Below are 115,343 nucleotides of genomic sequence, written 5' to 3'. Positions count from 1 at the left end.
TAGAATGGTGAGCCGACTGACGCAATCTATGGTCAAAGTGATTCAAGCGGATTTAGTGAACGAAAGAGGGTTGCGTAATGTAATTGATGGCGAAGCGGAATTGCTTGCAGGTTTTGATTTCAATATCACTGGAAAATTAGGGACTACTTTGTTTGTTCCTTTTATTGGAACGATTGATAGAGCGGCAGGTGAAATTTCAGTTGCTGTAGATCCTTTTGTTCCGACGAATATGATCGCTGCTCCAGGTGGAACAACTCACTATAAAATTATTTCTGCGGGAGCCGAAATTAATTTTGAGGAGGAAACTTTTGTAGTTTCTAGTTCTGAGACAGCCATCCAACCGTGGGATTCCACGCCAGTAGTGGCCATCAATCAGTTGAATATGGTGACACCAAACAGTGTAAGTCCGTTGTTTTTGGCTTTAGGTATTGAGTTTTTTCAGGAGGTAAATGGAAAAATGTATCCTTTGAAAAATGGTGCGTTTAATCCACTGGCATTAGTACTAGTAAGCGGTCTTTAAGATGGTTTTAGTGTTAATAAGAATCTATTTTCCCGAGGGAACACAAGGAGTTTTAGCATGGAACGGCACATTAGTTTGTTATACCATCGAGCTGCCCTGGTTGGAAAACCAAAGGCGTATTTCTTGTATTCCCGAAGGAGAATATGTTTTACAGAAGCGATTTAGCCCCAAGTTCCAATGGCACTTGCATTTGAAAAATGTTCCAGGTCGAGATTTTATATTAATCCATCCTGCTAATGATGCCAAAAAAGAATTGTTGGGCTGTATCGCTCCCGTGACGATACAAACCGCAATAGGGAAGGGCAGTGGCTCTAGAAAAGCGTTGGAGAAGCTGAAAAAGTTGGTTTTCGATGCTTTGGGACGCAATGAAAAAGTTGTATTACTTATTAACAGTAGAAAGTAAATATTTTTCTTTTGTCTTGATACAAAAGAAACAAAAAATCAAGTCATGGAATCCTCATCGGTCAAATTAGTTCTTGAATGCTAAAAGAAAAAAACTCGGCAAAAAAGCCTCAAACAGTTTTTCTTTTTACGCATTCTTCAAACATTTGACACTCGATTCCGGATCCCTAGGACAAAAAATATTGTATCATTAAAAAATAGTATTATGAATGTAGTAGAAAGAACAAAATCGCCGACTCCGAAGTTTTTCAGGGTATTGCGAAGTATTGGTTTGGCTTTACTGGCTATAAGTGGAAGTGTGATTGCCGCACCAGTAGTACTACCAACAATTGTTGTAAGTGTAGCGGGTTATTTAGCAGTTGCAGGAGGAGTGCTTTCTGCGGTGAGTCAAATGACGGTTGATGATGATGCGAAAGCAGAAGAGGATCTATTAAATCGAATACGAAAGTACAATGAAAATTTACCGAGAAATGGAATCAAATAACAGTTTACAAATCGGAACCGCATCTGGAACTTTGTTGAGTATCGTACCCAATATTGTTTCTGAAGACATTGTAAAAACAATTATCTTAGCAGTTGTTGGAGCTACTGTAAGTTTTATGGTTTCGCTCCTTTTAAAATGGTTGACAAAAATCAAAAATAAATAGTCCGGTTATGATTGGTAACCTTTATCGGATTAAATGAGGAAGCCTGATCGTGAGATCAGGCTTTTTTCATGCATGATTTGTGTTTCTTTTTTAACTACTTAAATATTTTTTTATTTTAATGATTTTAAAACCTGTGCCAAAATTCACATAATCCCCCGCTTTTTTATTTAATATTTGCTGGGCAAAATCTTTATTTTCAGTCAATGGTGTAACCTCTTCTCCATCTATATTTTGACTTTCTATTCCGATAGAATACCATTTTAAGATCCCACCTTTATTTTCTAATTGGACGATACTATATTTAGAGACTTTTTCGATGTCAATACTCATTAAGTTTTTTAACTCAATTTCAGAGAGTGTCTTATTTGACTCCGAATGAAAATAATCTATTTTATAAATATTATTGTTTTTTGAAATTGTGAGACCGTGTTCTGCTTTTAAATGACTTATGTGTCCGTCAACTCCGCTTGGTTCTCTACCACTTCTTTTTATTAATTCATCTCTAGTTGCTCCTTTTAGTAATTCGTGGTCAATAATACCACAATCTTTTGTGTGCCCAAGCCAACTTTCACCATTAAAGAAAGGTTTCTTTTTTTGAAGTAGAAGAGTATTTGTTTGCTTTATGTCTACTTTTTTATCTCGATTAACGGTCATAATATTTATCTGTATTATATTTTAAATTGATTTTTAATTTCTTTAATAAATAAGCTTCTATTTCTCCCAATATTAATATTTGTTAAATAAAAATTCCCGCTGCCAATTAGCCAAAATATTTTATCAACTACAAAAGCGCTCACATTATTATCGATAGCTATTTTATCTATGACCTTTAAGGTCTGATAATCCTGTTTTAATATTGATTTTTCATTAGGATCTATCAAATCCAGTTGTTTAAATATTTCTTTTAGATGTATATCGGGTTTTCCATAATTTAAGAAACCGATTTCTTTCAAGAAATCACAGGCCAAAGGAAAACCAATTCCTGAAATTTCAATACTAATCAACATAGGTAATGCTGGTTTTGCTTTTTCATCATTAGCAAAAAAATTAGCCCAGTTATAAAATGCCTCAGCGTTTTTAAATTCGTTTAGGAAATAAGCAGAATCAATAACTGACTGACAAAATTGAGGCCAAATACTTCTTGGGGTTCTTCTTATTTGTCCTTTTGGATTTAGTTCTGAAATTATATTATTTAATAACTTTTCAGAGTCATTTTTTTTAAAATTATCAGTGACATGTTTAGGGTTGAACCCAAAAAGGATATTCTCTAATTTTTTTACACCTCCAATTGACCCACCAATAACTTTGGTACTCATTTGTTTGTTTTGCGCAGTTTCGCAAAGTCTTTGAAAAATAGCATTAATATTTTCAGGTCTATTATATTCAGGTTGGAAATGTTTTTGAAGTAAATTTTCTGTAATTCCTTCTTTATCTAAAAGGAAATAATAGGCAAAATTATAAAGTTCTTTATTTGTCATTTAGTTTTTCAGTCTTATATAATCCTTTTATATGTTCAAGATAACAAAATCCATCTTGAATTTTCGTAAAATTAAATCATTTCAATTTAAACCAGTATTATTGGCATTAGTCGAGATCATTAATTTCAAATGTACTTATAAAACTTATCTAATATTTTTATTTTTTACAATAGTTACTTAAAATTACACTTCTGATTTCATTTATAAGAACAATATTCTTCTGGAATTGATCTTCTTTTTGTTCCAATAACCTCAACGCCTGAATTTGTTTTTTATGAAGTTCGTGTTCTTGTAGCATTTCGTTAACTTTTGATATAAAATCCTTTTTAAAATCAGCAATTCTTAAAAATGGAATTACGGATCCAAATAATGAGTGGTGCCAGAATTTCGCTTTCCAGAGACTGTATGCCAGCCAATAAACCGTTTCGGCATCTTCTTCGTTTTGAAATAGGATTACATAGCTATTGGTAAATGGTTCTTTTTGCGGCTTGCCACTGTTCATTCCTTTGTTGAGGATGTAGATTTGGTTTCCTTTATAAATAGCATTTTTTTGGTGTGTTTTGATGATAAAATTCGGCATAGCGCTTTGGTGTTAAAGATTCGACCTTAATTTTTTTCGCTGATTATATTTTCTTTTGGATGCGAAGAATTATCATTTCGGAAAAGAAAAAAGAGAAAAAAAGAAAGCCGTTATAACAGCAGAAATGACGAACGAAAATGGAGGGAAGAATGACCGACTGGAAGTGAGGAATGAATGCTATTCTTGCTGGATTTTTTTCTTTTTCTTTTCAGAAAAATGCACTATCGTACTTGTTGTAGTTTTCAGGGGTGTTCTTGTGGAATCGGCAATTAAACACCCCCAAGCATCGCAAGGAGCAAGAAAAGTGGTGCCCGTTTTCAGGGCAAGGAACTTTTTTTGCGGATGAGGAGCGCCGTGGCGGGGTTGCGGCAATCGAACAGCCACCATAGACGCGAGAGTTGAGCGGAGGTACGAAGCGAAACGTAGCGGCTATGAGCGTGAAACGGCGGGTAAAAAATAAAAGGCAGCCGCCTTTTGGTGGTGTTCCTTGATTTAGGGCAAAGCGACCGAGCCAACTGATAATTGATTAGTGGATAATTGATAATTGGAAATGGATGCTTCTAAGATAACGTAAGTGAGGTAAGCGGAGCCAATCCCGATGGCTGTGCGAAGGAGCAACCGCTGAAAAAACGGAGGGCTGCAGACACAATATGGCTGGAATGGAGTGAAACGTAGCCTGCGGAGTGTAACGAAATGAAGCGGTATTGTGGATGCATAAGCCCGACCGAACGTAGGAAGAGAGCGTGTGAAGATGAGGAACGAAACAGTGCGAAAAAACAGTTGCTTATTTTTAAGCTGCTGTTTTTTTAGTGCTGTGAAGTGCCTGTGGAACGGAGGGAAAACTAACTATAGAATTGAAATAAGTAATGGCTTATTTATACAAAATGTTCTTATGAAAATGTAAGGTTGACCGACTGGAACAGCCGAACGGAACAAAGGGAACGACCGAAGAGAGACCGCTAAATTGCTCGTGATCTTTGGAACGGGAATGTTTTTACTAACTTATCTTTTTACAAAACCTTTTTCGGAAGCCAAAAAAATAAGAGAAGCAAAAGTCATTCTATTGGAATGATTCAATTTTCTGTTATTGTAGCAATATTTTAATAATTCTTTACTCTTTAACTCATCATGCTTCACTGAATCTATTCTGCAAATGCTTAAGAAATAATCCTCACCAATATCATAGCTAAAACTATTTGCAATTATTACTGCAATTTTTATCCAATTATAATAGGAGTCCGTAATAGATAAATTTTTACTAGATAGAAATTTTATTATTTTTTTTATTTGTTTCCTGTCATTTGTATTGTTCATGCCTTCTGTCGCAAAAGCACTTTTACTTAGGGATATGTTCTGCTTTTCTTTTACTTGTATATCTTTCTTTACATCCGTAGTTTTATCAACATCAACTTCAAAATTGATTAATTCGGAAAACATTTTCGAATCATTATTTATATAAATATTTTCATCGAACGAAACATAACATAGGCGTGTAATATCGCTGCCACTTTTGTCCAATTTAATATTATATTGTTGTAAAAAATAGATACTCAAAGACGAAAAGAAATCTTTATGATTATCTATAGTAGATTCAACTTTTACCAATCCCTTTAGTCCTAAAGAGGATGGGGAATCCCATAGAGCCATAATGTATTCGTCATTTATCAATTTAGTTTTAACAATATTGATTTCTTCACTGTTGATATTATCAATATCAATTACAATCAACTTATTATAGTGTATGAGATTTGATAATTTTCTTCCATTTTCAAACTGTCCACAAAATGTAACCGCTTTTAGTTGAGATTTGTATTTTTTGAATAATTCTTTATCTTTTTTGATAATCAAAGAGTTACGACAATTTAAAATCTCATTTTTATATGTTCCATTTTTTATATCCTCAAATTCTTTCGATAATGTCGTTTCGTTCCCAATTGTCTGGAAAGCATTGTTAAAAATTGATAGTTTATAGTTTGTCATAAAGTCATTCATTTAGGCAAAATTAACATATATTTGTTTTAAAGTGTCGTGTAGGTGTGATTAATCATTTGATTAGTCATTCAGTTGAAGCAGCATTATTTACAAGTGACTCAAGGTTGCTGTTTGTTTATAGTCACTGACATATGTCAATATCTTTGCATAAAACAAATTTCGGCGACACTTTTTTATTTTATGAGTGATTTATCTAAATACTTTACGGAAGATACAATTGTTAAATTGTTATGCGGTTATAGAGCCAAACATTCACACAGAAGGCACAAACTCCACATGATGAGAGAAGTCAGTTTGCATAAAAAGACTAATAAAATCGAGATTAAAAATAATAATCCTGAATTTGAAATTCTTCAAAAAATATTCCCATCAAGACGAAATTGGGTAAGACTAAATGAAAACGAAAGAAAAGTCTATAATGACAGTATCAAGCGAACTTCTGCAAGATTATTTAAAACTTACAAATTTTATAAAAAGAAAAACATACTACTTACTGAATCAGATCAATGGTATCAAAATTTGATAGGATTTATAAATGAATTAATTGAAACTTTTAAGGATGCAGAAAATTATAAAATGCAATCTCCTAAAATATTTGGAATACTAAAAAATCCAGACCCTATAAACCCCGAATATAGACCTATTGCTATATACGAACTGAAAGACAGGATTATAAGTTCTCAAACAGCTAAATATTTAACTGATTTTTTTGATTCCTATTTTTTTGATTCCTCATTTGCTTTTCGTTCTACCAAAAATGAAAAAAAATTTACTCATCATAAGGCTATTGAAGAAATAATTGATTTTAGAAAAAAAAATAATATTATTTGGGTGACAGAATGTGATATCCAAAAATTTTTTGATGCAGTTAATCAAAATCACATAAGTATAGTTTTCGAAGAACATATCAAATTAATTTCAAAACAACAGGGCAAGAATATTGATAAAAATGCAAAAATGATATTCAAAACATTTTTAGATTCGTTTGCTTTTAATAAAGATGTATATCCTAAAAATGAAGATCTAAAATGGAAGGGAGAAAATAACTTAAATGTAAATGGCTATTTTAAATGGATAGAGAAAATTTTAAAAGAAGATTACGGTGATGATTATCTTGGTCAGAGGATTGGAGTACCTCAAGGAAATGCAATTTCCTGTTTTATATCAAATCTACTTCTGCATAATGTAGATTCTAAAGTTTTGGCTGTCGATAAGGGAGTATTTTATGTTAGATTTTGCGATGATATGATTTTAATGCATACTGACAAAGATATATGCAAAAGCGCATTAGAAGTTTATAAATCAGCACTGAAAGAAAACTACCTTTCATTTCATCCACCTACAGAATGTCAAAACTATCTGGAAAAAGAAAATTCGAAAAAATTTTGGAAAAGCAAATCCAAAGAGCCCTATTTGTGGGAGAACCCTAAAGAAAAGACAAATGCTATTCCATGGTTGTCTTTTGTTGGCTATCAGATAAAATACAATCAAGATATTCGTATTAGAAAGCAGTCCATTAATAAGGAAAAAAGAAAACAAGTTAAAGAGGTTCAAAATATTCTAAGCGCAATAGGATGTGCTGAGGATAATTTAAACGAAACTTCAAGGAAGTCAAAAAAAAATACTGTCTTTAGTCTTCAGCAAAGATTACACTCTATGTCAACCGGCAGGATTAAATTATTCAATTACAAGGAAGGTAAACAAGGCCTTTGTTGGACTAATGGTTTTGAAAAAATTAAAGGAAATAAAAATAAAACCATTTCTAAACAGCTAAAAGAATTGGATTCCTTTAGAGAGAAACAAATTTGGAGATTAAATAAGAAATTGGAAAAACTAGACAAGCCAAGTCTAGGATCTAATTTCCCAAACAAAGAAGAGGAAATTTATTATGGTTCCCCATTTAGTTACCACAATTATTTGAATGAATTTTGAAAATCACTCGTTGAAGCTTGGATATTTAGGTTCGATTTGTGCCAGTGATTTCGGCGGGACGTGCCATAAAAATAGTCTTCTTGGCAAAAAAAATTCGACAGGAATAATTGGAAATACGAAGTCCGAAGACAGGAGTCTTCGGAGAGCGGGTTCCGGATCCACATCCGCTAAAAAGGTTACTAATCTTCTTAATTTATCATAGTGGTATATCGAAAGTGGATTATAACTTTCTTCAATGAAAAATGTTCTTCTTTCTTTTTTTAGATTAAAAACCCTTAGATATTCCCTTAATTTGTGAGGGGTTAAAGATTTTATTGTCTGGTAATCTACAGATCTATTTAGATAATTATCGGTCAGCAGGTAATTATCGTTTTGGTCTGAATACAGATTAGAATAAAAAATCAAGTCAATATTTTCAAATGGGGCTTTATTTGTTTTAATTTCTATTTGTCCACTTTTTTGCATCTCACCTGAAAACAAGCCTTTTTCTTGTAATGAAATGTGTATTCCATTTTTATTTCCAAAAAAATTGTCGATTGTTTTATAATCATATATTTCGTAAATGGAAGTTTCCTCATTCTCAAATATTGCTATTATACGATTCTCCAGTGGTTTTTGAGCGTAAAGTGTATTTAAAATTTTCAACAAAGTTGTTTTACCTGAACCGTTTGTTCCTATTGTACCGGTAACATTCACGATTCCGGAACCAGAAAACAAATCGAAGTAATCGGCAGTTGGCTCAGCACTGATTATTAAATTTCTCTTTTTCTCATCAAAATTAAAATTGAAAATTAATTTACTTCCGAAGTTAAATCCTGAGTTTTTGATTTTCATAAAATCTTCAACCCACATTGCTACTAATTTCATACACTATACTTTTTTAATACTAGATAGAAATAAGTTTATTTTTTCCAATCATATTTTGTTGCATCACAACTACAACGGATTTTATTAGTCACATTATCATAATTTAATAAACTTACTTTTGGTCTTTTACAAACTGCTTCTTGGCAAATAAATAATTTTTCTAATTCTAGAATGTCTGCCCAAAAAGAATTAATGTCGCCTATACTGGCATTAATAGGATTATCGTGAGAAAGTGCATTACCAAATAAAGCAGAACTCTCTATTCTATCTAATAATGGGTATTGTAATTTTAATTCAGCACTAGATTTTTTAATTTCTGACCTAATCGCCATAAGTAACTCATAAGGCATTCTGTGTTCATTGGAATCGTTATACCTGAAACTCAATTTGGCTTCAAAATTCAAAGCAATATCTTTTAAACAATGTTCCAGATATTTTCGAATTGGATTTCCAATGTTATCAATATTGCCTTCAGATAATTGATGTAAAATTGATTCTTTTAAATCACTTGGTTTTTCTTTAAGATGTGTCCCTTTGGCTTCTGTCCACTTAATTTCATTAACCAACCATCCTTTATTTTTTGCTTTTGGACTAATAATATTTGTAAACCACTCCTTTTCGTGCGTTAACAATATAATTTGATGCTTTGAGAATTTATCAAATAATAAATCCGCGAATCTTCGTCTATGATTTGAATCAAAACTTGAAATTACATCGTCTAAAATAAGAAAATCATTTTCAGTATTAAAAGCATCAACAGAAGCTAAAAAAAATGATAATCCCAAACAATTCAAATGCGATTCGCTGAAATGTTTTAATGGATTGATTTCCCATTTATCATTATACTTGTATTTGATAGTAAGTCCATCTAATTCATCCTCTTCACCTTTTGTAATAATTTCAATGTTTTGAAAAGGTTCATCAGGATTCATAAACTGATAATATTCATTAATTTTTACTGAAAAAGAATTTATAAAATTATCTAATCCATCCTTTTGCTGTTTTTCAAACTCATTATAAATCAAATCAAATGATATTTGTTGATTTTCTAAAATTACTTTTTGTGATTCAAATTTTTTGATGTTAAAAAAAGCATCCCTAGAAGCCGTAATTTTAGAATATAGAACGGTTGCGGTTTCTCCTTTTTGAGATTCTTGGATTTTGATTATTCTATCATTTATGATTTTAAGAAATTCAAAATCATTTTCAACTAATTTGATTATATCCGAAACTGGTAATTTATCTCCAGAAGTTACTTTAATATCAGCTGTGTTTTGATAATTTTGAATTTTAGTTTTTATTGCAGTTAAACCATCCTTAATGGTTTGATTATTTTCTTTATCTGCTTGGGTATTATTCAATAAAACATCTAATCTCTTAATTCTTTCAATTGCTATGCCTTTTACACTATTTAAAGCAATTCCAAACTTTGCTTTTTTCTGTGAAGATTCTTCGATATTAGCTAATCTGATTTTGATTTCAGAAAGTAATTCATCAGAGTTTTTTAATTGCAAACACAAAGGACAATTATCATCTTTAAGGTATTTACTAGATAAAATTTTTGTTCCGGCTTTTAATAATTCTTCAAAAAAAGTTTGTTTTATAGCCTCAACATCATTTGCAATAGTTTCAAATTCATTAAAGTATTTTGAATATTCATCGTCAAGTAATTTTATTTCATTTTTCAAAAGCATTAAAGCACTTTTTGAATCTTCCAAAAACTTTAATTCAAATTGTTGATTTGCATCTACTCCTTTACTTAACAGAATAAGTAAATTTTTTATATCCTCTATCGATTTTACTTCAATACCTGTATTTAGTTTTTTTATTTTATCATTGATTGTTTCAAATAAGTTTTTTTCTTGTGTAATTGATGCACCAATATTTAGTATCAGTTTTTGCTTTTCATTATTAATAAGTGTTTCAAAATTTTGAGTTTTTAAAGTACTCTTTGCGTTATTTAAAGATTTTAATAAAACACCTTTTATTTTAGTAACTTCTTCAAATCCAATAATATCAGATAAGTATTTTAACTTTTCTCCTTTTGTACTATCAACAAAATTTCTGATGTATTGGTAACGAGAAATTAGATTTTCCTTTTCTGAATCATCAATATATTTTTTGAAATCTTCACTGGTATTTGAGCCTTTTTGAACTAATTTATTATTTTTTAATGACAATGTTTTTGTAGCATCTAAACTTGAATTTGTATATGATATACTAACTTCAGAATTTTCAACATCCAAAAGTTTTGCATTTCTAATAGCATCACTTGTATCAATTTCAGGTGTTGACAGATGTTTAATTTTATTAGTGTAAAACCATTCTATTGCATCTGAAATACTACTTTTTCCAGTACCATTATCACCATAAAGTAAAATTGATTTACCATTTAAAGGCAACTCTAAAGTATCTTTAGCTCCTCTAATTCCTTTAATTATAAGATTATTTATTTTAATTGCCATCTTTCTTTGGTAAATTAGGGAGTTCATTTTTTACATTGGTATCTGTTAACTTTTTTTGATCGTACAAGTTTGCTAACATTTTCGCAATGTCTTTATCTACATTTGGTATATTTTCAATATTTTGAAAAAAGTCATCCAATATCTCTTTACCCGATTTCACTTTGCTTTCCATAGTATTTTATTTAAAATAGTCCCAATCAATTTTAAAATTTGTTGAGAGTGTATTGTTTAGAATTTCAAAACCTGTCTTGTTATTACAAATTGGATAGACACCAAAACGCTCTACAAAATTTAATAAAAAATAACTCTCTAAATCTTCAATCCTAAAATGCCAAATATTTTGTAGCATTTCAAAGTTGATATAAGTGAATAAAAGAGGCTCTACTTTTCTGTAATTAGTTAGTCCCACATTTTTGGATTTCCCGTCAAAATGTCCAGATAATCTACTTGCAATGCTATTCGTTTTTCTTTCACTCATTCCGATATATAGCAATTTTGATTTATCAAAAGGGTATTGGATATCGATAGATTGACTGAAAATAAAATACAATCCTGCAATTCCATTTAATGGCTTTATATTGTTTGGTTCGAATGATTTTGGACTATCAAAATATATTGTTACTTCATTACTCATTCCTAAAACGCATTTGATATATAATTTAAATCGTATTGTAAATTTTATTTTTGGGTAATCCCCATATTTTTAGCATCATAACTGAAATTAATCACCTCCCCGCTAATTATCAATTCAATAGCTTGTTCTATAATTTCTATTGGTGCGATGAACCATTCTCTTGGGGTGTGTCTTCTTTTTTTCTCATCAAAAACATCAACGTTCAAACAGGATTTTCCGAAGAAATTATGCAGTAATTGTTCTAATTTTTGTGGATTCATATTGTAGCATTTCCAGGAAGTTATGATTTTTACTGGAGCCATTAAATAGGTGGGGTCTTTCTCTGCATTTTTGATCCTTTCTTCTACTTCTACTTTTGAATATCCAATTTTGTATAGGTTATCTATTTCGATTATTCGCTCGTCTTTGCTTTTGGAACGTAGGACATAAATATATCCTGCGGCTTCATCTTCATTAGTAATAGCACTAAATTTTTCAATGAAGCTTTCTTTTACTTGTTCTATGTTCTCTGAGACTACTTGACCATTGGCATATAATATTTTTTCAACTGAACGTTTGAGCATATTTGAAACTGTACCGTTTTCAAATACACATTTAGTACGCCCATCTTCTCGAACTCTGGTACCGTCATCCCGGTAATGTTCTTTTTTGGTAATATTAATTTCCTCTAATAAAAATAGAACTCCATTGTGAACATAATATGCCCCTACACGCAGATTGTCCATTTTGAAATCCACTAATTTTCTCTTTCCGGTGGCCAGATCGGATTGGATTTCTTTGAATAGGGGTTCGTATTTATGAAAGTCTTTCAATGACTTTCTTTTCGCAACAAAGTCTGTTGCCATTCTTTCATCCGATTTTGGTGTGTGTTTGAAATCAAACAGATCGGTATCATCCGACAACAAATCGAACGTATCATCGCTAAAAATGTCATCGAGTGAGTTAAGCTCTTTTGCTTCCAGTTGCAACAAACTATGAATATCCTGCTCCCCTAAAGATTGCATTTTTTCTATATCTGACCTAATGCTTTTTAATCTAGAATAGAGTTGAAATTCTGATATATTAGCCGGATTGGGTTGAGGTTCTCTATTGTATTGCGCAAAGAAATCATTCACTTCACTGAAAGAAGCAGATAGCCGTTCATCCGCATTTCGTGCAGTTGAAACTTTTGGTTTGACATTTAGAATATCAAAGGGATCGTTGGCGAAAATATCGTCCAGAGTTTGAAATTTATCCATTTGCATTGGCCATTCGTTTTCTTTTTTCCTCTTTCAAGTAAATAATACATTCTGCCATTCTTCGTTCTAATGGGTCGTTTGCATTCAGACTAGGTTCTTTGTCATACATTTTTTTGAACTCCACAATTTTGGGCCATAAAATTTTAGCTTCTTCAAAGTCCATTTTTATTCTTGTGGCTTCAATAGTGTCCTGGATTACTTTCAATACTTTTGTCGTTACGGATTTCGAAAGGATTTCAAAAGCTTTTTGAAATGGATTAATAGTGTCAATCAGGTCGATATGCAAATCTTCGATGTTTACAAATTTATCCGCCATCCTGATAAAACGCTGATCGCCGACTTCTTTTATTTCTCCGTTTTTCACAACAGAATCGACTACCACATATTGGCGAATCTCTTCAATTTCTTCGTCTGTTAATTCCGGGTATTTAATTCTGATTATTTTTGGAATCAATACCTTATTTATTACTTCGGGATCGATGTTTCCCGGCATTGCTTTCAGCATAGTGTCATCCTGCAAGATTGTAGCTTTTAAATCATTCAAATCTGATTCGACAATATCCTTTACTCTTTTAGAACTCGGTGCTTTAAATCCTCTTATTTTTATTTCACCCGGTTTAGCCTCGTCGTCATCATTATCTAATCTTGTTTTGAATTTGAAGTTGGGTGCTAATACTTGTTCCATCAATAAGGAAGCTGTAATGGCTTTCAGCATATTATTAGTGGCCACTTTTACATCATCTTGAATGGCTTCCGGACTGGCAATAAGATTGGTGAATTGGGCATGTGTTTTATTATTACTATCTCTGGTGCAGCGACCAATTATTTGGATTATCTCTGTTAATGAACCTCGATATCCCACCGTTAAGGCGTGTTCGCAAAAAGGCCAGTCAAAGCCCTCTTTTGCCATTCCCAAAGCGATGATTAAATCCATATCGTCAACCTCTTTGCTATTTCGCAGGTAGTTTACAATCTTGTCTCGTTCTCTGGAACTGTCTTCGACTAAATCGGCTACTTTCAATAGTTTACCATCACTGTGTCGTTTGATATGAATGACACCGGTATCGGAATCTTGCTTGATTACATCCCCAATGGCATCTAAAATGAAATTGACTTCATTGTGCTTGTCTTTGGTAGATTCGCCTGAATTTACATTTGGAATATGGAGAATTGTTTTTTTATCGGTATCGAGTACATCCAATATCGCCGAAGTATATTTTCCAGTATAGAAATGATAACCAATTCCCAATGATTTCAGGAAGTTGTAGCCGTTCAACTGTTCGTAATAATTGTAGGTTACTTTGGTAAACTTGGCTTCGTTTTCGGGCGTTAAAATAGGTACGCTGTCTCCTCTAAAATAAGAACCGGTCATCGCTACAATATGAGCCGAAGATTTGCTCATTATCGATTTTAATAATTCCCCCAATCTGTTGTTGGCATCGGCAGAAACGTGATGAAATTCATCTATGGCCAAAAGTGTGTTGTTGAATTTTGCTTCGTCTAATTCCTCGCAAGCAAAGCGTAAAGTGGCGTGTGTACAGATTAACAGTTGCTCCTCACTATCCATAAATTTATGAAAGGCTTTTACTTTACTCTTGCTACCATCATCACCGGGCGTACAAAGGTTGTAATTGTCGTTGGGTTCCCAGTTGGCAAAAAAGCCATCTTTTTTCAAATCCGTTTTAGAAAATGAACTCCCAATAGAACGTTCAGGAACTGCCACGATCACTTTTTTGATGCCTTGATTTACTAATTTATCTAATGCCAAGAACATTAGAGCCCGAGATTTTCCCGACGCTGGAGGTGCTTTTAATAATAAATACTGTGCATCACGTGATTCAAAAGCACGGGTTTGCATTTCTCGCATTCCCATCGTATTAATTTTAGTGCTGTTCCCTGTTTTGTGGTAATTTACATTTACTATATCTGGCATGGTTTGTTTCTTGAAGTTTGTCTAAGTTCGTCTAAAGTGTTTTTTATCTATACCTATTTTAGACAAACTTTTTCCAAATAGGTTTTCTGTTGGTTCTTTTATATAAGGGCTTTATCTCTTGTAATTTTAGCTAATTAGGTAGATCTAAAATAGTTGGATTTTCATCCCTCAATCAATTTTTTCTTGCTTCTCTGGCGGTAAAAAATTTTCTCCAGTTACCACGCTTTTCCCTGTCTTGTCCTCTAGAGCTATTCTGGCATTTTTAGCAATAGCGCCTCCTTTTTTACCTGCTTTTGCATTTTCGGGCACTCCTTTAGCTTTATCATTTTCGGCTATTTGTCTTGTGGATAGTTCTGCAAGGGCCGTAAAGATTAATTCGGCTTCGCTCATGTGATCTCTCAAATTTTGAGATTTTAATCCTTTTACATCTTTGTGATGTTTTACCGTTAAACCCGTCCATTCCTTATGAATGATATTGGTTAGTATGGCGAAATCCTTTTTTTCTTGCACACCGCTTTCTTTCCAATAATCGGTTAATTTGTTTCGGGTTTCTTGACCCATCATTCTTTGCTGAATCCATTTTTCACTTCTGCCGTGTTCTTTCCAGTTTTCTCTGGCTCGATCTATACTTTGTTCGGGATCGGCAATTTCTTTTATTCTTTCATAGCCTACTTTAGCCAACCATTGTTTGAAAGGTTCGGCTTTTGGCGACGGAATAGATTGAATTAATCTTAGCAGTGCTTCGGTATCAGCGGTATCAGTAATTCTATTTTTACCATCATCGGCAAGCATTTTCAACCGTACGATTTTATCGTACACTTCACTTCCTTCTTTGGTCAACTTCTTTTTTAAATCGCTCCAATATCTTTTAGGCACTGAGCTTCCTGTTAGAATAGCAATGATATCGATAACCGAAAAATACCAAATTTCCTTTTCGGCATCATAATGGCTTCGTATTTTTTTATCTTCAAATAGTTTGATTTCATTTTCCATATCTATTTAATATTTTTTAGCAAAGTTTAAATAATTATTCCTGTCGTTCAACACTATTTCTAACTACTAAATTCTTCATCAATTTCTTTGACCATTGATTTTAATTCCTCAAAATGAGATTTCAATGCGTCGATAAATAATCGTAATTCTAATTTGTCCTCAATCTTGTTTTCTATTAAGTCACGCTTTAAACGGTAAAATAAATAATCAAGCATTTCTGTATTTAGTTCAATACCAGATAATGCCGACAAACTTGAATATCTTTCAATTATCCCTTTCTTAATATTATTATATGTTTCGAAAATAGTTTCAAAATTAATTTCAACTAATGCATAATCTCGATTGATGTTCTCATATAGTTTTGAAAAATGATAGTCAATGCTTTTATGCACTAGGTCTATAAGCTTGTTGTCTTTAAATTTGAGTTTATGATTCTCGAAATCGGATTTTAATTTTTCCATTGTTTGATTTAAAATTACTTTAAATAATCCTCCTTGGGTTTCAATACAGGATAAAATATTAATATCCGTAAACTCATCTTCTTCACCTGTTTTTGGAAACGAAGACATCATTTGAAATCCTCTCTTTTGAATAGTCATTCGGCTAATGCCGTGAAATGACTTACCGTTGCCTCTATCAGTTGGATGACCAATTGAATTATTGCGGATCTCCCTTATATTATACAATTCAGGATAGTCCTTTTTGAAATCAATGTCTTGACCAAATAAGGACTTATTAAGATTACATAGAGCGTCTTGTTGCAGATATAATGCGTGTAGAATCCCATAAACATATAAATAACCATTTTCATTTTGGCTAAATTCCGGTAAGTTGCTATAATCGTCTATTGCAATTTGTGAATCTTCTATTACATCTAGAGAAGCCCACAATCTATTCCAGATGATTTTATCTTGGAACAGCAATTCACTTTTCCAAGGATGATTACAAATTTCTCTTATTTCTTCGAATATATTTTCTATCATTATTTTCGGCACTCTATTTCATTTATAATCTTTGTCAAAGTTCAAAATTTTGACAAAGGTTTATAGCAAAACTATTTCTGCTTCCTCGCTTTCTTCTCCTTTGCAAACAGCGTATCTTTTTCCTTTTCCTCCGCTATCATTTTCTCATACAACTTAAATAAATATTCCAGTCGTTCTTCATCACTTTCAAAAGGCTTAGAACGGTAACAACGTTCTACTGCCAAATCATTCAACCTGTGTGCTTCACGCAAACCCTCGGGCATTTTGTCCGGGTCGTACATTTGTGCCAGGGTTTTTTCAGAGTGGTTTTCCCGTTCTTCCAGAATCCTAAACACACATTGTTCTAATTCTTCTTTTTGGGACTGGGAAATTTTGGGAAACGGAAAGGTATTGTAGCATAAAACTGAAGAATATCTATAATCCGTTTTTAAATACCCCGCAACAGCTCTAACCCAAGTTAAATGGATTAATGAAGACAAAATAGAAAAGATATATGTTTCAGAATCATATACAACTTGAGTTGAATCACCAATAATAAAATCATTATTAATAAAGCCACATGGAATATATTTTCTTCTTGAGGAGCCAACTCTTGGGACTAAAACAGAATGTGATTTTGCTGAATTTCTATCGCGAAATTGATGAGCGCGAGAGGCCATTTTATTTGTACCTAAATCCGTACTAGCTAATCTCATTTTCTTTGTTTCAGAAATTCTATTTTCAATTTCAGGAATTTTTCTAGCTTCATTAAGTGTTATATTATCAATCCATAAGCACCATCTGAAATCATTCTGCATAAATTCAGCAGCACCAATTAATTTTTTCAAAAAATTATGTGCAGCTGGATTTTTGGATACTAAAAATTCTTTCTCAGTATTATTCAAAATTAAATTTCCACCATCAAAGGGACTATTGCCCAAAATCATTTCAGGTAATTTTGAAATAGGTTTTGAAAGTCTACTTATAATTAGATTGTTCCCAACGGTTAAGTAAGCATTTATATTTTTAGTTTCTACCTTTCTGTTTTCAATATATAAATACTTTTTCTGTTCGTTAATATTTTGTATTCCAATAATAGCACATGTTACAGCAGCCTTACCTTTAGCATTATTTTCCCATTTAAAAGCAGGATAAGCAAAATTAATTTCCTGCTTTTTACTAAATATTTTTGGCCAAAGTAATGCTACTTGCTCTCCTTGTGAAATGGAATTTGTGGTTACGAAAGCATATTTTGAATTTATTCCTGAAATAAAATTAGACGCTTTTAAAAACCAACAGGTAATATAATCAAGTTTAATCTTTTCTCCAAAAACCTCTATAATATCTTCCTTTTGTTCTTTATTTTGTATACTAAATCCCAAATAAGGAGGATTCCCCAAAATATAAATTTCATCATTTGGCAGTTTCGGGCAAACCATTTCCCAATCCACTCTTGTGGCGTTTCCGTGAACAATAGAGCCTGTTTGTTGCAATGGCAAAGCGGGTTTTGTTCGTCCAAAAGCTTTGAAGAACTCTTGGTTCATCTGGTGCTCTGCCAGCCAAAGCGATAGTATGGCAATTTCGTGGGCAAAATCGTCTAATTCTATTCCATAAAAATGGTTTAAAGATATGCCAGAATATTGGGTGGTGTAGGTTTTGTTCGACGTATCAATTTCCTTGAAAATGCCCATTTCCAGTTTTCGTAATTCTTTGTAGGCAATAATCAGGAAGTTTCCGCTGCCGCAAGCAGGATCAAACAGTTTGAGGTTCCAAATGCGTTTTAGTAAGTCGTTTAGTTTTTTGAGATTTCCTTTAGCGTTTTCAAATGTTTCATATAAATCATTCAAAAATAAAGGTTCTATGACTTTCATGATATTAGGCACAGAGGTATAGTGCTGCCCTAAACTGCCACGTTGATCTACTGAAATAACAGCCTGAAACATTGAGCCAAAAATATCGGGATTTATGGCAGCCCAATCCATTTGCCCTGCATCGATAATGGCTTGTCGAGAACGACGGTTAAACAAGGGTGTGGGTTGTTGCTCTTTAAATAAACCGCCATTTACGTACGGGAAATTTTGTAAGTATTGTGCCTTCGTGTTACATTGCAATGCGTGTCTCGCATCATTACTGCGTGGAGTGTTTAACACGGCGAATAATTTATCTAAATAATCCGTCAAATCACTACCGTCAGCTTGTGTGTGGCTGGCGAGCGCATTGGTAAACTGTCCTAATTCGAAAATACCGGTATCTTCGGCAAAGAAGCAAAACAACAATCGAGACAGGAATACATTGAGTCCATGAATGAATTCTGGTGAATTATCGGGATTGTCTTTTTTGATTTCGTCAAAAAGCTTGGCCATTTTTTCGGCTGCTTTTACATCGGCTGGATTCTCGTTTTGATGGGTTGCTTTTTCCATTCCTGCCCAGGGCAAAAAGAAATCAAAGTGTTTGGGTAAGGTAGTAAAGTCAATATCTAAGCTATCTGCAGTTTTTGTATCTATTGCCAATAGCTTTTCGAAATCAGTAACGATAACAAAACGTTGGTCATGCTTTAGTGTGTTTTTTATTTCGGAAATAGCAAGATGCAAATCCTGATTGAAAACCGGTTTAAAAAACAGCTTTTTCTTCCAAGATATTTCGCCTTCTACTTTGGAAAGATTTAGATTTCCTTTTTGTAACCTGGTGATGGATGCTTTGGGTAAACCGTAAGCCAATAATAATTCATAAATGAAGGTTTCTTGGGTGTAGTTTAATATGAGGTTTTGAAGATTTTCTTCTATTTGGGCGATATTCATAGACTTATTATATTACCATTTTAATGCAATTCGACTTTAGAATTAAATTCTAATAATTCATTTGCTAAAGTATCGAATATTTAATTAGAATAAATGAGTGAAACCGTAAATGGCTTGCTTTTCTACTTTCGATTAATTTGTTTTGATTCTTTATGGTGTAAAAGAACAATAAATTTAAGGAATTTACTATACCCACTTTTGGTGATATTAGGTCGATAATTAAATAGATGTAAAACTGTATGTTCATCTTACAAATTAGAATTTTGATTGCATCTATCTAAATAGTTTTCTAATTCGTATAAATGAATCAACTCCTCGTTTTTTGTAGTTTCTTTAGATGATTTGGTATAGCTTACACATGATAGTTGAATTAAACTAATGTTTTGGAAAAGTGAGTTTTCTACTTGAAGGTTCTGCATTATTAGGAAAATAGCCTGCTCTAAAGTCTTTGTATCACAGTACAAATTGTAGTTTTTCAAGAAAATAAGGGTTCCTATTTTATTTGTTTTGGGATCATAATCTATGGGTAGAAATCTAGATTCATTAGATTGTAAAGTAAGTTCCTGGATGATGTAGGGGTGGTCCAAGCCGTTGATTATCTTATTAATTTTTTCGGTTGATTGTAAGAATGCTGTGAATTTCCATTTTCTTAAAAGTGGCGCATTATCGACTAAATTAATTACTTGACCGAAATATTCGACATTACTGTTTGCGGTTATGATGAGTTCGGATTTTCTGTTTCCATTTTTTGGAAATACAATCATAAAGTCAATTTCTTTGCAATAATAACCCAGGTTTTTGTTCAGCCAAAAAGTGATGTGTTTTTGGTTTATAGTGGTTTCGTTGATCAGGTTTTTGATGGTTTGATTGTTGTCTTGGAACCAGTTCCAGAAGGTGTTGATTTTTCTCATTTTTTTGTAGTGAATGGTGAATAGTGAGTTATGAGTTGTGTTTTTTTAACCGCAAAGGGCACTAAGGAAGCGCAAGGCTAGCAAAGGTTTTTTTAGGGGTTGTTTATGTTTTTAATCGCAAAGGGCACGAAGGAAGCGCAAAATTCGCCAAGGTCTTTTTAGGGTTCATTTGTTGATTATCTTTTGTCAGTTGTGTTTTTGTCGAATGTGATCAGGTTGAACATGGCTCTCATCCTGGAACGGAGTCTATTGCCGTAGTTGTTTTCGATTTCGGAGGCGGAAAGGTTGGTGGTGATGTGCGTGACCGATTTGTTTTCGACAAACTGTTCGTAGCGGCTGATCAATACTTCAGCCATAACATTGCAATCATTACCGAAGTGTTTTATTTGTTGTTCGGCGCCCAAATCGTCAAAGCAATAACCAGTTAGTTTTGATTGGTTTGATTGCTTCAAAGTGTAACAGTTGATTGCTTCAAAGCCATTTTTGGCAAATTCAAAGGAGACTTCTCTACATGTTTTGATTTTATAGTCGAAGTTTTGATACGCAAAGGGGCGTACTAAGTTCATAAGGGATGTTTTGCCGCAACCAATTGCTCCAGAGATAAGAATACCTTTTGAAAGATCAATCTTTAAGTTTAAGGCTGCTCTATCGTCTTGAATCATATAAATCAACAATTTGTAAATGGTTGGGTGGTCTGTTTCGTTAATTTGAAATGAATTTCCGTAGTTTATTTTTCCTTGGTTTTCGAGGTAATCTAGACATTTCCGGAAATTATATATCTTGAAGCCTTTTTGGATCACGTAGGTTTCACTGATGGATTTACAATGGTTCGTCATAGTTTTTTTGTGTTGCCGTGTGCAGGTGCATCGGTTTTGGTTGAGAACTGTAATCGGATTTTGAAGTGTTTGTAGCGAATTTGGTAGAGTTGAGCATCCAGTTTCTTGATGCGGCTTTCCAATCTTTCATTTTTGTTTTCCCACCAATGAGCCAACCGATGCTGGAGTAGTAATTGAAAAACTTGTTGGCTTCCGTTTTGGAACTTTCTTTGATAGAGAAATATTCTAATACCATTTCGAGTGAAGGCTTCTCGTCGATCGACACCGCTCTGGATGACACGCTCGAAGTGACAATTTTGTGCAAACTGTTTTCAGTTTGATTTTCAGTGGTGGTGTCAAAAATTAAATCGAGTTTAATTGCTTTTTCTTTTGGAATTATTAAAGGAGTCAAATTTTGAACTGGTTGATTTATTGAATTTTTTTCTTTCTCTCTTTTTATATTGTTTAAAATGTTTTTAGATGTTTGTTTTATATTATATATATAGACCTGTTCATTAACCTGTTCAATGACTTGTTCATTTTTTGTTTTGGTCAAATTGTGAACGGGTTCATTTTTTGAATGGGTTGGTTGTGGTATTTGTGAAATTATTTCTATTTTTTCAGAGAAATTGATCATGATTATGGTGGAGGAGGAGTGGGGATTGAATGTGGGGTTGTATATCATAAACCCTAAAAGTTCTAATTCTTTCATGCACTTATGGTATGTTGCTTTAGAATTGATCTTGCTGGCTTTCATAATTTCTTCCCGGGATATGCTTGTTGGGTTATTGAATCGGTTTACGTTCCAACATTGGAAAAGTGCTAAATAGAGCGAAATGTGCGTTGGATTTAGGTTGGTTTCGTAATTGATTTTATTAAAAAATCCGGTGAGGTGTTTGATGTAGTTCATGTTTTTAGTGAATTGTGTCTCTCGACTGCGCTCGAGATGACGGTGAATAGTGAGTGATGTCTCTCGTCTCTCGACTGGCTCGAGATGACGCGCTCGAGATGACGGGGAATGATAATTTGATTGCTTCGTTAGGTGTAATGACTTTACTTGAAAAGGGTAGGGAGGGCATTTACTTTATTTCCGTTTAAAAGTTTTTCAATATCAGTATGGTCGTAATACATAATACCACCGATTTTGGTGTAGGTCAATGTTCCGTTAATGCGAAGGTTTTGTAAAGTACCTGGTGAAATATTCAGCAGTTTTCGAACTTCATTGGATTTGAGCCATTGTTTCTGCTGGAGTGGTTTGGATTGTATGATTCCTTTTAAATCATTGAGAAGGAGAGTTCGAAATTCGTTTAAATCTTCCATTGTAATTAATTGCTCGCGGTATATTCTGTTTTTAGTAGTGTTTGTGGAGCTGTTGCTTTCAAGTGCCATAACTTATGTTTTAGTTTGTTATGGCACAAAAGTGTTGGTATTGGTTGATTTTATATCACAAGTGGTTCACAAGTTGTGAAAGAAAAAAGGGGTTTTTCTTTTGAAATTGTTGTGTTTATTGACTTATTTTTAATAAAACAGCTATTGGGGTTCATTAGACCTTTACTTTTTTCCTTGATGAAAAAAGTAACAAAAAAATATTCATGGGTTATTATCGTTTTTTGGTATTCATGAATCTTCGATTTCAAGCCTGAAAATCAAAAGCTTGAAAACTACCTAGTTATTTACCTGACTGCCACTGGCAGTCCTCCTTTTAATTTCAAATGTTCCGCAGCCCGAGCCGTTCGTCCTTCGTCCTCAACTCGCGGACTGCTGCCACTTCACTTCTTCATTGTTTTCGTATGCTTTTTATTTAAGGGCGGTGTGAGAGGGTTGTAATTGAACGTTTATTGGTTGATTTCTGTTTTTATATTTTAAGAAAGTCTTTACTTTTTTCCTTGATGAAAAAAGTAACAAAAAAATCAAGCCTGAATAATTTTTAACCAAAAATCATCGGACAAATTTATCTCACTAATCCCTTATTGATATTGGTGTTCGATGAACCTCACTTCGTTTCGGTTTCCCTATCGCGACCCCAGCCGCTCGTGTTTCACACTCGACTCGGGGGTCACTCCCTACGGCCAACGCTTAAATTCTTACCGTGATTTTATGGCGTAAAATTATAAGGGCGTTTATGGTTTGTCATCTCGACGAAGAAGAGATCATATAAGAGGTTAGATATTTCTAATTAAGAGGATAATTTATTTCAAAATAATTTTTTCTTTTGGCTTGATACATAAGAAACAAAAGATCAAGACTGATAATCAAAAGCTTGAAGAGGCTCGTGTTTATTTAGCTGAATGCCACTGGCAGTCCTCCTTTTAATTTCAAATGTTGTTAAGCTATGCTTTTTATTTAAGGGCGGTGTGAGGAGGTTGTAATTACAAGTTTGATTTTGATATTACTGTTCTTGCGCAGTCGATTTTGGGTGTCTTGTTATTATTTATGAATGTTGTTGGTTTTTTAATTCACTGATGAAGTAGGTGGGAGAGAGGCCTGTTTGATTTTTGAACGCTCGTGTAAAGTTTTGGGTAGAGCCGAAACCAGCTTCGTCGGCTAATGCCTCATTTTTGTAAATGCGGTATAGGTTGTCGTTTTTGAGTAACTCTACAATATGTTCAATCTTCAGATAGGTGATATATTCAATGGTTCCTTTGTGGCGGTAGCGTGTAATAATTTTAGAAGCGTATTTTGTATTGGTGTTTAGTAATGAAGCCATTTTTGCCAAAGTCATGTCTTTTTCGAGGTACTTTTTATTGCGCTCAAATTTTTCAAGATTTATTAGAATTGCAGTAATTAATTCAGGGTTGATATCGAGTTCTTTACTGTTATTGTTTGAAACTAATGATCGGGCCGTTTCGGGTTTGCGATTCATTAATTCTTTAAATAATCTTTTATTTTTATAGTGTCTGTACGCCAACACCACTATGATTACTGTCATTATGGTAAATATAATACAGCCTATAACTATCCAATATTGTGCAATGTTTTTTTGAGTTTGAAGTAATTTTTTAGTATCGTATTCTTTTTGTATTTTCCCTGATAGGTATTTGAAATGCTTAAGCAGCAGCTGGTCAACTTTTACTAAGGTGCTTACGTAATACAACTCTAAGTCTTTGTTGTTTTGTTGCTGATAATAATCAATTAATAGTTCATAAGCTTCCCGTAAATCAGGACGTATGAAGTTTTGTGTTTGAAAAGCTTCATCTATCTTTTTTAAATAGGGTATTGCCTTTTCCTGCAACTTTAGGGCCCAGTAACTTTTGCCGATGTAAAAATAAGCTGTCGTTTCGTTTGTAAAGTCTTTATACTCTTTCATTGCCGGAAGAGCCTTGGTCAATTTCTTTATAGCGTCAGGATAATTGTGTTTGAAATATTGGTTTACCCCTTCGGAATGGATGAAGTAAGGCTCCATTTCTGAATTTTTAAGGCGTACACCTGCGCTCTGCCCAGTCTGATTTATCTGGCTGCATAGATCATATTTACCTATGCGATTGTAAGATAGCCCTAAAGAATGAAGTGAATTCAGATAGGCACGGTCATTATTTTCTTTAAAATAGTTGACACATTCTTGAAATAATGCTGTTGCTTCATCGTAAAAGCCCAGGTAATACTTAATCTGAGCAATAACATATTTTACTTTATGTATGAGGTAGTGGTTGTTTGTCTTTGAAATGTATTCATCAGCTATCAGATAACTGTCTAGGGCATTCATATGCTCTTTACGATCGTACTGTACAACCCCTTTTGTCATGTAGGCAGAAGCTATGAATTCAATATTAGCTGTTCTTTTTGCCGTTTTGATCATACTATCGACATATACAAGTTGTAGCTTTTTATTGCTCGTATAAATTAAGGCTTTATACGAATGTGACATTTGACCGAAGTTTTTTTTTCGTTTTGCCTTAGCTAACCAGGACTGTGCATACAGTCTTTCTTTGATACTGTCCTTTTCTTCATAAAGAATGTTGTTGCTGTAATAATCATAGTCTTTCGTTGAAAGACTGTCCGGTATGACAAAGTTATTTTGTTGTGAATAGGCATTATAATAAAGGCATACCCATATTATAAGTAAGTATTTTTTTTTCATATTCCTAAGAGATTAGGGGCTTACTAATTAGAAAAAAACAGGGAGATTGTACTATAGTATTCAATTTCTGCGCATTAAATGTAAGTAAAATAACTTAATAGCAACAAGAATGATCTCAACCTAAGGATTCTCCCATTTTAAACTGTAAGTATCTGTACTAATGTTTCTTATCGAAGAAAGTTCTGTGTTCAATTCGGGAATTGAATATAGTAGATTCCCGAATTGAATAGGTGTTGGCTTGCCGCTAGAGAATGGAGCACCTAGTTTTGCCTTGAATTCAAATGGTTTTGTTATGAGCAAAACTACCATCAAAATTGTTCAGATTATCCCGGGAGAAATGAACTGATTAAAAAGTAATCAGTAACATTTAAAACATTATCAAAGATGAAAAAAATCTATTTAGGTTTTAGCACTTTATTTTGCTTAACCATTTTGTTAACACTTGATTCCTGTACTACCGACTCTGTTTTAGTATTAGATGATCCTTTAGGTACCGTAGTTGGGAAGAATGAAAGCCCTAATTTTAATTCCAAAAAAGAAAATGGCGTGTCAGTGAACGTTAAGGCTCCGTATGTCACTGGCGACCGTATGCCCAATACGTCATTTGGGATTCAGCAAGTGCCGGATAGTATTACTATCTATTCGAGTACTGAAGGAGATAAGATTATTGATCCAGACTGGAAAAAACTAGTCACCCATTTTACAGATAGTAGTGGGACTATTGAGTAGTTGACTTCTATTTCTACCATTAATAGAGTGCATAATTATGCCAAACAGGTTGCTCGCTTGAGCAGCCTGTTTTAATTTTCGTCTGCATCATCCATTCGGATTATAAGTTTGTTTTTGAGAGTATTAAGAAATTTTGTTCTTTCGGATTTTCTGTTTCTGATTTCGATAAAAACTCTGTTGAACTGTCCTAAATCAATATTAAAAGCTATCTCAAAAAAGGTTGTCACTTCTTTGAGTCCTGAAGCCCCGTTATTAAAAACACCTTCTGTATGGAGTGCATAAATCAATTCTATCAGTTCCACTTTTGACCCTGTCCATTTTGGTCCTTTAGGGAGTGGGGAAGACGGTTGTGGTATTATTCCCTTTCTCTGCAGTTTTTGCATTTGCTCTTCCAGAAATATTTTTATCTCATCATTGGCTAGCATGCGAGCTACTTTATAATCGTGAGAGGTTGAGAATCGATGGTCTATTTGATAATAAACACTGTCCATCATTAATTTAAGGTCGTATTTAGCGCGTATAAAATATTTGTTATCAAGACAGTTGTTAGCCGTGCGGCAGTAGCGGTAAAACTCCTGGTTCTGTTTGAAAAAAACCTTTAATTTAAGAAGTTCTGCGTTATAGTATTTAGCTATTGTTTTATGGGAGCCCAATGGCTTATTGGTTTCAATACTATAGATTTGGTTGTAGTAAATCAGTTTGCTGGCAAACTTTGGTTTGATATCCCGGAAGAATTCTATTTCTTCTTTTTTGTTTAGCCCTTTGTATTTTATAAAAAAGGTTTTTAGCCTTTCTAAGGCAGCAACGCTGCTTTTCATTGCATTTTCAGCTGATTGTATAGGGTTTTCTGTTTGCAGATGGATCATTTTTAATTGCTGCTGTAATTCGGACATCAAGGATTCAGAAAATATTTTCATTGAAGCGGTTTAAGATTTACAAATTGACTTTTTTGGTAATTGTATTGTGGTGTAAATCTATTTGATGGTCGCTATTCTTCCAAATAGTATGGTGTGCGATTCTCGAATTGAATAGTGTAATTCCCGAATTGCATAGTAGTTATATTTTTATTTTTTACATCGTCAATACTATTTTCTTTAATAGTTTTAGAATAAAGAATGGTAATCACAGGACGTAAATCCGCATCATCGGGGGCCGAATTTGTAGTTTGTTAAAAAAAAAACACACGAAAGAATTCGTGTGGGAGTGGGGAGCGGGGATCCGCAAGGACACTTTTTTATGCACTAATTTTTATTTGTTTTTTTTATGTTTTTCGTAAATTTTTATGCTGTCTATATTATGGATAAGTCTACTTTTTTTATTTTTTACTTCTTTGATAAAACCATCACATTCTTCTTCATCCATTATGCCAGACGTATAAGCTTTTAAAAGAATATCCATTGTTGTAAGGTAAATAATACCGTGTAATTGACAATAGTGCTCTATGTCTCTTAAGTTACTACTGGCAATATAGTCATTTGTATGTCTTGCTACTGCCATACATGCAGCCTCGCCATCACCTAATGTCTTTTTAAGTATGCTATATTCCTTAATTATCTCAATATTCCTCGGCATTGGGATAATTGGAATCTTAGACCATGTTATAAAATTAGTGATCGATGTTTGGCTACTTTTGTGTTTATCCAGTTCTGCTTTTACCCGATCCAATATAACAAATCGCTCCGGGAATATTTTAGGCAACAGCAGTTGTTTCCCTGCCTTGATAAAATGGATAATGACATCACAATCCAGCAAAATTTTTGGGGCGTTAAATTTCTTTGCCATCCTCATCAATATTTGGATCATCCACATCTATACCGATATCAAACATCAATGAGTGATAGTGACTTTCTGAAATCTTATCCTTGTCAAATAATTCTTTTGCTTTTGTTCCATAATTACCAACAACGATAGGTGCTTCTTTATCCGTTGCATTGTATAATAGTGTAGAGTAACCGTGTTCCACAGCACTTTTTTTGATATCTTTTTTATATTGCGAATAATCAGAACGCAATAGTCCAATTTTGTTTAAACGTATCAATAGAGCAGTTCTGGAAACTCCAAAATACTGCTCCAGTTTAATAATTGTTGCCAGTGATATTTCTGCACCCCATGCTAATTCCTCTTCCGGTATTTGTTTCATGATTCCTGCTTCGGGCATCAAAAAATAGGAACTAAAAATATCGGCATTGTATTCTTCGCGGTCTTTCTTATCAAATTTTCCAGCTTTGCACATTTGAAAACTGAATCCTTGCTGGATAAATAAATGATACAGTTCATGTCCAATAGTGAAATGTTGGCGACCCACAGAATGGCAGGTATTGACCAACATGAAATTACTGTTCTTTGTTTTTAATGCCATACCTGAAAACTCCCCATTTAACGGTCTGAAATACGTAAGAACATCGAGCGATCTTAATAATTTTTCAAAGTCAATGGCATTCTCGTTTCCTATACCGTTTTCACGGCGGAACTTATTGGCTCTTACCTCCAATATTTTATCATTAACGGTTACCATACAAATTATTGATTTTTAGATAATTTTTTACAATCTTACCAAAATCTGCCATTGCTTCCATATCATCAGTATCAAAATCATTTTTTCTGAATGCAAAAACAACTTCTGCTACTGCTTCATCAACATTGTCTACAAAAAAAACATCTAAGTTCACACCAAATAAATCCGATAATCTTTCTAAAACTTCTAAAGGGACTTCTCTTTCTCTAGTTTCGTAAAAACTGATCATTTCCCTTTTTATTCCCAGGAAATCTGCTACTTTATCTTGTGTATATGCATATTTATCCCGTAGGCCTTTTATTATTAATCCTGTTGTATTTGTCATGGCTTCATTTTTTAAAAAGGTGAATGTAACTTTTTTATTTGTTACAAAGATATGTATTTTTTTAAAAATAAAGTAAAATGTACATAAAATTATTTTGTATGTTTGTGTTAATATAATGATTCAAGTGGTTCTAATGATATCCTTTAGTATTTCTATAAGTCAAAAATTAATTACTGAAAATTAGTAGATTTGTGTAAGTCTAAAGAAGATGATATTAGCTTTTAAAGGTTTTACGTAAGAAGCAGCAATAGAAAATTATAAAATTTAGTGCTTATGCAAACTATTAAAATAATAAATATGATTTGTCAACTTTGCCTAGAGGATAAGCAATTAATTAAGAATTCACATATTATACCTAACTTTATGTATAAGGGACTGTATGGTATAACGCATAGACTTGCCAATGTAAATATTCAGGATCTTACTAAAGTTACCTATCAACAGACCGGATTTAAGGATAGGGATATATTGTGTGCTGATTGTGATAACGCCGTAATTGGGACCTTAGAACGCTATGCTTGTAATCACTTATATAATAGCCACGACAGCATTGAGACTGAAATCATGGCAGGTGATGCTATACACGTTTCTTGTCTTAGATATAAGAATTTAGATTATACAAACCTCAAATTGTTTTTTCTTTCTATATTATGGAAATCGCATCTCTCAAAGAATCCGTTTTTTAATGAAATTAATCTTGGCACATGCTATGCAGAGCGATTGAGAAAAATGATATTGAATCGTGATGCAGGAGCTGAGGATGAATTTGAAGTTATTTTAGTTAAGATTGAAAATAATGGAACTAAACCTACTCAATCTATTGTTCAGCCAAGAAGGATAAAAGATAATGGTAATACGAGTTATGGATATCATATCAATGAAATTTTGTATCATTTTAATGTATCGAACTATAACAAGATGTCTATGTTTAATAAAGGCATAATTAAAAAAGACGGGATCATTGATATTGCGATAATAGGTGATGATTTTGGGGACGGATATTTCGATAGTTTTGTTGGACAAAGTCTTTTCCTGAATAGTAATAATAATAGAGATAAGTAGATTAATTTAATAATATGAAAAAACAGTTACCTAAACCTGAATATTGGCAAGATTTTGAAGATTTATGTAAAAATTTATGGGGACAATTATGGGATATACCACTTAAAATCAAGAAGAATGGTCGAATAGGCCAGTCCCAAGACGGTGTTGATATTTACGGAGTACCAAAAGGAGAAATTGATTTTTGGGGGATACAATGTAAAGGAAAAGATTCTTATACGAATGCCCAACTTACTGAAAAAGAAATAGATGTGGAAGTTGGAAGGGCAAAAAAATTTAAACCAAAATTAGCAGTTTTTATTATTGCAACGACTTCGAATAAAGATGCTAAAATTGAAGAGTATATCAGGCTTTTGAACGTTAAGCACTTGCAAAATGATTTATTTGAGGTATTATTGTTTTCCTGGGAAGATATTGTTGATGAAATTTTAAAGCGAAAAATAGTTTTAGATTATTATCTCAATGCAGTTAATTATAATCAAGACCATGGTTTTAGTATGTCAATAAATGGAGTCGAAAATAGTGATCTTATTTTAAGTCCAAAATATTATCGTGGAACTATTACCGATAAAATAGAACAACCACCAAGATACAATCCTAGATCTACTTCTGGAGGTGTTCTCAATTTAATGGTTGATGGATTTAGTTCGAGTGCTAATAAAACAATGCTAAACTGTTGTCTTTTAAACTTTGAACTTACTAATAGCGGTAACTGTGTTATTGAGGATTGGAAATTTATTATTGATTTTGGGTATGGTTTTGTCTATGTTGATATAATTAATTCTGGATGGAAAAAAGATCTTACTTACCATTTTAAATCTTCAGTAAATGTTGATAATCTCAAAGTTATCTTTTGTGATGAAAAGCCTTTAATACAAAAAGATATTAGAATATTTCAGATTTGGGTTACACCTCTTGAGCAGAACTATGATACTAATTTAACATGGAAATTATTAGCCAGAGACTTTAGTATTGATGGCACTATAAAAATAATCAGTGCACCAAGTTATGAGGAAAAAAACCTAATTAATGAAGTAAAGTATAATTATGAAATTAAAGGACCTAGGAAATATACTAAACCTATGATTTCTTATGTAAAATAAAATAATTTATTACTGATTAATATTTAATACAACGAGAATAACTTTGTATTAAATTTACTCTCGTTGTGTTTATAAAGGCAATATCTGCCTTTGTTTGTTTTATGATAATAAATCAAAATGAAAACTTTGATTTATTTTTTTCTAGCTCTCCAACTAATGTTCTTAAACCAGTTTTTTTTTGTATTCATAATACTTGCCTCTTAAATAAAGACCTAAAAGCCATGACACTATAAGTCCAATTTTTTCATAGTACTGTATTGTAATTATAGATTTGATTAGTTAAAAATAACCAGAATAGTGTGGGTATGAAATTAAGAACTTAATTTTAAGTTGTAAAAGATATTTATACTATGAATTGAAAATTACAAAATATCCATTAAAACAGGAAAGCAAGCAGTCAAGAGGTTGCTTTTGTTTATATTGCTGTAAAAACTCGGCTTGTGCGCACGAGCGAGACGCTCGCGCCAGCGCCTGTGTTACTTAACGCTCGCGCCGGCTGGGGATTTTATGCCCAAAAGTGACCGAAAACACTCAAAAACGAAGCAGAAACTACTCTAAAACAAAAGAGGACCATAAATCCTCTTGATATTCTCTCTAATTTTTTTACGATTAGTGCATAGGGTTGCGGAAGTGGAAACGGTTCCGTTCAACCGGAGTTTCATTGGTCGTGCTACGGACGCAACGAAACTCTTAGCTGTTAGTGGTAGTGCTGTTATGTAATCCACTTTTCAACTGTTAAATACAATTCCCATTTTCCATTTTCATTCAACTTGTAAATATAAGTGCCACCTTCTGCACAATGAATTCCACAATTATAGCCAACTTGAACAATTGCCATATCTTTTTTTAAATTAAATAATGGCATACTAACCAAACCAATACACTGATACTTTTCAAGCAGTTTACCCCAATATTTTTCGCTTTTTTCTTTCGTCGCAATCATAGTCGTATCATATTCAACAACATTTTTATGCTTTAGTAGTTTCTGTTCTAAAATGAAATGAATTCCATTTCTGTATTGTTTTGAAATGAATTTTTTGTCTTCTTGAGAGAAAAGTGTATCTACTTTTTTTAGGAGTATTGTATCGTAACCGATATAAAAAGTAGTTTTTCTGTTCAGCACATTGTTACAAAATTTAAAAACATCGTTTTCATTTAAGGCTTCACTATTAATTAATCCATAAATAGTTTGGTTGTCAACGAAAGTTTGGTACTTTTCTGTTCGGTGGTTTTTTTTTATTTCAACTTTGTTTTCAATATTTTTTTTGCAACTAATAAGCAGAAGTAAAAAGATCGGTATTAAAAGATGTTTTTTCATTTGTTGCATTAAGTTATTGAATTCTGCATTCTGAGTTAGCATTACCACTAACGTTCTCGAGCTACAAGCAGTTTGGGACTAAATTAAGCCCATTCTTCGGATTTGCCAAATCTTCCAAATACAAAACCAATTTCAAATTAAGCCTAATACCCAAATTGCTTGTAGCTGTTACCTGTTGTTTTTTCTTTTCAATTGTGAATATGATTGTAAAGTAATTATTGTCAAATTAAACACTAACAAATAATAGCCAATTTTTAGCTGTTCGATGTCTTCAAATATGTTTCCTAAGTACAGTATAATTAAAGGTACAGTTAATAAAGTCAAGTTTATTACGCCTAAAATAAAAGTTGCTTTCGGTTTTTCCATGAACGCATAGATTATTAGAAATAGATTTAATAAAAGCGAAACCATAAATGGAAATATTGCCCATTGTGGAGTTTTAATATCTTCTATAAAAATTTTTCCAATTTGATAGCCGTTTATTGTTAGTTCTTTTTTGAGTTTAACGAAATCAGTAATTGCTTTTTTCTTTTTTAAAGTTAATTCTTCGAAAGTCAAATTATATTCTTTTGCATTAAGTTCAGCTTTAGAATCGCTTTTGACTTCTTCCAATAATGGACTATTTTTCAGCATTGTATTTTCAGAAATATTTTTGTCAGAACAAGTTTGAAAAAACGGAAGAAATAGAATCAATAAACTAATTATTGAGAGTTTTTTTAACATATCGGCTGATTGAATTTATGTTGTTCATTAGTTGTTTCGGTTCTCAAAAATAACAGGTAACGTTTTGCTGCTTTGAGATGGCTGGAAGTTCGTAACCGCTCAATTTTCGGCTTAACGAAAACTTGATGCGAAACGTTAATTCCACTAAACTCCAGCTAGCTCATAATGGTTTTTGTATGCTGTGCTAATTATCAGTTCCGTTTTTCCACAATGCAATTAATTCGGCTTTAGTTTTGAATTTATATTCATTTTTGTAAAGCTTTAATATTTCGTTGTCTGGAAATTCTCGACTTATATTTTTGAGTTCAATTTCGGCTTTTTTAAGTTCTCCTTTTATTTCCAAAGCAGATAAATATTCCATTCGGAAGTTAAAATCATTTTTGAGTTCGGTTTTCAATAAGTTTTCATACTCAATTAAACCAATTTTGTAATTTTTTTCAGCTTCAGTTTTGTTTGCATCAATATCAAAAAAAAGTCCGCGTTGAATTTTCCATAATGGTTGCTTTGGTCTCAATTCTATCATTTTTGCATTATTTTTAATTGACTCTTTGACGTCTTTTTTCCAAGTCAAGAATTTACTTTTGGTATAATATGCATTAAAATAATTTTCGTCAATTTCGATAGCTTGATTGACTAAAACTAAACAACTATCAATTTTTACATTTTCGTCTATATTAGATTTCATAAAAAAATCATTAGCTTTTTTCACTAAAACTTTAGCTTCTTTTTCTTGTCCATCACAAGAAACAATCGATAAAAATATTGTCAGAATAAGTAGTTTTTTCATTTTAGTATTTTTGGCTGCATTGCATACAACTTGTATATAACATCAACAAGTAACGCTTTTTTTAAAATCTTACCATATCTGAATGGCGGTTGGCAGATTGTTCTTGTTTATATATTACTTTTCAATTCCCAATATGTTATTTTTATTATCAATAACCATAATTTCATTGTCAAACATTCTATTACCAGTTATTCCGTAAATTATCGATGAAGGTATATAATCCATCATATTGAGTCTGAAAAATCCATAAACATATTCTCTTTCTTTTATAGTTTTTCCAATTTGAATATTTTCGGTTATTTGCTTTCTATAAATTTCATAATCTTTGCCACCGCTACCTATACAACAAAGCTTTTCTATCTCCTTTTTACTTTTTAGTTTTGCTAACCTTTTTTCACTTGTTAGTAAAGAAAACATACTTGAACCTGAATCAAAAAATAATCTTGTGTTTTCTTCTCCAATTTTTGCGGGAATTAATAATGGAAATTTGTCCACGCTTGCATTTTCAATAAAATCAAATGATTTTCCTAATTGCTTTATATTTTTTTTGGTTATTGCAATTTTATTTGTTTTGAAATCTAAAATTAAAGTTCTTCCAACAATTGCATCTAATCCAATACTTCCGATAACAATAAATGAACTATCTATCTTTACGTCTCCACGATTAAGCATTTTTATCTTATCAGCTTTGAATTTCATTTTTCCAATATTTAATATTGGTTTTTTAAGAAATTGAATACTATCTTTTGAATATTCAGTTTTCATGGATGTATTACTTTCAAGCAATTTACTTAATGTTATTCCGTAGAAACAAGTTTCAGAAATTCCAGTGTCAAATTGCATATATAAATTTTCTTTAATTCCTTCAATTTTTACAGGAACAAAGAAAAATGCTTTTTCAACCAGCATATTTTGAATACTATCACTTTTCCAAATTATTTCACTATAAACAATTTCTTTCGGTTCACTGAAAACTTTAAATGTGTTTATTGTTTTACTATTTCTCCAATAATTGTAATATATTGGAATTGAAATCGAGATTATGAGAATTAAAATTAAGAGTGTTTTGAGAGATGTTTTTAAAATTTTATTCATAATAATTTTCTTCGGATATATTTTAGTTTTCGCTTTTTAGAATGTCTGCCAACTAGTATATAGCATCAAGAAGTAACGCTTTTTTAAAGTTTTACTATAACTCAAGCACTATTTCTATGGCTGTAAATAAAAGCTTTTAAAATTATTAATACAATACCCACATTTAGTGATATTTTGACTTAATTTAAAGAAGATAATAGGAAGCTAATTTTGATCCGGTATTTTTTCATTTCTTTCTTCTAGTTCTCCAGCTATCATTATAATGTCTATTCCTCAAACATTCATAAAACTTCCCTCTCAGATATAGACCTACAACCCACACCACAGCAAACCCAATGATTTCATACCATTCCATATTTTGAATCTTTAAGTAAGGTCAAAATAGGGGTTTAAATTTTTATATAATATGCATTTTGGGAATTTCGATATGCAATGTGGGAATATCTATAGACATAAAAAAAGATGCCTGAGCATCTTTCTACCTATTGTTTTTATATTTTGAGGATAACGTAACCCTTTAAATAATCACAAATCTACTATTTGTCACTTTCGTTTAGGCGGTTTTAATGAAGGTGTATTACCAGGAGTGTCTTTATTATCACGTTGCCGTTTGTCTGGCTGTCCTGTTGATGTTGCTGTTCTTTTTGGTCCTGGTTTAAGTGCCATAATTTCAGAGTTTTAAGTTGTTAAATAGAAATATATAAAAAAAGTCAGAATAATAAAAATGTACAATTAATTTCATGAAATCTTTGGCGATGGGTGCTTAGTTGTGGTATTTGCACTATCTAATTATTCTTTTTCTAAATCTACTTTAAAATCAAAAAACTCCTTAGGCTGTATTTTAAGTCCATATGATAAATTAAGTATTGTTTCTAATGTTATATTTTCAGTACCTTTTTCAATTTTACTAATAAAACTTGCGTCGAGATCACAATTCTCAGCAATCTTCCTATAACTTAAACCTTTCTGTTTTTTTATTTCTCCGAGCCTTTTACCAAATTGCAGTAAAAATTCACTTTTTGTAGTTTCATTAATCATAGCCTATGTTTTAGGCAATTTCTTTAAATTTAAAGAAATTAATGTGGCAATATATTACCACGTAAATGTTTTTTAGTATATTTGTTTTATCATTACATTAAAGTAGTGTATTTTTGCGATTCTTCAAATACAATATTGAAGCATTCGCTTTGAATCTCGTTTCAGAAAACTGGTAATTTTAACACACGAGAAGATAAGTACTATGCTCACGTCCCATGGCGTGGGCTCACTTATTCGTGTGTAGGGTATACCAGTACCTCTGAAGCGTTTAAGATGAGTTCCATGCCATTTTTTTTGCTCTATATTTTGGTAATTACTCAACTTCATTCTTAGCGCTACATCTTCATTTTCATAGTCTCGCAGCAGTTTAAACCGCTAAAACCCGTATGCCTATGACCAAAATGCAATTACACATCTAAATCAGCCAACGCCGTAGCGTTAACCGTGGTTACTATCATTAAATCACAAAATCCCAGTCAGAAAAACCGCATTTTCTAAACTGGTCTGCAATACCTATGCCAACTTTAAACGATTAACTACTCACTATTAACCATTAACTATAAAAGCCCATGAATAAAATAACTAAGCCCCCCTAAACAACCCAACGCCTAGCGTTAACCGTGGTAACTGTCACTAAACCACATAATCCCAGTCAGGAAAATGCACTTTTCTGAACCGGTCAGGAATCTCTATGCCAATTTTAAACTGAGAACTGAGAACTGAGAACTGAGAACTGAGAACCGACAACGGATAACGGATAACTAACAAACACCTGCACCGCCAGCCTCTTTGAACAAAAGGTATCATTAATTTAATTTGAATTTATTAATGGTGCAGGATGTTTTAGCTAACCACAAAACGAACAGATCCCGATCGCTGCGGAGAACCGATAACTGATAACCCATAACCTACTAAATAACATGAAATATTACAAACAAATACTAACCGCATTAATACTCGCACTAATAACGCTAATATTCAATTGGATTTATGGTTGAAACAGTAATGGAGAATAGATTTTTCCAAAATCACAAATGAACGAAGGCTAATTTAAGTAAAATACCAACTTATAATGATCTAGGATGTTTTACCCTAAGCACAAAACGAACAGATATCGGATAACTGATAACTAATAACTAATAAAAAACTAAACCAATATTATGAAAAAAATATCATTTTACAAGGCCTGGACGGCCCTTTATTATCCTATTCTTTTTGGATTATATCTGTGCTGTCTTCCCGTTATGGCTAGAACGCCATTGCCAAAACTCATTCTTCAACAGTATAATATAACCGGAACTGTAAGAGACAGTCAAGGTGACCTGCCTGGTGTTACTGTATCTTTAGAAGGAAAATCAACAGCCACCATTACTGATTATCAAGGTAAATATAGTATAGCGGCTACTGCTGCTGATATTCTTGTATTTTCTTTTGTAGGGTATAACACATTAAGTATTCCTGTAGCGGGACGCAGTGTAGTTCCTGTACAACTACAAGAGGATGCTACCCAACTGCAGGAAGTGAAAATTAATGCTGGGTATTATAGCGTGAAGGAAAGTGAGCGTACGGGTAGTATTGCTAGAATAACGGCAAAGGATATAGAGAATCAGCCGGTAACGAATGTGCTGGCTACGATGCAAGGTAGGATGGCGGGGGTGGATATTGTGCAAGACAGTGGTTCTCCGGGTGGTAGTTTTACCATAAAAATAAGAGGGCAAAATAGTTTGCGTGCGGATGGTAACCAACCGCTGTATATTATAGACGGTGTTCCTTATTCCTCTGATGCTATTGGTAGTTTTTATACTTCGAGTACGACACCAAGTCAAACAAGTCCGCTTAATAGTATTAACCCTGGTGATATTGAAAGTATCGAGGTACTTAAAGATGCCGATGCCACAGCCATTTATGGTTCACGGGGTGCTAATGGGGTCGTTCTTCTCACCACCAAAAGAGGGAAGGAAGGGACTACTGGTTTTACTGCTACCGTATCGAGCGGTTTTGGTCAGCTGACCCGATTTATGGATCTGATGCATACGCCAGAATACTTGCAAATGCGTAGGGAAGCTTATGCCAATGACGGTATTGTGAACTATCCTGCAGGTGCTTATGACGTAAATGGCAGCTGGGATCCCAGTCGAGAAACCAACTGGCAAAAGACACTCATAGGCGGTACCTCCAGTTATACAACCGTGCAGTCCTCGGTGTCTGGAGGCTCAGCACAAACTAAATTCCTACTTAGTGGAAATTACAGCAAGGAGACTACGGTTTTACCGGGCAATTTTAAATATCTCAAAGGCAATATGCATGTGAATCTGAACCATGCTTCCGAAAACAAAAAGTTCCGAATTAATTTTACGGGCGGTTACACTGCACAGGATAATTTTCTTCCACTAACGGATTTTACCAAAGCAGCGATTACGATTGCACCCAATGCCCCAGCGCTCTATGATGCTGCAGGAAATTTGAATTGGGAAAACAACACTTTTAATAATCCGTTAGCTACTCTTGAAGGAAAATTTAAGAGTCTGACGTATGACCTAATTGCCAACTCCCTTTTATCCTATGAATTCATTGAAGGATTAGTGCTAAAATCGAGTTTTGGATACAGTGACTTAAGGCATAGTGAAATTAATAGCCAGCCCTATACAATATACAGTCCCGCTTATGGATTAGGCAGTGAAGCGTCGATTGTTTTTGACAACATAGTCAACCGACGATCTTGGATTATTGAGCCTCAAATGTCCTGGAATAGAAAGATTAGTCACGGAAAAATCGATGTATTAGCGGGCGGTACTTTCCAAGAGCAAAGCAGTGATCAACTTGTAACTATGGGTTCTGGTTTTTCAAGCAACAGCCAGATGGATAATCCAGGTTCAGCTGCTAATTATAGCGTCCTGAGCAGTAATCAAACTATGTATAAATATCAAGCGTTTTTTGGCCGTGCCAACTTTAACTGGATGGAACGGTATGTTGTGAATGTAACTGGACGTAGGGATGGTTCGAGTCGTTTTGGTCCAGGTAAACAATTTGCTACTTTTGGTGCGGTAGGTGCGGCATGGCTTTTTGGGAATGAAGCTCTTATTAAGAACCATGTGGGATTTTTAAGTTTTGGAAAATTCAGAGGTAGTTATGGAACGACAGGAAATGATCAGATAGGGGATTACCAGTATCTAGATACTTATACTAGTTCAGAAAATATCTACCAAGGTATTAGTGGTCTTAGTCCCTCACGACTGTTTAATCCGAATTTTGGATGGGAGACCAATACAAAATTGGAATTTGCGGTGGAGACTGGTTTTTTTAACGACCGTATTTTTACCACTTTTGGTTGGTACCGCAATCGCTCCTCTAATCAGCTTGTGGGGACTCCGCTTCCTGGTACTACCGGTTTTACGTCAATACAATCGAACCTTGATGCTCGGGTACAAAATACAGGTGTTGAAATTACTATCCGTACTGTAAATATTAGCCATTCGGCTTTCAGTTGGGTTAGTAGCCTGAACTTTACTCAAGCTAAGAATGAACTGCTATCGTTTCCTAGTCTTGAAGGTTCACCTTATCGCAATCAATATGTTATTGGACAGCCATTGAATATCACGAAGCTGTATCATTCTATCGGACTTGCTCCGCAGACGGGTGTTTATCAATTTGAGGATGTGAATGGTGATGGGGCTATTACAGCGGCCGATGATCGGAAAACGATAAAGAATCTTAATCCCCAATTTTATGGAGGGCTGCAAAACCAGCTACATTATGGTCCTGTGCAATTGGATCTCCTTTTTCAGTTTGTGAAACAAGAAAATTTTAATTCTACTTTTATGTTTGGCATGCCTGGGACAATGAGTAACCAGCCGACTGCAGTACTGGATCATTGGCAAGAGCCAGGTGATACCCATCCTTATCAGGTTTATAGTAGTGGTGTCAAATCGGCCATACAGCGAGCCAATACCCGACATGCACAGAGTGATGCGGGTATTAGCGATGCTTCCTATATCCGCCTAAAAAATATTTCGCTTTCGTATGACGTGCCTGAGCGATGGACTAAAAAGATGAAATTGAGGTTCAGCCTTCAGGGACAGAATATGCTAACCTTTACCAAATATAAAGGTGCTGATCCTGAGTTTAGGACAGCGGGTTTTCTACCACCCCTGCGCATTTATACCAGCAGTTTGCAAATTAATTTTTAACCTAAAAAATATCGTAATGAAAAACAATACTAGATTATCTGGCTATAGGAGGTTTTGTAATGCCTCGACTTTGAGAATTGCGCTGTTTGCGGTTATCAGTTCGTGTATTATTTCTAGTTGTGACAATTTTGTCGAAGTTGGATTGCCTGCTTCACAGCTGAACTCTTCTGCCGTTTTTGAAGATAGGGCCACGGCTAATGCAGCGATGACAGATATTTATTCTAAAATTCGTGATAACGGATTACTTAGCGGATCGCTGTTGGGACTTTCGAACCAGTTGGGGTTTTATTCCGATGAACTTGAATTGTATGAAGGTGAAACCAATTTTTATAATAATGCATTATTGGCTTCTGGGAGTGAGGTCAGCGAATTGTGGAACAGCAGTTATAACCAGATTTATGCTGCCAATGCAGTTGTTGAGGGCGTGGAAAACTCTGTTTCTTTAGCTGCAGCAGACCGAGACCAGTTGAAGGGAGAAGCTCTTTTTGTGCGTGCATTACTTCATTTTTATTTGCTGAATGCATTTGGTGATATCCCCTATATCCATACCACAGGTTATGAGCGCAATAGGGAAGTGAAACGCATGAAAGAAAATGAAGTTTATGTGCTCATTAAAGCAGATTTAGAACAGGCTATGGTATTACTAGGAGATGATTATATCAATGAAGAGCGGGTTCTTCCCAACAAATGGACAGCTGAGGCTTTGTTAGCAAGAGTGTATCTTTATATGCAGGTGTGGGATGAAGCGTCGAATGCGGCATCGGCAGTACTCAATCAAGGGCAGCTTTATGTTTGGGAAGAGGATCTCGATAAAGTATTCCTAAAAGAAAGCACTGCAACGATTTGGCAGCTGATGCCCAAGATATCTGGTGATAATACCCAGGAAGCGGAGACCTTTAGTTTTATTAGTGGTCCACCACCGAAGTCGGCATTATTGAACTCTCTGATGGAATCATTTACCGCAGATGACCAAAGAAAAGCACATTGGACAACCGCTGTGAGTGATGGCACCACTGTTTGGTATCATGTCAGTAAATATAAAGCCACTACTAATAGTGGAAGTTCCAAGGAATATTCGATAGTATTCCGTTTGGCCGAACAGTACTTAATTCGGGCAGAGGCTAGAGCGCATCAAGGTGACTTGATTGGTGCCAAGGAAGATCTCAATAAAATTAGACATGCAGCGGGATTACCGGACACGGAAGCTACAACTGGTCCTGCGCTCATCGATGCTATACTCTTGGAAAGAAGGCTTGAATTGTTTACTGAGTTTGGGCACCGTTTTTTTGACCTAAAAAGAACTGGGAAACTTGATGCGGTTTTATCTCCTATAAAAGGAGGGTGGAATTCTACTGATCGTAATTTTCCAATACCTGAGTCTGAACTGTTGCTAAATCCTAATCTTTCTCCGCAAAATGCTGGCTATTAAAATAAATACCATGAAAAAGAGATTCATTACCTATCAACGTTTTATCCTCCGATTTATAGGGGTTTGTTTTTTGTTAGTTTCCTGCCCAAGTATTGGGCAGGTGAAACAAAAAAGGCAGCTTACAGCAGCGGATTACCAGTTGTGGAGTAGGTTACGATCCAAAAAAATTTCTGATCAGGGGAATTGGGCGAGTTATCAACTTCAGTATGAATCGAAGAAGGATACTTTGTTTGTGAAAAGTACAAGAGAGGAAAGGGTTTATGCTTTTCCACGCGGCATTGACGGGGAGTTTAATGGTGAGACTTGGTTTGGCTGTAAAATGGAGGATACCCTTGCTTTGCAAAATTTAGTGACTGGAGATTTACACTATACTCCAAACATAAGTAGTTTTGCTTTCACCAAAAATGGTAAATACCTGTTGCAATTTTTAAAGGCACCTGAAAATAAAAGCGAACTGATTATTAAAGATATGAAGGGAAGAATAGTGCAACGGATTGCTGATGTGAGTAGCTGGAAATTTAGTACTACGGGGAATGACTTGGTTTTTTGTGAGGATTTAGTTGATCGTTACTCTGTTGGAATGCTGCAGTTGGGAACAACTATTGTGAAACGCACTATTGCCACAGATAGCAGTAATAGATTCCAGAACCTTAGCTGGAAAGGTAAAACGATTGCTTTTATGCAATCTGGACACCAGAATGGGAAATTATTTTGCTATACTACCGATGATAAAAATCTAGTTAGTTTTGATCCAGAATTACGGGAAGATTTCCCTCCGGATATGCAAATTTCGATGAGCAATGGTTCTATTCTACTATCCAAAGAGGGTGAACGTGTTTTTTTTGGACTACAAGAAAAACCTATTGTTGTGGATAGTACGGCCGAGACAGTTCAGATCTGGAATGCGGCTGACCAACTGCTTTATCCCAATAAGAAACTTTTTGGAACCCCAGCGGATCGTGATAAGTTAGCGGTTTGGTGGCCTAAGAGCAATCGTTTTTTACAAATCACCAACAAAACACTGCCATCGGGATCTTTAAATGGGGACTTTAATTTTGCAATAACCTACGATCCGATTGCTTACGAGCCGCAATCTAATTACGATGGGGTACGGGATATTTTTATTACCGAATTGCAGACTGGAAAAAGAAAACTGCTACTTGAAAAGCATTCCGGCGATATTATGACACTACTGATGTCTCCTGAAGGGAAATATATTTCGTATCCTAAAGCGGGGAATTGGTGGGTGTATGATATAGCTAATGAAACGCATACGAACATTACTAAAAGTTTGGAAATGTCTTTTTTTAACGAGCAGTATGACCGGCCGAGTGATCCAATGGCGTATGGGAATCCAGGCTGGACTGCCAGCGACCAATCGATTCTTTTGTATGACGAATTTGATATCTGGGAAATTGCTCCTGATGGTGCTTCGAAAATCCGGTTGACTCGCGGCAGGGAAAAGGGAATCAGTTTTAGAATTAAGCAGTTAACCGCCGAGCAAGAAACTAAAACGGATGCCTATGAACTGTGTACCGGACAGTTTCATACAAATGGGCAATTGATCTTGGAAGCACATGAAAAAAGTTCAGGGTCGACTGGTTACTACTTATGGAACAGGAAGACTGGCCAAAAGCCTTTGGTTTGGGCTGCCAAAAAAACAAACCAATTTATCAAAGCGGCTAACAGTGATGCGTTTTTGTATGTGGAGCAAAGCTATGAATGTGCACCGAGGATTGTATTTCAGTCTGATTTTAAAGTTCCTGCGAGGGAGTTAATTCAAAGTAATCCGCAGCAACAGCATTACTATTGGGGGAAAGCGGAGCGAATTCATTATATTGATAATGGGAAAGTACTATCAGGAGTGCTTATTTATCCAGCGGATTATCAGGTGGGGAAGCGCTATCCGATGGTGGTCCAAATTTACCAGCGTCTATCGCAGTATCAGCATGATTATATAAATCCTAGTGTATTTGAACAGGGGGGATTTAATATCAGCATTTTTACAACACAGGGTTATTTTGTTCTTCTTCCTGATATTGTCTACGAGTTGGGCGAAGTAGGGAAATCGGCTACTTCCTGTGTACTTGCCGCAACTGACGCGGTAATTGCAAAGGGTTTAGTTGATCCGTCGAAGATTGGCCTGATTGGGCATTCCTTTGGTGGTTATGAAACGGATTTTATCATTACCCAAACGGATCGATTTGCCACGGCTGTGGCTGGTGCAGCATGGACTGATTTGGTGAGTACTTATCTGTATATAGGAGGTAATTACCTTAAACCTGACTTTTGGCGTTCTGAATTCGACCAGCTACGGATTGGGAAATCATTGTTTGACGATACAGAAAGTTATCTTAGAAACTCTCCAGTCCTGCAGGCAGCAAATGTGAAGACGCCCTTATTGTCCTGGACTGGTGCTGAAGACCGGCATATTAATTATTACCAGAGTATTGAATTTTATCTTGCTTTAAGAAGACTTGAGAAAAAGCATACGATGCTTATTTACCCAGGTGAAGGCCACGCGTTATTGGAGGGATCAAATCAAAAAGACCTGACACAACGTATAAAAGAATGGTTGGGGTATTATTTGAAAAATGAGCCTTTGATGCCATGGATGCAAGCTGATCATTAATAATTTGGATTCTACAATATAAAGATTATAAAATAAACAATGCCGTCTGAATTTGATTCAGACGGCATTGTAATAAATGCGAAAATCAGCTATTGCGTATCTCTATACAACAGATTTGGACAGGTTGCACCTGGTTTTGCATAAAGATTGGCACCATCTATATCAGAAGTACAGACGAAGATACCGTTATTGGAACACGTTTGTACCTTCTCACAAGGTATGGCTGCACTGACATGTTTGTAGCCCATTATTGGTGCTACTTTACTACTTTTTTTTTCCATTGCATTGGTTGACAATGCTCCTACCAATCCTACTGCAATTACAGCGATTGGCATTACTAAATTTAAAAATTTACTTTTCATAATAACAATATTTAGAATTTATGATCTACTCTTTTTTACAGGTTTTCGATCTTATCCCTGCTACTTGGCCAATAGATTTTTATGTTTTTAATTTATAAGCGGTTGTCGTATTGATAATTTTTAGTGATGGCTTTACCTAGATTGTATCTGACGATGCGATTATCAATCAGTGCATACAACACCGAATCCTGAACTTCAAAGCTTTTCATTTTTTTACCTACTTCATCATAGATGTAAAAGCTTAACAGGTAACTATTCCTTGAAAGATCATATACATCTATAATGCTTGCTTGTTCCCACATTTTTATATTTTCATAAAGACCTGGAATTCCGGAATTGACATAGAGAAGGTTATTGAATACCGCAGACTGTTTATTAACAATAAGGGGTTGTTTTCCTAATTTTTTTTGATTTTGGCTTTTAATATTGACGATGTTGAGGTTGGCGTGACTTATTGTATCAATAGTATTTCCTCTATAGTCGATGGTAAGATTCCGGTCAGCAATTGTAAATTGGTTTCGATAAGCATACAAGTAAATTATTCTATTCAATTGTTTGCTGTACATCATATGGCCATCCGTATCAAAAAGACCGTCTCTTTGTTTTTGCAAAATTTCGGGATTAAGATGAGTTTTGCTTGTGTCCTGCAAATTCAAAGTTGCCAAAATACTTTCGCCACTGTTCTGCTTTTGTGAGCGAATAGCCATTGTTATAGAATCTAAAGGTTCTACTAATGAAAAGTATTCTCCTCCTTTTTTTACCAGTTTCGCTTTCCAGTCTTTGATTTTTCCTTTGAATATGCAGGGAACAGAACCATCGTATACATAGAAATATGGAGCTGCAATCTTAATCTGTACTGATTTAAAAGACAAGTCCTTGCGGTCCAGTTCAATTTGATATTGTGTTTTTTGTTGCAATGTGGAGTCCAATATTGTTATCAATAATTGTGCGGTGGTGTTACCAAGATATATTTTATTTTGGTCAATGCCTGCAATATAATATGAGTTTAATTTAAGGTCGGCCTCCTTCGATTTTACAGCAGGAAAATGTTGAAAACGTCTTGTTAATTTATTGTGGTAGTGTGTTATATTTTCCGACACTAAAAATAAACCTACGATAATTCCAGTACCGCATATTGTTAAAAATGAAAGAATGATGATGAGGTTACGAGGCTTTAAAATTAGAAATTCTTTTGACGCTGCATTACGTTCTATTAGAATACCAATTATGGACAAAATTATGAATGCAATATTAAATACCAGATGTTCTTTCCATCCCAATTTTTCGAGTATTCCTCCACAGGAGCAGGGAACGAACGAACTGTAATTTAAAATAATAAAAATATAGGCTGTAAACATGACCATTAAGCTAAAGGAAGCGAAAAGTGCCATGAGGCGAAATCGGGTAAACAAGAACATTATTACAATGACCAGTTCTACTAGTGGAACTAACCACGAAATGGAACCCGCAAAAGCACTTAATAAGGGAGACTGTCCAATTTGCACTTTGAAATTTTGAAAGTCCAATATTTTACTTATTGCAGCATAGGTAAATAGCAACATGTACAAATAGCAAATTACTAATAAGGTATTATTCTTTAAATTTGTTGTTGATTTCATTTTATGTTAGTTTGATACTGTAAAATTGTAAATAAAAAACTTATAACATTATGCAAATCAGGCATTTCGTTATTCAAAAATAAAACAGTGCAAAAATATTAGGGTTAAAGATTTTCGTCAGGTCTTGAAATGTCACTTGGTTTGTAGCCAAATCTTTTTTTGAATGCTTTGTAGAAATTAAGGTAGACCTTAAAGCCATTCAGATATGCAATTTCTTTTAAAGAAACGGAGGTTTGTCGAATCATGAGATTTGCTCTTTTCAAGCGTTCTTCTTGATAAAAGTTATAAACACTAGTTTTAAGAAAGGTTCTAAAACCATTTTTTAATATGTGTTCTTCAACAGCAAACATTTGGGCCAAGGAATGTAAAGTGGGTAAAGGTTCATCCAGATGACTTAAAATATAATCATGTAAATTTTGTACTGCAGTAACTTCATTGTGTTTTCGAATTTTTGAACCAGAGAGACGGTCGTTAATGTCGCGCATGTCTTCAAGTATAGTTGATACTGAACTTACAATTATTTCATCGCTGTATAGTAATCGTGATACCGTGCAAAATGATTGCATTAGGTGATTATCACCAGTGATGAAAAATAATTGCAAAGTAGTGGTGTAATTGGAGTTTTTATCTAATTCATCAAGAATACCGTTCCAAAGATCTTTCGATTGCTGATCGATCAATTTTCCAAAATCGGTATTGACAATTGTATCCGGTTTATATTTTAGAGTGCGTGGCACCTCATTATTAAAATTCAATAAAACAAAATCATTGTCCAATACAAATGTCGATTGAATTAGATTTTGATACGGGTAGTAAGCGGTTATATATCCTGATGCCAGACATATTTTTTGGATATCTTCTGCAATTTTATTTAATGCGACAGCAATATTTTTTAATTCATCATTACTATTATCCTGGATGCGGAAGGTCATATTTCCAATTGCCATTTCGAACAGCATTTGGTAAATACGTTTAATCCGGACCTGATTAAATTGGTCTGACATAATTATATAATTTGAAGTGATTTGCTGGAGGAAGAAAAGGAATAACCTTTGCAAACCTATCTAAATAAATTATACGAAGCTAAAAGTATAGTGTGCAATTCGGGAATTGAATAGGTGTTTTTTAGAGAAAAGTGAGTGATGTCCTTCGACAAGCTCAGGATGATGGAGAATAGTGAGAAGTGAATGGTAAAATGATTTTAAATTTCATAATCAAAGTGTAATTCTTGATGAGTTCTATAGTTGAGGTATGGAATAATTGGATCTATTGTGGTTTGGTTTTTAGGTGTTTACCGCAAATGGGCGTTTTAAGAGTTTAGGAGGGATTACTATTATAGTGGTAGAGGGAATAGTGGGGGAAGGATGTGAGGTGTCTTTTACCTATTAATTTATCTGAAGAAAGTTTTCTATTGTGTTTTAATTTATATCAAATATCATTAAAAGTGGGTATTGTATTAATAATTTTAAAGGCTTTTATTTACAGCTATAGAAATATTGCTTGAGTTATAGTAAAACTTTAAAAAAGGTGTTACTTCTTGATGTTATATACAAGTTAGGCGATATGCTAAATCTGACCGCATAGAAAAATCAACTGAACAAAAATGAATGAACTGAAAATACACCTTGAAAACTGTTACGGAATTAAAAAACTTCAACATACTTTTGACTTCACAAAATCAAAAGTACAAATTGTTTATGCTCCAAATGGAGCAATGAAATCATCGTTTGCAAAAACATTCGAAGACATTTGTTTTGATAAAGTTTCACAAGATAGAATTTTTAGTGAAAGAGTAAATCACAGGTCTGCTCTAGTGGACAAGAGAGATATATTAAAAGAAGAAATTTTTGTAATTAATAGAATTCAAGATGCTGATTTTAAAGAAGCTTCAACAATTTTAGCTAACAAAAGTCTGAAAACAGAATATGACGCAATCAATATAAAACTGATTGAAACAAAAAAAGATTTCATAAAGATTCTTCTACCCTATTTTGGCTTAAAGGAAAATGTTATTGAACAAACTATAATAGACGCTTTTAAAAATGACATATATAGCTTTGTAGAAACCCGTTCTGCTGAAATTAATGAAATAGAAACACCTATATTAAATAATATAATTTTTAATGAAATTTTCAATGATAAAGTTTCTAAATTTTTAAAAGAGAAATCTTTTAATACAAAAATAAAAGAGTATATCTCTGTTTACGACAAGTTAGTAAATGAAAACACTACATTTTTTAAGAAAGGAGAATTTAATCACAATAACGCTGAAAATATTACTAAATCACTTAAAGACAATGGTTTTTTTAAAGCCGATCATAAAGTCAAAATTAAAGACTCTGTAATTGGAAACATAGAAGAATTAGAAAATGTAATAAAAGAAGAGAAAGAAAAAGTTTTAAATAACCCTGAATTAACATCAAAATTCAATGAAATTGATAAAGCACTTAACTCAAATAGCGAACTTCGTAATTTTAGAAACTATATTGAAAACAACCAAGAAATTATAAAAGAATTTATTGATTTAGAAAATTTTAAAAAAAAACTCATACTTAATTACATAGCAAATCACAAAAGTGAATTAGATGTTTTTGCAAAATTATATTCAGAAACAAAAACAAGACGTAATGAGATAACAATTGAAGCTAGAAAAGAACAATCTGAATGGTTAAAAGTTCTTGATATTTTTAAAAATAGATTTACCGTTCCTTTCAAGATTAAAATAAAGAATCAAGAAGATGTTATTTTAAAAAGCGAACCTGCCTCGTTGATTTTTACTTATGAAGATGGTGATTCTAAAAAGGACTTGGGAGGTCCAGAAATAAATAAAAGTTTGAGTACGGGAGAACAAAGAGTTTTTTACCTTTTAAATATTATTTTTCAAATTGAAACAAGAAAAATAATAACTAACGACCAATTATTCATAATCGACGATATTGCTGATTCATTCGACTATAAAAATAAATATGCAATAATTGAATATTTAAAAGATATTGCAGACGACCCAAAATTTAAAATGATTATTCTTACTCATAATTTTGATTTCTATAAAACCATTAAAAAGAGATTAGAAGGCGTTAATAATTGGGAAGGCAACTTAAAAGCAGTAAAATCAAAAACGGAGGTGAAATTAGTTCCTGGAGAAAAGCAAGATGTTTTTCCTCAATTACGAAAGAACTTCTCAACTTGCGAAAAATCATTTATCTCTTGCATTCCATTTGTAAGAAATCTAATTGAATATACAGTAGGAACAAAAAACCCGAATTATCTAACTTTAACGTCATTATTACACATAAAACCAGCACATGCAATTGAAAATATAAAGGAAACAAAAGAACATACAACAGGTGAAATTTTAACTATTTTTAATAGTGTTTTTGCGACGACTTCAACGTTAACTGATACGACTACAAAAGTATATGATTTGGCTATTGCAATTGCAGAAGAAATTGAAGCTAATAAAGAAATTGAACCAGTTTTAGATTTAAAATCAAAACTTTGTTTATCAATTGCAATAAGATTTAAGGCAGAGGATTATATTATCAATAAAGTTTCTGACGCTAATTTTCATACAAATATATGGAGTAAAGAAACAGGAAAAATAATCGGACAATATAAAGCTGAATTTCCAAATGACAAAAAGGAAATTGAAATTTTTGAAAGAGTAAACTTGATGACTGCAGAAAACTTGCATTTGAATTCTTTTATGTATGAACCTTTAATGGATTTATCAGAAGACCATTTACTAACATTGTATAAAGACATAAAAGTACTAGAAAGCACAGTCGCCTAACACACGTCTTGCGCCATTTGCGAATTTAGTGGAATTACCGTTTCGCATCAAGTTTTTGTTAAACCGAAAACTGAGTGCTTACGAACTTCCAGCCATCTCAAAGTGACATAACGTTACCAGCAAGCGTAAACAGAAACCTGACTCATTCTTAATATGAAATATTGCCTTTTGATTTTGACAATTTTATTGTTTTCTTGCAATTCGGAACCAAACTATGATGATTATTTAAGACAAATGGATATCGTTCTGACAGACAATTATAAGGTGCTCAGACAAAATACTGACGGTGCAATGGGAGACTTCATTGTCGACTTTCAACTTAAAATTAGCGACAAGGACTTTGAGAATATCATTGCGAAAATAAAACAGACTGAAAACTATAGAGAATATAAAAGTGGAGAAAGTCCTAATAGCTTTAGTAGTATTGGAAAGAACTATCATATTGTGGGATTCAAATTAGGAGACAAGTATTTTTATAAAAAAGAAAGCGATTCTGAACCTGTATATTACGAGCTTATAGTGGATTCTGACAAGACATTAAACTTTACTTATGCGGAGGACTAATAAACGCCAGCTGGTAACCGCCATTGAGCTAGCTGGAATTTTATGGAATTACCGTTTCGCATCAAGTTTTCGTTAAGCCGAAAATTTAGCGATTACGAACTTCCAGCCATCTCAAAGTGGCATAACGTTACCAGCAACAATTAGGAAGACTTAATGTCAATTATTAAAATAAATTATGGAAAAAATATTAGAATATAACTATTACTTGTTTGCAGAAAAATTTACCACAATTGAAAAAGAAAAAGTAATAACCTTCGTAACAATTGTTCAATATCTGTTTATAGTAAACTTCACATTGTTTATATTGTTATTCTTCACAGAACCATTAAAACAATTTCCATTATTAATTATCATATTTTGTTTGGTTACTTTTTTTGCTTTACGATTTTACAATAGAAAAAAATATAAGGATAGATATTTTGAGTTTAAATTAAATTGGAATAATGAAGGTGAAAAGAAAAAATCATTTTATAAAAAACTCATTTGGACATTAGTTTTACTAACTTTTTGTTTAATGATAATCAATTCTAAATCATTACCATCAAATTAAGAAAAGTGGTGATGCTGGTAACTAGCTACTACAACGGATTTGGGCATTGGGCTTAATGGAAAGATGGGTTTGTATATAGTTAAATAGTAGAAAAAAAATCTTAATTTAGTTTCACAAACTACCTAAATCGAGGGAGTCTTATAATAAATTTGAAAATGAAATGTTTTAAAATATCTTTTTTGATGTTATCAATAATTCTTATCTCTTGCGTGGTAAATAAAAAGAGTAACGTCAATTTTGGACAAAGCAAACTTAACATTGAGCTTAGAGAAAAACTTGATGCCATTTTACTTAAAGACCAAGGAATAAGAGAAATTTTAGACGGAAATTTATCTGCTGAAAGAAAAGTAAAATTGCTTGCTGATATGGACCTTAATGAAACAGATATAGAAGGGAGTAAAAAATATAGCTTAGTGCGTCAAATTGACAGTACTAATTTATTAGAAATTGATAGTATTATAAAGATTTATGGCTACCCAAGTAAATCATTAGTTGGAGAACCAGCTAATAATGCCGTATTTTATGTAATTCAACACTCTGAAAAAATAGAAGAATACCTTCACTTAATTAGAAAAGCAACTGAAAATGGTGATATTGCTAAAACCTCATTAGCTATGATGGAGGATAGGAATTTAATGTATAAAGGAGTTGAACAAATTTATGGGACTCAAATAAAAGGAAAAGCTAATAAAAAAGGCCAATGGATTTATTTTTTATGGCCAATAAAAAACGCAGATTCAATAAATATTTGGCGAAAAGAAGCAGGATTTAAACAATCGATAGAGGAATATGTTAAGGATATGGATGTTGAGTTTAAGATATATAAAATGAATGAATTAACCGATATTTAAAAACTGGTTACAACAGTATGGGTTTCGTTGCGTGGGTAGCATGAACAATGAACCATGTTGAACGGAACTGGAGGTAGTTTTAAAAACAGAAATGTATATACCAAAGTTATATTCCATTTTTTTCAACATCTGTCGGTTTTGTATAGATGGATTTTCTGGTTTGTTATTTCAGATAAATAAGCCAATTCTGTCTGAAATAACAAATATTATGTTTATGATTCTCAAAGTTATTTTCATAAATTAGTTCCATTTGAGACATTGCTATCTCGTTTAAAATTGCTCAACTTAGATTTTAATAAATTCATATCCTCACTCACTTTTTTATCTAATATTTTTGCATAATGTTGAGTGGTCTTTAAGTTGGTATGTCCCAGCATTTTACTTACGGTTTCAATTGGTACCCCATTCGAAAGTGTGATGGTTGTTGCAAAAGTATGTCGGGCAATGTGGAATGTGAGATCCTTTTTGATTCCGCATACATCCGCAATTTCCTTGAGATAAGAATTCATTTTTTGATTACTCAAAATAGGGAGGAGGCGTTTCTCATTTATGCAAACTGGATATTCGACATATTTGTCAATGATTTCCTGTGCCATTGGCAATAATGGAATCTTTGAAGGGGTATCTGTTTTTTGTCTGGTCTGGAAAATCCATTTATCGCCATCTATTCCCAGCGAAATATTGTCTGGGGTTAATTGCTTCACGTCTATATATGCTAAGCCTGTAAAGCAGCTAAAAACGAATATATCGCGTACGAGCTCCAATCGTTCTGAAACAAACTCTTTGTTGATCATTTGCTCAATTTCGGCTTCTGATAGGAACTCGCGTACTACTTCTTTGACTTTCGCTTTGTAATTGCTGAATGGATCTCTATTGAGCCAACCGTTAGCTAAACACTGGTTGATGATTTTGTGGAAGTTCTTAATGTATTTTACGGCGGTGTTATTGGCACATTTTCTTTCGCTTCGCAAATAGAATTCATATTCCATGATAAATGCATGATCAATTTTTTCGATATTGATATCTGTGATGTTGTATTTCCAATTAAGAAAACCCTTGGTGTGCTTCAACGAGGTTTCATAACGCTCCAATGTTCCAGCTGCATATTCTTGCCCAACTAATTCTTTGATTTTGCGATTGTGTTCCTGGAAGATGGGAACTAACATTCGTTCGCGTTCTTTTTTACCTGTTAACTCATTTGTAAAGTTTTCAAAGGTAATGGGCACATCTTTTTTGATTAAATTTTTCTCAATATTTAATAGCTTAGATTTTAATTGATCAAGATGTCCATTTAATGAACGAGCTTCTTCGGAAGTTCCTTTCATTTTAGACATTTCAGAATGCCATTTTTCAGGATCGACATACTTACCTGTACTGTTGTCAAGTCGTTTGCGATTGATAGTAATTCTTTGAAAAATTGGGACTAGTCCTTGTGCATTGACTTTAGCTCTTTTTAGATAAAAGAGGATTGAAATTGGTGCATCCATAATTTGGTAACCTTTAAGTTAATAGAAATTTATAAATTCCATCAACACAAAACAAGATGTTCATTTAGTGAACACCTGATTTTAAAGGGCTTCCCGAAGGTAGGGGCACAATGAATTCAAATTTCTTAAGTGCCCCTTATAGTACCCCTTTCAGTATGATAAACCGTGAATAATTTGGATAGGTCTTAAAATGAAAAACCCTCTAAATCATACGATTTAAAGGGTTTTAGTTGGTTTTTTGAATTAACCAGCGGAGAAAGAGGGATTCGAACCCCCGGACCTGTTACAGTCAACAGTTTTCAAGACTGCCGCATTCGACCGCTCTGCCATTTCTCCAGTGAGCGACAATCATTACCTGATTGCGAGTGCAAATATAAGCACCTTTTTCGATTATCAAAAACAATTTGAAGAAAAATTTCAACTGTTTTTTAAACTATTTTTTAACCGTTTCATTTCCTTTGTATTAGCTTGAAAATATTTTTTAGAAATAAAATTAAAAAACTCTAATAGTTGACGTATTCTGTGATTTCAAGACCATATCCAATCATTCCAACACGTTTTCCTTGCTCGGTATTGGATACTAATCGGATCTTAGAAATATCAATGTCGTGTAAAATTTGTGCTCCAATTCCAAAATCTTTATTGTCAATTTTAAGTTTTGGTGCTTTCATTTGGCCGTCGGCTTGTAATGTTTTCAATTCAGAGATGCGACTTAGTAAATTTACCGACTGCATATCTTGATTAATGAAGATTACAGCTCCTTTTCCTTGTTCGTTTATTTTTTTAAACATATCGTCCAGTTGTTGGTCGGCATTATTAGTCAAGGTGCCCAAAATATCGTTGTTAACCTGAGAAGAGTTGATTCTGGTTAGAACAGGCTCGCCAAGGTTCCAAGTTCCTTTGGTCAAGGCAATATGGATTTGCTTGTTGGTAGTTTGTTGGTACGCTCTTAAACGGAAGGTGCCAAAACGAGTAGTAATGTCAAAATCTTCTTTCTTTACAATTAGGCTATCGTGTTGCATGCGGTAGGCGACAAGTGCCTCGATAGAAACTAATTTTAAATCAAATTTCTTAGCAACTTTAGCTAATTGTGGCAAGCGCGCCATTGTTCCATCTTCGTTCATGATTTCGACAATCACACCAGCCGATTTGAATCCCGCTAATCGAGCAAAATCGATAGCTGCTTCGGTATGACCTGTTCTTCTCAAAACACCTCCTTGTTTAGCAATCAGTGGGAAAATATGTCCCGGTCTGGCTAAATCATGTGGTTTTGTGTCAGAATCTACTAATGATAAGATAGTTTTGGCTCTGTCAGCAGCCGATATTCCTGTTGTTACGCCGCCACCTCTTAAATCTACAGAAACTGTAAATGCCGTTTCCATAGGGTCAGTATTGTTTGTAACCATTACGTGTAATCCTAGTTCTTTGCAACGACTTTCGGTCAATGGAGCACAAATTAATCCGCGACCGTGAGTTGCCATAAAGTTGATCATTTCTGGAGTTACTTTTTCGGCTGCAGCCAAAAAATCACCTTCATTTTCTCGATCTTCATCATCAACAACTATGATTATTTTCCCTTGACGTATGTCTTCGATTGCTTCCTCAATTGTGTTAAGCTGTATTTTATTTGTGACCATGTTAGGTATTTATTTTTTAGATGGAAATATTTTTTGAAATAGTTTTTGGAATGGACTTAATATAATGTCCATGTTTATTAGTCCTATGTCATTTGTTGCGCGATACGTTAATAGGATAGCTAATGGTGTTAAGATAAAAGAGGACATCCAGGCTCCCATAAAAGGAGATAGACCATTTTCTTGCGCTATTTTCTTGCCGAATGTATTTATAAAGTGATAGGAGATAAAGATAAGTACTGCAAATATAATAGGTAGACCAAGTCCTCCTTTTCTAATGATGGCGCCTAAAGGTGCTCCTATAAAGAACATCATAAAACAAGCGTAGGCGATTACAAATTTATCGTAAAAGGCAAGTTGATGGTTGTTGATGTTTTTCTGCTTACTTTCAAAATTGACTTTAGTAGCATCGATAGAGTAACCAGTACTTATGGTGTTGCTATTTGCCATTTTTAAGATCTCTAATTTCTGCTTATTTGTATATAAAGCTAAAATGTCTGCGGGAAGGGGCTTCTCTTTTTCTTTGACTGTTTTAGGAACGATATTTTTTGAGGTAATTCCTGTTCTCGAATTAATATTTTCCGAATTGGATACAATTTCGCTTTTCAAATTTTTATGCAAGGAATCTAAAGTGTAACTCAATTCATTAATTGTCAACATAGTATTAGTGTTGGCAATATTATTTTCGTTTACATCTACTTTATTGAGTTGCGATAAATCGATATTAAGAGTGTATTTTTTAAAAGCGCTTTTTGCGAAAGGCATTTTTATTCGGTCTTCATATTGCTTTGGAACCAGATCTTCATAATAGTTACCGTCATTTAGAACAAGTTGTAAGATGCTGGATGTTTCACTGCTAACTAATTTTCCGTCTTTAGCTTTGATTACCGTTTTGCTTCCGTCTCCAACACTTGATTTCTTATGTATCGTAATACCGGTTAAAACACTTCCATTATCTCCCGACTTTTTATTGACTTTGATGTTGTAATCTCCTACATCGCTAAACTGTCCTTCGGCGATGGCCATGGCGGGTTTTACCTGCGCAATATTTTTTCTGAAATTGATAAACTTATATTCGGCAAAGGGAATTACATTATTGGCAAAATAGAAGGCAACAATACTAAGTAAAAGTATAAAAGCAGTAAGGCCTCTCATCGAACGTTGCAACGATATACCTGCAGATTTCATTGCGGCAAACTCATAGTTCTCGGCTAAGCTTCCAAAGCTCATTATCGAAGCTAATAATATGGAAAGGGGCAACACCAGCGGAATTATTCGAGGCATCGAGAACATTAAAAACTTAATAACTAAAGCAAAATCCAAATCTTTACCAGCGAGTTCTGCTATAAAGAGCCAAACTGTTTGCAATATGAATATAAAAAACAAGATTACAAATACCGTAGTAAATGTAATCAGGAATGTTTTTAATAAGTATTTGTCGAGAATTTTCACCTAAAGAATTAATCTAATTTATTGATGTAGTAATTTGGATATTTACTTTCGGCAAAGATAAATTGATTTTTTGACAAAGGTTGATTGGTTTTAAAAGAATTAACTGTTAAAGTAGTTTTTGTTCCTTTTTTACCCATTTCGATCAAGTTATAGATGTGTTTCGTTTGTACATCGATCCCTAATAGTATTTCTTTTCTCTGATCTTTCGCGTTTGTAGGAATTAATTTGATGTACTGTATTTTGCGACCTCTTACATCTTGTAGAATATCCATCGAATATTTATAGCCACTATTAAAAAAAGTTAGCATTTTAGAAGGCGTAATTGCACTATCATCTTTTTCGTTAAAACTCGAAATCGTAATTTCTTCATCTTCTGGAACGATGGTGTAGGTTTTTCTACCGTCAAAAATTTTAGTTATTCCCATGAAATTCAATACATATTGATTGTTTTTCATAGTTACATTTCCTTTACTGTCTTGATTTATGTTTTCTCTCGAATTATTCAAAGAATATTTAAAATCAATTACAATGTTGTTATAACTTTTAACTTTTGCAGTTACCTGATCTAAAAGTGCTTTCGCATTTTTATCTTGTGCTTGTGTCGAAAAGCTAAAAAGTAGTACAAATGTAATTAGGATGATTTTTTTCATGGTTTTAATTGTTTTGTTCATTGTTGAAAAATTGATCAAGAGAACTCATGTCCAGAATGTTCACACCACGTGCTTTACTTCCTTCAAAAGGACCTACAATTCCAGCAGCTTCTAATTGGTCGATTAATCTACCAGCTCTGTTGTAGCCCAGTTTTAGTTTTCTTTGTAACAATGATGCTGAGCCTTGTTGTGCATTAACAATAATTTCGGCAGCTTCTCTAAACAAAGTATCTCTTTCGGAAATATCTACATCAAGATTGATGCCACTATCTTCTCCCACGAACTCTGGAAGTAAATAAGCTGTAGCGTATGCTTTTTGGGAACCAATAAAATCGGTTATTTTTTCGACCTCAGGTGTGTCTATAAATGCACATTGAATTCGCACTACATCATTACCGTTTGTGTAAAGCATGTCTCCGCGCCCTATCAACTGATCTGCGCCAGAAGTGTCCAAAATTGTTCTTGAATCAATTTTTGATGTTACTCTAAAAGCGATTCTCGCAGGGAAGTTGGCTTTAATCAAACCTGTAATTACATTTACAGATGGTCTTTGCGTGGCAATAATCAAATGGATACCAATTGCTCTGGCTAATTGAGCTAGACGGGCAATGGGAACTTCGACTTCTTTTCCAGCGGTCATTATCAAATCGGCAAACTCATCTACTACTAATATAATGTAGGGTAAAAATCGGTGTCCGTTTTCAGGATTTAGTTTTCGAGCCTTAAACTTATCATTGTATTCTTTAATATTTCGCACCATCGCATCTTTCAACAGCGAATAACGATTATCCATTTCCACACAAAGAGAATTCAAGGTATTTACCACCTTTGCGTTATCTGTAAGAATTGCATCTTCGCCATCAGGAAGTTTGGCTAAATAATGTCTTTCAATTTTATTAAAAAGAGTCAGCTCCACTTTTTTAGGATCGACCAATACAAATTTAACTTCGGCTGGATGTTTTTTGTACAATAACGAAGTTAGAACGGCATTTAAACCAACAGATTTTCCTTGTCCAGTGGCACCCGCCATCAATAGGTGAGGCATTTTGGCCAGATCGACAACAAAAGTTTCGTTAGAGATTGTTTTTCCTAAAGCAATAGGCAATTCCATTTCAGCTTCTTGAAACTTAGCCGAACCAATCACACTTTTCATAGAAACCATCGTTGGATTCTTGTTTGGCACTTCGATTCCTATTGTTCCTTTTCCAGGAATAGGGGCGATGATACGAATTCCTAATGCCGAAAGGGATAAAGCAATATCATCTTCAAGATTCTTAATTTTTGAGATACGAATTCCGGCTTCAGGAACGATTTCATATAAGGTTACAGAAGGTCCAACAGTTGCCTTGATTTGCGCAATTTCAATTTTATAATTGCGAAGCGTATCAACAATTCTGTTTTTATTTTCTTCTAATTCTTCCTGGTTGATTGTGATTCCACCAGTAGAATAATCTTTTAAAAGATCAATTGTAGGGTATTTGTAATTGGATAAATCCAAAGTAGGATCGAATAAACCAAAATCGGATACAAGTCTAGAAGCTAAATTCTCTTCAATAAGATCTTCTTCGGGAGCAGTTTCGATCACAAAGGAATCATCAACAGCGTTTTGATCTGTCAGAATTTCTTCAACCACTTTTGGTTTAGAAATAGGGTCAAGGTTGATTTCTGAAGATTTACTAATCGTTGGTTTTAAAGCTTCTTTGTTAACTTCAAATTGTGAAGGCTTGACTATCGGAGCATTATTTTCTAATTCTTTTTCTTCTGTTATGGCAAATTCTTCTAAGTTATAAGAGTTTCCCGTTGTAGTAATCGAAGCAGAACCTAAATCTGACTTAATTTCTTTTTTAGTATTTTCGAAAAAGGACTGAATTCTTTCTGGAGATAGTTTTAGTTTAAAAATAACATAGATGATTAAACCGAAAATCAACAGTAAAAGTGTTCCTGTTTTTCCTATATAATCCTGCAAGAATAAATTCAATTCATAACCGATTGTTCCTCCTAATTCAGGAAGTGAGGTGGCGAAAAAACCAAATAAAACCGACAAAATAATAATAGCAAATAAATCCCAAAACCAGATTCCTTTCAATTTATTTGAAGAAATTCCCAGTATGAAAAAGATTCCGGTCAGGAAAAATAAGCGAACAAATAGAAAAGACGCAAGGCCAAATCCTTTGTAAACAATTGCATCGGCTAATAAAGCGCCAAATTTACCCAACCAGTTTTGAACAACCTCTGAGCGATCTGTGAGTTGTGAAACAGCACTTTGATCTGCTTGGCCGTGAATATAAAAGGAGATAAAAGCAAGCAGTAAAGCAACAGAAAATAAGATAAAGAGACTACCCAGCACAATTTTGTGCTGTTTCGTTAATACCCGCGATGTACCTACTTTAGCTTTTGAAGTGATTTTCTTGTCTAAAGGTTCTTTTTTTATTGTTTTTGCCATTCTTGATTGTATGTACTACTGCTTAAAAAATAAGGGGAACGTATATGATTAAACCGATTATTACTGCAGTTATTCCAGCAAAAAAAACTGCTCCCGCTGCAATGTCTTTTATGAAACCAATTCTTTCATCATAATTGGGATGAATAAAATCAGCTATTTTTTCTACTGCTGTATTCAGTCCTTCAATACTCATCACAAGGCCGATTGCCAAAGTTTGAAAAAGCCATTCGGTTGCCGAAATATGAAAATAAAATCCAGCGATGGTAACTAAAATTCCTAATGAAAATTGTACCATTATGCTGTGTTCCGAAGTAATTAATTTCACTGCCCCTTTTACGGCATAATTAACACTTTTTAGTCTTCCTGTGATGAAGCTATTGTCTTTTTGAAATTCCATTAAATGAAAATTATAGTACAGCTAAAGCAGCTTCATAATTGGGTTCATTAGCAATTTCAGGAACTTGCTCTGTATGGATAATAGTACCGTCTGTATCAACGACAATAAGTGCTCTAGAGTGTAACCCAGCTAATGGACCATCAAGAATATCAAGGCCGTTTGCTTTACCAAAATCTCCGCTTTTAAAATCAGATAGGTTAACTACATTTTCAAGTCCTTCAGCACCACAAAAACGTTTTTGAGCAAAAGGTAAATCTCTGGAAACGCATAATACAGCCGTGTTTTCTAATTTTCCGGCACTCGCGTTGAATTTTCTTACTGAGGTGGCACAAGTCCCAGTATCTATGCTTGGGAATATATTTAACACTAATCTTTTTCCAGCAAAATCACTTAGTGAAGCGACAGAAAGATCGTTGTTTATTAATTTAAAGTCAGACAGTTGTGTTCCTACTTTTGGTAATTCTCCTGAAGTATTTATTGGATTTCCTCCTAATGTAATTGATGCCATGATATGTGTTTTTTAATGAAGTTCAAAAGTATGAAAATTAATTAAGAATTAGGATTTAAGCTGTAAGATTTTAGTACGGGGAACAAAGGTTTCTAATCAAGTGGGTTTTCGATAAATAGGAGATAAATGAAAAAAACGCAGCCATTTCTGAGTGCGTTTTTTGTATATTAGCGGTATAAAAGAGTTTCTATTTGTCGATAGAACCCAGCACTCTTTTCATAAAAGTGTTTAGGGCTTCTTTTTTATCTGTTCCGGATTTTACTAATTTATTTACTTCTAAAGCTCCGTACATATTCGAAATCAATTCACCTATAACATCTAATTCTTCGTCTTTCAAAGACGGGATTTCTGTCATTGCTTCCAGAACTTCAATCGTTTCAATGATATAATCTTGATCGTTTTCTTCAATAAACTGAGTCAAATGCTTTATTACAGGTAATTTCATTTTTTTAAATTTAGGAATTCTGATTTAGGATTGAGGAATAAAAAAAAAACTATTTAGGAATTGTAATTTGAGATCTAGGAATTAAAATGAAGGGAATAAGACTTAGGAATTAAAAAACTAATATTATTCTATAACTCGAATCATTTTTAATCCTACACCTTAATTTCTTATGCCTAATTCCTTAATTTCAGAATTAAACAATTTCATTCACTAATTCAATTAGCACTTCTTGCTTATTAGTTTGCGTTTCGTTTACCAAAACTCCGTTTACAAACGTAGCAAAAGTTGGTAGGTTACTCACATTTGCCATTTTTCTTGACTCAGGAGAGTTTTCAGCATCAACAAGGACAAAAGTAATTGCTTCGTTTTCTGAAGCCAATTTTTTGAATTTTGGTTTCATTATTCGACAATTTCCACACCAAGAAGCCGAAAATTGAACTACTACTTTCTCGTTTTTAGTTACTAAATCCTGTAATGTATCTTCGTTTAAATCTATTAACATATTTTTCTTTTTAAATTCAATTTCAAAAATTAAATGGTAATTTCAAAAATCAATGGCAATATCGATATTCAATAATTGAAATTGATATTGCCATTGATATTGATTTTTTATTCTTAGTTCAAGCTTAGATATGCAGCAGTACTGTTTCTGTCAGCGCTCATCGCTTCTTTACCAGCCTCCCAGTTTGCAGGACATACTTCTCCTTTTTCTTGGATATGAGTATAAGCATCAACCATACGTAAATATTCATTTACATTACGACCTAGTGGCATATCGTTTACACTTTCGTGGAAAATTTTTCCAGTTTCGTCAATTAGGTATGTAGCTCTAAAAGTTACATTCGATCCTTCGACAATTACGGAATCAGTTTCTTCACTATATTCTGTAGAATCGACATCAAGAATACCTAATATGTTAGATAAGTTTCTGTTTGTATCAGCAAGAATTGGGTAAGTAACACCTTCAATTCCACCGTTGTTTTTTGGAGTGTTTAACCAAGCGAAATGCACTTCATTTGTATCGCAAGAAGCACCAATTACGATTGTATTTCTTTTTTCAAATTCCGGTAATGCTGCTTGAAAAGCGTGTAGTTCAGTTGGGCATACAAATGTAAAATCTTTTGGGTACCAAAATAATAATACTTTTTTGTTGTTTTTTGTAGCTTCTTCGAAGATGTTGATTTTCAAGTTGTCACCCATTTCTGAGATAGCGTCAACTGCAATACTTGGGAATTTTTTACCTACTAATGACATAATAATATATTTTATTGTTTTTTTAATGTTTTGCAAAAATAGGCATTAAGCTCGTATTTAAAGAATCAATTTCAATTATATATTTTTATTAAGCAATAGATTTTAACTATAGAAGCAAAAAAATACCATAACTGTAAGCGAGCTATGGTATTATGATTTTATGGGAATTTTTGTAATATGGAATTTTAGTTATTTTTTTCAGCTACCAATTGTCTGATTTTTATATTGAATGCCGCAAAGAGCAAAGTCATAAACGGACTTATAATATTGAAGAAGGCATAAGGTAGATAATCGAAAGTCGAAACGCCCAATGTACCAGCATGATAGGCTCCACAAGTATTCCAAGGGATTAATACAGAAGACACAGTACCGGAATCTTCTAATGTTCTACTTAAATTTTCAGGAGCCAGACCTTTCTTTTCATAGGCTTTGGCAAACATTTTACCAGGTACAACAATAGCTAAATATTGGTCAGAAGCTGTAATGTTTAGGGCTAAACAACTTCCTACTGTCGCAGCAAATAGCCCAAAAGTAGTATGTGCTAATTTCAACAATGCATGACTTATTCTAGCCAAAGCACCAATGGCATCCATAATTCCGCCAAAAACCATAGCACAAAGAATTAACCAAATAGTGCCTAACATTTTTTTCATTCCACCTGAGGTGAATAGTGATTCTAGGGTTTTATTATCGGTAGCTACGACCACGTCTCCAGTTATAGCATTCATCACTCCTTTATAAGCCGACTGGAAAGTCATTTGGTCAACTCCAGCAATTTTATTTATGATATGTGGTTGAAAGAAAATAGCAAAGGTTGCGGCTAATAACGTACCAATTAACAATGCTATTAACGGCTCCGTTTTTCTAATAATTAAGCCAATTACGACTACAGGCACAAGGAATAACCATGGTGATATTGTAAATGAAGCTTTAATATCTGTTAACAGGGTAGCAATATCAACGTTTCCAGTCACATCGACGGAGAGACCAAGCACAATAAAAAGAATGAATGTGATAATATATGTCGGTATTGTCGTTAAAGCCATGTATCGAATGTGGGTGAACAAATCAGTTCCAGCCATTGCAGGAGCAAGGTTTGTTGTATCTGACATGGGAGATAATTTATCACCAAAATAAGCACCAGAAATTACTGCACCAGCTACCATTCCCAGATTAAACCCCAATGCACCACCTACACCAATCAAAGCGATACCAACAGTAGCACTCGTTGTCCAAGAACTTCCTGTCGCTATTGAAATTATAGAACATATAATTAGTGTCGCCGGCAAAAATATTGCTGGACTCAGAATTTGCAAACCGTAATAAATCATCGAAGGAATAATTCCGCTAACTAACCAGGTTCCTGCTAAAGCACCCACCATAAGCAATATTAGTATGGCACCTACAGTAGATTTTACATTTTCAGATACTTCCTCTATCATTTTATGGTAGCTAACTTTATTAAAAAAGCCAACAATAGCCGCAACAGCTCCTCCTAACAGTAAAACAAATTGATTGCTGCCGCTCAAAGCTTCATCGCCATAAACATAAACATTAAAAGCGAGCATGATTACAAGTGCAGCGACTGGGATTAATGCTTCACCAATTGATAATTCTTTATTTCTATGTATTTTTATGTCCATCGTATTTCTAAATCTTTTGAGTTTGCAATATAGATAAAAAAGGTGCGATTAGCCTAACGCAATTTTCTGAAAAATTAAGTTTATGCCTTGCCTTATTTAATTTATTTAACAAAAACAGAGATGTTTGTGTATTTTTATTCGAATTTAATATGGATTATATTAAAAAAATAGAATAGACAAGGTTCCCTTTTTTTAATAGATTTTTATGTCAATATCTATTTATATATTCCTAATGTTCACAGGTAGAGTTCCTTGACAAGGAATATTATTAAGCAGTTGAAGCGCCGCAGTTTCCTGAAATTCCTCAAAATCCTGATAAATTTGAACAAGGCCAGTTAGCGATTGTATGTTAGGAAGTAGCGGTAAAACATAAGGATTTCCGAATAGATATAAAACACATTTTTTTGTTGTGAATACATTTTTTAGTAACTCTAAAACAGCGTCTTCAATGTCAAAATTATTCATTGGTTTGGCTTTTGGTACAAAAAGCGCAATAATTAGCGTATCATAATCAGCTAGATTATTTTCTATTTCTTCGCTTGTATTCGTAGCATCCATCTCAATTGCAAAATTTGGTGCAGATAGGGAAGGGGTAAGTGTTTTAAAAAAAGTATTTTCGGTGGTTTTGTAGATGCTTAGGTTTGCTAATTTACCGCTTTTTGCGGCATCAAGAACTACTGCCGTATTTTGATTGTCCTTGATTTTAGTAATACAATTTTTAGCAATTTTATGATTCAAAAGAGAAGCTGTTGCAAAATCTAATTCGGTTGCAGGAACCGTTTCTATATCAAATAAACCTACTTTTTGCTTGCATTTTACAATTCGATTGTAGCTTTCTTCAATGCGTTCAGGAGTAGCATTTTTAAGTATTTCCTGAATGCCTTCGGGTACATTTTCGGCAAAACACAACACATCATTTCCGGCGTTGAACGCTTCCCATTCTAGTTGACCCTTTTTTTCGTAAAGCATAGACACACTGCGCATATTCAAGGCGTCTGAGATAATCAAGCCATCATAATTTAATTGCTTTCGCAAAAGATCCTCCACTACTGACTTTGATAATGTAGCCGAAGTATTTGCGCCTTCATTCAAAGCAGGTACTGCTAAATGTCCTATCATAATTGAATCGACGTCACTTTCGATTCCTTTTATAAAAGGATACAATTCATTTTCAAGTAATTGGTCTAGGTTTTCTTCTAAAACGGGTAAACCTAAATGAGAATCAACATTAGTATTGCCGTGTCCGGGGAAATGTTTTAAACATCCTAAAACACCAACTTCGTTCATTCCTCGTAAATATTCTAATGCAAATTGAGCCACCTTTTCTTTATCTTCTCCAAAGGAACGGTAACCAATAACCGGATTATTTGGGTTATTGTTTATATCGGCTAAGGGTGCCAAATTATAATGCAGTCCAGCCGATTTTAAATCAAGTCCTATTTGTTTTCCTACTTCATATACTAAATGGGATTCGCTCAAAGGCAAAGCGCCAAGTGCAATCGCATATGGATATTGCGGTGTTTTTTCGACACGCATTGCTAGGCCCCATTCGGCATCAATGCTCATCAATAGTGGAGTAGTCGCGCATTTTTGATAGCGTACAATTAAATCTTTCAGTCGCTGGTAACTGTTATCATTAAAGACAATTTTATTCTTAGTTTCATAATTAGTAGCAGCGCTGACTCTACTATGAAAAAAGGTAAGACCACCTATGTTGTGCTTTCTAATTAATTCTTCTGTTGCTTGAATATTTTCTTCGGTGTCGTTGATAAAAACAGCTGGAAAAAAGAATTGTCCTATTTTTTGTTCTAATGTCATAAGTTTTATTTTAGCCATATAAACCATATAAGGATAGCTAATAATTTTTTTTAAAAATTTATATGACTTATATGTTAATGATTTTTGTTATTCCACCTTTTTTCCAAAATCAGTTGGGAAAATTAAATAACGCGATAGTATCAGTCCTGGTATCGTTGCTATAAGCACCCAAATAAAGAAATTGGCGTAGCCCAAATATTCTTGGATATAACCGCTAACCATACCTGGAAGCATCATTCCCAATGCCATAAATCCAGTGGCGATAGCGTAGTGGGATGTTTTTGACTCGCCATCGGCCAGATAAATTAAATACATCATAAAGGCAGCAAAACCAAAACCATAACCGAATTGTTCTGCAATTACTGCTGTATATACATAATAGATTGATTCAGGATGAAAATGAGAAAGCAGAATGAATCCAATATTTGGCAAATGAATTGCCAGAATCATTGGTAACATCATTTTGCCTAGACCGTATTTTGAAATGGCAATTCCACCAAGAATTCCGCCAATAGTAAGTGCTATTACGCCAAATGTTCCGTAAATAATTCCTACGTTTTGAGTCGTTAGTCCTAATCCTCCAACCTCAGTTCCGTCGATCAGAAAAGGAGTAAGCATTTTCAATAATTGGGATTCACCCAAACGAAATAATAGTATAAATGCCAGAGCTATTCCAATTTGCTTTTTTTGAAAAAAACTGATAAAGACTGCTCCAACGCTTACTTTTGGTTCTGTTGATTTTTCATCCTTTACAGAAGCTATTTCAGTTCTTGGCGTAGAAAAATAATTATAAATGGTTAACGCAGTCATAATCAAACCTACAATGATCATAGTGTAAGACCATGCTTTTTGTTTATCACCATATTCTTGCTCCAGATAACCGCCAATGATTACAATCAAACCATTTCCGGTAAGCATTGATAGGCGATAGAATGTACTGCGTATTCCTAAGAAAAAAGATTGTTGGTCTTTCTCTAAAGCTAACATGTAGAAGCCATCACTGGCTACATCATTAGAAGCAGATGCGAAAGCCGCGACCCAAAACACAGCAAGACTGATCACAAAAAAATTATTCATGGGTATCGTTAAACCCACAATCAAAAAAGCAATAGAAATCACTAATTGCATGGCTAGGAACCACTTTCTTTTGGTAGCATATAAATCGATAAACGGGCTCCACAATGGTTTTATAACCCAAGGGAGATACAACAAACTCGTGTAAATCCCGATGTCTTCATTGTCAATTCCCAGGTTTTTATACATAATAACCGAAACCGAGATAATTATCGCATACGGCAAGCCTGAAGCAAAGTTCAAAAATGGTATCCAATACCAGGGTCTGTTATCTATTTTCATTATTCAAAGAACTTTGGAACGTTTTGATTTCAATAGGTTTGTTAACTAAAGTAGCTTGGCTTTCATTACCGTAGTAATCAATGAAAGAAACAGCACAGATATTATTTTTTTCTAAAAGGTTATTCTGAATATTGATGGTAATGCTATTTTCTTTTTCCTTAAACGCAATTTTATCAACGATTTGACTTGGATCATTAATGTCAAGTTTAGAGCTGTTTTTTGCACCGTAAACCATGACGTAACGAATTTTGCTCAGCGACGGATAGTTCAATGTGACCGCTGCAGTTGTCTTGCTAGATTTAATATTAGAAATAATTGGGTACTCAATATTTGTTTTTCTAAAATTAGGAACTACATAAGGAAGCGCTGGGTATTTGTATTGATTTTCTAATAGCAAATCAGTCACAGCTTTGTTTCTGTTCACAAAAGATTTGGCACTAAAAAAAGCATTTCCGCCCATGTTTTTGTAAGTACGAGTCATATCAATCTGATTCGGAATCTCATTTGGATTAAACCATTTTTTATCAGAGTCGGTATTGACCTTATAACTTCCGTTCCCAATGTAAATAGCTGTATTCTTTGAGTTTGCTGCCCACCATTTAATGAGTTTTGCATACGAAGCTGTTTTGTGTTCGATACTCCAATACAATTGCGGAAGCAAGTAATCAATCCAGCGATGCTCCATCCACGCCATTGGGTCAGCAAATAAATCGTCATAATTTGTTTGCCCGGAATTCGTATCTGAACCTCGCGGATCTACAGATTTGTTGCGCCAAACTCCGAATGGGCTTATTCCAAATTGTACCCAAGGTTTAATTGATTTTATAGAATAAGAACAGTATTTTACAAAATTATTCACGTTATAGCGTCTCCATTCTGGCAAACTCATTCCCTCGCCATATTTTTTGAAAGAAGCGGTGTCATTAAAGTTTTCTCCAGGTATTTTGTAAGGATAAAAATAGTCGTCAAAATGTATCGCATCGATATCATAGTTTCTAACTACTTCATCAACTACATTAATTAGATGAGTCTGTACCTCAGGTAAAGCGGGATTGTAATAGTATTTTCCGCCATATTTGATCATCCAATCTGGATGTTTAAAATAATCATGATCTGGACTTAATTCTGCGGTATTCAGATTCATTGTGGCACGGTAGGGGTTCATCCAAGCGTGGAATTCAAAACCGCGTGCATGAGTTTCTGTAATCATCCATTCCAAAGGATCAAAGTAAGGACTTGGCGCCTTACCTTCTTTTCCAGTCAAATACTTAGACCAAGGCGCTAGTTTTGAAGGATAAAAAGCATCACCAACACTTCTTATTTGAACAATAACAGCATTATAATTTAGTTTTTTATAGGTGTCTAAAATCTCAATAAAGTCCGCTTTTTGTTTTTCAATTGGATCTTTTCCGCTTTTTGGCCAGTCAATGTTAACCACAGTGGCAATCCAAACGGCTCTAAATTCGTTTTTAGGATAATTCACTGTTTCTTGCGCGATTCCATTCGAAAAAGACAATAAAAAAAAGGAAAGCAATAGAAAAATGTAATGGTTAGGCTTCATTATTGGGATGTTTTTATAGAATTCAAAAATAGTTTTTTTAGCGACAAGTATTAAATATAAAAGTCTTAAAATTGGAATTCTTTAGCTGGAGCAATTTCTTTGCCAATTATTAGCAACTCACTGTAAAAAACGACTTATATAAAGGTCGAATTACGCACTATACTTTAAAAATCAAATTGTATTTATAAAATAGCCATAGTATTGTAGACCAAAAAACAGCATAAAACAGGGCATAGGCTAAGGACGAATTTAATGGATTTTCAAACAGGGACACAATCCAGACGTTATAGATTAGATATTGGATATTGATTTGTTCTGCTGCGATTTCAGGATTTTCAATGGTAATGGAGCTCATAACTCTTGGAATTATCCCAGAAAAGAAAAAAACGATCATAGGATTCACTCCCCAAAACAGAAACAACTTTGTCCATTTTTTATAGTTTGCCACATCAATTATATAATATAAAACGGCCAAGCATAAAGCAGCGATTCCGGCAGTATATAACACATACGAACTTGTCCAAAGTGGTTTATTTATTGGAAAAATAAAGTTCCACATCAAGCCAAGAACCAACAGGACACTGCCTATAAGGGCTATTTTTTTGACAATTTCTATTTTTGGAATTTGTAAGTTTAGAATTTGTCCAACAAACATTCCTAAAATACCGGTACCAATTGCTGGTAAAGTGCTTAAAATTCCTTCGGGATCCCAGGTTTTTGAGTAACTCCATAAATGCCCGTTAAGGACTAAATTGTCTAACCAGGCCGCTAAGTTGGTGCCTTTTTCAAAATTGGCTTCGCCAAATCCAGGAACGGGAACAAAAGCCATCAGAATATAATAGCCAATTAAAATAGAGGCCGCAAGGAGAAGTTGTGTTTTTAAGGTGGTTTTTAAATATAAAAGAGCAACGAAGAAATAGACAATTCCTATTCGTTGTAAAACCCCTGGAATTCGTACATCTTGGTAGGCTGGAACGTTACTGTAAGCTAAGAATAGTAGGATTCCAAGTATAGAGAAAACCAAATACGTTTTAATTTTCAAGCTGAAGTTTCCTAAAAGTGCATAGGCTACTGCAAAAGTTATTAGCAATCGAACAAGGAGTAATGAAACACCTTCAAAGCCAAAGAATTCTACTCGGCTAAAGTAATTTAAGAATAATCCCAAACAAAAAATCCGCAAAGAACGAACGAGAATTTTATTAAAAACGGTGAAGTCAAACTGTTTTGTTGGCATTGCAAAAGGAATTGCAGTACCCATTATAAAAATAAAGAATGGGAAAACTAAATCAGTAGGAGTACAGCCATGCCATTCTGCGTGTTTTAAAGGCGGATAAATGGAACCCCAACTTCCCGGGTTATTGACTATTGTCATTAACAAAATTGTGAATCCTCGGAATACGTCAAGCGAAATTAAACGTTCTTTTATCATGGTGACTTATTTTATAATAGCTTCCTGAATTATTTTCTGAATATCTTCTCTAATTCTTTCTTTCGATAATTTATTTCCTTCAGGTCCTACTTCAGGATAGGTTCTGTTCGAAAGCAACACATACACAATTTCTGTTTCTGGATCTACCCAGGCAATGTCACCAGTAAAACCAGTATGTCCAAAACTGGATTCAGAGACACAGTTGCAAGTCGAACCCTCTTTGCCTATTCTTTTATCAAAGCCTAATCCTCTTTGAACACCTTCTACAGCGTAATGTGAAGTATTAAATATATCAAATGTTTGTTCAGAAAAATAACTTTTATTGCCATAATTACCTTTTTGTAGAAACAATTGCATCATTTTAGCCACATCCATCGCATTCGAAAAAATTCCTGCATGACCTGCAACTCCGCCTTCCATAGCAGCAGCCATATCATGTACATATCCTTGTATTACTTGATGACGGAAGTAATTGTCATCTTCTGATGGTGCAATATTGTTTTTGTCAAATTTTGTTAACGGATTGTAAAGTGTATTGTTCATTCCAAGGGAGCTATAAAAGTTTTTGTGACTTAAAACTTCAAGCGGCTGTTTGGTTTTTCGCTGCAAATATTCTTTTAGAATAATAAAGGTAAAATCACTGTATTTGTATTCTTTTTTTAAAGACAATGGAGTATCAGCAATAAGTTTCATAATCGTATCATGATAATCATTTCTGATAAAAAGATTATCTGCTACTTTAGTAGAAAACTGAGCATTTGGAACTTTACGATAATATTTTTCAGAAGGATTATTTTCACTGTCTAATGTAGCTTTGTAAAATGGAATCCAAGCTTGAAGTCCAGCGTAGTGTGTTAGTAAATCCTTGAAACTGATGTTTTCTTTATTTGTTTTCGAAAAAAAAGGAAGCATTCTCTTTAGCTTAGTGTCCAATTTCACCTTCTTTTTATCATACAACTGCATCACGTTAGGTAGTGTCGAAATCATTTTAGAAATCGAGGCTACATCATATAAATCGGAATTTGTAACCTTGTTTATAGTGTCATAAGTGTGATGACCATATGATTTCTGGAAAATCACATTTCCTCGTCTTGCTACTAATACTTGCATTCCAGGAGTCATTTTACCATCAATTGCTTTTTTTGCAATGCTATCAATTTTAGACAGAATCTTTGGATTCATATCTTCATTTTCAGGAGTAGTAAAACCCAAACGGGTTAATTTTTGTGTTGATACGCCATAATTTGCTGGAAAAGAATTATTTATAGAAACAGGCAGTTTTCCTTTGGCTTCGACCGCACCAAATAGTATTTCTGCAGAAACAATTTGACTAATATCTGAATTTTGATAGGAAAGCACTAATCCTTCGATATCCTCAAAGTTAGTTACTGGCAACAAAGAATACGGTTTTGCAAATACATCTAAAATTACTTGGTTTTTTTTTGCAATTTCTTGCAACCAAAATAATTCTGTTTCAGAAATATTTTGCTTCTCCCAAACTCCATTTTTTTTGTGTAAACCAACGATTACGGTATTGTATTTTTTTAACTCGGTGTTTAAACTATCAATGTTAGTATGTGATACTTCGGTTATTTCGGTGTATTTTTTTAATGTTGTAACAAATGAACTATTTACAGCCTCGCCTAATTTTACGTAGGCTATTTTTTGACTTAAATCTTTAATAGGAAGTATGTTATTTTCATTCTTTAAAACGGTTATTGCATTTTCATATAGTTTATAATGTAAAGCATCATTTTCTGACGGATTTAGATCCGCTGACAAATTTTCAGTAGCAATAGGCTTGTATTTATTTAGTCCTACCTTGAATTTATAATGTAATATTTTTTTAACGGAATGTGCCAAGCGCTCTTCAGTAAGAATACCTTCATTATAAAATTTTTCTAGTTTTTTAAATCCTGCAGCAACGTCAATGGGGAAAAGTAAGATGTCGTTGCCAGCAAGTAAAACGGCTAATTCAAGATCTCCAGGCCCTTTAAAATCACTCGCACCTTTCATTCCTAAACCATCGGTAAAAATCAAGCCATCAAAACCTAATTGTTTTTGAAGTACATTAGTCACTACATTATAAGAAGCGGATGAAGGTATATTTTCTTTTGTTTCTAGACTAGGAATATTAAGATGTCCAACCATTACGGAAACTAAACCTTCATCAAACATTCGTTTGTAAGGATATAGTTCTACCGCGTCAATTCGTTCTTTCGAAAAATTAACTAAAGGCAATGTATGATGAGAATCGGCTGAAGTGTCGCCATGACCTGGGAAATGTTTCGCTGTACTAAAAACTCCTTGTCCTTGTACGCCTTTTATTAAGGCGACTGCTTTATTAGCTACATTATATTTATCCTCACCAAACGAACGGTTTCCAATAATAGGATTTTTGGGATTGGTATTAATGTCAACAACTGGCGAAAAATTGAAATGGATTCCCATTCGTTTACTTTCAGCGCCCATTTGTTGACCTACTTTCTCAATTAAACTCAAATCTTGTATCGCTCCTAAAGTCATATTCCATGGAAAAACATAAGTTGAATCTAATCTCATGCTCAATCCCCATTCGGCATCAATTGCCACGAATAAAGGTACTTTTGCAACTGCTTGGTATTGATTCGTTAATTTAGCTTGACGACCTGGTCCACCTTGGAAAAAAATTACACCTCCTATATTGTATTCTTTAATTAATGCTTTGGTTTTATTTTCATGAATCGAATCTTTATTTGAATAAGCCGAAATCATATAGAGTTGTCCTATTTTTTCTTGAACTGTCATTTTGTTATAAATACTATCGACCCAGCGGGTTTCTGGATCAGAATCTTTGAAGAAATTTTTTCTTTCGGATTTTTTTAAACCGTTATAAACGAGCGGATCTTCTGTAAACAAGTCTTTTTTTAAGGTACTGATTGTGTTATTTTTTTTGGAAGTAGCGCAATTAGTAATTAATAGTAAAAACACCGTGTAAAGGCTAATCTTTATAAAAAAATTTTTCATTTAATTTATTTTTATGTGAAGTTCATACCTTTCTCTTGTTAGAGTGGTATAAAATAATTTAATCTATACTTTAATTTTTTTACAGTACTAAAAACTTATTCTTTCGGTACTGCGTGAACTGGTTAGTAGTAAACCTAGGTAAGTCAATAATCCATTGAGAACAATTAATTCATTGTCAAATACATATCCGGAAAATAAGGTTCTGGAGTACTCATTTATTAAGTAGGTAAATAGGGGAGACAGTAAGCAAATAAAAGGAACTAGTTTGTCATTTACATTCCTATTTTTTTGGAACAAACCAAAAGCATATAATCCTAATAATGGCCCATAAGTGTACGATGCCACTCTAAAAATCATACCTACTACCGAACTGTCATTAATAGAATTAAAAACAAGTATCACTACAAAAATAAGTGCTGAAAAACTGATGTGCACAAAATGTCTAATGCGTACATTATTTTTCTTCTTTTGATTTTCTTCTTTATCCATTCCTAAAAAATCGACACAAAAAGAAGTTGTTAAAGCCGTTAAAGCCGAATCAGTAGTAGCGAAAGTAGCTGCAATAATTCCCAGTAAAAATATAATCGCTGGAATTATAGAGAGATGATTTAAGGCTATTTCTGGAAAAAGCAAATCGGTTCTTGGTGTACCTGTAATTAAATCAGTTGGAACTGCAATTCCGTTTTTGTTTGCATAGATATAAAGTAAAGCACCTACGCTCAAGAAAAATATGTTGATAACAACAAAGATTCCTGTAAAGGTAAACATGTTTTTTTGGGCTTCGCCAATGTTTTTACAACTCAGGTTTTTTTGCATTAAATCTTGGTCAAGCCCCGTCATTGCAATGGTGACAAACATTCCGCCTAAAATTTGTTTTACAAAATGGAATTTACTTCCCAGGAAATCATCAAAGAAAAATATTTTAGAATAATTACTATTTTTCACCTCTTCGAATGCACTAATAGCACTCAAATTCATACTATCACATATAAAATAAATCGTTAGGAAAACTGAAGTTACCAAGAAAAACGTTTGTAAAGTATCTGTGATAATAATTGTTTTCAGTCCGCCTCGATAAGTATAAGAAAAAATAAGAAGTAAAGCGATTAACACAGTTATCGCAAAAGGAATTCCATAAAAATCAAAAACATAGCGTTGCAATACAATAACTACTAAATAAAGTCTAAAGGCAGAGCTTATTGTTCTGCTAATTAAGAAGATAGAAGCAGCAGTTTTATAGCTGTAAAACCCCATTCTTTGCTCGATATAGCTGTAAATAGAAGTCAAATTCATTCGGTAATACAGTGGCAATAATAACTTTGTAATAATTATAAAACCAATAGCATTACCTATTATAAACTGAAAATATTTAAATTGTTCACCACCAGCTGCACCAACTTCTCCGGGAACGGAAATGAAAGTCACACCAGAAAGGGCGGTTCCAATCATTCCGAACGCCACCAAATACCATTTTGAATTTTTGTTGGCAGTAAAAAACGCTTCGTTTCCATCATCTTTCCGACTCACTCGGTGTGAGATATAAAATAATACTCCGAAATAAACGATGATTAGAATGAGGATTGCGCTTGGTGTCATTTTTGGTTTTTAGAGGTTGGTAGTTCTGTTGTAAATGTAGAGTTTGAAGTATTTGCTATTAGTTTCCTAAATTTTTATTTTCAGCTAATAAAACAGCTCTAACACTTTTGTATTTATTTAATAGTTCTGCAGCTAATTTTTCATCTATTTGAAGCTCTTCTACAATCATTTCAACACCTCTTTGAACTAGTTTTTTGTTAGATAGTTGCATGTCAATCATTTTGTTTCCATACACTTTTCCTAGTTTTATCATTACCGAAGTAGAGATCATATTTAGGACAAGCTTTTGCGAAGTTCCCGCTTTCATGCGTGTACTTCCTGTTAGAAACTCTGGACCTACAACAATTTCTATAGGAAAATCGGCTTCTGCTGAGATCAAACTATTGCTATTACAAGAAATACTTCCTGTACTAATATTATTTTCACGAGCCATTTTTAAACCGCCAATTACATAAGGCGTATTTCCTGATGCTGCAATTCCAATAACAAAATCAGTACTTGTGATATTGTGTTTTTTTAAATCTAGCCAAGCTTGATTAATGTCATCTTCAGCATTTTCAACTGCTTTTCTAATGGCATAATCACCTCCAGCAATAATTCCGATTACTAAATCATGAGGAACGCCAAAAGTAGGAGGGCACTCCGATGCATCTAAAATACCAATTCTACCAGAAGTTCCAGCACCAATATAAAACAAGCGACCACCTTGTTGCATTTTTACAACAATGGCATCTACCAGTTTTTCAATATTCGGAATTTGTTTTTTTATTACGCTCGAAACTTTCTTATCCTCGGCATTGATTCCCATGAGTATTTCTTCGGTACTCATTTTTTCTAGATTAGCGTAAAGCGATTCTTTTTCGGTATCAGGATTATTTTTAGCCATTTTTGTTATATTTTATTTGTGGTATATTTTTGTAATCGTAGAAAGATTTTTAATGCTTTTTTTCATAGTAATCAACCCTGATAATTCTAATTAAGATCAAGAATTAATTTAGTAAATTAGGTAACTTTTGCGCATTTTTTTAAAAGTAGTTAAATCGTTTTTCCAAGTTTTTCTGATTTTATTTTCGGAAACACCGTTTTCAATTTGCTGTTGTAGTTTTTTTGTTCCCGCTAGTTTTGTGAAAAAACCATTAAAAAATTTAGTTTTGTCGCTGGTGTTTTCATAGGCTTTAATTAGCCATTTTAATTCAAGTCGTTTAAGTTTTGGGTAGGATGTTAGATCTTCACCAAAGCATTCTTTTCCGTTGTGCATAGGATCTTTAGCTCCGAAATTTGGTTTTGGAGTAAAGCTAAAATCAAAACTTTTTTTATTTAAAAAAGGGGAACCATAGATTTGAAATTGCTTTTCTGTACCGCGACCCATACTTACATTAGTACCTTCAAAAAAGCACAAACTAGCATATAAATTAATGGATTGATTATTAGGTAAATTTGGAGATGGTTTTTCTAGTATACTATACTCCATATTTCTATTGTAATTAAGACAAGGAATTACTGTCAACATGCATTTAGATTCATTTTCAAGCCATTTTTGACCATTAATCATTTGGGCATATTCTCCAATAGTCATTCCGTGTAATAATGGGATAGGATGCATGCCAACAAAACTTGTAAATTCTTTTTCTAACAACGGACCATCCACAATACTTCCGTTTGGATTAGGTCGGTCTAATACTAAAAGTGGAATCCCATTTTCGGCGCAAGCTTCCATTACATAATGCAATGAGGATATGTAAGTATAAAAACGCGCTCCTACATCTTGCAAGTCAAACACCATTATGTCAATTGCTTCTAACTGTTCTTTTTTTGGTTTTTTATTGCTTCCATAAAGAGAAATAATCGAAAGTCCAGTTTTTGGATCTTTTCCGTCAACGACATGTTCGCCAGCATCTGCCGTTCCTCTAAAACCGTGCTCAGGCGCAAAAATAGTTTGAACATTTATTTTTTGTCCTAATAAAAAATCAACCAAATGGACTTTGGTAGTTAAAACTCCTGTCTGATTAGTAACAATTCCAACTTTTTTGCCTTTTAATAAAGGAAGGTATTTATCAATATTATCGGCTCCAGTTTTAATAACGCTTTTAGAGTTATTCAATTTAGGATCTATTTCTATACTTGATGGAGCCGAGGAAGCTTGAAAAGAAATAGAAAACAATAAAATAAAAGTTATTTTTTTTATCAATATAGCCATGGTAATTTGAGATTAAATCGCAGTTAGTAAAAGCAATAATTAGTTAAAATTAGGATAAGGTAAACCACTTTAGCTAAGCTAAAGTGGTTTTTATCCGGTAAAATAACGGTTTATTTATTTGTGAAATAGGTTAGTACTGGGATGTTAACCGTAGCGCTAGGTAAGCCATTTGACAAACCGCCTACATATCCTCTACTAAAAAAGGTGTACGCTCTTCCTTTTCTTGGCGTAAGTGTAGCTTTAGCAACAATTGTAGCTGTTCCTACCGTACGTAATTGAATCTCGTATGTCGCTGATTCTAAATCGGGAATTGGTGTAATTGGAATGAAAGCTTCGTTTCCTTGTAAATAAGTAACACCAGAATAAATAACAGCATTGCTATTCAACTCTTTAATTGAGAAATCAAATCCGGTTGCTGGAGTATTTGTAATTACATTTATAAAACGAATGTACGCCTTTGTAGGGTCAGCTAGAGTAACAGACAAATCATCGTTTATGGTGTGTGCCGTATAATTTGGTGACAATCCTACTATAAAACTAGTGTAATTCTTTTTAGCTTCAATACTAAAAGGTGAAGTAAAAACAGTACTGGCCGCTACAGTTGCTGTCGCAGGAATTTCTACTTTCAAATTTTTAGTCCCCGAGGGAATTAACGAGTAATTGATTGACGCAGGATAACCACCACCATAGCTTGTTCCAATTGGTAAACCTGATAATACAGTAGCCCCACTAGTTTTTACATCATCAACATACCAAATGGCACTAAAGTTTTTACCGTCTGGACCAATAGCTGTATGTTGAAATTTCACTAAAGCATCATTTTCAGAAACACTTTCCTTATAAGGTGAAAAATTAGTTTCATCACCACAAGAAGAAAAGATACCTAAGCTAAGCACGGCTAATCCTATGTACTTTGTAATTGTTATTTTTATATTTTTCATCTGAATTTATTTAAGATTGAATAATTAGGGTTGAGAGAACCACATTTCTTCTGTATGATAGCTTGGTTTGTCAGCTCCAATGGCTTCTAATGCTGCAAAGTTCCAAACGTATTCTGAATTGAAACGCGGACGAACTCTATAGGCTAATTTTCCATTATTATCTGGTGCCAATGTAGGGAAAGCTATTGTTTCATATACCAAAGGATCATAGTGGTATTTTCTCATATCAGTCCAAGTTTCTAAATATCCATATCCAAAAAGAGCTACATATTTTTGCATCATAATGTGCTTTATCGTAAGATTTGCAGCAGTAGGAACAATATTTACATCGCTAAGGAAAGTTGCTTTTTGAGATGCGGTAATCAAAGCCGCTGTTGGTGCAACTGTAGATACAACTGTATTTCTATTTACCATATCAATACTTGCTTCAATCCCCTTTTTATAAGCGTCTAATGCCATTATCTTGTCTCCTTTTATAAAAGCAGCTTCTGCTTTTATGAATTGCAATTCAGCATAAGTCATTAAAGGAAAATCAGCTTTGTCTCTAAAAAGGTATCTTCCGGGAATAGTGCTGTTTCCAGAGCCTGTCGTTCCCCATAAGTTAGGAATACGCGTAGCGGCAACAGTTCCAGCTGTAGTACTTAGAGGGTTGCCTCTAAAAACACCATCTGCCGAAGGTTGTAAAACGTTTGGCATACGTGGATCTACTGTTCCTCCAAATACTGTTCCATCCATAGCGCGCAAAATGAAATCAGACTGACGGAAACTATTTAAGTTATTACGACTAGGCCCGTAAAAGTTAGCGTCAGATGTGCTTGTTGCTGTAAACTTAACGTAGCAATCATCATTGATGCTAGATAATGATTTATTTACATATTCAATCACTTTATCTGGACTGTAAGTTGCTTTGTTGATTAAGTTATTTGAGTTTCGAGCTAATACTCCATAGGCAAATTTAGTCCATTTAGCTTTGTCTCCTCCATAAATTAAATCTCCTTTGGCGGTATAACTAGCATCTGATTTTCCATCAGTTCTTTCTAGATCTACAATAGCTTCTTTAGCTAATCTTACCACTTCGGTATATGCTTCTTCTTGAGTTCCATAGTCAAATGTTAGTCTTGAAGTAAAAGCTTGATCAAATTTTATAAGATTTGAATGGTAGTCTGTCGATACTTGCCAAGTCCATGCTCTGATTGCTTTCGATAAACCTACTATATCATAGCGCTGGTTTTTATTAGCAACTTCTTGAGCTTGTGTTAGGTTTAATCCAATGGAGTAATAGGCCATTTTCCAAATTTCTCCACCACTATCGCTATTAGCAATATAACCGTATTGGTCAAATATATAATTAGCGCTTGTATGAGAAAAGTACTGTGTGTACTTCCCTAGAAAACGAGAATCAAATTGAAGTCCTACGGCCATAGAAGCCTGAATATTGGGTAAAAGATAGATGGGTTCTGTAACAGTTGGAAAACTGGGGTTAATATTTACATCTGCTATTTCATCACGATTACAAGCTGTAGATAATAAGGCTACCATTGATACAGCTATATATTTTGTTATGTTTTTCATTTTATTATGTATTAAATTCCAAATTTAAAACCTAGATTAAAACCTCTTGCGGTAGAAAGCACTCCGTAGTCAAATCCTGTACCACCGGCACCACCAGAACTTGCGTTCAAACCATTTACAGCAGGATCAGCGCCCGTATAATTAGTAATCATAAAGGCATCAGTTACGGTTACATACATAGAAACACTGCTGAAAAATTTTGTTTTCTTCAACATTTCCGAAGAGAATTTATAGCTCGCTGTGATGTCTCTCATTCTTAACCAATTGATGTCTTTTTCGATAAAATCAGAGTCAACATAATTAAGATTGTAGTATTCGTTTTGGTAGTAAGGAGTTACTTGAATATTATTTTTAGTTGGTGTAGAAGAGTTTTCTAGACCGTCTTGGAATACACCTTGTAAAACCAATGGAGTTTCACGATCTAAAGTTTTAGTACTTAAACCTTGAGTGTATAAATACGCTGCGGTTGCATTGTAAATATCTCCACCTTTACGAATGTCTAACAAGAATGATAATTTGAAGTTTTTATAGTTAAAACTATTTTGAAGTCCAATAGAAAAATCAGGATTTCTATCACCTACAATAGGGAAGGACTGATCTTTAACAGGCTGACCGTTTGAAGGGTTAATTAAAATGTCACCGTTGTTGTTTCTCAAATTAGTAAAACCTGTAAACGTTGTCAATGGACCACCTACTCTAGCACCACCTCTAATGTTTCCAAATAGCCAAGTGTCTGAAGTATAATATTCAGGTAAAGTAGGAGGTAGGCTTAATAATTCACTGTCTGTTTTAGTGAAATTGGCCATCACATCCCAGCTAAAGTCATTTGTCATAATTGGTGAACCAGTAAGGGTGATTTCAAGGCCTCTGTTTTGTAGCGCTCCAAAGTTAAATGCAGTTAATACAAATCCAGTTCCATAACTCAAACGCATGTTATTGATGATAGGGTTGTCTGTTTTTCTTTTATAAACAGCAACATCTAAACCAATTCTGTTTTTTAGAAAACGCATTTCTGTACCAAACTCTGTAGAGGTATTCATCTCTGCTTGAAGATTAGGATTTGCTCCAGTAACTGAATATCCAAAACCTCCACCAGTCGTTGGCTTCGTTTCATAAGTAGGTGATATAGAATAAGGCTTAGCGTCATTTGCTACTCTTGCATAGGATGCTCTTAATTTTCCATAAGATAAAAAATCATTGTCTTTTAACGCGTCTAATTCTGTAAACACAAAACTTAAAGAAGAGGAAGGATAAAAGAAAGAGTTGTTTACTCTTGGTAAAGTAGAAGAAACGTCATTTCTTCCTGTTAATGTTAGGAATACAATTTTGTCATAGTCTATAGTAAATTCACCAAAAATTCCATCTACACGTCTTTTAATTATTCTTTCTTGTGAACGCTGTGATAATGGATCGGTATTATTAATATTAGTTACGTCCACTTCATAAAATCTTTCTCCTTTTGTAGAAAGTATTTTATAATTGTTCTCTAATCTGGCAACACCTACACGAAGTAAACCATTTAATTTTCCAATGGTGTGCTTGGCAGTACCAAAAGCTAAATAGTTGTAATTATTAGATTGATCTGTGTATTGCTCAAAGTAACCTCCTGTTGAGATTCCGGTACCACTTCCAATTCCTAAAGCACTTCTTGATGACTCAGGATGTACTGATTTGAATCCTTGGGTTGCGTTAGCATCAATACCAAAACGACCTGTAAAACTCAACCATGATAAGGGATCATATGTTAACGATACATTCGTAAGGATACGGTTGTTTTTATCGTTTCCTTTATTTTTGTTTACTTCAAAAAACGGGTTATCTACTTCGGTGTCATTTGAACCATCAGTAATTTTACGTCGGCTACCATCAGAATTTAGGTAATTTGTCACGTCCTCATTAGCAGGATAAGCTAATAAATTCAATAAAAAACCACCAGCACCTTTAGATGTTTTATCCGTTTCAGACTTGATGTAAGAGAAAGAAGCTTCTGATTTCAATTTACTGCTAATTTTCGCGGTTCCGCTTAAAGATAAATTCAATCTATTGTAAGCTGAATTTGGAACAACGCCAGTTTGCTCTAAATTAGACATGGACAAACGGTACGTCATTTGTTCCGTTCCAGCGTCAAAAGTTAGGGCGTTTGTTTTCTTAATTCCTGTTTTAAAGAAATTATTGATATTGTCATATAATTGAGTTCCATCACCATATTTTTCTCCAAAATGTCTACGGAAATTATTATTAGTTATACCATTAGAACCTCTTTGATATACTCTTTGTGTTTCAGGAAAACGATATACGTCATCTAACCTGATATCAGTAGAATAGGTGATTGTTCCTTTTCCTTTTTTTCCTTTTTTGGTAGTAATGATAATCGCTCCATTTCCTGCTTCAATACCGTATAAGGCTGCAGCTTCAGGTCCCTTCAATACAGTAATTGACTCAATATCATCTGGATTGATATCTGCACCACGATTGGTATAATCAGTATCTCTGTTAGGTCCATTCGAAATTAATAATCCTTGATCTAGTGTAGAGTTGCTAATAGGTAAACCATCAACAATAAATAAAGGCGAATTGTTTCCACTCATCGAGTTTACTCCACGTAGTTGGATTGCAGCAGAAGCTCCAGGAGCACCAGATGTACTGGTTACAGTCAAACCTGCAATTCTACCTTGTAAAGCATTGATGAAATTTTCTCTTTGTGTGTCGGCGATATCATCTCCTTTTACACCTTGTGTAGCATAACCTAAAGATGCTTTTGGTCTATTAATACCAAAGGCTCCAGTTACTGTAACTTCTTTTAGTGTTTCAGCACCTTCACTTAATGTAAGGTTTAATGTAGATCCTGTCACTTTTAATTCTTTGGTTTCAAAACCAATATAACTAAAAACAAGTACATCAGAGGGCGATGCAGCAATAGCATAGTTACCATCTAAGTCAGTTACACCACTTTTAGTAGTGCCTTTAATGAGAACTGTAACTCCTGGAATGGGGATCCCATCGGCTTTGTTTTTTACAGTTCCAGTAATTGTTTTTGTTTGTGCAAATGTGGCTTGAACTACCAAAAACAACAATGAAATCAGGAATAATTTTTTCATAATTATTTGGTTTTTGTTATGGTTAATAGACAAATATATTTATTCCCTGCAAATAATTGCACTATTTTTCGAATTATTTTAAATTAAAATCTAAATAATGCAACATAACGCATGTTTGTGTCATTTAAGTTTGCATAAAATCGAAATTCAATCGAAAAATGACGTCTGATGAAACATTTATTTTTATACATTTGTGTTTCTCAGATACGATACAACTATGCTAAAGGAAGAAAGACGGAACTATATATTGAATAAACTTACCGATGAACAACGAATTAGTACCATTGAGTTGGCTGAGGAATTGGCTGTATCTGAAGATACCATTAGAAGAGATTTAATTAAGCTCCATGAAAAAGGGCTTCTTGAAAAAGTATACGGTGGAGCTATTCCAGTTGTGGACAAGGCCAAAAATATTTTAGATATACCCATATCAAACGTAGATAAGAAAGAAGTAATAGGGAATAAGGCGCTTTCACTTCTTCGTGATGGACAGGTTATTATTATGAGCGGAGGAACTACTAATTTGGTTTTTTCTAAATTAATTCCGCCATTATTAAAAGCGACAGTCTACACTTATAGCTTGCCTATTGCTATGCAATTGTCTCAATACCCTAATATAGATTTGATTTTTATTGGAGGTAAAATGCAAAAAAATGCGATGGTTACTATAGGAATGGATGTGTTGCAGGTTTTATCAAAAATCAAGGCCGATATCTGTTTTATGGGTGCGAGTAGTATCAATGTGCAACAAGGACTTACGGAAATGGGCTATGAGGTCTCAATAGTTAAGAAAGCAATGATCGAATCATCAGACAAAGTGGTTTCTATGTTTACTTCAGATAAATTAGATACAAAGATGCCTCATGTTGTTTGCGAATTAAAACAGTTAGATACTATTGTTACAGATTTAGATCCAGAAGATGCGAGGTTAGAAGAATATAGAAAGTTAGGAGTTACCGTTTTATAACAGTTTTTAAATAGCTTTTGCATTATTTTGCGTTATTTTAATTTCACTTCTAAATTACCGCAAGAAAAAGATTTTTTAGTTTTTACGCTATCTTTGATGTGCTATAGTTAAACTTTGATGTGTCAAAAAACAAGGAAATAACTCTTTGATTTAGGATGCTAAATCAAGTAAAATTTTGCCCGTTTACAACGAATATTTTAATATAATTAGATTTACATGTCGATCGCCTTACAATTAAAGCAATTATCAGACTCATTAGAAGGAACCCTTTTATATGACGAACTCCATAAAACACTCTATGCAACAGATGCTTCTGCTTATAGAATAGTGCCCTTGGCGGCAGCCTTACCAAAAAATGAAACTGATATTATAAAGTTGGTTCATTTTGCTAAGGAAAATAAGATTTCTCTAACGCCTAGAACTGCTGGAACTTCTCTCGCGGGACAAACTGTGGGAAGCGGAATTGTAGTGGATGTGTCTAAATATTTCACAAAAATTGTCTCTTTCGATGCAGCAAATAAAACAGTGACGGTTCAACCGGGTGTGATCAGGGACGAACTTAATTTGTACTTAAAACCTCATGGTGTATTTTTTGGTCCTAATACTTCAACTTCTAATCGTTGTATGATAGGCGGAATGGTCGGAAATAATTCCTCGGGAACAACTTCCATACGCTATGGTGTTACCAGAGATAAAATTGTAGAGCTAAAAGCGATTTTAAGTGATGGTTCACAAGTTGTTTTTGGAGAATTAAGTTCAGCTGAATTTATCCAAAAAACAAAAGGAAATTCGCTCGAAAGTAATATTTATAAAAGCCTGTTTGCTGAATTATCGAATGAGGCGACCCAGCAGGAAATTGTAAAAGAATTCCCGAAACCAGAAATCCATAGACGAAATACAGGATATGCAGTAGATATATTATTGCAATCTGATCTTTTTGGCGGAAGCCAACCCACCATAAATGTGGGGAAATTACTTTGTGGAAGCGAGGGAACTTTAGCTTTTACAACCGAAGTTACTTTGAAAGTTGATCTTTTGCCACCCACTAATAATGTGATGGTAGTAACGCATTTCACTAGTGTTCAAGAAAGTTTAGAGGCTGTAATGATTGCTATGAAGCATCATTTATATACCTGCGAAATGATCGATGATACGATTCTTGATTGTACAAAAACAAACAAAGAACAAAGTAAAAATCGGTTTTTTATTCAGGGTGAGCCCAAAGCGATAATGATGTTTGAGGTGGCTTCACATACTAGTATGGAAGATGCAGAAAGGCAAGCTAATGCTTTGATTAAAGATTTAGAAGACAACCATTTTGGTTATGCTTCACCAAAATTATATGGTGCTGATATTGAAAAAGTAAACGAACTTAGAAAAGCAGGCCTCGGACTTTTAGGTAGTATTGTAGGTGATGAAAAAGCAGCTGATTCTATTGAAGATACCGCTGTTGAATTGAGTGATTTACCTAATTATATCGCTGATTTTTCGGCGATGATGAAACGCCACGGCCAAGAAGCGATTTATTATGCTCATGCAGGAGCAGGAGAGTTGCATTTGCGTCCAGTTTTGAATTTAAAAACAAAAGAAGGCGTTTATCAATTTCGAAATATTGCTACCGAAGTAGCACATTTGGTAAAAAAATACCGCGGATCACTGAGCGGCGAACACGGAGACGGAATTGTTCGTGGTGAATTTTTGCCCTTCATGATTGGCGAAAAAAATTACGAATTGTTAAAACGAATAAAATTGGCTTTCGACCCAAATTCGGTTTTGAATATGGGGAAAATTGTTAATGCGTTGAAAATGGACGAGAATCTTCGTTTTGAAGTTGGTAGAGTAGAACCAGAAATTCAAACTATTCAGGATTTTTCAGATAGTATGGGGGTTTTACGTGCTGCCGAAAAGTGCAATGGTTCTGGCGATTGCAGGAAATTACCATCGGCGGGCGGAACATTGTGCCCGAGTTATCGTGCCACGCGAAATGAAAAAGACACGACTCGTGCCCGCGCCAATGCCTTACGAGAATATCTAACAAATTCAGAGAAAGATAATAAATTCGATCATAAAGAATTATATGAAGTTTTTGAACTTTGTATTAGCTGTAAAGCTTGCGCCAGTGAATGTCCGTCTAATGTAGATGTGGCGGCGCTTAAAGCCGAGTTTCTATACCAATATCAAAAGGCAAATGGATTTTCTCTTCGAAATAAAATTTTTGCTAATAACGCTAAACTGAATAAACTGGGAAGTATTTTTCCATCCTTGACTAATTTTATGGTACGCCAACCTTTGATTAAAAAAAGAATGGGTGTTGCCTCAAAAAGAGAAGTACCATTATTAGCTCCAAAAACGTTTAGAAAGTGGATCGAAAACAACAAATCAAAAAACGACGGACTTTCATTTGTAAACGGAAAACTCTATCTTTTTTGTGATGAGTTTACTAATTATTATGATGTCGCTGTTGGGATTGATGCTTATGAATTATTGACAAAATTAGGCTATCAAGTGCTAATTGTGGACCATGAAGAAAGTGGTAGAGCTTATTTATCCAAAGGTTTTCTGGAAGAAGCCAAAGCGATTGCTAATAAAAACGTAGTCACTTTTGAATCGATCGTAACTACTGAAATTCCCTTAATTGGTTTAGAACCATCGGCGATACTGACTTTTAGAGATGAGTACATTCGTCTGGCTGATGATAAGGCTTCGGCCGAAAAATTAGCGAAAAACTGCTTGACAATTGAAGAATTTTTTAAAAAGGAAATTGCTGCTGGTAAAATTCATTCAGAACAATTTACTGACGAAGTGCGTGAAATAAAAATTCATGGTCATTGTCACCAAAAATCTTTAAGCTCAATAGAAGCGACATTTGCCATGTTGAATGTGCCAAAAAACAGTACCGTTACGATTTACAATTCGGGTTGTTGCGGTATGGCGGGTTCTTTTGGTTACGAAAAAGAGCATTATAAGATCAGTATGCAAATGGGTGAGGATACCTTATTTCCAAAAATTAGAAGTACCGCAGCTACTACTGCCATTGCTGCTGCCGGAACAAGTTGTCGTCATCAAATTTTTGATGGAACAAATAGAAAAGCACAACATCCAGTAAGTATTTTGAATGCTTTTCTGAAATAGTTTTATTGAATTTGATTGTTCTGTTTGGCTTATAGAAGCGTTATTTCAGCTGTTTTTAAATCCATTTTATTGTCTTTTATAAACTAAAATAAACCATAATGCTATGAAAAAAATATTATATGTAACGCTATTCTTGTTCTCTTTTTCCTTTGTAAAGGCAGCAAAGGTGGATACCATTCAAGTATATAGTGCTGCAATGAATAAAAAAATTCCTAGCTGTGTTATTACTCCCAATAACTATGATGAAAGCAAAAAAAACTTCCCAGTAGTTTATTTATTACATGGATACAGCGGAAATTATGAGACTTGGGTTAAAAGTTTTAAGGAGCTTGCAAAGCAAGTTGATAAATATGGTTTTATAGTAATAGGCGTAGATGGAGGTTATTCCAGTTGGTATTTTGACAGTCCAATTGATCCGACTTTTAAATATGAGACTTATATAATCAAGGAGTTAGTTCCTTTTATAGATCAAAATTACAAAACGATTGCAAGTCGTGAAGGTAGAGCGATATCTGGTCTTAGTATGGGTGGCCATGGAGCATTGTATTTGTCATTGAAACATCAAGATATGTATGGAGCGGCGGGAAGTATGAGTGGAGGGGTTGATATTCGGCAATTTCCTGAAAATTGGGATATAAAAAAGCGACTTGGATCCATAACGGATTTTCCTGAAAATTGGGAGAAAAATACAGTTGTCAATACGCTTGATTTGGCAAAAAGCAATCAGTTAAAATTGATTATTGATTGTGGAGTTGATGATTTTTTTATTGATGTCAACAGACAACTTCACCAAAAGATGCTGGCACTAAAAATTAATCACGATTATATTGAGCGCCCCGGAAAACACAATATTGATTATTGGGAAAATTCATTGAAATTTCAATTGTTGTTTTTTAATAATTTTTTTAATGAAGCCGTTAAACTCTAAATAAATATTTATGAAGTACTTATTTTCCAAAATTTTACTCTTTTTTATACTTGCCTCATGCTATGCTCAAAAAGAGGAACAATCAGTAAATATTAAATTTGTCCAACTTACAGATTTACATGTTTCTGTGGGCAATGAAAATGATTTTCTGTTACAAAATATTGTACAAGAAATTAATAATTCGAATAATGAATTTGTTATTGTCACTGGAGATTTGACTAATCGGGGTTCAGATGAAGAAGTAAAGCAAGTACATCATATTCTCGGAAAATTAAAAATACCGTATCATGTTATTTCTGGAAATCACGAAACGAATTGGAGCGAAAGTGCGGGATTAACCTTTAAAAAACTGTGGGGTGAAGATCGCTTTGTGTTTTCAAAAGGAGAATATGTTTTTATTGGTTTTCCGTGTGGTCCTTACATGAAAATGGGGGATGGTTTTGTAAAACATGAAGATGTGCTTTGGCTGGATCAAACCTTAAAGGATAGTCTTAAAAACAACAATAAAAAAGTTTTAAACTTTGCACATTATCCACTAGATAATAGTGTTAGTAATTATAAAGAAGTCCTTTCTGTTTTAGAAAAATATCCTACAGTGGCTAGTTTTTGTGGTCACGGACACACTTTAAAACAATATGATTTCTCTGGATTAAGTGGTGTTATGGGGGCAGCAATAACTTCTCGTGATGGCAAAACTAAAAGTTATAATGAGATAATTATTAGTAAAGACAGCATTAGTATTCATCAAAAACAGCTTGACAAACCAGGTATTTTTAAATTCTCAGTTCCTACACAACCTTCGAATATCACCGTTGAAAAGGAGGAATTAATGAAGGATTATATTCCATTTGTTAAAGACATTGCCTCTATCTACAGTGTTCCTGCTTTCGATAAAAAAAAGATTTTCTTCGCAAATTCTATTGGAGAAATACAGTCTGTCGATTTGAAAAGTAAAAAGCTAAAATGGAAAATTGAAACAGGAAATTCTATTTATTTCTCTCCTAAAATTATAAAAAACAATCTTGTTTTAGGGACGATTGAAGGAGATATTCTAGGACTAGCTAAAAAAACGGGTAATAAAAAATGGAGTTTAGCAGTAGGTGGCGTTTTAGTGGGTTCACCAATTATAGAAAATAATAAAATATATACGGCTAGTTCTAATGCATTTGTTGCTATTAATGGGGTATCTGGAGAATTACTTTGGAAAAACACATTACCAGATTCTTATTCGCAAGGAACACCTGTAATACAAGGCGATAAAATTATTTTTGGAGCTTGGGATACGCATCTTTACTGCTTAGATAAGAATACTGGATCTTTAATTTGGAAATGGAATAATGATAATAATAAACAAGTTTTATATTCTCCTGGTAATGTAAATGTTGTTGCTTCCAAGAGTAGACTATACTTAGTGACTCCAGATCGTTTTTTAACCATTATAAATATACATTCTGGAAAGACTTTATTGCGAACTAACAGATGGAAAGTGAGAGAATCCATGGGAGAAAGTCAAAATGGAAAGTGGTTTTATGCGAAAACGATGAATGGTGAACTCTTGCGATTGCCTTTACATGATGATGTAGAATTGACCGAGGAAAGTTTATCTAATTCAAGTAATGTTTTAGATTTAAAAATTGGATACGATCATAATCCTGCACCCATTCTAGAAAATAAAGGTAAAATTTATATAGGCAGCCGCAAAGGTGAAGTAGTAGTAGTTGATGCTGATAAATTTGAAATCATAAAAGTAATTAAATTGGGGAGTTCCAGTATAAATGGATTTACAATCGATGAGAAGGGAAAAGTATGGACATCCCTTATTGAAGGAGGAATTTATTTATTAGAGTAATTATTTAAATGATATAAAAGAATAATGGGATTGTATTTTAAACAATTCAAAACGATTTTTTTAAAATAAACAAAATATAAAAGATGAAAAAAAAGCTGCTATTAATTGCCATTTTTTTAAGTTCTATGAGTGTTTTACAAGCACAGAAACTAGATCTTATTCCGAGACCAGTTAAAATGGAACAAACTTCGGGGGCGTTTGTAATTCCTTCATTGGTGCACATTAGTATAGATAAAAAAGTACAAAAAAGTACGGGATATATTGCGGATGCATTTTTTAAAAATACGGGAATTAATCCAAAAATTTCTATTGGTAAAAGAAACCAAAAAAACACAATACGGCTTGTACTAGATCAAAAATTGAATGTTCCAAATGATGGTTATACCTTGAGTGTTGCAAAGACCGGTGTTGTTGTCAAGGGAAAATCTCATAATGGAGTTTTGAATGGCTTTCAAACCTTACTTCAAATGTGTTCTGCAAAAGATGTTAAAAAAGGAACAATCCCTTTTGTGAAAATAGAAGACTATCCTCGCTTTGAATGGCGCGGAATGATGCTAGACGTTTCGAGACAGTTTTTCGATAAGGAAACCGTTAAAAATTATATCAGTTGGTTAGCGGCACATAAAATGAATATTTTTCATTGGCATCTCACCGATGATAATGGCTGGAGAATTGAAATTAAATCCATGTCCGATTTGACTTCAAAAGGAGCGTGGCGAGGTCCAGGAGAAGTGCTGTTGCCTTCTTATGGCTCTGGAAATAAGCGTTACGGCGGTTTTTATACACAAGAAGATATTAAAGAAGTAGTCGCTTTTGCCGCTGAACGTGGCGTTTCTATTATGCCAGAAATTGAAATTCCAGGACATTCTCGCGCCGTAACTGCCTCATATCCTGAAATAGGTTGTGTTACAACGCAAGAAACAAAAAGTGTTCAAGGAGAAGTGAAGAACGTATGGTGTGTAGGTCGCGAAGAAAATTTTGAGATTCTAGATGGCATAATTAAAGAGTTTTCAGAACTTTTTCCTTTTGATTACATACATATTGCAGGTGACGAGGTAAACCGCGCTAATTGGGAACATTGTCCGAAATGTAAAGCGGTGATGACAAAGGAAGGCTATACTGATACATTTCAATTACAAAACTATTTCTTTAGACGAATTGAAAAAATTGTTGAGAAATACGATAAAAAATCAGCGGGCTGGAACGAAATCATGAAAGGTGGCGAACTAAGTCCAAAAACGGAGATTTTTGCTTGGCAAGGAGTGAATTACGGAATCGAATCTGTGAAAAAAGGGCATCCTACCATTATGATTCCGGGACAATATACGTATTTTGATATGGCACAATCTGAAGATGAGCGTGGTCATCGATGGGCTGCTATTACAGATACTAAAAGAGTGTATTCATTTGAACCTATTCCAGAAAATGAATTATCAGTAGAAGAACAAAAATTAATAAAAGGTGTTCAGGGTGCATTGTGGAGTGAATATCTTGATCTTCCAACGCGATTTATGGAATACCAAAGTTATCCAAGAATTACTGCTTTGTCTGAGATTGCTTGGTCTAAAAAAGAACATAAAAACTGGGATGATTTTTATGGAAGGTTAACTAATAGTCATTTGCAGCGTTTAGCAGATTTAGGAATTGCTTTTAGAGATTTTCCGCCTACAGCAATTTATAAAAATGGAAAGATAACCCTAACGTTGCCTTATGATGGGGCGGTTGTCCGCTACGATACAGAAGGAAATGAGCCTACAAGGCAATCCCCTTTATATGCAAATCCAATTGAAACCAAAGAGTATGAAAAATATAGGTTCCGTACTTTTTTTAATGAGAATGCTGCTAGTCCTGCTGTAAAAGTGGAGAAATTACCAGTTGCAAACTGGAATACTTCAAAAGTGGAAACTATAAAAATTTCAGAAGAGATTACGGATCACATCGATAAAAAAGCGATTTGGTATTTATCTTTTAATCCAATAACTGATGAGGCAACGAGTGGCGTAATCAAGGAAATTTCACTTTTAGAAAATGATAAATTAATTAAAACCTATTTGCCAGAAAGAACTTTAAAATCAAAACCTAGTTTGCGTTTTGTAATCGAAAATTATAATGATAAAAACAAGTATCGTTTAGATTTTACAGTAGAAAATAAAGAAGTCAAAGAATCGGCTGCAAAGGTTGATTTCATTGCAAGTCCGTATCAAGAACCAGAAGTAAAAGTGACTTCATCGATGGCCGAAAATCCGAAATTTCCTTTTACAAGATTAGAAGATTATAATGTAGAAACGTATTTGCGTACGGATGTTCCTTGTGAAAATGGCGACTGGATTTTATACACTTTTACAAATCCAGTTATCTCTTCAAAAATTGAAGTATTGACGGGAATTCCGCACCACCCGAGATTTATTGTAAGTGATGGTTATGTGGAATATTCATATAATGGAGTTGACTTTATAAAAGGTGATGCTTTTGATTATGGAAACGCGTCTATTTATCCAAAACAAGCTGTAAAAGCAGTTAAAATTGTAATTACGGGAACCAATAATGAACCTCTTATGGCAGGTCAAGATTTAAGAATTAATCCTTAAAAAATGAAAAATACAGTAATCAAAGCGTTTCTTATTTTGTTAGTTTTTTCAGGAATTAGTTGTCGTTCGGTGAAAAAATCTTTCGACACTAAAAATAATGAAGTATACATTGACTCGATGTTTACCAATGCACTTGAAAAAGGCTTTTTTCCGGGTGCCCAAATAATTGTAGGAAGTAAAGACAGTATTTTTATTTCAAAAAACTATGGTTTTCATGATTATTCAAAAACCGAAGTTGTAAAAGCAGAGGATGTTTACGACTTAGCTTCGATGTCTAAAGTTTTAGGAGCAACAATTGTGGCGATGCGATTAGTAGGTGAAAATAAGATTAACGTAGAAGATAGACTGGGAGATGTTGTAGCATTTTATAAAAATACTTCGATTGCTGATTTGACACTTTTCGAATTATTAACGCATACAACCGGGCTAAAACCCTCCATCACTTTTTATCAAAGTTTGTTGTCGACATCTGATGGGTTGCCTTTTTTAAATACTCAAAAATCAGAGGATTATCCTGAGCTATTTGACAATATGTATGTGAATAAAAATTTAGTGTATGATGAGAAATATTTGTTATTCGAACCGAAAGAAAATTACATCCAGATATCTAAAAATCTGTGGCTGAATCCTGAATTTTATAGTTCAGTATATGAAAAAATAGCAGTAGCTAATACTAATCCTCGTGGGGAATACCTGTACAGTGACCTTAACTTGCTTCTTATAAAACAAATGATCGAGTCTAAAACGGGTAGTAAATTAGACCAGTTAACTAAAGGAATTTATAACGAATTAGGTATTTCAACCATTGGATTCAATCCTTTACAGTGGACAACTGAGCAAAATGTAATTCCAACAGAAATTGATAATTTTTTTAGAAAAGATACTATTAAGGGGTATGTTCATGATGAAGCAGCAGCGATTTTTGGAGGTGTTTCTGGGAATGCGGGATTATTCTCAAATGCAACCTCCATCTCTGTAATTTGTCAGATGCTGCTAAATAAAGGAAATTATCAAGGTAAACAAATTCTTAAAACGAAGATCATTAGAGAATTTACAAAATCACCCTTAGTCAAAAAAGGAATTTATCGCGGACTTGGTTTTGATAAAAGAAAACCAAATGGTATTTATAAAAAAAATGATTTTGGACATACTGGTTATACTGGAACCTTTTTCTTTTTAAATCCTGACAATGATAGATTCTTGATCATTTTGTCTAATCGTGTGAGTCCTAGCCGAAGCAATACATTGATGTATAAAGATTATTTTACGGCTAAGATTTGGGATAAAGTAAATGAGAATAATTAAATTGGCACTTTGTGAAAACTAATTCTAATTTGCATTTTGCCTACTTCAATTTCCTTTAGAGAAATGCACAAAATCTAGTAATTATCTTGAAAGTATTTCTTAAATAATTAACTCTTTTGACATTTTTTAGCGAATAGTTACAGCTTTTTTTAAGGCTTTCTAGTCCTTGAATGTCATATTGTACTATTTAAGTCAAATGAGGATTTTATAATTGTAGGATTGACTTTTTATATAGTTGATTTGTATTATTTTGACTTTTTATCGAATTCTAATTAAAAATAACTGTCTTTTTATCGAAATATGAATTTGTTTTATACATTTGGTTTTTAAATAAAACTTACATTATTAGTATAATAATGGGGTCTTATTTAAAGTATGTTAAATTTTAATGTAAAATTGTAACGAATGACATTTTCAAGTTTATTTCGAAAGAAGACTGTACAGGATATCTTAAAACAGATAGAAAAAAATGAAGCCGATGGTCACGAAGCGCTTGGTCGACATTTAACGGCCCGTGATTTAACAGCTTTTGGAATTGCTGCTATAGTTGGTGCCGGTATTTTTAGCACTATTGGTAAAGCGAGTTCTGACGGTGGTCCTGCCGTTATTTTCCTTTTCTTATTTACGGCTCTTGCCTGTAGTTTTGCTGCCTTTGCTTATGCAGAGTTTGCTTCTATGGTTCCCGTTTCAGGAAGTGCTTATACTTATTCTTATGTTGCTTTTGGGGAACTTATGGCGTGGATTATAGGTTGGGCATTAATCATGGAATACGCTATCGGGAATATTACCGTTGCCATATCCTGGAGTGATTATTTTACGGGCTTGCTCGAAAGTGGTGGCATTCATCTACCCCAGTGGGTACAAATGGATTATCTGAGTGCCTCAAATGGTTATAAAGACGCAACTGCTTTAATGCAGGGCGGAAAATTATATGAGAATCTAAGCGAAGGATTAAAAGCATCTTACACTGCCTGGACCACTGCGCCAACAATAGGTTCGTTCCATTTTGTGGCTGACTTACCTGCGCTATTTATTATTATATTGATTACGGCTTTAGTATATCGAGGAATGAAAGAATCTCGAAATGCCAGTAACGTGATGGTTGTCGTGAAGCTTGCAATTATCCTTTTAGTAATTGCGGTAGGGATTTTTTATGTAGATACTGAAAATTGGACTCCTTTTGCACCAAATGGTGTAAGCGGAGTTTTAAAAGGAGTGTCGGCAGTTTTCTTTGCCTACATTGGTTTTGATGCTATCTCAACCACCGCCGAGGAGTGTAAGAATCCACAGCGGGATTTACCGCGCGGTATGATGTGGGCAATTATAATATGTACTATTTTATATATTATAGTGGCACTAGTATTAACCGGAATGGTGAATTATACGGAGCTGAATGTGGGTGATCCATTAGCGTTTGTATTTCATAAAGTAAATTTAAAATGGATGTCAGGTATTGTTGCGGTGAGTGCTGTGATTGCAATGGCGAGTGTTTTATTAGTTTTCCAAATGGGGCAACCTCGTATTTGGATGAGTATGAGTCGTGATGGTTTGTTACCAAAACGTTTCTCCAGAGTACATCCTAAATTTAAAACGCCTTCTTATGCGACTATTGTAACCGGTTTTGTAGTCGCGGTTCCAGCCTTGTTTTTAAACTTGACTATGGTTACTGATTTATGCAGTATTGGAACTTTATTTGCATTTGTATTGGTTTGTGCTGGAGTATTAGTATTGCAAAATAAACCTGATATCCCAAGAGGGAAATTTAAAACACCTTATGTAAATTCAAAATACGTTATTCCTTTTATGTTGGCTGCGGGACTATATTACGCTTTTAGTTATAACAATAAAGCGACAATGGATTTTCTTACTAATGAAACCCAAGTAAACGATGCAACCACTATTATTACTTCTTTAAACAAAGAGGAATCCACAAAAGTATATGATTATCTAGTAAGTATCGGAGGCCAAAAAACAACTGCTGAATCGCTAGATTTAGAAAATTTATTGAGTCAATACCAGAAAGATGATGCGAATTACGCTGCTGTTGTGGCAGGATTACCAATAAACAATGCATTAAAATATGAAAGCGGGCTAAGCTTGTTCAAACATAAAATACCAATGTGGATTTTCCTTATCGTTTTAGTTGGACTTACGTTCTGGTCTTTCGCTGAAAACTTATCTTTAATTCCGTTATTAGGACTAGTAAGCTGTTTGTATATGATGGCAGAACTTAGCGTGTGGAACTGGATTTATTTTACGGCTTGGTTACTTATCGGACTAACGATTTACTTTGGTTTTAGCCGAAAAAACAGTAAATTGAATTTGAAAGAAGCCTAAGAAACTCATTATTTATAGAAAGCCGTCTTGATTATTTATAAGGCGGTTTTTTTAGGATTAGTTGTTTTGAGTATTAGTTGATAAGAAATATTAACTTACCGTTCTAAAAAAAATACCCAGCCGCCGCACGAAAGGATTCGTAAAGCTGCTGGGTATATTATGAAATTCGAAAAATTAAAACTTTATCATTCCGCCTATCGAGAGAACTAAATACTCTCAACAAATTTTAAAAATATTTTTTTATGTAGCTCCAGATCCATATTAGGAGAAAGTGATACGCGCACAATATAATCCTTATCACCTTCTTTAGTTGTTCCTTGAGTTGATGTTGCAGGTATTGTCCAATAGCAGCCTTTTAATTGGCCATAACTTACACAGAACTTACTCTCATTAGGAATTTCTGTAATCATTAAGTTAATTAACCTCAAGTTCAAGGCTCTTTTATGAGCTTCTTTTTCTTCTGCAGTATTTCCTTTGGTGGGAAGATCAAGTGAAAAAACAGATGGTGTAAATCCTTGGCTCGCTAATTCCTCTGAAACAAAATTGATTTTTGCCTCTGGTAGAGTAGTAGTGATGAAGTTTACAAAATCACGTGTATTACTATAAGCATCCTTAATTCTTTGATTCATGGATGGTAATTGCTTTGCTAATATTTCATATTGTAGCGCCGTAGCTTCATTATCACAAAGAGTAAGATGCATTTCTATTTTCTCCATCAATGCTTCCGTTTTTGGATTTCCTACGCAGTAGCCAGCGGTACATTGACCACCACTAGGAAATTTAGATCCACTAGCAAATGAAATAGTTCTTATGTTAGAGAGTACTTCTCCTGAACCTAAAAAGTGAACATTTGGACAAAAGGTTTGATCCAGAATAAAAACGGGATCTATCGCTATTGTACCGGCAGCCGTTTTGCGTTCTTGACTTAACACCCTTTTTAAATCTATAAGATTAGGAACTTCAACTCTTGGGTTTGTAGGGATTTCAGCTATGATGTAAGGGATTGCGTCTTCAGCAGCAATTTTTGATAAAACGGTGTCAATGCTTTGGACCATATCGCTATCACCATCAACAAGTAAGTCCACAATTTCAACATTATTATTGCTGGCAGCGACACGTCTTGCTTGGTCATTTGTACCACCATAACAATTAGGAGGGACAATAATTTTTATCGCCTTTCCTTTGTGTTTTTCTACCGCATCGTGAACTAAGCCCATTAAAATCGCATACTGAATCGATAAACCACTTGAAGCCACTAATGGTTTTGTCGTTGTACCAGTAATGGATTTGATTGATTCTAAAACCGAATTTTTATCTGCTTCAACGTTACTTTTTCGAGTAGGATTAGGAGATTGATCTACTAAAGATCTCAAAGCTGTAAGAGAATCATCTGGAGTCATGGCAATGGTCTCTCTTCTTCTTACATGCTGAATTTCGGAGATGTAGCTTTCGTTTTTTTGTCCATTTACGACTAAAACACTTCCTAGGTCTTCATGAAGACTGATGAAAAAGTCAATTCCAACCGGGAGATTAATAGTGCCAAATTCCTCTTGCTTGGAAATAAAGATTGTACTTCCGTTTTCTGGATTGCTATTAGTATTGGAAATCGCTTCTAAATTTTCAACTTGTTTTAAATCGAAGGCATAGCCATAAATATTTCGTACTATTTCGGCATTAAAAAATTCAGGCAATCCACCGGTGTAGCAGATTTGGGTGTTTTTCTTGTCTAATGCGTTTTTTCTTAGAATTGCCAAAATAGGAACCGTCTTTGATGAAAAACTGATTACATTTTCGGGCTTTAGATTATTTGTAGTAGCAATCGCCCATTCCAAAATACATGATAAAGGATGTCCTAACCTAATGTAGTCGTATGCTGTTGGCAATTCACTTAGTGCAGCTAATTCTGAATTATTAGTATTGTATAAGGCGTCAAACTGCTCTAAGAATTGAGTTTTTGCCAATTTTTCGTCATATATATCTAGTCGATGGGTTGTTATACTCAACCAGCCAGTTGGCATGTTTTTTAACACCTCTTTAATGTAATTTAGCATCTTATTGTTGTCCATTATTTTAATCTTTAAATAGTATGGCAAGGTACATTAATAAGATTTGTTTTAAAAGGGTGCTAGCTGTTTTGTTGTCTTGTCGAATTATCCCAAGCTATAGCGAATTTGCTTCGTGTTCGAAAAATTCAGTAAATATCGAATTCCTCACGGTTTTCACTTCGAAGAATAATTATGTAATAATTAAAGTAAATTGTATAACGAAGTTGCTGTGTATTCTTTCAATATTTGTACAATAAAAACAAATTAAAAAACAGGATTATGAATAGACAATATTCTAGGGTGGGAAAAACGTATCCAATGAAGGATCGTCATGTATTATGCAGTAAATCCACCAGAGATCTAAATTCATTTTCTATGGCTGAAGAAAACAACCTAGTTCAAAGCCCAATAAATTCAACAATGAGTAGGTTTTTAGGAAAATAAGTAATAAAGATCAATATTAACTAAATTTTAAAATTATGAAAAAGATTAAAAAAACAGTGTTAGCTCTTTTATTATTTAGCGGAGCGATAGCAAGTGCACAAGATAGTGCTTACACAAATATGATAAAAATTGGTGTTAATGGAGGTGTTGCGTTGCCATCAGAAAATGCATCAGCAAATCTAGGAGTAGATTTAGGATACCAATATTTAGTTACGCCAGGTTTTGGACTGGGTATAGCGACGGGTTACAATCAATTTTTTGGAAAAGAGAATGACGGAATCGATAACAATGATTTCGCTGTAGTTCCTGTAGCAGCAATGTTTAGATACTATCCACAAACTTCTGGTTTTTATCTAGGAACTGATCTAGGGTATGGATTTATTACCGGTGACGATAAAGTAGCGTCAAATTCATTAGTAGATAGACCTACAAGTGGATTGTATATAAAACCAGAAATAGGATATCATAACATTCACTGGAATTTTGCTTTACAATACACTAAAGTATTTACGGGTAATGAAGGAAACATTGGATCTCAAGATTATTCAGTAGGTGTGTTAGGTGTAGGAATAGGTTATAATTTGCCATTAGGAAAATAAATTGATTTGAAACATTTTAGGTTTCGAAATCAATAGATTAAACTGAAATTTTAAAAGTATTTGGTGTGAGACTTTTGTCATCGACCATGCTTTTAGAATTTTAGTTTTTTTGTTTAGTATAGCTTGGAATAACTTAGACGATCCGTTTTGAATTAATGGAGCATAAATTAATTTTGTTATTCTGAATAGGAAAAGCTCAATTATTCTGATTGCTGAGAATTGAAATCTAGTAGCTTATATTCCTGAATGTCGAGGAAGGTTCAATTGTGGAGCCGTTTCTTTGTCTATTCATTGTCGTTCTTTTGCTGGCTTTTTGTGCCTAGCGAAAACTCTACCTTTATCATTTCAAGATTCTTATTGCGGTAAAAATCTACGATTTTACCACTTGCTTCACCAATTTTTAGTTCATTGAATAAAGGTTTTGTTTAAACGACTTTTATTTTTTCAGAAATAGAAGAAATATATTTTAAAATTAAAGATGTTATTTCGTACGGTAAAGACATTATTAAAAATGAGCTACAATTTACTTCCTACAAAAGAGCTTGTAGTAGAACGATTGTAGTGCTGTTTATGAGGATGATTTTAAGTCAAAATAGCGACTAAATAAGGTTTTTTCACAGCCTGACGTCTTGGCGCTTTGCGTGGTTGGATTGAAGATGCGAGGTTTTTCCATTAAACACAAATTTTTCAAGTACAAAACAAACTTTAAATTAATCCTAAAACCCCAATCTCGCCAAACGGCTATTATGCGTTCGGCAGTTTATGTTTTATGTTTTACCATTCAAATTTTGTTAGTACAACAATCATTCAGATTTATCATAATTCGCTCTTGCTTCTTTGAAGTCGTTTACAGAATTGGCAATCCAAAACCAAAGAGGTGTAACTTGAACCAATAACCCACGTCCCAGAGAAGTCAATTCATATTCAACTCTTGGCGGAACTTCAGGATAAACAGTTCTTGAAATTAATCCGTCACGCTCTAGCTCTCGAACACATTTTGTCAACATTTTTTGACTTATTCCATTAATATGTTTCTGTAAATTGGAAAATCGCATTCGCCCATCTATGCCTAAAGCGTGTATGATATAAAGTGACCATTTGTTTCCAACGTGATTTAATATATCACTCTTAATATCATCATTATCTTTATTCAAAACTTTACAAATAGCATCCCATGCATTTACAATTTCATCGTCATTCATAAGTCTCTTCATCTATTTTAATTTATGCTTTTAAGCAAAATATGCTTTCAATTATTTGTCTCGACAATTTTATCTCTGGTATAAAGGTAGCATAATATAGCTGTAATGCCATTTACTAAAATTAGGTTACAGATAAAAATAGAAATGATTATAAATTTAGATATAAAAATAAATACAAAGTACGCCTGTTAATTAATATCTAAACTTATTAATATTGAGACTGGTATTCAAAATACTAACCTATTGGTTACTAACACACGTTTCGGTGCCTTATTGTTTTAACCCCTTGTCTGTGATACCTTTGTAATTGTAAAAATTTATTTGTTAAGTGTAAAGCTTGCAAAAAATAATGTATCCAATTAACAAATTTTATAAAAAGATGGAAAATAAATCAGTTTTAATTTTGGGAGCTGGTGAACTAGGTTTACCGGTAATCCGTAATATGGCACAGAAGGCAAAAAATAATAATACAACAATTACAGTACTGCTTCGTCAAGCAACTATTGAATCAGAAGAGGTTGAAAAGAAACGAATGATTGATGAATTGAAAGCGCTGGACGTAAAATTACTTTCAGCAGATCTTTCGGCTCCTTCCTCAGAATTAGTATCCATTTTTAAAAATTTTGATGCTATAGTTTCCTGTACAGGATATGGTACCGGTGCTGGTGGGTTTCAAATAAAATTAGTAAATGCTGTGCTTGAAGCTGGAGTAAAACGTTATTTTCCGTGGCAATTTGGTGTTGATTTTGAAATTATCGGACGTGGAAGTGCCCAAGACTTATTTGATGAACAGTTAGATGTAAGGGAAATTCTTCAAGCGCAAACTGCTACAAAATGGGTGGTTATCTCTACAGGATTGTTTACCAGTTATTTGTTTCAACCCTTTTTTGGTGTTGTCGATTTCGATAAAAAAGTGGTAAATGCTCTAGGGAGTTTAGATACTGCAGTAACCGTTACTACTCCGGATGATATAGGGATGTTAACTGCTGAAATCTTTTTTGAAGAGCCAGAAATCGAAAACAGTATTGTTTACATTGCTGGTGATACCATTACTTACGGACAATTAGGTGATGTTGTAGAGTCGTTGTCAGGACAAAAATTTGAACGCACCGTTTCTGATTTAGATGAGTTAGCAAATGATTTGAAAAATGATCCAACAAATTTTGTCTACAAGTACAGATCTATCTTTGGACACGGACGAGGTGTATCTTGGAATTTTAATAAAAGTTTTAATGCTAAAAAAGGGATTAAAACAACTTCTGCTAAAGAATGGGCGCAAAAGAATATCGATTGGAGCGCAAGTATTAAAATTTAATTCGCAATGATTTTAATTTAAAAAGCTGAATTACATTTATGTTATTTCAGCTTTTATTTTTTAGTAAGACCTTAAAAAAAAACTCAAAAATTGAATTTTAAGGCATTCCAATAAAAAAGAAGTTTAGGATAACTATGTCTTAATCTTATTATTATACTTTTTCGATTACTTTTATTTTTTATAGTTAAATATCCGCTTTTCAACCTGCTGACGCCTAATGTTATGCCACTTTGAGATGGCTAGAAGTTCGTAACCTTTCAGTTTTCGGCTTAACGAAAACTTGATGCGAAACGGTACTTCCACTAAATTCCAGCTAGCTCAAAATGGCTGTTGGGCGATGCATCTATTTTAGACTTTCTATTTCGGTATAGATTAGTTCCAAATTTCCACAAACAATTTCGCTTCTCCCATTTTCATTTTGCTCACCAGTATTTACTTGCCTTAATTCACCAGTTTTTTCATTTTTACTAATATGCCAAATTTGGTTATCAGAGAAAACAAATTCATAAGAATAATATCTTTCGTGGATACTTTTTGAAAATTTAATTTCTTCTGATTTTATCAGTTTTAGTTTTTTAGTTTTTATGTTTTGTTCGTAAAACTTAAATTCACTTTCATTTACAATTAATATTTTATCATTAATTGTATCGGTTGTTTTTTCAAATCCCCAATTTGAACCAGTTCTATTAAGTTTCCAAGTACCAATTAAGCTTTCTTTTAATTTTTGATGCGCAATTGGTCTTAATGAGTCAGACTTTTTGAGAGATATTTTTCCGAGTTCGTTTTTCGGATTTAATTCATTTACAAATTGAAAAACACCAGCAGCTCTAAAAACATCTGAATTTTTTAAATATTCATTTGCTTCTTCAAATCTCTTTTTTTGATATTCAGGTGATTTATAATCTTGTGACCAAGTATTAATAAAACAAATAAAAAATAAAATTATTGTAAATATTTTCTTCATTTTGTTCTGCTTTTTTTATGTTTCGCCCAACGTCAGTTCGTCTAAAAACCTCCAAACCGCGTTATTTTGTATTAATTATAAAGTAAATATAGACGATTTAGATTACAATTTGTTTCTTTTTGTAAAAAAGGAATTGGATTGGTACTAATATAAAAGGACCGTAAAAAGCTTTAAAAAGCGGCTTTATTACAACAAAAAATAAAGCCACAGTTTTTAGGTACTGTTTTAATTCATTTTGGTCAATTAAGTTGAATATTCTCTTGAGGTTGTAGGCTGTGAAAATGAGTCCTACATCAGCGGAGGCATGTTTAATGGTCTTCTTGGTCATAATATAATAGAAGTCCCATTGCCGTTTGATAACTCCGTAGGGGTGTTCTACTATGGCTTGTCGTCTTCGATAGACTTCATAATTGTTCTCGATTCTCACTTTGTTTTCATAAATCAAATCGGCATATTGGGAGCGTTCTATGAGTCTCCCTTTTTTGTTTGTGGTGCATTTAGTAAAAAGGGCACAACTCATACAAGCATTGGTTTTATAATGCTTCATTTTAGTGATTGATTTCCCGTTGGTTTTGTTGTACCACTTGCCATTAGAAATTAAAACTTCATTGGCAGGACAGTTGTAGGTATCATTCTCGCTGTTGTATCTAAAGTGTTCTACATCAAAAGCCAGATCAGGCGCATGTGCCGACACTCCTGGAATGGCTACCAAAACAGCAATCCCGAGTTGATTGGCCTTATGAAATTCACTACCGGTATGATATCCTTTGTCATAAATAGCGGTAAATTGATTGTGTCCTAAAATAGCCTTGCTACGGCGCAACATACCGCCCATAGCTTTGGAATCATTTTCATTGGTCACCTTAAAATCAATCGGAATATTGTGCAGCGCATCTACAGTAGTTTGTACGGTATAGGCCACTTCAGAGATGTTGTTTCGGGTCATAATTTGGCGACTATCAGGGTCTGAAGTAGAGATTTGAGTTACCCCAGTGGTGTCAATAATCTTTTGATATTCGATATACTTTTGTTTTTGAAAGGAATGTTTTTTAACCTTCTTTAGAATCTTTTCTTTCTCAACTTCATCGCCATCCTCTTTAGCAAGAGCCGTATTGTATTCTTCCAATCGTGCATCGATGTATGCAATATGGCGCTCAATTTTAGCTGGATTAAAATTGTTTTTCTTGGAGTTTTGAGCTCTTAATTTAGTACTGTCTCCAGCGACAAGGCTTCCGCCAATGAGTTCAAATTGTGCAGCCATTTTTACTGTAGCACGAAAAACACGAGCAATGGCTTTAGGATTGTCTTTTCTGAAATTGGCAATGGTATTATGATCTGGAGCTAACCCTTTTAGGAGCCACATCAATTCAATATTACGAGCACATTCTTTTTCTAGAGCACGAGAAGAACGCATTCTATTGAGGTAGCCGTAAATAAAGAGTTTAAGTAAATCGGAAGGATGATAGGCAGGTCTGCCGTTTTCCACAAATTGGAAATCGAATCCAAAATCAGGTAATTTGAGACTATCTACAAAAAGGTCAATGAGTCTAACTTGATTGTCTTGCGCAATGGCATCATCGATGCATGAGGCAAAAAGCGGGAGTTGGTTTCTGTTGGTTCCAGTGATGAATTTACTCATAAGCTATCTTTTTTAGCAGTATAAAAACATACTTAAAGATAAAGAAAATCAGTTAGTTATCAAAATATTTTGAACGATTTTTAATACAAGTGATAAAATGAAGGGGAGGGAGGTTTTTAGACAGTTTGACGTTTCGCGGCTTTGCGAGGTTGCGAACTTCGTAACCGAGATTTTTCGGCTAATATAAATTTCTTGCGAAAGATAAACTTGAATTTACTACATATTTCGCAATCTCGCAAAACCGCTGTTAGTGGCTGCTTTTATTCTCCTTCGCCTAATAGTTTCATTCCTTCAAATTCCTTTAGTAACTTTTTGTTTTCTACAAAATTTTGTTCCATTAATATTTGTTTGGGAAGAACCTTTAACGCGATTAAATCATCAGTTCGAGTTTTTATAATATGAGAGTATTCTAATCCTTCTTCTTTTGTTAATACTCCTTGTTCTACTTTTAGTTTAATTTCTGCTCGAATAGACAAACTGTCAAGCAAGGTTTTATTTTTTTGAGCGGCTTTGTAATGTTTGAAATTTGTAGCGAAATCCCAAATCTCTTTAAATATTAAGAAGAGTGATTTAGCAGTTTCTATTCCTGTTTTTATTCCCAAGTTGGTATCACTTCCGCTATCAAGCAATATAATTTCAGATTTTTCAGTTTCTTCGCCGTAAATTTTATTTAGAATTTCAGTTAATTCCTCTAAAGCGGAAAGAATTTTGATATATTTTTCTGTTTCTAAACCTTCTTCATCGATTACAATTTGGAATATTACGACACCATTTTCTAAATTATTTTCAAAATTATTTGATATGGTTTCATTTAATAATACAGCCTTTGTCAATTTATATGTTGATAAGATCGTGTTATGAAAATTGAATAAAGCAATGGCATTTGAAGCTGCAATTATATTTTGAGCTGTTGTACTTCTTAATATGGTTGTCAGGTGTGAAAGGTTTTTTTCACTATATACTTCCGGAGCATTAAGTTCATTCAGAATTTCAATAAATTTTGGATCTGTGTATAATTGATCAAAATTGCTTTTTGAAAGAAAAAGTAAAGGTGTAATTTGTTGGTAACTATAGTTAGTTCCTGGTTGGGAAAATCCACTATTAAAAGCATTAACAATTTCATTTGTTTTTAACTTTTCTACAATTATTTCAATATTTTTAACGAAATCTAATTTCTGCATATGTTATTATTTTTAGTTTTTCGGTAAAGTTGCCACTAACTTGTATATAAAATCAAATATATACATCTTTTTGGATGTTTTTTACTTTTCATTCAGTTTTTTCTTGTTATTTTTATCTACTAAACGATCTAATGGACTTACTATCTTATCTGTAGCCATTTTTGAAACATGTGTATATATGGTGGTGGTTTTAATACTAGCATGACCTAGGAATTTTTGAATGTATCTAATATCTGTTCCATTTTCTAATAGATGGGTTGCAAAACTATGGCGTAAGGTATGCACAGTAGCTTTTTTAGATAATCCAGATTTTTTTAATTGAGAAATAGTAGTGCTATCGTACTTAAAAAAAGTGCGATTCGATCTGCATCACGATGCCATATCTTTTTTACAATTATTTGCATAAGGCGTATAGGGGAGAACTAAAATACTATTCTATATAGCACCGTGTAGTACATTTATTTTTAGCAAATTACAATGTTTTTTTTTTTTGAGTAATTATCATTTATTGTTTCGCTCTCGAAAAATGGGATCTTGCGGGAAGGATTGTAGCGGAAATCCTTTTATGAAGCGTAGCGCAATAAAAGATTGTAACGGAGTGGAAGCTGGGGCACGCCATGAAGAAAGAAGAAAGAAGAAAGAAGAAAGAAGAAAGAAGAAAGAAGAAAGAAGAAAGTGAAGAGTGAATAGTGTTTTGAGTAATAAATAAAACCTACTATTGAACCAGTAAGAAGTCGAATAGTAGGTTTTTTATAGGTATCTCCTAGTAACTTAGTGTTAACAATCCGCCATGTTGACTGCTATTGCGAGTCCACCTTCTGAAGTTTCTTTGTATTTGTTGTTCATGTCCTTAGCGGTTTGCCACATGGTGTCGACTACTTTGTCCAAAGGAACTTTTGCGTTTTTTGGGTCGGTTTCAAGCGCTAATTCGGCGGCATTTATTGCCTTGATGGCGCCCATAGTATTTCTTTCGATACATGGTATTTGTACTAATCCGCCAATAGGGTCACAGGTCAATCCTAGATGATGCTCCATAGCGATCTCGGCAGCCATTAAAACCTGTTCTGGTGTTCCGCCCATTAACTCACACAATGCTGCCGCTGCCATAGAAGATGAAACGCCTATTTCGGCCTGACAGCCACCCATCGCAGCTGAAATAGTCGAGCCTTTCTTGAATATGCTGCCTATCTCTCCGGCAACTAATAGAAACTGCTTGATTTCCTTGGGACCGGCCTTGTGGTTTTCAATTACCAGATAATACATCAATACAGATGGAATCACCCCGGCGCTTCCGTTTGTAGGTGCCGTAACAATTCTACCCAAAGCGGCATTGACTTCATTTACCGCCAGGGCAAAACAACTTACCCATTTCAGGATTTGGCGGAATTTTACTTCGGTTAGTCTGATTTGCTCCATCCACGTTTGTGGATTGCTATAATTAGATAGTCCAATGAGATTTTGATGCATGTCAAATGCTCTGCGACGTACCTTCAAGCCACCCGGAAGGATTCCCTCCGTATGACAACCGATGTACATGCATTCTAACATGGTGTTCCAGATGCGCATTAACTCATGGTCGATTACGGCCTCAGTGCGCATGGATTTTTCGTTTTCATAAACGATTTCAGAGATTTTCTTGTTTTCAGCTTTACAATAGGCTAAAAGATCAACTGCTTTATCGATAGGAAACGGAAAAGCACATTTTATTTGTACTTTCTTTTTGGCATTCAGGCGTTCTTCTTTAACTACAAATCCACCACCGATGGAGTAGAAGGTAGCGACATGTTTTTTTCCATTCGAAAGAAAAGCGGTAAACCGCATTCCGTTAGCATGAAATGGAAGAAACTTTTTATTGAAAACGATATCTTGCTCAAAGGAAAATGGAACTAGGATTTCGTTTCCTAAATTGATTTGGTTTTCCTCTTTGATGGCTTTTATAATTCCATCTATGTTTTCTACAGGAATGTATTCTGGGTCTTGACCACTTAGTCCTAGCATAACAGCTAAGTCAGTTGCATGTCCTATTCCTGTTAGGGAAAGGGAACCATATAAGTCTGTTTTTACTCTTACAACATCCTGAATCAGGTTTTTACTTCTTAGCTCTTCAAGAAAGCGCTCTGCGGCTCTCCATGGTCCAAGGGTATGCGAACTAGAAGGTCCAACACCAATTTTTAGCATGTCAAAGACAGAAATACATTCTTCCATAATTAGAGTAGTTTAAAGCGCAAATATAGCAGAAATTAGCAATGATGTAAATCAAAAACCGACTAATATTAGTTATTTGGTAAAAAATTAAGTCCGATTTTATCGATTCTGTAAATAAAAGTAAGATTGTCTTTGTTATATAAAGTATAACGCCCTTAGACACAGTATTTACCAGTTAATAAGCAGGATCGCATTGGATTAAAAGTTATTTTAATCCAATACTAAAACGGATATCCGATGGCAAGATTAAACACTAGGTTTTCTTTTCGCCAAGAACGATCACCAAAATTCACTTGATCTAAAACCCAACGGTCTCCATCTGGTAAATACGGTTTGCGAATAGGGAAAGCAAGATCTGTTCTTAGCACTAAAAAAGAAAAGTCAAAACGCAATCCGGCACCTACACCCACGGCGAATTCTTTTAAGAAGTCCTTAGAAAACTTTGCTCCAGGTTTTTCCGGATTCTCTTTTAACAACCAGATGTTTCCTGCATCTACGAATAACGCACCTTTTACAAAATCATAAATGGTAGCGCGGTATTCTGTACTGAATTCTAATTTTAAATCTCCGGATTGATCAGCAAGAAATGTATTTGAAGTCGATGTGCCATCAAAACTTCCCGGGCCTATTGAACGTGCTCTAAAAGCTCTAATACTATTTGTTCCACCGTTAAAAAACTGTTTTATAAAAGGCATTTCATCTGAGTTTCCGTAGGCAAATCCTGCACCAGCAATGATTCTGCTGGCCAATTGTTTTTCGCCACCTAATTTTAGGTAATGACGAAATTCATTTTCGACTTTTACAAATTGGCTGAAAGGCACACTAAAAACTTTTACGGTATCTCCTTTTTTCAAATTAGCACCAGTTACTAGTCCCGCAATATTTCCTGATAAGTCCACTCCGGCTTTGTAGTAGAAGGTGTTTTTCCTTCTTTGTTGCATCGTGTTAGTGAAGGTATAAGAATACGTAGGGCCAAAGATTAATTGCTTTTCGATCACTTTACCAAGTGAAGCATTTTCATCGATTTTCTCTTGGTAGAGCGGGGTTACGTTGTTCGGACTGGCATAAGTAATTTCAGTAATGTTCAACTGATGTTCTTTGCGCTCGTTTTCCTTCCATAAATATCCAAAGGAACCTTTAAATGTTTGTAGTGAATACAATTTAGTCCTTTTCTGGAATTCATAACCTAATGTTGCCTTGGTTTTTGGAACAAATCCACTAGAGGATTCAAAACGGAATGGCGCAACAATTCTGGGCCAAACTAGATTTGCTTCATTACCAAAACGGTACACATTAAAACCGTTGTTTACTCCTGATACTTGTACTTCTAATCCCGCAAATGCAGATACGGTAAGCAATTCAGCGCCTTTCAAGAGATTTCTATTGCTCCAGTTTAAATTGAGTTCGGTACCGCTATAATTAGCTGAGTTTGTCTTAGCCGATAGTTCCACACGAATGGATTTTTTAGGCAATGGCGTAAGAAAATAATAAGCATCAAGATAATTCCCGATGGTATCTGCTACCTTAAATTCGTTTTTCACAAACTTAAACGTCCCCAAATTAACTAAACGATTTAGAGAAAGATTGTGGTTCGTACGGTTGTATAGATCGTCTTTTTTAAAATATAAAGTACGATCAAAAATTCTAGGTTTAAATAAATTTTCAGAATCGATAATCGTGAAATCGTTATGATGTACAACTGCATCTGGAGTAACAATCAGACTATCTGCGTTGATAGAATAATTGGGATATACTACGATATCGTTAATGCGGTATTGTGTTTGTGACAACTCTGGAGTTTCCTCTTTTACCACAACGATTAAATCGACCTTATGGTCAGCAACGGTGCTGTCTACTTGAATTTTAAGGAAGTCAGGATTGAAATAGTAGAATCCTTTTTCCTTAAGACGTGCATCGATGCGTATTCTTTCTTCTTTAATAGTGGTAAGATTATAGCCTTGCTCTTTTTTTAATAAAGATCTTCTTTTTGTTGCACTAACCGCACTTGAAAGTACAGAGGAATCTTGTGGAAAAATTACGTCTCTAATCAGGTATTGCCTTTTGGGAACTACCGTGTAAATTGCTTTTACTGTTTTACCGCGACGTGTTGAGTCAGCTGTTGATTTAGTATTAAAATAGCCATTGTTTTCGGCATTATTTTGTAAAACGAGTTTGTTGTATTCTAGGTCTACTTTACTATAATAAACTGGAGCTTCGCCCACTTTGTTTTTTAACCAATAGCGAAATCCCTTTTGTTTTTTGGGGTTACCTGCTAGTTTGTAAATAAATAATTTAGGCCTTAAACCTAGAATTGAGGCATTTGGTTTTGGTCTAACTATAGCTTCAAATTCGGCTTTCAATGCTTTGCGTTCTTTTTTTGGAGTGGTATTACCTTCTACTTTTATTTTGGCACCCGTGTACAAAAGCTCTCCTTCTGGTAAGTTCTTTGTGCCGCTACACGAGGCTACAAACAGAAGTATAAATAGAAAATATAGTATGGAATTCTTATTCATCAGACTTCTATTTGGAGTGTTCTTTATTTTTATTTGTTTTTCTTTTTATCCGTTTTTGCTTTCTGGAATAACTCTTTAAATTTATCGTAATCTAAGGTTATGACAAAAGCAAGTCCAGTTTCAACCACCTGACCCTGTAGAGCAACTTGGTATTTATTGATGCGGTATGCTTTTAACTTGTACCTACCGTCCTTAGAAAGTTGGTATTCTATGGTAACGTCACCAGCTATAGTATTTGCTTCCTGGTCTTGCTGTTGTGGTCCTTCTAGACCAAAACTACTACCTACAGTTACCTTCAAGCGATCATTCAATAATTTTTTAGAAATCCCTACATTCAGATCAGTTTTGTTTTCCAGTTGGCCTGTAGTATAATCCTGGGAAGAAACTAAATCAAAATTAAGTTTGACACCACTAATTAAATTTCCTGCTAAATTATTTAACTGCTGAGACAGAATTTTACTGGCGCTTTCTCTAGCTATCGAGGAAACACTAGCTCCTCCAGATTCAGTGGCAAATGGATTTTCGCCAATGAAACGATTCAACAGGAGTAGAGCAAATACTTGTTTGTTAAGTTCGTCCGGCTGCTGACGCAATTGCGTTAGTTTAGCTTGAGTCGTGTTGATGATTTCTGTTGAAACGCTGTTATTCCCTTCGGGCATTATTATATCAAAAGAAATGCTTGGCTTCATCAAATCGCCTTTCATTTTTAATTCGGTTTCAAAAGGAATTTTTTGTTTGTAAGTGTTTCTCACAGAAGCGGAAACATTAGCTAACTGATCGTCCACTAGATCAATTGGGGCGGCCTCATTTTTATAGACAGCTGTAATATTGATATCGGCTGCTGTAGGTTCTCCAGTCCAAAGGATATAACTCCCGCTTTTAATATCAAATTTTCGTTTGATTAGGTTGAAATTCATTTCATAAGCACCTTCCTTCAGCTCGTATCTTCCCGTTAAAGTTGTTTTTCCAGAAGGATCAATACCACCGGTTAACTGGGCTTCGCCTTTTAATTTTAAGTAATCTCCATTAGCTTTGTCGATGACAATCGAAAGTTCCGCATCCTTGTCAATTTCGATATTTACAGAGGCATTAATACCTGTAATTTCGAGATTGCTCAAGGCTTCATCTGCTCTCAACTTCTTCTCAATCATAGGCGGGTTGTCCTGATCGATAAATTCAACAATTCCCTCTCTGTCTGCTATCGAAGGATCAGATTGTGGCATTACAATGGTAAATTTAGTGTCTTTGTTGACTTTTATGTTTCCGTCAACGATAGGACTTTTAAAAGTTCCACCAATTTTTAAATGATTGTCCAGATACATTTCGCCATAAAACAAATCATTGTCTTTTTCCTGAGAATTGATGGCTTTAAAGTTCACGGCATCTAGCGATAAATTATAACCAATGTTACTTAAATTTTGAGTGGCGATTTTTCCGTTAATAACTAAATCATTGTCTCTTTCGTCTTTTATAGTAAAGCGATTGAAAACGATGGTATTTCCGGAAAATGCAATTTTATCGTTTAAGGATTTAAAGGTAGAGTTAAGTTGTGTGACCTTAAACCCGATATCGTTGAATTTTAAATCACCAACGACCAGTGGCTGGTTTGCTTTTCCTGAAATTTTAAAATTCCCGCTAAAAAAACCAGTGCTTTCTTTTAGGTTATTCAGTGTAAATCCTTGGATGCTCTTTAGGTTTATCCTCGAAATATCCAAGTTCATGTCTAAAATCCCATCGCCCGTTTTATAGGTTCCGTTTAAATCGACTAGATTGTCTTGTCCTGTGATAGAAACTCTGGTGTTGTAAGTATTAGCCACTTTATTGTTAACATGCAGGTTTACGGTACCCACGGTGTCTTTTTTGAAGGCAAAATTATCAACAATCATATCAGCAGTAAAAATGGGTGTTTGATTCATGTTTTTAACAACTGCTTTACCATTAATGTTTCCGCCTATTTCTAAGTCTCCCTTTACGGCAATATTTGTGATTGTCTCGATCTTAAAATTGTTGAAATCAATGGTTATAGGAGCGTTTTCTTGGGTTGACTGTGATTGTATTCTAATGCTGCTTTGCTCTTTGCTTACTTCAAAATTACTAGCATAGATTCCTTTTTCTCCAAAACGAAGCAGGTTATTATTGTCCATTTTCCAAGACTCATAATTAAGCAATAAATTATTCGGGTCAAGACGAAGTTCGTTATTTCCCGCAGCTGCTTTCAAAGTTCCAGATACTAGGTATCTTTCTTTATCCTTTAGGTCTTTTAATTGTAAGGTATAACCAGCGGTATTGTCTTGAACTATTCCATTTATGGAAGTATAAGGCAACTGGAATTGACTATTTTGAATATCATCTACCACAAGAGAATATACTAAAGCATTGTCTTTTGTATCTACTTTTAATACTCCATTTGTAATGGTATTATCACCATAAACTAATTTAGGAATGGCTCCATTCAAAACAATAGAATCATTGACTGTGTTGTATCTTCCAGTGATAGAAATAGGTTCAAGGCTCTTTAGCTCCGGAATGAATTTTATTAGTAAAGGACTGTCTGCAATTCTAATATTAAAAGCTAGTTGTTGCTTTTCGGCATTTGTTGCTTGTTTATTTTGATTTGGATTATAATAATGAGCTATGGAGTTTGTTAGGGCATCGGCTATGGTTGCTAGCTTGTATTTACCTTCTATTTCCGCATTTAAAAATGGAGATTTGAATGTTAATGCATTTCTATTTGCTGTAGAAGTGACAACCATTGTAATGGAATCCATGACAAACTGCTCATTTTCATCGGCAATAGTAAGGTTGGTAATATTGAATTTTCCATTTAGATAATTGAGGTCAACTGACTGAAGATCTGCGTCTATCTCTCCTCTAATCTTCATTGGTCCAGCGTGAAGATTTAACTTTGCTAGGTCTGCAACATCGACATTTAGTTTTATTTTTCCAGTAGGATACTTGTCTTTAAAGCTTCCGCTACTGATCATGTCGAAAGTTAAATTAGGATCGTTACTAGCAGCAACCGCTTGAAACAGTCCGTTGTTTATGTTTCCTTTAAGATCAAGATTAGTATAGTTATACTTATTATAATTGAATTTTCCAATGGTTCCTTTTACGGCAGCATTAGCAGTTTTTGGGTCTAATCCTGATCCTTTGACAGTAGCATTTAAACTTATTTTTCCAATGGAATTATTCTTAATCAGTTTGCCAAGATCGAAATTTTCCAACTTTGCTTTGACATCATATTTTTCCTTGTTTTTTATTCTCTGGTCAAAAGCAGCAATGATTTTTGCAGGACCAAAACTACTTTTTAAATCAAGATCAGTATTGAAGTTATTGATGGTACCTTTAAAGGTTCCGCTGGCATTAAATGCAGCAGGTAAACGCATTGAATTCGGAATAGTTTCTTTTGGAAGGAAAGTATTAAAATCCTTTGCTGTAGATGCAAATTCCTTGATGTCCAAATCAAAGTAGGCTTTTTGGGTATCTGGTAATCCGGTAATAGTTCCGCTTCCTAAAATCTTCGTATTTCCTATGCCGCTAATCTCTAAACTCGGGATAGTTACCGCACTTAATTTTCCATACACCTTGCTATCTACATTTAGTATAGCATTTGGATTATCTTTAAAAGGAACGGTATTAGCTAAACTAGGGACAAATAGCAAAATATCTTTAAATCCTACACTACTTTTTTTCAAAGTGGCATTAATGCTTAAATTTTCTAAGTTTTCACTTATTGCCGCGATTGATGAGTAGCCAATGAGCAGTTCGTCTCTTACTAGTGTTTGTGGTGTTCTTAAGTATAAGTTTTTAAGAAATGAATTTGTTTTACCATAGAAGAAATCAGCTTTAAACGACTCAATATTAAGACCGCTTTGTTCTTTTGCCGAAAAATCATTTACTTTTCCAGAAATACTTACAGAGCTGTAATGAATGTCTTGGGTGTCAAAACTTAGTGATTTTAATTTTAAATGGTTCGAATCAAAACCTTTGGGTAAAGCTGTAATGTTGTTATTGTCGTAGTTGAAATCAACTCTTTTGAAGTTAGATTGTCTCACTTTAAAATCCCAATCGCGACTTTCATTTGGAGCAGATTCTTTTTTAGACGTGTTTTTTTCTGTTTTACCAAGGGCTAATTTCCCATTTGCATCTGATAGATTCAGCACATCGATGAGGAAAAAACGATTGTAAAAGTCGGTTTTGTCAAATTTAACAACGGCATTTTTTAGCGATAAAGTAGTGCTTAATTTACTTAGCTCATCCTGATAATCTACTGCAATTTTAGACAAATCAATTTCGCCTAAAAGTAGCGTATAACTAGTTGGTAGCGCATTGTCCTCTTGAATATTCGTTTGTGCAATACCTTGTTTGTATTTCAGGTCTAAACCTTTGATTTTAATTTTTGGCACTTCAAAAGCCATGGCGTCTAAATCAAAAGTTTTGATGCGTGTTTCCAGATGTTGCAATTTGATGTACATATCATTTTTTGAGAACGCATCCGTATATCGTAGATTTATGGTGTCCAGATTAATTTTTTCTAACGAAAATGTCATCGGAGTTGCCTCTGGATCTTGCTTCTCTGGTGAAGAGAATGCTTCAATAATATAATCAAAATTATATACGGAAGTAGAATCTCTATTGATAGTTGCCGATACTCCGTGAAAATCGATGGAGTTAATTTCAACCTTGTTATTTAGTAATTGAAACATACTAATGTCAACAGCGAGTCTATTAGCAAGCAACAAGGTATCTTTCTTAAGTCCTTCAATGTATACACCTTCTAGAATTATTTTTTTAGGAAAGCCAATATCTATTTTAGCTACAGACACCTTAGTTTTTATTTTACTCTCTAGATAAATTACAGCTTTATCCTTGGCAAAATTTTGAACATAGGGAATTTGGATCAGTAGTAAGATCAATAGAAATAATACAATGATTATTCCTACTGTCCATTGGATAACTTTCAAACCTTTTTTTAAATATTCTTTCAAACGATACTTTTTTTTCTTAATCTAAAAATTCAAAATATGCTAAAATTCAGAATTGAATTAACTACAAAGATGAAAATTTATATTGGTACTCTTTTATAAAAAAGTAAGTTTATATTGCAAAATTATGGGATTTAGATAAAGCTAGATCTACTTTTCTTAGCATAATATTTGGTTATTGTCTAAAATGGTAGCATTAAAGCGGAGTTTTCTCTATGGTTAGGTTCTATATATAGGGATTTCATTAATTTCTTGCGCCTGTTTTTCTTTTAATAAATAATCTTTTATTGCCATTAGCATGGCTTTGTTAGACGTAAATAACTCTCTGTTAAAATTGATTACTGTGGTAATGTCAATTTTTTCTAATGAAGTGTTTTGTGCCTCGGCGTAGAAGTCGTTTAAAGCGGAACTATAATTTTCTTGTATTGTATTAAAAAATCCCTGCAGATTTTCAAAATTGGCTGGAACTTCCGCAGTAATTAGATTGTGAAACTCTTGGTATAAATCTTGCGTTTCCTGTTTGTTATGGGTAAAAAAATGGTACTTGATGTCCTTGGACGATTTTCGAAGATTATCAATGTTAGTTTCAATATCTTTCACGCTTTTTACCGAGTGTATCGCGCTTCGTACCGCAGAAATTAACTGGTTGAGATCAGAATATTGATCGGATTGTAGTTTTGACCTTAATTCTAAATAAAACACCTGAAGTTCTCCCTGTACCTGCTTTAGAA

Annotated in this window: 90 protein-coding genes and 1 tRNA gene (2 of these 91 cut by a window edge); 26 read left to right on the top strand and 65 right to left on the bottom strand. The window is 34.0% G+C overall.

The features are described from left to right. The 4 genes from FQU23_RS07005 to FQU23_RS06990 all read left to right on the top strand — a co-directional run. Nucleotides 1-520, top strand: the 3' portion of a protein-coding gene (locus FQU23_RS07005; protein WP_147673242.1) for a hypothetical protein. The gene continues 236 nt to the left of window position 1, outside the view; only the last 520 of its 756 coding nucleotides appear in the window; the start codon falls outside the window, past its left edge; it ends in the stop codon at nucleotides 518-520. 1 nt (nucleotide 521) lies between these two features. Next, the gene (locus FQU23_RS07000) at nucleotides 522-923 is read left to right on the top strand and encodes a DUF5675 family protein (protein WP_147673241.1); all 402 of its coding nucleotides are present in this window, start codon (nucleotides 522-524) and stop codon (nucleotides 921-923) included. A gap of 204 nt (nucleotides 924-1,127) precedes the next feature. Next, on the top strand, nucleotides 1,128-1,406 hold the full coding sequence (locus FQU23_RS06995; protein ID WP_147673240.1) for a hypothetical protein: 279 nt from the start codon (nucleotides 1,128-1,130) through the stop codon (nucleotides 1,404-1,406). After that, complete coding sequence (locus tag FQU23_RS06990; protein WP_165425740.1) at nucleotides 1,393-1,569, top strand: hypothetical protein; 177 nt, start codon at nucleotides 1,393-1,395, stop codon at nucleotides 1,567-1,569. Before FQU23_RS06995 ends, FQU23_RS06990 begins: the two co-directional genes overlap by 14 nt. 90 nt (nucleotides 1,570-1,659) lie before the next feature. Here the strand turns inward: FQU23_RS06990 and FQU23_RS06985 are convergent, their stop codons facing one another. From FQU23_RS06985 to FQU23_RS06970, 4 genes are all read right to left on the bottom strand, one after another. Further along, nucleotides 1,660-2,223 (bottom strand): hypothetical protein, encoded by a 564-nt coding sequence (locus FQU23_RS06985; protein WP_147673239.1) that lies wholly within the window; start codon nucleotides 2,221-2,223, stop codon nucleotides 1,660-1,662. 14 nt (nucleotides 2,224-2,237) lie between these two features. After that, a complete protein-coding gene (locus FQU23_RS06980) occupies nucleotides 2,238-3,047 on the bottom strand; it encodes a hypothetical protein (RefSeq protein WP_147673238.1) in 810 nt (269 codons plus the stop codon). Nucleotides 3,048-3,204: 157 nt separating this feature from the next. Further along, complete coding sequence (locus FQU23_RS06975) at nucleotides 3,205-3,627, bottom strand: DUF6943 family protein (protein ID WP_147673237.1); 423 nt, start codon at nucleotides 3,625-3,627, stop codon at nucleotides 3,205-3,207. Between the two features lie 1,002 nt (nucleotides 3,628-4,629). Next, nucleotides 4,630-5,607, bottom strand: coding sequence for a BT4734/BF3469 family protein (locus FQU23_RS06970; protein WP_165425739.1), 978 nt, complete (start codon nucleotides 5,605-5,607; stop codon nucleotides 4,630-4,632). 84 nt (nucleotides 5,608-5,691) lie between these two features. Between FQU23_RS06970 and FQU23_RS06965 the strand changes: the two genes are divergently transcribed. Beyond that, complete coding sequence (locus tag FQU23_RS06965) at nucleotides 5,692-7,551, top strand: reverse transcriptase domain-containing protein (RefSeq protein ID WP_147673235.1); 1,860 nt, start codon at nucleotides 5,692-5,694, stop codon at nucleotides 7,549-7,551. A gap of 3 nt (nucleotides 7,552-7,554) precedes the next feature. On the opposite strand, the gene FQU23_RS06960 is transcribed toward FQU23_RS06965, so the two are convergent. The 15 genes from FQU23_RS06960 to FQU23_RS06890 all read right to left on the bottom strand — a co-directional run bounded on the left by FQU23_RS06960 (nucleotide 7,555) and on the right by FQU23_RS06890 (nucleotide 25,554). Then, nucleotides 7,555-8,418, bottom strand: a complete 864-nt coding sequence (locus FQU23_RS06960; RefSeq protein WP_147673234.1) for a hypothetical protein — start codon at nucleotides 8,416-8,418, stop codon at nucleotides 7,555-7,557. A gap of 35 nt (nucleotides 8,419-8,453) precedes the next feature. Beyond that, nucleotides 8,454-10,883 carry an AAA family ATPase gene (locus FQU23_RS06955; RefSeq protein WP_147673233.1) on the bottom strand — a complete coding sequence of 810 codons (2,430 nt, stop codon included), beginning with the start codon at nucleotides 10,881-10,883 and terminating at the stop codon, nucleotides 8,454-8,456. Beyond that, complete coding sequence (locus tag FQU23_RS06950) at nucleotides 10,873-11,055, bottom strand: hypothetical protein (protein ID WP_147673232.1); 183 nt, start codon at nucleotides 11,053-11,055, stop codon at nucleotides 10,873-10,875. The genes FQU23_RS06955 and FQU23_RS06950 overlap by 11 nt, the downstream gene beginning before the upstream one ends. 6 nt (nucleotides 11,056-11,061) lie before the next feature. Then, complete coding sequence (locus tag FQU23_RS06945) at nucleotides 11,062-11,517, bottom strand: hypothetical protein (RefSeq protein ID WP_147673231.1); 456 nt, start codon at nucleotides 11,515-11,517, stop codon at nucleotides 11,062-11,064. A gap of 44 nt (nucleotides 11,518-11,561) precedes the next feature. Continuing rightward, on the bottom strand, nucleotides 11,562-12,755 hold the full coding sequence (locus tag FQU23_RS06940; RefSeq protein ID WP_147673230.1) for a GIY-YIG nuclease family protein: 1,194 nt from the start codon (nucleotides 12,753-12,755) through the stop codon (nucleotides 11,562-11,564). Next, nucleotides 12,748-14,688, bottom strand: coding sequence for a DEAD/DEAH box helicase (locus FQU23_RS06935; RefSeq protein ID WP_147673229.1), 1,941 nt, complete (start codon nucleotides 14,686-14,688; stop codon nucleotides 12,748-12,750). The genes FQU23_RS06940 and FQU23_RS06935 overlap by 8 nt, the downstream gene beginning before the upstream one ends. Nucleotides 14,689-14,856: 168 nt before the next feature. After that, a complete protein-coding gene (locus FQU23_RS06930) occupies nucleotides 14,857-15,681 on the bottom strand; it encodes a BRO family protein (RefSeq protein WP_147673228.1) in 825 nt (274 codons plus the stop codon). 59 nt (nucleotides 15,682-15,740) lie between these two features. Further along, a complete protein-coding gene (locus tag FQU23_RS06925; RefSeq protein WP_147673227.1) occupies nucleotides 15,741-16,676 on the bottom strand; it encodes a hypothetical protein in 936 nt (311 codons plus the stop codon). Between the two features lie 59 nt (nucleotides 16,677-16,735). Then, on the bottom strand, nucleotides 16,736-19,441 hold the full coding sequence (locus FQU23_RS06920; RefSeq protein ID WP_147673226.1) for a DNA methyltransferase: 2,706 nt from the start codon (nucleotides 19,439-19,441) through the stop codon (nucleotides 16,736-16,738). Between the two features lie 248 nt (nucleotides 19,442-19,689). After that, nucleotides 19,690-20,352, bottom strand: a complete 663-nt coding sequence (locus tag FQU23_RS06915; protein WP_147673225.1) for a hypothetical protein — start codon at nucleotides 20,350-20,352, stop codon at nucleotides 19,690-19,692. A gap of 176 nt (nucleotides 20,353-20,528) precedes the next feature. Continuing rightward, complete coding sequence (locus FQU23_RS06910) at nucleotides 20,529-21,188, bottom strand: ATPase (protein ID WP_147673224.1); 660 nt, start codon at nucleotides 21,186-21,188, stop codon at nucleotides 20,529-20,531. After that, nucleotides 21,172-22,077: a transcriptional regulator gene (locus FQU23_RS06905; protein ID WP_147673223.1), complete on the bottom strand. Its 906-nt coding sequence runs from the start codon at nucleotides 22,075-22,077 to the stop codon at nucleotides 21,172-21,174. Before FQU23_RS06905 ends, FQU23_RS06910 begins: the two co-directional genes overlap by 17 nt. A gap of 143 nt (nucleotides 22,078-22,220) precedes the next feature. Continuing rightward, entirely contained in the window at nucleotides 22,221-22,556 is a 336-nt protein-coding gene (locus FQU23_RS06900) for a helix-turn-helix domain-containing protein (RefSeq protein ID WP_147673222.1), read from the bottom strand. Between the two features lie 1,042 nt (nucleotides 22,557-23,598). Then, nucleotides 23,599-25,245: an AraC family transcriptional regulator gene (locus tag FQU23_RS06895; RefSeq protein ID WP_147673221.1), complete on the bottom strand. Its 1,647-nt coding sequence runs from the start codon at nucleotides 25,243-25,245 to the stop codon at nucleotides 23,599-23,601. A 120-nt stretch (nucleotides 25,246-25,365) separates the two neighbouring features. After that, the gene (locus FQU23_RS06890; RefSeq protein WP_147673220.1) at nucleotides 25,366-25,554 is read right to left on the bottom strand and encodes a hypothetical protein; all 189 of its coding nucleotides are present in this window, start codon (nucleotides 25,552-25,554) and stop codon (nucleotides 25,366-25,368) included. Nucleotides 25,555-25,629: 75 nt separating this feature from the next. Between FQU23_RS06890 and FQU23_RS06885 the strand changes: the two genes are divergently transcribed. Beyond that, nucleotides 25,630-25,974 carry a hypothetical protein gene (locus FQU23_RS06885; RefSeq protein WP_147673219.1) on the top strand — a complete coding sequence of 115 codons (345 nt, stop codon included), beginning with the start codon at nucleotides 25,630-25,632 and terminating at the stop codon, nucleotides 25,972-25,974. A gap of 71 nt (nucleotides 25,975-26,045) precedes the next feature. Here the strand turns inward: FQU23_RS06885 and FQU23_RS06880 are convergent, their stop codons facing one another. From FQU23_RS06880 to FQU23_RS06865, 4 genes are all read right to left on the bottom strand, one after another. After that, nucleotides 26,046-26,891, bottom strand: a complete 846-nt coding sequence (locus FQU23_RS06880) for an RteC domain-containing protein (RefSeq protein ID WP_147673218.1) — start codon at nucleotides 26,889-26,891, stop codon at nucleotides 26,046-26,048. A 331-nt stretch (nucleotides 26,892-27,222) separates the two neighbouring features. Then, the gene (locus FQU23_RS06875) at nucleotides 27,223-27,756 is read right to left on the bottom strand and encodes a hypothetical protein (RefSeq protein ID WP_147673217.1); all 534 of its coding nucleotides are present in this window, start codon (nucleotides 27,754-27,756) and stop codon (nucleotides 27,223-27,225) included. Then, on the bottom strand, nucleotides 27,740-28,489 hold the full coding sequence (locus tag FQU23_RS06870) for an ImmA/IrrE family metallo-endopeptidase (protein WP_147673216.1): 750 nt from the start codon (nucleotides 28,487-28,489) through the stop codon (nucleotides 27,740-27,742). Before FQU23_RS06870 ends, FQU23_RS06875 begins: the two co-directional genes overlap by 17 nt. Continuing rightward, nucleotides 28,476-28,814, bottom strand: a complete 339-nt coding sequence (locus FQU23_RS06865) for a helix-turn-helix domain-containing protein (RefSeq protein ID WP_147673215.1) — start codon at nucleotides 28,812-28,814, stop codon at nucleotides 28,476-28,478. The genes FQU23_RS06870 and FQU23_RS06865 overlap by 14 nt, the downstream gene beginning before the upstream one ends. A gap of 363 nt (nucleotides 28,815-29,177) precedes the next feature. Here FQU23_RS06865 and FQU23_RS06860 point away from each other — a divergent pair, with 363 nt between their 5' ends. Together FQU23_RS06860 and FQU23_RS06855 are read left to right on the top strand one after the other, a co-directional pair. Further along, entirely contained in the window at nucleotides 29,178-29,876 is a 699-nt protein-coding gene (locus FQU23_RS06860; RefSeq protein ID WP_147673214.1) for a hypothetical protein, read from the top strand. A 14-nt stretch (nucleotides 29,877-29,890) separates the two neighbouring features. Then, nucleotides 29,891-30,979, top strand: a complete 1,089-nt coding sequence (locus FQU23_RS06855) for a hypothetical protein (RefSeq protein ID WP_147673213.1) — start codon at nucleotides 29,891-29,893, stop codon at nucleotides 30,977-30,979. A gap of 712 nt (nucleotides 30,980-31,691) precedes the next feature. Here FQU23_RS06855 and FQU23_RS06850 read toward each other — a convergent pair. The 6 genes from FQU23_RS06850 to FQU23_RS06830 all read right to left on the bottom strand — a co-directional run bounded on the left by FQU23_RS06850 (nucleotide 31,692) and on the right by FQU23_RS06830 (nucleotide 35,940). Then, complete coding sequence (locus tag FQU23_RS06850) at nucleotides 31,692-32,297, bottom strand: hypothetical protein (RefSeq protein ID WP_147673212.1); 606 nt, start codon at nucleotides 32,295-32,297, stop codon at nucleotides 31,692-31,694. Nucleotides 32,298-32,465: 168 nt separating this feature from the next. Next, a complete protein-coding gene (locus FQU23_RS06845) occupies nucleotides 32,466-33,020 on the bottom strand; it encodes a hypothetical protein (RefSeq protein ID WP_147673211.1) in 555 nt (184 codons plus the stop codon). Nucleotides 33,021-33,204: 184 nt separating this feature from the next. Beyond that, a complete protein-coding gene (locus tag FQU23_RS06840) occupies nucleotides 33,205-33,807 on the bottom strand; it encodes a hypothetical protein (RefSeq protein WP_147673210.1) in 603 nt (200 codons plus the stop codon). 114 nt (nucleotides 33,808-33,921) lie between these two features. After that, nucleotides 33,922-34,902 carry a hypothetical protein gene (locus FQU23_RS06835; protein ID WP_147673209.1) on the bottom strand — a complete coding sequence of 327 codons (981 nt, stop codon included), beginning with the start codon at nucleotides 34,900-34,902 and terminating at the stop codon, nucleotides 33,922-33,924. Nucleotides 34,903-35,445: 543 nt separating this feature from the next. After that, complete coding sequence (locus FQU23_RS16295) at nucleotides 35,446-35,568, bottom strand: hypothetical protein (RefSeq protein ID WP_255673695.1); 123 nt, start codon at nucleotides 35,566-35,568, stop codon at nucleotides 35,446-35,448. 123 nt (nucleotides 35,569-35,691) lie between these two features. Beyond that, nucleotides 35,692-35,940: a helix-turn-helix domain-containing protein gene (locus FQU23_RS06830; protein WP_091169434.1), complete on the bottom strand. Its 249-nt coding sequence runs from the start codon at nucleotides 35,938-35,940 to the stop codon at nucleotides 35,692-35,694. Nucleotides 35,941-37,100: 1,160 nt separating this feature from the next. On the opposite strand from FQU23_RS06830, the gene FQU23_RS06825 reads away from it, so the two are divergent. From FQU23_RS06825 to FQU23_RS06815, 3 genes are read left to right on the top strand one after another with little or no spacing between them, the layout of a single operon-like run. Then, nucleotides 37,101-40,127, top strand: a complete 3,027-nt coding sequence (locus FQU23_RS06825; protein WP_147673208.1) for a SusC/RagA family TonB-linked outer membrane protein — start codon at nucleotides 37,101-37,103, stop codon at nucleotides 40,125-40,127. Nucleotides 40,128-40,143: 16 nt separating this feature from the next. Next, complete coding sequence (locus tag FQU23_RS06820; RefSeq protein WP_147673207.1) at nucleotides 40,144-41,556, top strand: RagB/SusD family nutrient uptake outer membrane protein; 1,413 nt, start codon at nucleotides 40,144-40,146, stop codon at nucleotides 41,554-41,556. A gap of 10 nt (nucleotides 41,557-41,566) precedes the next feature. Beyond that, complete coding sequence (locus FQU23_RS06815) at nucleotides 41,567-44,188, top strand: prolyl oligopeptidase family serine peptidase (protein WP_165425738.1); 2,622 nt, start codon at nucleotides 41,567-41,569, stop codon at nucleotides 44,186-44,188. Between the two features lie 89 nt (nucleotides 44,189-44,277). Here the strand turns inward: FQU23_RS06815 and FQU23_RS06810 are convergent, their stop codons facing one another. The 3 genes from FQU23_RS06810 to FQU23_RS06800 form a co-directional block, all read right to left on the bottom strand. Continuing rightward, nucleotides 44,278-44,550, bottom strand: coding sequence for a hypothetical protein (locus tag FQU23_RS06810; RefSeq protein WP_147673205.1), 273 nt, complete (start codon nucleotides 44,548-44,550; stop codon nucleotides 44,278-44,280). A gap of 92 nt (nucleotides 44,551-44,642) precedes the next feature. Beyond that, nucleotides 44,643-46,169 (bottom strand): MauE/DoxX family redox-associated membrane protein, encoded by a 1,527-nt coding sequence (locus FQU23_RS06805; RefSeq protein ID WP_147673204.1) that lies wholly within the window; start codon nucleotides 46,167-46,169, stop codon nucleotides 44,643-44,645. Nucleotides 46,170-46,273: 104 nt separating this feature from the next. Then, nucleotides 46,274-47,173 (bottom strand): helix-turn-helix domain-containing protein, encoded by a 900-nt coding sequence (locus tag FQU23_RS06800; RefSeq protein ID WP_147673203.1) that lies wholly within the window; start codon nucleotides 47,171-47,173, stop codon nucleotides 46,274-46,276. A 599-nt stretch (nucleotides 47,174-47,772) separates the two neighbouring features. Between FQU23_RS06800 and FQU23_RS06795 the strand changes: the two genes are divergently transcribed. The 4 genes from FQU23_RS06795 to FQU23_RS06780 all read left to right on the top strand — a co-directional run bounded on the left by FQU23_RS06795 (nucleotide 47,773) and on the right by FQU23_RS06780 (nucleotide 51,927). Next, nucleotides 47,773-49,962 (top strand): hypothetical protein, encoded by a 2,190-nt coding sequence (locus tag FQU23_RS06795; RefSeq protein ID WP_147673202.1) that lies wholly within the window; start codon nucleotides 47,773-47,775, stop codon nucleotides 49,960-49,962. A 153-nt stretch (nucleotides 49,963-50,115) separates the two neighbouring features. After that, nucleotides 50,116-50,526, top strand: coding sequence for a hypothetical protein (locus tag FQU23_RS06790; protein ID WP_147673201.1), 411 nt, complete (start codon nucleotides 50,116-50,118; stop codon nucleotides 50,524-50,526). Nucleotides 50,527-50,701: 175 nt separating this feature from the next. Next, nucleotides 50,702-51,076 (top strand): hypothetical protein, encoded by a 375-nt coding sequence (locus FQU23_RS06785; RefSeq protein WP_147673200.1) that lies wholly within the window; start codon nucleotides 50,702-50,704, stop codon nucleotides 51,074-51,076. 182 nt (nucleotides 51,077-51,258) lie between these two features. Then, nucleotides 51,259-51,927 (top strand): DUF6624 domain-containing protein, encoded by a 669-nt coding sequence (locus FQU23_RS06780; protein ID WP_147673199.1) that lies wholly within the window; start codon nucleotides 51,259-51,261, stop codon nucleotides 51,925-51,927. A 233-nt stretch (nucleotides 51,928-52,160) separates the two neighbouring features. Here FQU23_RS06780 and FQU23_RS06775 read toward each other — a convergent pair whose 3' ends face one another. The 23 genes from FQU23_RS06775 to FQU23_RS06665 form a co-directional block, all read right to left on the bottom strand. Then, a complete protein-coding gene (locus FQU23_RS06775) occupies nucleotides 52,161-53,414 on the bottom strand; it encodes a site-specific integrase (RefSeq protein ID WP_147673198.1) in 1,254 nt (417 codons plus the stop codon). Nucleotides 53,415-53,665: 251 nt separating this feature from the next. After that, nucleotides 53,666-53,750, bottom strand: a tRNA-Ser gene (locus FQU23_RS06770). Nucleotides 53,751-53,917: 167 nt separating this feature from the next. Next, nucleotides 53,918-55,051 (bottom strand): 3,4-dihydroxy-2-butanone-4-phosphate synthase, encoded by a 1,134-nt coding sequence (gene ribB / locus FQU23_RS06765; protein ID WP_147673197.1) that lies wholly within the window; start codon nucleotides 55,049-55,051, stop codon nucleotides 53,918-53,920. 9 nt (nucleotides 55,052-55,060) lie between these two features. Further along, entirely contained in the window at nucleotides 55,061-56,500 is a 1,440-nt protein-coding gene (locus FQU23_RS06760; protein WP_147673196.1) for an LptF/LptG family permease, read from the bottom strand. Nucleotides 56,501-56,508: 8 nt separating this feature from the next. Beyond that, entirely contained in the window at nucleotides 56,509-57,150 is a 642-nt protein-coding gene (locus tag FQU23_RS06755; protein WP_147673195.1) for a LolA family protein, read from the bottom strand. 4 nt (nucleotides 57,151-57,154) lie between these two features. Next, the gene (locus FQU23_RS06750; RefSeq protein WP_147673194.1) at nucleotides 57,155-59,593 is read right to left on the bottom strand and encodes a DNA translocase FtsK; all 2,439 of its coding nucleotides are present in this window, start codon (nucleotides 59,591-59,593) and stop codon (nucleotides 57,155-57,157) included. Nucleotides 59,594-59,615: 22 nt separating this feature from the next. Continuing rightward, complete coding sequence (locus FQU23_RS06745) at nucleotides 59,616-59,990, bottom strand: diacylglycerol kinase family protein (protein ID WP_147673193.1); 375 nt, start codon at nucleotides 59,988-59,990, stop codon at nucleotides 59,616-59,618. A 10-nt stretch (nucleotides 59,991-60,000) separates the two neighbouring features. Continuing rightward, nucleotides 60,001-60,498, bottom strand: a complete 498-nt coding sequence (gene tpx, locus FQU23_RS06740) for a thiol peroxidase (RefSeq protein WP_147673192.1) — start codon at nucleotides 60,496-60,498, stop codon at nucleotides 60,001-60,003. A gap of 187 nt (nucleotides 60,499-60,685) precedes the next feature. Then, entirely contained in the window at nucleotides 60,686-60,943 is a 258-nt protein-coding gene (locus FQU23_RS06735) for a DUF6952 family protein (protein WP_132109431.1), read from the bottom strand. Nucleotides 60,944-61,136: 193 nt separating this feature from the next. Next, nucleotides 61,137-61,445, bottom strand: a complete 309-nt coding sequence (locus FQU23_RS06730; protein ID WP_147673191.1) for a thioredoxin family protein — start codon at nucleotides 61,443-61,445, stop codon at nucleotides 61,137-61,139. Between the two features lie 113 nt (nucleotides 61,446-61,558). Further along, entirely contained in the window at nucleotides 61,559-62,197 is a 639-nt protein-coding gene (locus tag FQU23_RS06725; protein ID WP_147673190.1) for a peroxiredoxin, read from the bottom strand. Between the two features lie 185 nt (nucleotides 62,198-62,382). After that, entirely contained in the window at nucleotides 62,383-63,840 is a 1,458-nt protein-coding gene (gene nhaC / locus FQU23_RS06720) for a Na+/H+ antiporter NhaC (RefSeq protein WP_147673189.1), read from the bottom strand. Between the two features lie 219 nt (nucleotides 63,841-64,059). After that, nucleotides 64,060-65,658 carry a glycoside hydrolase family 3 protein gene (locus FQU23_RS06715; RefSeq protein ID WP_147673188.1) on the bottom strand — a complete coding sequence of 533 codons (1,599 nt, stop codon included), beginning with the start codon at nucleotides 65,656-65,658 and terminating at the stop codon, nucleotides 64,060-64,062. Nucleotides 65,659-65,745: 87 nt separating this feature from the next. Continuing rightward, entirely contained in the window at nucleotides 65,746-67,014 is a 1,269-nt protein-coding gene (locus FQU23_RS06710; RefSeq protein WP_147673187.1) for an MFS transporter, read from the bottom strand. Next, nucleotides 67,001-68,575, bottom strand: coding sequence for a glycoside hydrolase family 10 protein (locus FQU23_RS06705; RefSeq protein ID WP_147673186.1), 1,575 nt, complete (start codon nucleotides 68,573-68,575; stop codon nucleotides 67,001-67,003). Before FQU23_RS06705 ends, FQU23_RS06710 begins: the two co-directional genes overlap by 14 nt. Before the next feature lie 157 nt (nucleotides 68,576-68,732). Further along, entirely contained in the window at nucleotides 68,733-70,004 is a 1,272-nt protein-coding gene (locus FQU23_RS06700) for an acyltransferase family protein (protein WP_147673185.1), read from the bottom strand. 6 nt (nucleotides 70,005-70,010) lie between these two features. Next, a complete protein-coding gene (locus FQU23_RS06695; protein WP_147673184.1) occupies nucleotides 70,011-73,010 on the bottom strand; it encodes a glycoside hydrolase family 3 N-terminal domain-containing protein in 3,000 nt (999 codons plus the stop codon). 87 nt (nucleotides 73,011-73,097) lie between these two features. Next, nucleotides 73,098-74,606: a sodium:solute symporter gene (locus FQU23_RS06690; protein WP_147673183.1), complete on the bottom strand. Its 1,509-nt coding sequence runs from the start codon at nucleotides 74,604-74,606 to the stop codon at nucleotides 73,098-73,100. A gap of 58 nt (nucleotides 74,607-74,664) precedes the next feature. Continuing rightward, nucleotides 74,665-75,492 (bottom strand): N-acetylmuramic acid 6-phosphate etherase, encoded by an 828-nt coding sequence (gene murQ / locus FQU23_RS06685; RefSeq protein ID WP_147673182.1) that lies wholly within the window; start codon nucleotides 75,490-75,492, stop codon nucleotides 74,665-74,667. A 108-nt stretch (nucleotides 75,493-75,600) separates the two neighbouring features. Next, on the bottom strand, nucleotides 75,601-76,803 hold the full coding sequence (locus FQU23_RS06680; RefSeq protein ID WP_147673181.1) for an exo-beta-N-acetylmuramidase NamZ domain-containing protein: 1,203 nt from the start codon (nucleotides 76,801-76,803) through the stop codon (nucleotides 75,601-75,603). A 110-nt stretch (nucleotides 76,804-76,913) separates the two neighbouring features. Next, nucleotides 76,914-77,744 carry a DUF4397 domain-containing protein gene (locus tag FQU23_RS06675; RefSeq protein WP_147673180.1) on the bottom strand — a complete coding sequence of 277 codons (831 nt, stop codon included), beginning with the start codon at nucleotides 77,742-77,744 and terminating at the stop codon, nucleotides 76,914-76,916. 24 nt (nucleotides 77,745-77,768) lie between these two features. Next, nucleotides 77,769-79,316, bottom strand: coding sequence for a SusD/RagB family nutrient-binding outer membrane lipoprotein (locus FQU23_RS06670; protein WP_147673179.1), 1,548 nt, complete (start codon nucleotides 79,314-79,316; stop codon nucleotides 77,769-77,771). Nucleotides 79,317-79,327: 11 nt separating this feature from the next. Then, complete coding sequence (locus FQU23_RS06665) at nucleotides 79,328-82,414, bottom strand: SusC/RagA family TonB-linked outer membrane protein (RefSeq protein WP_147673178.1); 3,087 nt, start codon at nucleotides 82,412-82,414, stop codon at nucleotides 79,328-79,330. Between the two features lie 217 nt (nucleotides 82,415-82,631). On the opposite strand from FQU23_RS06665, the gene FQU23_RS06660 reads away from it, so the two are divergent. From FQU23_RS06660 to FQU23_RS06630, 7 genes are all read left to right on the top strand, one after another. Next, complete coding sequence (locus FQU23_RS06660; protein ID WP_147673177.1) at nucleotides 82,632-83,381, top strand: DeoR/GlpR family DNA-binding transcription regulator; 750 nt, start codon at nucleotides 82,632-82,634, stop codon at nucleotides 83,379-83,381. A gap of 216 nt (nucleotides 83,382-83,597) precedes the next feature. After that, the gene (locus FQU23_RS06655) at nucleotides 83,598-86,513 is read left to right on the top strand and encodes an FAD-binding and (Fe-S)-binding domain-containing protein (RefSeq protein ID WP_147673176.1); all 2,916 of its coding nucleotides are present in this window, start codon (nucleotides 83,598-83,600) and stop codon (nucleotides 86,511-86,513) included. Nucleotides 86,514-86,616: 103 nt separating this feature from the next. Further along, the gene (locus tag FQU23_RS06650) at nucleotides 86,617-87,441 is read left to right on the top strand and encodes an alpha/beta hydrolase (protein ID WP_147673175.1); all 825 of its coding nucleotides are present in this window, start codon (nucleotides 86,617-86,619) and stop codon (nucleotides 87,439-87,441) included. A gap of 10 nt (nucleotides 87,442-87,451) precedes the next feature. After that, complete coding sequence (locus tag FQU23_RS06645) at nucleotides 87,452-89,290, top strand: PQQ-binding-like beta-propeller repeat protein (RefSeq protein ID WP_147673174.1); 1,839 nt, start codon at nucleotides 87,452-87,454, stop codon at nucleotides 89,288-89,290. A gap of 83 nt (nucleotides 89,291-89,373) precedes the next feature. Continuing rightward, entirely contained in the window at nucleotides 89,374-91,878 is a 2,505-nt protein-coding gene (locus tag FQU23_RS06640) for a beta-N-acetylhexosaminidase (RefSeq protein ID WP_147673173.1), read from the top strand. A 3-nt stretch (nucleotides 91,879-91,881) separates the two neighbouring features. Continuing rightward, nucleotides 91,882-93,183: a serine hydrolase domain-containing protein gene (locus FQU23_RS06635; RefSeq protein ID WP_147673172.1), complete on the top strand. Its 1,302-nt coding sequence runs from the start codon at nucleotides 91,882-91,884 to the stop codon at nucleotides 93,181-93,183. A gap of 405 nt (nucleotides 93,184-93,588) precedes the next feature. Next, nucleotides 93,589-95,520: an amino acid permease gene (locus FQU23_RS06630; RefSeq protein WP_147673171.1), complete on the top strand. Its 1,932-nt coding sequence runs from the start codon at nucleotides 93,589-93,591 to the stop codon at nucleotides 95,518-95,520. Nucleotides 95,521-95,726: 206 nt separating this feature from the next. On the opposite strand, the gene FQU23_RS06625 is transcribed toward FQU23_RS06630, so the two are convergent. Further along, nucleotides 95,727-97,586 carry a PLP-dependent transferase gene (locus tag FQU23_RS06625; RefSeq protein WP_147673170.1) on the bottom strand — a complete coding sequence of 620 codons (1,860 nt, stop codon included), beginning with the start codon at nucleotides 97,584-97,586 and terminating at the stop codon, nucleotides 95,727-95,729. Between the two features lie 258 nt (nucleotides 97,587-97,844). Between FQU23_RS06625 and FQU23_RS06620 the strand changes: the two genes are divergently transcribed. Next, nucleotides 97,845-98,009: a hypothetical protein gene (locus FQU23_RS06620; protein ID WP_165425737.1), complete on the top strand. Its 165-nt coding sequence runs from the start codon at nucleotides 97,845-97,847 to the stop codon at nucleotides 98,007-98,009. A gap of 35 nt (nucleotides 98,010-98,044) precedes the next feature. Then, nucleotides 98,045-98,608 carry a hypothetical protein gene (locus FQU23_RS06615; RefSeq protein WP_147673169.1) on the top strand — a complete coding sequence of 188 codons (564 nt, stop codon included), beginning with the start codon at nucleotides 98,045-98,047 and terminating at the stop codon, nucleotides 98,606-98,608. Nucleotides 98,609-99,411: 803 nt separating this feature from the next. Here FQU23_RS06615 and FQU23_RS06610 read toward each other — a convergent pair. Then, a complete protein-coding gene (locus FQU23_RS06610) occupies nucleotides 99,412-99,822 on the bottom strand; it encodes a winged helix-turn-helix transcriptional regulator (protein ID WP_147673168.1) in 411 nt (136 codons plus the stop codon). Nucleotides 99,823-100,189: 367 nt separating this feature from the next. Here FQU23_RS06610 and FQU23_RS06605 point away from each other — a divergent pair, with 367 nt between their 5' ends. Further along, nucleotides 100,190-101,125, top strand: coding sequence for an aromatic alcohol reductase (locus FQU23_RS06605; RefSeq protein WP_147673167.1), 936 nt, complete (start codon nucleotides 100,190-100,192; stop codon nucleotides 101,123-101,125). A 343-nt stretch (nucleotides 101,126-101,468) separates the two neighbouring features. Here FQU23_RS06605 and FQU23_RS06600 read toward each other — a convergent pair whose 3' ends face one another. The 4 genes from FQU23_RS06600 to FQU23_RS06585 all read right to left on the bottom strand — a co-directional run bounded on the left by FQU23_RS06600 (nucleotide 101,469) and on the right by FQU23_RS06585 (nucleotide 105,236). Further along, complete coding sequence (locus FQU23_RS06600; protein ID WP_147673166.1) at nucleotides 101,469-102,089, bottom strand: hypothetical protein; 621 nt, start codon at nucleotides 102,087-102,089, stop codon at nucleotides 101,469-101,471. Nucleotides 102,090-102,186: 97 nt separating this feature from the next. Then, the gene (locus tag FQU23_RS06595; RefSeq protein WP_147673165.1) at nucleotides 102,187-103,728 is read right to left on the bottom strand and encodes an IS1182 family transposase; all 1,542 of its coding nucleotides are present in this window, start codon (nucleotides 103,726-103,728) and stop codon (nucleotides 102,187-102,189) included. A 260-nt stretch (nucleotides 103,729-103,988) separates the two neighbouring features. Further along, a complete protein-coding gene (locus FQU23_RS06590; RefSeq protein WP_147673164.1) occupies nucleotides 103,989-104,909 on the bottom strand; it encodes a hypothetical protein in 921 nt (306 codons plus the stop codon). 81 nt (nucleotides 104,910-104,990) lie between these two features. Continuing rightward, on the bottom strand, nucleotides 104,991-105,236 hold the full coding sequence (locus FQU23_RS06585) for a tyrosine-type recombinase/integrase (RefSeq protein WP_317165187.1): 246 nt from the start codon (nucleotides 105,234-105,236) through the stop codon (nucleotides 104,991-104,993). Between the two features lie 163 nt (nucleotides 105,237-105,399). On the opposite strand from FQU23_RS06585, the gene FQU23_RS06580 reads away from it, so the two are divergent. After that, complete coding sequence (locus FQU23_RS06580; RefSeq protein WP_147673163.1) at nucleotides 105,400-105,588, top strand: hypothetical protein; 189 nt, start codon at nucleotides 105,400-105,402, stop codon at nucleotides 105,586-105,588. A 98-nt stretch (nucleotides 105,589-105,686) separates the two neighbouring features. Here FQU23_RS06580 and FQU23_RS06575 read toward each other — a convergent pair whose 3' ends face one another. From FQU23_RS06575 to FQU23_RS06560, 4 genes are all read right to left on the bottom strand, one after another. Next, on the bottom strand, nucleotides 105,687-107,114 hold the full coding sequence (locus tag FQU23_RS06575; protein WP_147673162.1) for an L-serine ammonia-lyase: 1,428 nt from the start codon (nucleotides 107,112-107,114) through the stop codon (nucleotides 105,687-105,689). Nucleotides 107,115-107,335: 221 nt separating this feature from the next. After that, nucleotides 107,336-109,627, bottom strand: coding sequence for a BamA/TamA family outer membrane protein (locus FQU23_RS06570; RefSeq protein WP_147673161.1), 2,292 nt, complete (start codon nucleotides 109,625-109,627; stop codon nucleotides 107,336-107,338). Between the two features lie 29 nt (nucleotides 109,628-109,656). Next, nucleotides 109,657-114,615, bottom strand: coding sequence for a translocation/assembly module TamB (locus FQU23_RS06565; protein WP_147673160.1), 4,959 nt, complete (start codon nucleotides 114,613-114,615; stop codon nucleotides 109,657-109,659). A gap of 216 nt (nucleotides 114,616-114,831) precedes the next feature. Continuing rightward, nucleotides 114,832-115,343, bottom strand: partial view of a Na/Pi symporter gene (locus FQU23_RS06560; protein WP_147673159.1) — the end only. Its footprint extends 1,171 nt past the window's final position; only the last 512 of its 1,683 coding nucleotides appear in the window; its start codon lies beyond the right edge, outside the window; the stop codon is at nucleotides 114,832-114,834.

Origin of the sequence: Flavobacterium sp. XN-5, from assembly GCF_008033395.2 — a bacterium.
Lineage (GTDB): Bacteria > Bacteroidota > Bacteroidia > Flavobacteriales > Flavobacteriaceae > Flavobacterium > Flavobacterium hiemivividum.
The sequence above is the reverse complement of the archived record's forward strand: the minus strand, read 5'-3'. Positions and strand labels throughout refer to the sequence as shown.

What these genes read in the sequence shown, in the direction of transcription:
- FQU23_RS06645 (WP_147673174.1), top strand. Translation starts at nt 87,452, where the DNA reads ATGAAGTACTTATTTTCCAAAATTTTACTCTTTTTTATACTTGCCTCA.
- FQU23_RS06625 (WP_147673170.1), bottom strand. Translation starts at nt 97,586, where the DNA reads ATGGACAACAATAAGATGCTAAATTACATTAAAGAGGTGTTAAAAAAC.
- FQU23_RS06615 (WP_147673169.1), top strand. Translation starts at nt 98,045, where the DNA reads ATGAAAAAGATTAAAAAAACAGTGTTAGCTCTTTTATTATTTAGCGGA.
- FQU23_RS06940 (WP_147673230.1), bottom strand. Translation starts at nt 12,755, where the DNA reads ATGGATAAATTTCAAACTCTGGACGATATTTTCGCCAACGATCCCTTT.
- FQU23_RS06860 (WP_147673214.1), top strand. Translation starts at nt 29,178, where the DNA reads ATGTATAAGGGACTGTATGGTATAACGCATAGACTTGCCAATGTAAAT.
- FQU23_RS06850 (WP_147673212.1), bottom strand. Translation starts at nt 32,297, where the DNA reads ATGAAAAAACATCTTTTAATACCGATCTTTTTACTTCTGCTTATTAGT.
- FQU23_RS06935 (WP_147673229.1), bottom strand. Translation starts at nt 14,688, where the DNA reads ATGCCAGATATAGTAAATGTAAATTACCACAAAACAGGGAACAGCACT.
- FQU23_RS06745 (WP_147673193.1), bottom strand. Translation starts at nt 59,990, where the DNA reads ATGGAATTTCAAAAAGACAATAGCTTCATCACAGGAAGACTAAAAAGT.
- FQU23_RS06590 (WP_147673164.1), bottom strand. Translation starts at nt 104,909, where the DNA reads ATGCAGAAATTAGATTTCGTTAAAAATATTGAAATAATTGTAGAAAAG.
- FQU23_RS06630 (WP_147673171.1), top strand. Translation starts at nt 93,589, where the DNA reads ATGACATTTTCAAGTTTATTTCGAAAGAAGACTGTACAGGATATCTTA.
- FQU23_RS06975 (WP_147673237.1), bottom strand. Translation starts at nt 3,627, where the DNA reads ATGCCGAATTTTATCATCAAAACACACCAAAAAAATGCTATTTATAAA.
- FQU23_RS06855 (WP_147673213.1), top strand. Translation starts at nt 29,891, where the DNA reads ATGAAAAAACAGTTACCTAAACCTGAATATTGGCAAGATTTTGAAGAT.
- FQU23_RS06890 (WP_147673220.1), bottom strand. Translation starts at nt 25,554, where the DNA reads ATGGTAGTTTTGCTCATAACAAAACCATTTGAATTCAAGGCAAAACTA.
- FQU23_RS06710 (WP_147673187.1), bottom strand. Translation starts at nt 67,014, where the DNA reads ATGAAAATAGATAACAGACCCTGGTATTGGATACCATTTTTGAACTTT.
- FQU23_RS07000 (WP_147673241.1), top strand. Translation starts at nt 522, where the DNA reads ATGGTTTTAGTGTTAATAAGAATCTATTTTCCCGAGGGAACACAAGGA.
- FQU23_RS06995 (WP_147673240.1), top strand. Translation starts at nt 1,128, where the DNA reads ATGAATGTAGTAGAAAGAACAAAATCGCCGACTCCGAAGTTTTTCAGG.
- FQU23_RS06980 (WP_147673238.1), bottom strand. Translation starts at nt 3,047, where the DNA reads ATGACAAATAAAGAACTTTATAATTTTGCCTATTATTTCCTTTTAGAT.
- FQU23_RS06730 (WP_147673191.1), bottom strand. Translation starts at nt 61,445, where the DNA reads ATGTTAATAGATTTAAACGAAGATACATTACAGGATTTAGTAACTAAA.
- FQU23_RS06600 (WP_147673166.1), bottom strand. Translation starts at nt 102,089, where the DNA reads ATGAAGAAAATATTTACAATAATTTTATTTTTTATTTGTTTTATTAAT.
- ribB (WP_147673197.1), bottom strand. Translation starts at nt 55,051, where the DNA reads ATGGTCACAAATAAAATACAGCTTAACACAATTGAGGAAGCAATCGAA.
- FQU23_RS16295 (WP_255673695.1), bottom strand. Translation starts at nt 35,568, where the DNA reads ATGGCACTTAAACCAGGACCAAAAAGAACAGCAACATCAACAGGACAG.
- FQU23_RS06795 (WP_147673202.1), top strand. Translation starts at nt 47,773, where the DNA reads ATGAATGAACTGAAAATACACCTTGAAAACTGTTACGGAATTAAAAAA.
- FQU23_RS06750 (WP_147673194.1), bottom strand. Translation starts at nt 59,593, where the DNA reads ATGGCAAAAACAATAAAAAAAGAACCTTTAGACAAGAAAATCACTTCA.
- FQU23_RS06960 (WP_147673234.1), bottom strand. Translation starts at nt 8,418, where the DNA reads ATGAAATTAGTAGCAATGTGGGTTGAAGATTTTATGAAAATCAAAAAC.
- FQU23_RS06675 (WP_147673180.1), bottom strand. Translation starts at nt 77,744, where the DNA reads ATGAAAAATATAAAAATAACAATTACAAAGTACATAGGATTAGCCGTG.
- FQU23_RS06665 (WP_147673178.1), bottom strand. Translation starts at nt 82,414, where the DNA reads ATGAAAAAATTATTCCTGATTTCATTGTTGTTTTTGGTAGTTCAAGCC.
- FQU23_RS06830 (WP_091169434.1), bottom strand. Translation starts at nt 35,940, where the DNA reads ATGATTAATGAAACTACAAAAAGTGAATTTTTACTGCAATTTGGTAAA.
- FQU23_RS06640 (WP_147673173.1), top strand. Translation starts at nt 89,374, where the DNA reads ATGAAAAAAAAGCTGCTATTAATTGCCATTTTTTTAAGTTCTATGAGT.
- FQU23_RS06885 (WP_147673219.1), top strand. Translation starts at nt 25,630, where the DNA reads ATGAAAAAAATCTATTTAGGTTTTAGCACTTTATTTTGCTTAACCATT.
- FQU23_RS06655 (WP_147673176.1), top strand. Translation starts at nt 83,598, where the DNA reads ATGTCGATCGCCTTACAATTAAAGCAATTATCAGACTCATTAGAAGGA.
- FQU23_RS06775 (WP_147673198.1), bottom strand. Translation starts at nt 53,414, where the DNA reads ATGGATGCACCAATTTCAATCCTCTTTTATCTAAAAAGAGCTAAAGTC.
- FQU23_RS06635 (WP_147673172.1), top strand. Translation starts at nt 91,882, where the DNA reads ATGAAAAATACAGTAATCAAAGCGTTTCTTATTTTGTTAGTTTTTTCA.
- FQU23_RS06875 (WP_147673217.1), bottom strand. Translation starts at nt 27,756, where the DNA reads ATGGCAAAGAAATTTAACGCCCCAAAAATTTTGCTGGATTGTGATGTC.
- FQU23_RS06660 (WP_147673177.1), top strand. Translation starts at nt 82,632, where the DNA reads ATGCTAAAGGAAGAAAGACGGAACTATATATTGAATAAACTTACCGAT.
- FQU23_RS06605 (WP_147673167.1), top strand. Translation starts at nt 100,190, where the DNA reads ATGGAAAATAAATCAGTTTTAATTTTGGGAGCTGGTGAACTAGGTTTA.
- FQU23_RS06915 (WP_147673225.1), bottom strand. Translation starts at nt 20,352, where the DNA reads ATGAGAAAAATCAACACCTTCTGGAACTGGTTCCAAGACAACAATCAA.
- FQU23_RS06845 (WP_147673211.1), bottom strand. Translation starts at nt 33,020, where the DNA reads ATGTTAAAAAAACTCTCAATAATTAGTTTATTGATTCTATTTCTTCCG.
- FQU23_RS06910 (WP_147673224.1), bottom strand. Translation starts at nt 21,188, where the DNA reads ATGACGAACCATTGTAAATCCATCAGTGAAACCTACGTGATCCAAAAA.
- FQU23_RS06785 (WP_147673200.1), top strand. Translation starts at nt 50,702, where the DNA reads ATGGAAAAAATATTAGAATATAACTATTACTTGTTTGCAGAAAAATTT.
- FQU23_RS06715 (WP_147673188.1), bottom strand. Translation starts at nt 65,658, where the DNA reads ATGACATTAGAACAAAAAATAGGACAATTCTTTTTTCCAGCTGTTTTT.
- FQU23_RS06680 (WP_147673181.1), bottom strand. Translation starts at nt 76,803, where the DNA reads ATGGCTATATTGATAAAAAAAATAACTTTTATTTTATTGTTTTCTATT.
- tpx (WP_147673192.1), bottom strand. Translation starts at nt 60,498, where the DNA reads ATGGCATCAATTACATTAGGAGGAAATCCAATAAATACTTCAGGAGAA.
- FQU23_RS06955 (WP_147673233.1), bottom strand. Translation starts at nt 10,883, where the DNA reads ATGGCAATTAAAATAAATAATCTTATAATTAAAGGAATTAGAGGAGCT.
- FQU23_RS06755 (WP_147673195.1), bottom strand. Translation starts at nt 57,150, where the DNA reads ATGAAAAAAATCATCCTAATTACATTTGTACTACTTTTTAGCTTTTCG.
- FQU23_RS06985 (WP_147673239.1), bottom strand. Translation starts at nt 2,223, where the DNA reads ATGACCGTTAATCGAGATAAAAAAGTAGACATAAAGCAAACAAATACT.
- FQU23_RS06790 (WP_147673201.1), top strand. Translation starts at nt 50,116, where the DNA reads ATGAAATATTGCCTTTTGATTTTGACAATTTTATTGTTTTCTTGCAAT.
- FQU23_RS06700 (WP_147673185.1), bottom strand. Translation starts at nt 70,004, where the DNA reads ATGATAAAAGAACGTTTAATTTCGCTTGACGTATTCCGAGGATTCACA.
- FQU23_RS06690 (WP_147673183.1), bottom strand. Translation starts at nt 74,606, where the DNA reads ATGACACCAAGCGCAATCCTCATTCTAATCATCGTTTATTTCGGAGTA.
- FQU23_RS06945 (WP_147673231.1), bottom strand. Translation starts at nt 11,517, where the DNA reads ATGAGTAATGAAGTAACAATATATTTTGATAGTCCAAAATCATTCGAA.
- FQU23_RS06840 (WP_147673210.1), bottom strand. Translation starts at nt 33,807, where the DNA reads ATGAAAAAACTACTTATTCTGACAATATTTTTATCGATTGTTTCTTGT.
- FQU23_RS06880 (WP_147673218.1), bottom strand. Translation starts at nt 26,891, where the DNA reads ATGAAAATATTTTCTGAATCCTTGATGTCCGAATTACAGCAGCAATTA.
- FQU23_RS06920 (WP_147673226.1), bottom strand. Translation starts at nt 19,441, where the DNA reads ATGAATATCGCCCAAATAGAAGAAAATCTTCAAAACCTCATATTAAAC.
- FQU23_RS06695 (WP_147673184.1), bottom strand. Translation starts at nt 73,010, where the DNA reads ATGAAAAATTTTTTTATAAAGATTAGCCTTTACACGGTGTTTTTACTA.
- FQU23_RS06800 (WP_147673203.1), bottom strand. Translation starts at nt 47,173, where the DNA reads ATGTCAGACCAATTTAATCAGGTCCGGATTAAACGTATTTACCAAATG.
- nhaC (WP_147673189.1), bottom strand. Translation starts at nt 63,840, where the DNA reads ATGGACATAAAAATACATAGAAATAAAGAATTATCAATTGGTGAAGCA.
- FQU23_RS06905 (WP_147673223.1), bottom strand. Translation starts at nt 22,077, where the DNA reads ATGAACTACATCAAACACCTCACCGGATTTTTTAATAAAATCAATTAC.
- FQU23_RS06620 (WP_165425737.1), top strand. Translation starts at nt 97,845, where the DNA reads ATGAATAGACAATATTCTAGGGTGGGAAAAACGTATCCAATGAAGGAT.
- FQU23_RS06810 (WP_147673205.1), bottom strand. Translation starts at nt 44,550, where the DNA reads ATGAAAAGTAAATTTTTAAATTTAGTAATGCCAATCGCTGTAATTGCA.
- FQU23_RS06735 (WP_132109431.1), bottom strand. Translation starts at nt 60,943, where the DNA reads ATGAAATTACCTGTAATAAAGCATTTGACTCAGTTTATTGAAGAAAAC.
- FQU23_RS06900 (WP_147673222.1), bottom strand. Translation starts at nt 22,556, where the DNA reads ATGGCACTTGAAAGCAACAGCTCCACAAACACTACTAAAAACAGAATA.
- FQU23_RS06575 (WP_147673162.1), bottom strand. Translation starts at nt 107,114, where the DNA reads ATGGAAGAATGTATTTCTGTCTTTGACATGCTAAAAATTGGTGTTGGA.
- FQU23_RS06970 (WP_165425739.1), bottom strand. Translation starts at nt 5,607, where the DNA reads ATGACAAACTATAAACTATCAATTTTTAACAATGCTTTCCAGACAATT.
- FQU23_RS06650 (WP_147673175.1), top strand. Translation starts at nt 86,617, where the DNA reads ATGAAAAAAATATTATATGTAACGCTATTCTTGTTCTCTTTTTCCTTT.
- FQU23_RS06595 (WP_147673165.1), bottom strand. Translation starts at nt 103,728, where the DNA reads ATGAGTAAATTCATCACTGGAACCAACAGAAACCAACTCCCGCTTTTT.
- FQU23_RS06825 (WP_147673208.1), top strand. Translation starts at nt 37,101, where the DNA reads ATGAAAAAAATATCATTTTACAAGGCCTGGACGGCCCTTTATTATCCT.
- FQU23_RS06570 (WP_147673161.1), bottom strand. Translation starts at nt 109,627, where the DNA reads ATGAATAAGAATTCCATACTATATTTTCTATTTATACTTCTGTTTGTA.
- FQU23_RS06610 (WP_147673168.1), bottom strand. Translation starts at nt 99,822, where the DNA reads ATGAAGAGACTTATGAATGACGATGAAATTGTAAATGCATGGGATGCT.
- FQU23_RS06815 (WP_165425738.1), top strand. Translation starts at nt 41,567, where the DNA reads ATGAAAAAGAGATTCATTACCTATCAACGTTTTATCCTCCGATTTATA.
- FQU23_RS06805 (WP_147673204.1), bottom strand. Translation starts at nt 46,169, where the DNA reads ATGAAATCAACAACAAATTTAAAGAATAATACCTTATTAGTAATTTGC.
- FQU23_RS06865 (WP_147673215.1), bottom strand. Translation starts at nt 28,814, where the DNA reads ATGACAAATACAACAGGATTAATAATAAAAGGCCTACGGGATAAATAT.
- FQU23_RS06990 (WP_165425740.1), top strand. Translation starts at nt 1,393, where the DNA reads ATGGAATCAAATAACAGTTTACAAATCGGAACCGCATCTGGAACTTTG.
- FQU23_RS06670 (WP_147673179.1), bottom strand. Translation starts at nt 79,316, where the DNA reads ATGAAAAACATAACAAAATATATAGCTGTATCAATGGTAGCCTTATTA.
- FQU23_RS06835 (WP_147673209.1), bottom strand. Translation starts at nt 34,902, where the DNA reads ATGAATAAAATTTTAAAAACATCTCTCAAAACACTCTTAATTTTAATT.
- FQU23_RS06870 (WP_147673216.1), bottom strand. Translation starts at nt 28,489, where the DNA reads ATGGTAACCGTTAATGATAAAATATTGGAGGTAAGAGCCAATAAGTTC.
- FQU23_RS06930 (WP_147673228.1), bottom strand. Translation starts at nt 15,681, where the DNA reads ATGGAAAATGAAATCAAACTATTTGAAGATAAAAAAATACGAAGCCAT.
- murQ (WP_147673182.1), bottom strand. Translation starts at nt 75,492, where the DNA reads ATGGCTAAAAATAATCCTGATACCGAAAAAGAATCGCTTTACGCTAAT.
- FQU23_RS06820 (WP_147673207.1), top strand. Translation starts at nt 40,144, where the DNA reads ATGAAAAACAATACTAGATTATCTGGCTATAGGAGGTTTTGTAATGCC.
- FQU23_RS06895 (WP_147673221.1), bottom strand. Translation starts at nt 25,245, where the DNA reads ATGAAAAAAAAATACTTACTTATAATATGGGTATGCCTTTATTATAAT.
- FQU23_RS06725 (WP_147673190.1), bottom strand. Translation starts at nt 62,197, where the DNA reads ATGTCATTAGTAGGTAAAAAATTCCCAAGTATTGCAGTTGACGCTATC.
- FQU23_RS06780 (WP_147673199.1), top strand. Translation starts at nt 51,259, where the DNA reads ATGTTATCAATAATTCTTATCTCTTGCGTGGTAAATAAAAAGAGTAAC.
- FQU23_RS06705 (WP_147673186.1), bottom strand. Translation starts at nt 68,575, where the DNA reads ATGAAGCCTAACCATTACATTTTTCTATTGCTTTCCTTTTTTTTATTG.
- FQU23_RS06950 (WP_147673232.1), bottom strand. Translation starts at nt 11,055, where the DNA reads ATGGAAAGCAAAGTGAAATCGGGTAAAGAGATATTGGATGACTTTTTT.